This window comes from Roseivivax sp. CAU 1753 (genome assembly GCF_054482575.1).
The window spans coordinates 1-109,886 of sequence record NZ_JBTLRF010000003.1; the positions used below are offsets into that span (position 1 = coordinate 1).

The window sequence follows — 109,886 nt, forward strand, 5'->3', positions numbered from 1 at the left end:
CAGGACAACCGGCAACTTCCGGGGATTGCGGTGGAACTGCATGAAACGCTTCATCTCGTCGCGTCCGCATGTGACGCCGAAAAAGAACCGCAGCGAGATGATGCGCACGTTGAAGGTGCTGGCGGTCACCCCCTCTTGGGTCATCTTGAGCTGGTAGGACCGCAGATCCTCTGCCGTGGCGGTGTCAGGCGGTCGACCGAGGAAGGATGCAAAATGCTTCACATTCCGGATGTGGGCTTTCTGCGTCTTCTCGCACAACCCGCGGATGTTCATGTCCTCGATCATCCGCTGGCGCAGCGGGGTCGTGGTGTTCTTCTCCTCCATGGGAACCTCCTGTCTGACGGTGGGAAGACCCCAATCGTCAGCCCAGAAAGCCCGGCCACATAGAAAAACGCTGAGATGACGCACCGACGCCAGCCACGGGCACCATTGCCGCGGAGCGGCTTAGTCCCCCCGCTGAATCGAACGTCCGCGACAGCCGGTCAAACTGCGAATAGACGCCGCCGAAGATGATGGCCGCGCGTTCCCGAACCTCGGTCTGGGTCAGGCAATGGGGCGGCAATGCGGTCGAGAGACCATGCAGAAAGACTGTCATTTCAGACCCTTCGATCGTTCAGGTCTGATCATCCGTGCTCAGTCCCTTTGCAGATACGAGTGTATCGCTCGATGACGAACACACCAGTCGCGCGAATGTTCCCAAGCGCAAATGCCGAAGTAGCCCGCCCGCGACAGCCACCTGCGCGACCGCGCGGCTATGGCGGACCTGAGGGGGCACGGGGCCGATGGACGCGGGCTGTCATATCTGGAGGCTTTCGAGATAGGCGGTCAGCGCGACGATCCGCTTGGGCGTCGGCAGCACGGTTCCGTCGTCATGCTCGACCAGCACGGTCGGGCTTTCCATCAGTCCCTGAAAGCCGGGCATGGCCGAGAAGTCATGCATGGTGCCGGAATAGCCGTGGATCTTGCTCATGACCTGAAAGCGCGAAAACGTGCCGCCATTGCGTTCGGCGATGCGGGTCAGGTCCGAGGGTTGCACCGCCAGGCTTTCGGCCATCGGCCCGTCCCCCTGCCCTGACAGCCCGTGGCAACCCGCGCAAAGGTTGGCGTAGTCGTCGTAGGCAGTGTCCTGTTCGGGCGCGCAGCCCAGAAGCGCGACACATGTTGTCAGGGACATGGCAATGGCGGTGGGGCGCATATGGTGTTCTCCGTTTGCTTGGCGGGACAAGCCTAGTCTCCCCTCTCTTTGCCCGCCATCGTCAATCACACATCGGGACCGGAATGTCGCAGCGACCGATCCTGCTGTCATCTGCGCGCGACAAGACGAGAGCCCGGGACCCCGGCCGGGAAGCCGAATGCCCAGATCCAACCTGCAGACTCTCGTTATGAATGAGGGACCAGCAGGGGGCAGGTCACCGGCAGGCAGTCCGACCATCATCTTCGCGAAGATGCCTTTGTCGCTCCAACGCTTCCAACGGTTATAGAGCGTCTTGTGGGGCCGTATGCCGCAGGCGCGTCACGCCTTCGCAACCCATTACGATTGATGAAGATAATCCCGCTCAGGACACGCCAATCATCGACGCGCGGCTTACCATGGGACTTCGGAAAGCAAGGCTCCAGACGCACCATCTGCGCATCGCTCAGCCAGAAGAGATCAGACATATCACCGCTCGGTTTCTGCGCGGTGAACCATGCCCTTCTGCTGAAATCGATGGGTCCTGAGCCTAAGGGCACGGGTGGTCTGAGAAATGGAGCCAGAGTCACCAACCTTGTATTTCCGACACTGAGAGACTATGTGGGAAATACGAAAGTTGCGGTTCTCTGCGGCATAGGCGCATCTGCCTGCCAGCGCGAACAACAACCGTCCATCATGAAAATTCATCTGTCGCGTCCTGTAGCAGGGATCTGATGTTTGGGAAGGTTGCCGATGTTATCGCGCACGACCACGTCAATTGTGGCATTTCTTCATCCGTTTGTGGTCGCGGGATACACCGATGAACTGCCCGCGGGCGAATACGAAGTGCTGGCAGACGACGAAGTCATGCAGAGCCACAGCTTTGCGGCATACCGACGGACAGCGACGTTTTTATTGATTGATTGGCACGCGGGAAAGCCAGAACTGCGCGCAGTGGATCACCGAGACCTGGAGTTGGCTCTGGCGCAGGATCGGGCCGACGCAACCACTGACGCAATCAATAATTGTGCGGCGGCGCTCTCTCCGTCAGAGGAACGAAAATGACATTCCCCGAAAGGACGAGACCCGGTATTTACGGTGCCTTGGTCGGCGAGTTTGGAATTGCAACAAAAATTTCCAAGAATCAAAGGGGCTGTGCGCGCTTAACAACTAGGCGCAAAGCACGGCAACAAGGACTTCAAAATGCGCAGGTGAGGACAGTTCTGTCCTCCGTGCCGATCATAAAAGGAAACTACCATGGAAACCAAATCTGAAACTGTCGACACCATCCGCCGTCCCGTCAGAGGCGCGCAAGCGCCACCAATGACCCGCCGAGAACCCGAACATGCCACTTCAATCACGCACGTCTCAGCGCCACCATCGGCAGTCGTCTATTGCGAAGGGAACTTCGCGCAAATCGATGGCAAGACGGCAAACGGCCTTGTGCGCCATTCTCAAGCGTATCGCGTCCTTTCCGTCATCGACAGCACCTATAGCGGACAAGACAGCGGATCCGTTCTAGACGACGTAAGCAACAGCATACCGATCTTTGGTCATCTGGACGCCGCAGTTGCCCATGAAGCCGTCATTCCCGATACGCTGATCTATGGGATGGCCCCTTCGACAGGGCGTCTTTCGACTGCGGATCGAGGCGTTGTTCTCCAAGCGATTGAGCTTGGCATGAACATCGTGAGCGGACTGCATGAATATCTGGGCGATGACACTGAAATATCCAATGCGGCGTCAGTTCGAAATGTCACGATCCGCGACATCCGCAAGCCGAAACCCAGCAAGGAAATGCGCCTGTTTGATGGCAGTGTTGCTGGTGTAAAAGCGCTGCGGATTGCCGTTCTTGGTACTGATTGCGCGATCGGCAAGCGGACAACGGCGACCGTTTTGGCCCGCGCTCTGAATGCGAAGGGCATCAAGACTGTGCTTGTCGGCACAGGCCAGACCAGTCTGATGCAGGGCGCAAAATACGGTATCGCCATGGATGCCGTACCGCCTCAATTCTGCTGCGGCGAACTTGAAGGTGCGATTGTTGCGGCGTCTGAAGCCGAACAACCCGATGTCATTTTGATCGAAGGTCAGGGCGCGCTAAGCCACCCGGCGTTTTGCACATCCGCGTTTATCCTGCGAGGCAGCCAGCCAGACGCTGTCATCCTTCAACACGCCCCCAAACGCGCACATCGCTGCGACTTTCCCAATATGCCAATGCCTGCCCCGGCAAGTGAGATCGCCCTGATCGAAGCCTTCGCCGATACAAAAGTCATCGGTGTCACACTCAATCACGAGGGGATGTCTGAGGCCGAAATCACCGACACCATCGCAGCACAATCACAAAAACTCGGACTTCCAGTGACGGATGCTCTGGCTCGACCGGCTGCACATTTGCTTGCGATGGTGATCACCGCATACCCCGATTTGACGCAAAGGCCTTCGATGGCCGCGATATGAGCTGCCCATGCATCGAAGTGGACTTGGACAAGATACGTCGCAACACACAAACCGTCGTTCGGCGGTTGGGCCCGCGTGGTATCGGCGTCACAGGTGTTACCAAGGCCGTCTGCGGCCATCCTGCGATAGCTCAGGCTATGCTAGATGGCGGGGCCTCAGGGCTTGCAGATGCACGTATAAGCAATGTGCAAAGGTTACGTGCGGCAGGCATGACAGGCCCAATCACGCTGATCCGTACGCCGATGTTAAGCCAGGCCGATCAAGTCATTCAGTCCTGTGACATGAGCTATAACACCGAGATTTTGGTCATTTCGGCTGTGGCTGCTGCCGCGATCCGCAATCGTGCCGTCCACGGTATCGTCCTCATGGTCGAAATGGGTGATCTGCGCGACGGGATACTACCCGAGAACCTGGAAGGTATTGCACAGCAGGTCCAGCAAATGTCAGGGGTTGCATTGAAAGGGATTGGTGCGAACTTTGCCTGTCTGAGCGGGCTTGCCCCGACTGGTTTGCAAATGTCCACTTTTTGCGACCTCGCGAACGAGATCGAGGGGGTATGCGGCCCGTTCCTAAAAGTCGTATCCGGTGGCAACTCAGCCAATTTGCCCTGGGCGCTTGGTGAACGCGCGACCGGTCCTGTCAACGACCTCCGTCTGGGTGAGGCGATCCTTCTGGGTGTTGAGCCGGTGTCTGGGGACCGGATCGGCGGGATGCACACGGACGCCTTCACGCTTGTCGCCGAAGTTATCGAAACGGATGCAAAACATCCGCCTTTCCCTATCGCCCTGATCGATCCAACACCGGAACGACTTCGCATTGTGACAACCGGTGCTGCCTCTGCGCGCATGATCCTCGCGATGGAACATCAGGACACCGACATTCCAGGGCTTTCAATGCCTGTGGGAAGCACATTGATCGGTGCGACCAGCGATCATCTCGTCATTGAATCGAACCGATCCGCGCCGAAGTTGGGATCCGAAGTGAGATTTCAGATGAACTACTCGGCACTCATGCATGCAATGGCCGCGCCCGACATCGCAGTAAAACTGCTCCATGATGGCGCCAAAAGACAACCGCGACCTGCCCAGGGCAAGGTCGAACACTTGGCGCCGGTTTGAAAGACCTCGCTTGGTCCAGCCGGCCTGAAACAATAATGGAGACGGAAAATTGACGAAACTCACAAAAAGCAATCTGTTCAAGGTGTATGGCTCTAAACCGGAAACCCCGATGGATAAGACGACGCGTGTCGTCAGACAAATGGTCGACGAAGAAGCGGAACAACGACAAGCCAAGAATTCCCGACTGCGCAATGCGCGCCTTGAAAGAGAAGCAAACACGCCATCAGAAACCACAGCCACCGCAACGCGCAGAAAGCGTCGACCTTAGGCCGTTCCCAAACTTCCCGATCGCCTCCGCTCTCTCTTAGGATAAATCCATGACAAGCTCAGAGCAGACCGCGGAGATAATTCACTATATCTGCCAGACATATGTTCAAACGAAGGCCGGGCGCGATGGACGGGCTGGCCTGAAAATCGCCAAGCAATACGAATATTCCACAGCGTCGGAAGCCCAAAACAGAGCCGAACGAGAAGCTCTATCCGAAGATTGTGCGGGTGCCGACGCTTACATGGTCATTGAGGACCCAAACAGCGGAGAAGTTGGAACGCCAAGCTTCCTTATAAGGCTGGGCAACGTTCCGGAATTTGACGATTTCTAGAAATCTTAGAATAGCTATGTCTTGCCCGAAGACCGTGTTCCACGATCCGGATAGTTTGAACCAGACAAGCGGCGATTGTTGTGAATTCAGGGAATTCACACTTCCTCCCGCGAGAGCGATGGCGGAGACGAAGGGATTCGAACCCTCGAGACCCTTCCGGGCCTACTCCCTTAGCAGGGGAGCGCCTTCGACCACTCGGCCACGTCTCCGCCGACCCGTCTAATGATCTGCGCAAAGGGGAACAAGCGGAAAATCCCGGGAAATGCACCGGAAATGCCTTGGCCGGGGCGCGACGCGCTAGGTGTTGAACAGGAAGTGCAGCACGTCGCCGTCCTTGACCACGTAGCCCTTGCCCTCGGCGCGCATCTTGCCTGCGTCCTTGGCGGGCTGTTCGCCGCCCAGTGCCACGAAATCGTCGTAGGCGATGGTTTCGGCGCGGATGAAGCCCTTTTCGAAATCGCCATGGATCACGCCGGCGGCGCGGGGGGCGGGCGTGCCGATGGGGATGGTCCAGGCGCGGGCTTCCTTGGGGCCGACGGTGAAGTAGGTCTCGAGGTGGAGAAGCGCGTAGCCCGCCTTGATCAGCCGGTCGAGCCCGGCCTCTTCCAGCCCCATCTCGGACAGGAACATCTCGGCTTCCTCGGCATCGAGCTGGCTGATCTCTTCCTCGATCCGGGCCGAGATGACCACATGGGCATTGCCCTGTGCCTCGGCCATCTTTGCCACCGCGGCGGAGTGGGCATTGCCCTCGGCGGCATCTTCCTCGGCGACGTTGCACACATAGAGCACGGGCTTCGCGGTCAAAAGCTGCAGCATCCGCCACGCCTTGAGGTCGTCCTCGGCCACCGCGACCAGGCGCGCGGGCTTGCCGGCGTTCAGCACCTCGAGGGCGGCCTTCATCAGCCGCTCCTGCTGCACCGCCTCCTTGTCGCCGCCGCGCACCTTGCGGGTGATGTTGGCCAGCCGCTTCTCAAGGCTTTCCATGTCGGCGATGATCAGCTCCGTCTCGATGGTTTCGGCGTCCGACACCGGGTCGACACGCCCGTCCACATGCACCACATCGCCATCCTCGAAGCAGCGCAGCACATGGGCGATGGCGTCCGTCTCGCGGATATTGGCGAGGAACTGGTTGCCGAGACCCTCACCCCGGGATGCGCCCTTCACCAGACCCGCGATGTCCACGAAGGTCATCCGCGTCGGGATGATCTGCCGGGAGCCCGCGATTGCGGCCAGCTTTTCAAGGCGCGGATCGGGCACCGCCACCTCACCCACATTGGGCTCGATGGTGCAGAACGGGAAGTTCGCCGCCTGCGCGGAGGCCGTCCTGGTCAGCGCGTTGAAGAGGGTCGATTTGCCGACATTCGGCAACCCGACGATACCCATGCGAAAGCCCATTGCCTGCCCTTTTCTGACTAGATGCGCCGCGCTTCTATTGGGCTGCGGGCCCGGGCGCAAGGCTCTGACCGGTGGCGGCAAAGGTCGGCAGCGCGCGCATCCAGAACCGCGCCATCAGCATGACGCTTGCGGCCCCGAGGCCCAGCACGAGGCCCAGCCAGACGCCGATGCCGCCCCAATCGAGCGTGAAGCCGAAAACCAGCGCTCCGGGCAGGCCGACGCCCCAATAGGCCAGCGCCGCCATGACCATCGGCACGCGGGTATCCTGCACCCCACGCAACAGCCCGAGGGCGATGACCTGCGCGCCGTCAACCACCTGGAACAGCGCCGCCATGAGCAAAAGCCCGGTGCCGATGGCGATGATCTGCGCCCGGTCGGGATCGGCCGGATCGAGAAAGATGCCGATCATCGGACCGGGAAACAGCACCAGGATGGCGACCGTCACCAGCGACGTCGCCCCCGACAGCATGATCGCGGCCCAGGCCCCCCGCGCCAGATGCGCTGCATCGCGCCGTCCGAAGGCATTGGCGGCGCGCACGGTGGTCGCGTTCGAGAGGCCGAGGTGGATCATGAAGGCGGCCGTGGAAAGCTGTATCGCCACCCCGTGCGCGGCCAGCGGCACCGTGCCGAGCCAGCCCATCAGGATCGACGATGCGGCGAACAGGCCCACCTCGGACAGGTTGGTCATGCCGATGGGCCAGCCCAGGCGGAACACCGCCGCGAAGCTTTCCGGATCGGGTCGCCAGAACCGGGTGAAAAGGTCGTGCTGCGGCAGCTTGCGCACCGCGTAGAGCATGGCCCCGAGCAGCGACACCGCATGGGTGAGGACCGATGCCAGCGCCGCGCCTTGGATACCCAGTTCGGGCATGCCCCAATGGCCGAAGATCAGCGCATAGTTGAACGGCACGTTCAGCCCTGCCGCGAAGACCGTGATCCAGAACACCGCGCGGGTATGCTCCATCGCGGCAAGATAGCTTTTCAGGACCATCACGCCGAGCGCCGGAACCAGGCCCCAACTGGCGATCCGCAGATAGGTCTGGGCATCCGCCGCCAGCGCCGGATCCTGCCCCAGCCCGCGCAGGATCGGCCCCGAGAACCACAGGATCGGAATGATCGCCAAGGAAAACAGCCCCGACAGCCAAAGCCCCATCCGGGTGACGCGCCGCACCTGAACATCGTCGCCCTGCGCGGCATAGCTGGCCACCATCGGCATCACCGCCCATGCAAACCCGGTGCCGAACAGGAAGAACGTCATGAAGACCGTGACCGCCAGCGTCAGCGCGGCCAGTTCCGCCACCCCGTACCAGCCGATCATGATCGTGTCGGTCAGACCGATGGCAAACTGCGCCAGGTGCCCGCCGATCAACGGCACCCCGAGGACCAGAAGAGCCCCGAGATGCCGGGGAAGTGTGAGTTCAGGTTGCGCCATGCCCGAGCCTTAGACCCGGACACACCCCCGTGCAAGATCGCGCCAGGACACCGCCATGCGGCCCGCTCAGGGGTTCAGCGATGCGCCCAGAATGTGCGAGTCGTGCCGGATCACATGTGCCGCGCGCCCGACGATCAGCGGGTCGGGTGCCTTGACGACGGCAAGGTCCTTGCCCGGATAATCGAGTGTCGACAGGAAATGCCGCATGCAATTCAGCCGCGCGCGCTTCTTGTCGTCGGATTTCACGATGGTCCAGGGCGCATCCGCGGTGTCGGTGTAGAAGAACATCGCCTCCTTGGCCTCGGTGTAATCGTCCCAGCGCCCGAGGCTGGCCTTGTCGATGGGCGACAGCTTCCACTGCTTCAGCGGGTCGGTCTCGCGGCTGGCAAAGCGCGCGCGCTGTTCCTCTTGCGTCACCGAGAACCAGTATTTGTAAAGCCGGATGCCCGAGCGCACGAGCATGCGTTCAAGCTCGGGCGTCTGGCGCATGAATTCGAGGTATTCGTGCGGCTCGCAGAAATCCATCACCCGCTCGACGCCCGCGCGATTGTACCATGACCGGTCATACAGAACGATTTCGCCCCGGGTCGGCAGATGGTCGATATAGCGTTGGAAATACCATTGCCCGCGCTCTTCGTCGGTGGGCTTGTTCAGCGCCACGACCCGCGCCGAGCGGGGATTGAGGTGCTCGGTAAAGCGCTTGATCGTGCCGCCTTTTCCGGCTGCATCGCGCCCTTCGAACAACAGCACGAACTTTTCGCCGGTGTCCTGCGCCCAGATCTGCACCTTGAGCAATTCGGCCTGAAGCCTGGCCTTCTCTCGCTCATAGGCGCGGCGCGACATGCGCGTGGTATAGGGGTATCCGCCCTGCTCGAAGGCCGTCTGGCTGACCGGAGCGACCGGCGGCGCATCGCCCGCGGTGTCGACAGATGCCGAATCTGCCGCCACAGGCGAGACCGGGGAAGCCGGGGCCGCCTTGTCGGGTGTCGCGGTTTTCGGGGCGGGCGTGCCACTGTCCTGTGCGGCGTTTGCCGCGGTATCCTTGGGCGTCATCAGAGGCCTCCTGCCATGGTTCGGAATCGGCAGGACACTAGGAGATGCGCTCGCGTGATGCCTTGATACACGTCAAACCGGTCGGGCATCGTGCCCGAGTGCGGCGCGCCAGCGTTCCGGCGGCGCAAAGCCCAGCAGGCGCCGGGCCTTGTCGATGCAGTAGGGCGTCTCGGTCGCGCCCATCTCGCGGCGCAACGGCACGCCGGGATAGAACCGCGCGGCGATGGCCTGCATGGTCAGATCGACCGATGGGTCGGGATTGGCGACGTTGAAGACCTCATAGCCCAGCCCGTCCGTCTGCAGGCATCGCTCGACCATCAGGCCCAGATCGCGGGCGTCGATATAGGCAAAGATGTTGCGCCGCCGCAGGTCCGGATCCGCGATGTAATCCGGAAAATTCTGCTCATATTCATGGGGTTCTATAACGTTGTTGATGCGCAGGCCGTAGATGTCCAACCCCGAGCGCGCCTGGAAACTGCGCGCCGTGGCCTCGTTGCAGACCTTCGACATGGCGTAGCTGTCATGCGGCACGGTCGGGTGCTCTTCGTCCACCGGCAGATAGGCGGGCAGCACCTCGCCCTGGGCGAAACAGATGCCATAGGTGGTCTCGGACGAGGCAAAGACGATCTTCGGCACGCCAAGTTTCACCGCCGCCTCGATCACGTTGTAGGTTGAGATGACGTTGTTGCGGAACGTCTCGTTGTCGGCGGTCACCCCGATGCGCGGCACGGCGGCGAAATGCACCACGGCATCCAGCGGCTGAACGCCCTGCCCGTCCAGATCGGCCAGATCGAAAACCTGCGTCATCGCGTTCCAGACCTGTCCGCTGTCGGTCAGGTCGATCGACAGATCGAAGATGCCCGCGGCCCCGAGCGGCACCCGGTCGACATTCAGGATGCTGTGGCCTTGATCGCGCAGATAGGGCAGCACGTGCCGCCCCGCCTTGCCGCTGCCACCGGTAAAGAGAATTCGCATGTCCACCTCCTCGACCCGACGCGTGCCCGCGTCGATGGCCCATTGATTTTCGCCCGCCGATCCGGCACTCACGCCTCCGGGTCATAGGGCAAGGGTTTAGCATGACACGGATCGACGCCAAGTTCGCCAAGCTGCGTGCCGAGAAGAAAAAGGCATTCGTCTCTTACGTGATGGCGGGCGATCCCGACGTCGAAACCTCGCTGGCGCTGGTCAAGGGACTGCCCGCCGCGGGTGTCGACATCATCGAACTGGGCGTGCCCTTCACCGACCCGATGGCCGACGGTCCGACCATCCAGGAGGCCGGGCAGCGCGCGCTTGCCGGGCACATGACCCTCGACAAGACGCTGCAGATGGTGCGCGATTTCCGCGCGGGCGACGACGAGACGCCGATCGTGCTGATGGGCTATTACAACCCGATCTATTCGCGCGGCGTCGACCGGTTTCTGGACCAGGCGAAAGAGGCCGGCATCGACGGGCTGATCATCGTCGATCTGCCGCCCGAGGAAGACGACGAGCTGTGCATCCCGGCGCAGAAGGCGGGGCTCAACTTCATCCGGCTCGCCACGCCGACCACCGACGACAAGCGCCTGCCCAAGGTGCTCGAGAATACGTCGGGCTTTGTCTATTACGTCTCGATCACCGGCATCACCGGCGCCGCCGAAGCACAGGCCGACGACGTCGCCCCCGAGGTCACGCGGATCAAGTCGCAGACCGACCTGCCGGTGATTGTCGGCTTCGGCATCAAGACGCCGAAATCCTCCGAAAGCATTGCGGCGATTGCGGACGGCTGTGTCGTGGGCTCTGCCATCGTGGCCGAACTGGCCAAGGGAAAGCCGGTCGACGAGGTGCTGGCCTTCGTCAAGTCCCTGGCCGACGGGGCGCACCGCGCCTGAACCTGCCGCGCGCGCCCTGGTCCTGAAAGCCCCGCCCGCCGCTCCGGCACTTCTCAACCGCGCCGCCGGGCGACGGCAGCGTCTGCGCTTTCCCTTGCCCTTTGCCCCGACTGCCCAGCATAGTGCCACCGAGCCGCAACCCCGAGAGGACAGGATGCCGACGCAAAAAACCCAGATCGTCGTCGTGGGCGGCGGTGCCGGCGGGCTGGGACTCGTCCGCAAGCTTGGCGCGAAATTCGGGCGTGACAAGCACGACATCATTCTTGTCGACCGCGACCGCACCCATGTCTGGAAACCGCTTCTGCACGAGGTGGCGGCGGGCTCGCTCGATCCCAATCTCGACGAGGTGGGATATGGCGGCCATGCCGCGCGCTGGGGTTATCGCTACTTCAACGGCACGTTGGAACGTATTGATCGCGAACGGCAAAAGGTCATCACCGCCCCGCTTCTCGATGAGGATGGGCAGGTCATCCTCGACCGCCACGAAATCCGCTACGATTACCTGGTGCTGGCCTTTGGCGGTGTGTCCAACGACTTCGGCATCCCCGGCGTGCGCGAGCATGCGATGTTCCTTGAACACCGCCGCCAGGCCGATGCCTTCCGCAAGCGGCTGCTCAACGCCTGCCTGCGGGTGAACGAACGCCGCCAGCGCGGCGAGACGGACGCGCGCCTGGGCATCTGCATCGTCGGCGGCGGCGCCACGGGGGTGGAGTTGTCGGCCGAGTTGTTCAACGCCGCCAAGGGCCTGCGCACCTACGGGCTCGAGGTGTTCGACGAAGACGCGCTGGAGGTCACGCTGCTTGAGGCCGGACCGCGCATCCTGCCTGCGCTGCGCGAAGACCTGTCGGCGTCGGCGACCAAGGAACTGCGCGCGCTGGGTATCGACGTGCGCACCGACACGATGGTGTCGCGGATCGACAAGGGGCTGGTGCACGTGAAGGACGGCGACCCCATCGCCGCCGACATGATCCTTTGGGCGGCGGGGGTGCGCGGCGATCATTCCGTGGCCGCGATGAGCGATCTGGAACTGGACCGGATCGACCGCATCATGGTGCGCCCGACGCTGCAAACCACGACCGACGACCGCATCTTCGCCATTGGTGATTGCGCCAACTGCACCCTGCCCGGCAGCGGCAGCCCGGTGCCGCCGCGCGCGCAATCGGCGCATCAGATGGCGTCCTGCGCGTTCGACAACCTCGACCGGATCATGTCGGGGCAGGCGCCGCGCGACTTTGTCTACCGCGACCACGGCGCGCTGGTGAACCTGTCGCGCTTCGAAACGATCGGTTCGCTGATGGGCAACCTCATGGGCGGGTCGATGGCGGTCGAGGGGCGCATCGCCCGCTTTGCCTACAATTCGCTGTACCGGATGCACCTTATGGCGGTGCATGGATGGGTGACCGGGGCCTTCATGATCGCCGCCGGCCGCGTCAACAAGGTGCTGCGCCCCAAGCTGAAACTGCACTGAGCGCGCCCGGCCCGCGACAGTTTTGCTCTGGCCACGCGGGCAGCACTTGCTTAGGAACAGGGCGAAAATGACCCGCGGGAGCCTTATCCGATGAACGAACGTGTCAACTCTTTCATGACCGGTCCCGACGAAAAGGGCCGCTTTGGCAATTTTGGCGGGCGCTTCGTCTCCGAGACGCTGATGCCGCTGATCCTCGAGCTTGAGCAGCAATACGAACACGCCAAGACCGACCAGAGCTTCTGGGACGAAATGGATTTCCTCTGGAAGCATTACGTCGGCCGGCCCTCGCCGCTGTATCATGCCGAACGGCTGACCGAACGGCTGGGCGGTGCCAAGGTCTACATGAAGCGCGACGAGCTGAACCACACCGGCGCGCACAAGATCAACAACGTGCTGGGCCAGATCATTCTGGCGCGCCGCATGGGCAAGACCCGGATCATCGCCGAAACCGGTGCCGGGCAGCACGGTGTCGCCACCGCGACGGTCTGCGCCAAGTTCGGGTTGAAATGCGTGGTCTACATGGGCGCGCATGACGTCGAGCGGCAGCAACCCAACGTCTTCCGCATGCGCCTTCTGGGGGCCGAAGTGAAGCCGGTGACCAGCGGTCGCGGCACGCTCAAGGATGCGATGAACGACGCGCTGCGCGACTGGGTGACCAATGTGCGCGATACCTTCTACTGCATCGGCACGGTGGCGGGCCCGCACCCCTATCCGGCGATGGTGCGCGATTTCCAGTCGATCATCGGCAAGGAAACCCGCGAACAGATGCACGAGGCCGAGGGCCGCCTGCCCGACACGCTGGTCGCCGCCATCGGCGGTGGCTCGAACGCGATGGGGCTGTTCTTTCCGTTCCTCGACGACCCGTCCGTCAACATCATCGGGGTCGAGGCCGGCGGCAAGGGTGTGTCCGACAAGATGGAGCATTGCGCGTCGCTGACCGGCGGTCGCCCCGGCGTGCTGCACGGCAACCGAACCTACCTGCTGCAGGACGATGACGGGCAGATCCTCGAAGGCTTTTCGATCTCAGCGGGGCTTGATTATCCCGGCATCGGGCCAGAGCATTCCTGGCTGCACGACATCGGGCGCGCAAAATACGTCTCGATCACCGACAAGGAAGCGCTCGAGGCGTTCCAGCTTTGTTGCGAGACCGAAGGCATCATTCCCGCGCTGGAGCCGAGCCACGCGCTGGCCCATGTGGCCAAGATCGCGCCCGACCTGCCGAAGGACCATATCATCTGCATGAACATGTGCGGGCGCGGCGACAAGGACATCTATACCGTCGCCAAGGCGCTTGGCTTCGATATGTCCTAAACTCAGGTTTAGGCGCGTCTTCCCGGGGTTTATGCGGCTTGTGCTAAACCCCGGACCAATGGTTTGCCCGGGCATGCACGCTTTGATTGGACACGAGGCCACAGGGCTTCGTTTCAATCAGAGGAGATCTGCCATGACCATCAGAACCATCCTGCTCGGATCCGCCAGTGCCATCGTGATGAGCGCGGGCCTGGCCGCCGCCCAGAGCGCCACCGACCAGATCATCGCCGACCTGCAGAACCAGGGCTTCACCGCGATCGAGATCAAGACCGGCCCCAGCCAGATCAAGGCCGAGGCCGTGCGTGGCGACACCAAGCTTGAAGTCGTGTATGACGCGGCCACCGGCCAGATCCTGAAACAGGAAACCGAAAGCGCCAGGGGCGAAGACATCTCTCCGGGTGTCAGTATCGATGTGCGGGACGAGGATTTCGTCGACGCCGCGGGGTATGATGACGATGACGACCATGACGATGATGATCGCGACGATTACCAGGATGACGATGATGATCGCGACGACGATGATCGCGACGATCACGAGGATGACGATGACGACGATGACCGCGATGATGACCGCGATGAGGACGATCATGACGACGACCGGGATCGCGACGGGAAAGATGATTGATCACACACACCTTGACGTCGTTCCGGCACAGTGCCGGGACGACGACGTGCCCACATGAACCGGCGCGCCTTTCTTTTCGGGGCCTCGGCCCTGATGCTGGCACCGGCGGCGGCCACGGCGCAGACCGCGCGCGATCAGGTCATCAGCCAATTGCAGCAGCAAGGCTATTCGGACTTCCGGGTCACCCGGACGTGGCTTGGCCGCGTGCGGATCGTCGCCCGGGGACCGGCAGGGCGGCGCGAGGTCATCCTCAACCCCGCGAACGGCGTGATCCTGCGCGACTATCTCGACCGCGACCATGATGACGACCACGATGACGATGACGACCATTCCGGGCGCGACGACGACGACGACCGAGCCGACGACCGCGACGACAACAGTGGGCGCGGCGACCGTGAAAACGACGATGACGATGACGACAGGGACGAAGACGAAGAGGACCGAGAGGACGACGACGACAGTGGGCACGGCAAGGACGGCGGCGAGGACGATGACGATGACGATGACGACGATGACGACTGACTGTCTTCGTGGTCCGGGTTAGGGCCGCGCCATGCGCATGCGCGTTGCCCTTGCCCTGTTGCTGGCCTTCCAGATCGTCTGCGCCCTGTTTTTCCAGTGGGAACTGCTGTCGTCGATCTTTGGCTTCGGGGGGCAACCGATCTCATGGGCACTGTACGAACTGATCGAGGTCGGCGCGGCGCTGGGGCTGCTCAGCGGCGTTTGCGTCACGGCCCTTCTGTTGCATCGCAGCCGCAAGGCACAGGCCGCCGCCGAGGCCAACCTGCGCCTCGCCTCGGGCGCGTTCCACAAGGTTCTGGAAGAGCGGTTCGCGGAATGGCGGCTGACCCCCGCCGAACGCGATGTCGCCCTGTTTTCGATCAAGGGGCTGTCGACCGCCGAGATCGCGGGCGCGCGCCAGACCTCCGAAGGGACCGTCAAGGCGCAGACCAACGCGATCTATCGCAAGGCCGGTGTCAGTGGCCGCGCCCAGCTTCTGTCGCTGTTCATCGATGCGCTGATGGACGACGGGCTGCCCGGGATCGGAGCGCCGCCGGACCTGCCGAAACTGGCCGATATGCGACAGTCAGATACCGGAAGTCCCGCGATCATCGCGAAGAAGGATCACGTGTCGTAAAGTTCAAGTACGTCTATCGGCACGATGTCGAGGGCGCGGCGATGGGTGGCCGCAAGAGAGACCTGCGGCGCGCAGCCTTCTTCATGGGCCTGCAGGAAGCGCCCGGCGCAAAGGCACCACTGGTCGCCGGGCTTCAACCCGGGAAAGCCGAACTCCGGGCGCGGGGTCGACAGGTCGTTGCCGACATATTTGGAATAGGCCAGAAATTCGGCTGTCAGCACCGCGCAGACCGTGTGGCTGCCGCGATCCTCGGTGCAGGTGTTGCAGGCACTGTCGCGGAAGAACCCGGTCAGCGGGTCGGACGAACATGGCTGAAGCGCACCGCCCAGCACATTGATCGCGGGGTCTTTTTCCATGGTCACATCATCCTGTTGATCATTTGAAGCGATCGACCAGCTTCTGCAGGCCCGACCGGGTGTCAGGCGCTGCCGCAGGCTCTGGCGCCGGGTCGTCTTTCGCTTGCGTTTTCGGTGGTTTGGCGGGCGTTGTTGAACTGCGCGGCGGGTTGGTTCGCAGCGCGACCTTGGTCATGAAACCCGGCATGTCGCCATCCGCCAGCAGCGGCGCGCCATCGGCAATGCCGCGCAAGAGATCGTCGAGCCAGTCCTGATCGGCCTTCGCGAAGTCGTGCAGCACATAGCCCGACACCAGTTCCTTGCGACCCGGATGGCCGATGCCCAGCCGCACCCTGCCGTAGCTTTCGCCGATATGACCGTGGATCGAGCGCAGGCCGTTATGCCCGGCGTGACCGCCGCCCTGCTTGCATTTGAGCCGCCCGGGCGCGAGGTCCAGTTCGTCATGAAAGACGATGACGTCTTCGGGCGGGATCTTGTAGAAGCGCGCCGCCTCGCCGACCGCCTGCCCGGACCGGTTCATGAAGGTGCCGGGCTTGAGCAACAGCACCTTGCCGCCGCCCAGCTGGCCCTCGGTCACCGCGCCCTGAAACTTCTGTTTCCACGGGCCGAAGCCATGCGTCTCGGCGATCCGGTCCAGCGCCATGAAGCCGATGTTATGCCGGTGACCGGCATAGTCGCGTCCGGGATTGCCAAGGCCGACAAGAAGTTTCATCACGGGTGTCCTGTTGCGTTCCGGCCCAGAGATAGGCCATGCGGCCCCGTGCTGCAAACGGCTGAACGGAAAACGGCCCCGCTGATCTGGCGGGGCCGCTTGAATTGCGCGAACCGGGCCGGGGCATCCCCGAGCCCTGCGCTGATCAATCCTCGACGGTCTCGGCGTTCTGCTCGATGACCTCGGTCACGGGCTCTTCCTCGTCCTCATCCGCGGTCACGAGGCCGGTCGGGGCCTGCACCGAGCAGATCGCGAAATCGCGGTCGATCGTGGGCTTGGAGCCGGCGGGAAGCGTCACGTCGGAGATCGAGATACCATCGCCGATATCGAGGCCGGAGATATCGACCACAACCTTTTCGGGGATGTCGCCCGCGGTCACGACCAGCTCGATCTCGGGACGAGTGACTGTCAGCGCACCGCCGCGCGACATGCCGGGCGAGTCGTCTTCGCCGACGAACTCGACGGGGATGAAGATGGCGATCTTCGAGTTACGGCGCAGGCGCATCAGGTCGAAATGCGTCGGCAGATCCTTGACCACGTCGCGCTGGACGTCGCGGCAGATCACACGCACATCGTCGTGGCCGTCAACCTTGAGGTTGAAAAGCGTCGCCTTGAAGCGACCGGCGCGCAGCTGTTTCAGCAGCGCGTTGAAAGGAATGTTCAGGGGCAGAGGGTCGACGTCGCCACCAAAAACGATACCCGGAACCATGCCGTCACGGCGTGCCTGACGAGCGGCGCCCTTGCCTGTCCCCGTCCGTTCCAGGGCGTGAAGATCAGGAATCTCTCCAGCCATATCTCAATTCTCCATACATAGGGGCGGGAATCCTCCAAGGCTGTATCCCCGCGTGAAGCCCGCGCGATATAGCGGATGGTCCGGTTTGACAAGGGCGAACGGGCATCGGGGCCGCGCGATGCCGCACCGGCGCTCCGACATCCGCGATCCCCGGGCCGGGGCGCCCGGTCATTCGGTTGGCGGCAGCTGATCCCATCCATCGCTGAACCCCTTGGGCACCATCAGGATATCGCGGTCCACACCGTTGATGTCGCGATGCCCGCAAAGCGCCATCGATGTGTCCAGTTCCTTGTGGATCACCTCGAGCGCGCGGGTCACCCCCGCCTGCCCCATCGCCCCCAGCCCATAGACGTAGGCGCGCCCGATAAAGGTGCCCTTGGCGCCCATCGCCAGCGCCTTCAGCACGTCCTGGCCGGACCGGATGCCGCTGTCGAGATGCACTTCGATCTTGTCGCCCACGGCATCGAGGATCGGCTCGAGCGCGCGGATCGAGGACAACGCGCCGTCAAGCTGCCGCCCGCCGTGGTTCGACACCACGATGGCATCCGCGCCCACGTTCAGCGCCGCGCGCGCATCGCGCGGGTCCATGATGCCCTTGATGATCAACGGGCCGTCCCACATCTTGCGGAACTGCCGGATGCGGTCCCAGTCAAGCGACTGGTCGAAGGCTTTGGCGGTCCATTCCGACAGCGACGAGGGATCGGCGACGCCTTTCGCATGGCCGACGATATTGCCGAAAAAGCGCCGCTTGGTCTGCAACATGCCGAGGCCCCATTGCACCTTGGTCATCATGTTCGCGATCGAGGCAGGCGTCAGCTTGGGCGGTGCGGACAGGCCGTTTTTCAGATCCTTGTGCCGCTGGCCCAGCAGTTGCAGGTCGACGGTGATGATTGCCGCCGAGCATTTCGCGGCTTTCGCGCGGTCAAACAGCCGCTGCATGAAGTCATCGTCCTTCAGCGTGTAGACCTGCATCCAGAACGGCTTCGACGTGTGCTCGGCCACATCCTCGATCGAGCAGATCGACATGGTCGACAGCGAATAGGGCACGCCGAAGTCCTCGGCGGCGCGCGCGGCCTTGATCTCGCCGTCCCAGTGCTGCATGCCCGTGAACCCGACCGGGGCCAGAGCCACCGGCATCGACACGTCCTGCCCGATCATCCGGGCCGCGGTCGACCGGTTGGCCATGTCCATCGCCACGCGCTGGCGCAGGTATATCGCGTCGAAGTCCGATGAGTTCTCGCGGAAGGTCTGCTCTGACCAACTGCCCGACTCGGTATAATCGAAGAACATCTTCGGCACGCGGCGACGATAGATGCGGCGCAGGTCTTCGATCTCGGTGATGACGGGCATGGGCGCTCTCCTTGGGATCACTTGGTCGATGATTAGCAAGGCGCACCCGGCCCGGCAACGCGGCGATGCGACCGGCGCCGTCAAAGTCGCGCGCGCGCCCCGTTTCCATCTGCCCGCAAGGCCGCTAGAAATACGGAATTGAGAGGGAGAATGGCATGAAAGTTGCGGCACTCGAAGGCATCAAGCTGAATTACCGCGAAGACGGGGACCCGGACGGCGTGCCGGTGGTGTTCTCGAATTCGCTGGGCACCGACCTGCGGCTTTGGGACGAGATCATGCCACTTCTGCCGCAGGGCTATCGCTATGTGCGCTACGACAAACGTGGCCACGGCCTGTCGCAGCTGACCAAGGCACCGTACAGCATGGGGCAGCTGGTCCGCGACGCCGAAATGCTGATCGAAGAGCTGGGCCTCGGGCCCGTCGTCTTTGTCGGCCTGTCGATCGGCGGCCTGATCGCACAGGGGCTGGCGGCCAAACGGCCCGACCTGGTGCGGGCGGTGGTGCTGTCGAACACCGGTGCCAAGATCGGCACCCGCGAGATGTGGGCCGAGCGCATCGCGATGGCCGAGGCTGGCGGGCTCGAGGCGCTGGCCGACGCCACCATGCAGCGCTGGTTCTCGGACGATTTCCGGCAGACCGAGCCTTTCCATGCCTGGCGCAACATGTTCGTGCGCCAGCCGGTCGATGGCTGGACCGGCTGCGGTGCCGCCATCTCGGGCACCGATTTCCTCGCCACCACCGCCGGGCTCAAGATGCCGGCTCTGGGGATCGCGGGCTCCGAAGACGGCTCCACCCCGCCGGATCTGGTGCGCGAAACCGTCGATCTGATCGCGGGTTCCGAGTTCCGGCTGATCCGCGGCGCAGGACATCTGCCCTGCGTCGAAAAACCCGAGGAATTCGCCACGATCCTGACGGAGTTTCTCGGGCGGGTCGCGGCGGATGGCTGAGGTCCCGGCATAATGGCGCATTTCCTTCTGGTGCATGGGTCGTGTCACGGGGCGTGGTGCTGGCGCGACGTCATCCCCGCGCTCGAGGCGTTGGGGCACAGCGCGCGGGCCATCGATCTGCCGTCGCACGGGGACGATCCGACGCCGCCGGAGGACGTGACGCTCGACCTTTATGCGCGCGCCATTCACGCGGCACTGGACCGGCCCTCGGTGGTGGTGGGGCACTCCATGGGCGGCTACCCGATCAGCCGGGCGGCGGACCTGGACCCGAGCAATATCGACAAGCTGGTCTACCTTTGCGCCTACGTGCCATGGGACGATCATTCCCTGGTCGAGATGCGCCTGCGCGCGCCCCGCCAGCCGATCATGAAGGCGCTGCGCAAGGATGAGGGCGGCGTCACATTCTCGGCCATTCCGGAACACGCACGCGAGATCTTCTATCACGATTGCCCCGACGAGGCGGTCGCCTTCGCGCTGGCCAACGTCTGCCCGCAGGCGATCCTGCCGCAGGCCACCAAGGTCACGCTCGGGCCTGCCTGTCGCGCCATTCCCCGCGCCTATATCCTGTGCGAACAGGACAGCGCCATTCCGCCCGAATTCCAGGAAGAAATGGCCGCCGATTTCGCCCCCGAAGAGGTCACCCGCATGGACACGTCGCATTCGCCCTTCTTCTCGGATCCGGCGGGCCTTGCCGCGCATCTGGGCCGGATCGCCACCACATGAGCGCGAGCCTGTTCGACAGCCAGCTTTACGGCAAGCTCGTCGCTGCCGGTCCGGTGGCGCGGCTTTTCACCGACACCGCAGAATTGCGCGCGATGCTGATCGTCCTCGGCGCGCTGGCGCAGGCGCAGGGTGCCGCGGGCCTGATCCCCGAGATCAGCGCAAAGGCGATCCACCGTGCGGCGATGGAAATCCAGATCGATCCCGGCGCGCTGGCCGATGCCACCGCCGAGAACGGCGTGCCCGTGCCCGCGCTGGTTGCCGCCTTCAGGTCGCTGATGCAGGCGCCTGAACACGCGCAATACATTCATTTCGGCGCCACCTCGCAGGACATCATGGACACCGCCCTGATGCTGCGTCTGCGGCAGGTTCTGGCGCAGTACGACACCGGCCTCGCCCGCGTGCTGAGCGCGCTGGCCTCCCTTGCCGACACCCATGCCGAAACGCCGGTGGCGGCCCGCACCTATGGCCAGCACGCCACGCCCACGAGTTTCGGCGCAGCGGTCGCGGGCTGGGGCTGGCCGCTGCTGGCATTGCGCGCGGAACTGCCCGACCTGCGCGGCGGTCTTTGCGTGTCGCTGTCGGGCGCGGCGGGGACGGCCTCGGTTCTGGGTCCGGACCCGGCGGGACTGCGCGCGGCACTGGCAGAGGCGCTCGACCTCGCCGATCCGGGCCATTCCTGGCACACCGACCGGACTGCACTGACCCGGCTCGGGGGCTGGATCGCGCGGCTTTGCGCGGCTCTGGGCAAGCTTGGCGAAGACCTGATCGCGCTGACCGCGTCCGACCTGCAGGAGGTGCGACTGGGCGGCACGGGCGCGTCCTCGACCATGCCGCAAAAGCAGAACCCGGTTGCGCCGTCGGTTCTGGTGATGCTTCAGGGTCAGGCCGCAAGCCTTTGCCATGGTTTGCAAAATTCAGGCGTTCACCGTCATCAGCGCGATGGGGCAGCGTGGTTCGCCGAATGGATGGTGCTGCCGCAGCTTTGCCTGACGGGTGCTGCGGCGCTGGAACGTGCGGGACCGTTGGTTGAAGGCCTGAGCCCCGATCCCGCCCGGATGCGCGCCACGCTGACGCACGCGAACGGCGCGCTGTCGGCAGAGGCCCTGTCCTTCGCGCTGGCCCGACACATGCCCCGGCCCGACGCGCAGGCCGCGATCAAGGCGCTGGCCCGGGAGGTCGCGGGAACCGACACCAATCTGATCGCCGCCGCCGCCGCCCGCCATGCAGAGATCGACGGCGCCGGTTTCGCCCCCACCGCATTGCTTGGCACCGCCCCCGCCGAGGCCCGCGCCTTCGCCCGCGCGGTGCGCGCGGTCCGATCCGACACCTGAGGATGCGGTCGGCCAAGGGGTTCCTCGTCTCGACGGTCGTGATCGATGCGATGGGCGTCGGGCTGATCATGCCGGTGATGCCCGACCTCATGCGCGAGGTCACCGGATCGGGCATTTCCAACGCGGCGCTCTGGGGCGGGCTTCTGGCGACGTCCTTTGCGCTGATGCAGTTCCTCTGCGCGCCGCTTCTGGGGGCGTTGTCCGACCGGTTCGGGCGGCGCCCGGTGTTGTTCGGCGCGCTTGGCGGCATGGCGGTCGATTATGTCGTCATGGGGTTCGCCGGGACCATCTGGCTGTTGCTGGTGGGCCGGATCGTGGCCGGAGTGACGGCGGCGACGCAATCGGTGGCCTCGGCGGCGATGGCGGATTTGTCGAAGCCGTCGGAAAAGGCCGCGAATTTCGGGCTGATCGGCGCGGGCTTCGGCATCGGCTTCGTGATCGGGCCGATCATGGGCGGCCTGCTGGGCGAGTTCGGCACCCGCGCGCCGTTTTTCGCCGCGGCGGCTCTGGCAGCGCTGAACCTGTTGATCGGCTATCTGGCGCTGCCCGAGACCGTGACCGACGCCAATCGCCGCGCCATCGACCGGCGCAGGCTCAACCCTCTGGGCGCGTTCCGTGCCATGGACCGCGTGCCCGGTATCTCGCGCCTGATGGTGATCTATTTCCTGCTGCAGATGGCGTTTTTCGTCTACCCGGCGATCTGGTCCTATTACGGCGTCGCCCGGTTCGGCTGGGACGCGCGTACCATCGGGCTGTCGCTGGGCCTGTTTGGTGTCACTGCCGCGATCATGCAGGGCGGGCTGATCCGCGTCTTCCTGCGCCACCTGGGAGAGCGCGGCACCGTGATCTACGGGCTTTGCATGAACGTGCTGGTCTTCGCGTTGCTTTCGTTTCTGCAATCCGGTGCGGTGGTGCTGTTTCTGGTGCCGCTGGCTGGGTTTGCCGCCGTGACGGCGCCGGCGCTTCAGGGCATGGCCGCGCGGCGGGTGCCCGATGACGAACAGGGCGCGTTGCAGGGGCTGTTCGGGGCCTGCGGGGCGATGGCCGCGATCCTGTCGCCTCCGGTGATGACGGGCACCTTCTTCTGGTTCACCCGTGGTGACGGGCCGGGTTTTGCCGGTGCGCCCTTCATGTTGTCGGTGGGCTTGCTGGTGGTCGCGATGGTATTGATCGTCGGCGTGGACAAGGCGCGCCGCGCCGGAAAGGGAATCGCATGACACAGGTTGAGGCCGCTGTTCTGACCGCGTTCAATGCCCCGTTCGACATCGAGACGCTGACCCTCTGTGCGCCCCGTGCCGGAGAGATCGAGGTCGAGATCGAGGCGGTCGCGATCTGTCATTCGGACATCGCCTATGCCGAGGGCGGCTATGGCGGCACGCCGCCGCTGGTGCTGGGCCACGAAGCGGCGGGCCGCGTCGTCCGGGTGGGCGAAGGCGTCGACGATCTGACCCCGGGCTGCCGGGTGGTGACGACGCTGATCCGGGCCTGCGGTGCCTGCGCCACCTGCGCGGGCGGGCGACCGACGCTGTGCCGGACCCCCGCGCCGCACCCGACGCCGCTGTCGCGCAGGGACGGCACGCCAGTGACGGCCGAAATGGATTGTGGTGCCTTTGCCAGCAGCGTCGTGATCGGGCGCAACCAATGTGTGCAGGTCCCCGACACAATGCCCGGCGAAGTCGCGGCGCTTCTGGGCTGCGGCGTGATCACCGGTGTCGGCGGCGTAATCAACGCGGGCCGTTTGCGCCCCGGCGAGGATGTCGTGGTGATCGGCGCGGGCGGCGTTGGCCTCAACGCCATCCAGGGGGCACGGATCGCGGGGGCGCGCCGCATCGTGGCGGTCGATACCAGCGCCGAAAAGCTTGAGGTCGCCCGCGCGTTCGGGGCCACCGAGGGCGTGTTGGCGGGGTCCGGCAAGCCCTGGAAAGAGGCGATGCGCGCGCTGGGGCGCGGGGCCGATCTCTGCGTGGTGACCGTGGGCGCGATCGCCGCCTACGAGGTCGCCCCCCGCTATCTCGAATGGGGCGGTCGGATGGTCATCGTGGGCATGCCGCATGCGGGCCAGACCGCAAGCTATGAGCCGATGATCACGGCCTATACGGGGGTGTCGATGATCGGATCGAAAATGGGCGACACGGTCATCGCGCGGGATATTCCCTGGCTTGCCGACCTCTGGGCACAGGGCCGCCTGAAGCTCGATGCGTTGATCTCGGGACGCTGGCGGCTCGACCAGATCAACGACGCCGTGGCCGACACCAAATCGGGCGCGGCGCGGCGCAACGTGATCCTGTTCTGAGCACCGCGGGCATGGCACGTTCGCACCGGGCCCCGTCCCGGGCGGTGCGCGCGCGTCGCATCGTCCGCGCGACCCGCTGCCCCGGGCTTGATCCGGGGCCTCGGATCAACCGGGGCACCGGTCCGACTTTGCCCGCCGGAACCCGCGCGCGTCGGACCGATGCTGTGCGGCGCCAAGGAAATGGCCCGCAAGATCTCTCTCGCGGGCCCTCGTCAGTGCGCCATGATCTGGCCTGTTTTGCCGCAACCTATGCCTTGTCCTCGAATTCCCAGGGCCGCGTGAAGGCGGACAGCACGTCATTGACGGTACGTTCGGTGGCGCCGTTGGAGGTGACCCGTGCCACCAGCCCGCGCTTCTTGTCGTCGATCACAGAGGTCACCCGCGCGGGCACCTCCTTTTTCTCGAGCGCGGCATTGTAGACCCGCGTGATGGCCAGCTTGCGCAGATCGGGCTTGAAGACCTTGCCGACCGCGGTCTTGGGCAGTTCATCGAGGATTCCCATGTGCTTGGGCTGCGCGGCACGTTCGCGGACATGCACCTTGCAATGCTCTATCAGCTCGTCCTCGGTGACATTGCCACCGGCCACCAATTCGACATAGGCGCAGGGCATTTCGCCCGAATGCGCGTCCGGCTGGCCGATCGCCCCGGCGAAGGCCACCGCCGGGTGCATCAGAAGCGCCTCTTCGATCTCGGCGGGGTCGATGTTGTGGCCACCGCGAATGATCAGGTCCTTGGCCCGCCCGGTGATCCAGAGATAACCATCTTCGTCGATCCGGCCCAGATCGCCGGTGCGCAGGAAGCGTGTATCGTGGTAGAGGTCGCGGTTCTTGTCGGCCTCGGTATAGGTCGCGCCGGGGCAGACACCCGGGTTGGCGACGCAGATCTCGCCGATTTCGTCGGCGGCGCATTCATGCGGGCCGTTGTCGGTCTGGGTCACGATCCGGACCTCGGTATAGGGCAGCGGCACCCCGACCGAGCCGACCTTCTTTTCGCCGTCGGGCGGGTTGCACGACACAAGGCAGGTGGCCTCGGTCAGCCCGTAGCCCTCGACGACGGTGACGCCCGAGGCCGCCTCGAAGCGCTTGAACAACTCCAACGGCATCGGGGCAGAGCCGGAAAACGCGGTTTTCACGGTGCTCACATCGGCATCGACCTTGCGCTGCATCATCGCCGACACTGCCGTGGGCACGGTGATGATGAAACTGATCTTCCAGCGCTCGACCAGCTTCCAGAAGTTATCGAACACGCCTTCGCCGCGATAGCCCTGCGGCGTCGGAAACACCACATGCGCCCCCGAAGCAAGCGCCGCCATCAGGATGACGTGGCAGGCGAAGACGTGAAACAGCGGCAGCGGACAGATGATGTTGTCCTTTTCGTTGAACAACAGCCTGTGGCCGAGCCAGCCGTTGTAGATCATGCCCGAATAGAGGTGCTGCGCGACCTTCGGCATGCCGGTCGTGCCACCGGTGTGAAAATACGCCGCGACCCGGTCACCCGTGGAATCCGCGAAGGCCAGCTTGGTCGGCTGCTTCGCCATCTCGGTGTTGAAGTTCTTGATATCCGCGTGCGGCTTGGTCTCGACCTTGGGCCGGATCAGCGGCACGATCCAGCTTTTCGGCGGCGTCAGGTAGCGGTTGAGATCGACCTGAAGGATAGTGTGCACACCGGGCGCGTGGCGCACGGCCTCGGCGACTTTCTGGGCGACATCGGTCTTGGGAAACGGCTTGAGCGTCACGACGACCTTGGCCCCCGTCTCGCGCAGGATCGATCCGATCTGCTCGGGCTCGAGCAGCGGATTGATCGGGTTGGCAATGCCCGCGACGGTGCCGCCAAGCAGCGCATAGATCGTTTCGTTGGCATTGGGCAGGACATAGGCCACCACGTCCTTTTCGCCGATGCCCAGCGACCGGAAGAGGTTGGCCGCCTGCGCGGTCCTTTCGCGCAATTCCTTCCAGGTCACGGTCTCGGCCTTGTCGGTCGGCCCCGAGAAGATCTGGTAGCTGATCGCCGGACGTTCCGGAAACTTCTTGGCGGTCTGCGACAGAAGCCCGTACAGCGTCTTCGGCAGATCGCGATCCGCCCACGGCATCTCGTTCTCGATCGCGTCCCTGTCTGCCTTGGATGCAAAGCTCATGGTGGTCCTCCCAAATTCTCCCCGGTCGGAGTGTGTTGTCGTTTTTGACAAGGTGCAAGAACACAGACGTGGCGGCAAAACGCCGATGACGCGACGTCCGGGCTGCCTGCCGCCGGATTCAGCCGTTCAGATCGGTAAAGCGTTTGCCGTTCTTGATCAGTTCCGCCCACATCGGATGCGGGTCCCATAGCCTGCGATCCGGATGCGCGATCGCGTCGAGGGCGCGCTTGAGATGGAACAATCCCGCCAGATCGGCGGCCATCATTGGCCCGCCCCGCCACCGCGGAAAGGACTGGCCGAGGCACATGGCGACGTCGATTTCCCAGGGCCGCGTGATGGCCCGGTCCGCAAGGATATGCGCGCCCTCGTTGGCCAGCACGGCCAGCAGGAGTTCCGCCAGCGCGTCATGGCTGCGCGGCTGCGGCGCGGGCGGGCGCATGTCATCGAGCAGCGCAGTGACCGCCGCGTCGTTTCGCAGGCCGGACTCGTGATGCAGGTAGAAACCGCGTCCCGTCGACAGTCCCTGACGCCCCGACTGCAGCAGCACCGCCGACCAGTTGCGCGCGCCCTGCGCCCGGCGCTGGCCCGCAAACTCCGCCAGCCCGCGCAGGTCGCGGGCCTCGAACGGTGGACGGGGCCAGCGCATCAGGCGCACCGCCCGGTCGATCCCGTAGGGGTCCTCGCCCAGATCGACAAGCGCGTCCGCCGCGCCCTGGAGGGCGTTCATCATGCGGTCGGTGACGCTTGGGCCGCGGGTGGCAACGCCAAGCGGCAGTTTCCCCATCCGGCGCAGCAGTCCGCGCGCAACCGTCACGTCGCCGGATGCCGCCTTCGGTCCGACCAGAACCTCGGCGAACCGGGTCGACACCAAAGGCGACGCAAACCGCAACGCCACTTCATCGACCGGGTCGGGGATCGCCTTGAGGCGCGGCACACCCGGCGGCAGCGGCACCGCCCCCTGCCCGCGCGCCGCGATGATCGCCGCGGACACATCTTCGGCCATCTTGTGGCTTTCACCCAGTCGCAACCGGCCCAGCACGTCGGTCAGCTTGGCTTCGGTGACGGTGCCGCGCGCCTTGTGCGCCTTGAACGTTTCGGTCACCTCGGTAACGCCCTGGCGCAGCTTCGACGGATCGCGGGTGCCCCAGTTCACCCCCAGACCATGATCGAGCGCCACGATCACAAGCTGCGTGGCCAAGGGACCGCCGCCGAGAATGGCGATGCGGGTCTGCTCGGGCAGCAGCGCGGCCTCTTTCGCGGCGCCCTGCGCCAGACGCCGTTCGGCCATGAAGATGTGCCGCAGCGCCTGCGCCTGGTCGCTGTCGACAAGATCGTGATACGCCTCGGCTTCGCGGGCAAGCCCGGCCTCGAAGGGCAGCAATTGCGCCGCTTCGATGCAGTCGACCAGTTCGTGCAGGGCGCGCTGGGGACGCCCCTTGAGCGTCTCGCGGGATTTGGCGATCGCCGCCTGGTAGGCCATCGGATCGCGCAGGCCCGCCGTGGCGGCGGAACTGGGGCGCGGGCCACCCCCCGATGCCTGCAGATCGCGGCAGAAGGCCAGCGCCGCGCTGCGCAGATCCGCGGTCACAACGTCATCGAACAAGGCGCGGGCGGGCGGACGGGCGACGGCATGGGTCCGCCCGTTCACCAGCATCTCGAGCGCCGCGCCTGCGCCCAGAAGCCGTGGCAGGCGCTGGGTCGATCCGGCCCGGGGCACCAGGCCGACCTGCGATTCCGGAAAGGCGATCTGGGCACCGGACGCGGCGATGCGGTAATGCGCCGCCAGCGCCAGTTCGGCCCCGCTCGACATGGCCTGCCCCTGGATGGCCACGATCACCGGTTTCGGCGCGTCTTCGATCTGCCGGCACAGCGCCTGCAGCGACGGCGCATCGGTGCGACCCGAACCGGGCCGTTCGGCGGTATCGAGCCCGGTGCAGAAATCCCGCCCGGCAGCCGCGATCACGATCTGGTTGACGGCACTGTCCGCGATGGCCGTCGCCAGCCCCGAGCTGAGCGCGGCCCGAACCGGTCCGGAGACGACATTCGCCGGCGGGTTGGAAATTTCGAGGATCGCCACCCCGCCCGTGAGGTGGCGATGGACGAGGTCCGGCATTATTCTGCCCTCTTGCCTTGGTCGGTCGCCTGTGACCGGACTGCCTGTCAAACCCCGATTATCGCCGGGTTTTCGACATTAGACGGCATATTTGCGCACCGGGCAAGCGCGGTGCCCGCAGGCGGACGAAAGCGAGTCCCTCTTGCAATACATTCAGTTTTTTGTATGTGTATGGGGCGAACGGATTTCCGACAGCCGGACACATAACGCGAAGGGGCAGCGAATGCCGACAGACTGGATCATGGGGCTTGCGGGCGGGATGCTCATCGGCCTTGGCGGGGCGGTGTTCCTGCTGATGAACGGACGGATCATGGGGGCCTCGGGATTGATCGGCGGGCTGGTCGATGGCTCGGGGCGCAGCAATGCGGGCGAGCGGATCGCGTTTCTTGCGGGCACCGCCGGGGTGCCGCTGATCCTGGCGCTGATCTTCGGGGCGGTCGATAACCACCTGACCGAAAATGTGGTGCTGCTGGTCGCAGCCGGGCTGCTGGTCGGCGTCGGCACCCGGATTGCCAATGGCTGTACGTCGGGGCACGGGGTCTGCGGCATCTCGCGGCTGTCGCTGCGCGGTATCGTTGCGACCTGTTTCTATATTCTGGCAGGCGGCCTGACCATCGCGGTCTTCCGCCACGTTCTGGGGGTGGTGTGATGCGCGCTCTTTTCGCAATTCTCGCGGGCGGCCTGTTCGGGGCTGGCCTGTACGTATCCGGCATGACCGATACGGCCAAGGTTCAGGGATGGCTCGACGTGTTCGGGTCATGGGATCCGACGCTGGCCTTCGTGATGGGGGGCGCGATCATTCCCATGGCGATTGCCTGGCAGATCGCGGCGCGCCGCAAGGCACCGGTTGCGGGCGGCAGTTTCCCCGCCCCGCCAGAGCCGCGCCTGGGGCGCAATCTGGTTCTGGGCTCCGTGCTGTTCGGCATGGGCTGGGGGCTGGTCGGGCTTTGCCCCGGTCCGGTCATCGCCTCGCTCAGCTACGGTAGCGCGGGTGTCTGGGTCTTTTTCGGCGCGATGCTGGCAGGCATGCTGGCCGCACCGGTGATCCGCCGACATCTGGACAGCGCGATCCCCGCAGAGTAGGCCAAACCCATGGAAGCACGTAAAGTCACCGATCGGTATTTCGTCTCGCCGCAGATCGATATCGCGGACGCGGCGGCAATCCGCGACGCCGGGTTTGCCCGGGTCATCTGCAATCGCCCTGATGGCGAGGTCCCGCCAAGCCATCAGTCGGACGCGATGGCCGAGGCCATGCGCGCCGCTGGGCTCGAGTTCAGCGCGCTGCCGCTGACCCATCAGACCATGACGCCCGAGAATGTCGCGGCGCAGCAGGCACTGATCGACGGCGCGGATGGCAAGGTGCTGGCCTATTGCGCATCGGGCACCCGCAGCACGGTGATCTGGGCGTTGTCGCGGGCGGGCAAGGAACCGGTCGAGGCGATCCTCGCCCAGGCGGCAGCGGCAGGCTACGATCTGGGCGGGCTGCGTCCGACGCTTGACGCATTGGCCGCACAGCAGTCCTGATCGTCGCGACGGGCTGACGCCCGGCACGGTCCCGGGCTTCGCCTAAGGAGCGGTGCGCGAACGGCATGGCCGATCGGCGCTGTCGCCCGCCAAGGGTGTGGCCCGCGAACGGCACGGACCCCTGATGAAATAGCCCAAAGGCGGCGTCAGTCCTGCGCGGGCAGGCCCAAGGGATCGTGCGGAAAGCCCTGTTCCAGGTCGATGGGCGGCAGGTCCGCGAGGTCCGGCAGGTCGTCCAGTTCCGGAATATCGGGCAGATCGACCAGGGGCGATGGTGTCGGGGCCTCGGGGCCGGTCGCCGGGACCTCGTTCATTATCTGCTGAAAACTGCCAGTCGGGGCCGATGCCGGTGCCGGGCCTGGCATGCCGGTTGCCTCCGCCAGTGCCGCCGGTCCCGTTGCCTGTGGCGCGTTGGGTCCCTCGCTCCAGGCTTCGGACGGTTCGCCCTTGAGGCGCAGCGCGCGTTGGCCGTTCATCTGCCCCAGCGTCCCCTCGGCGATGCACAGCCCGCCCGCCGCGCACAGTTCGGCACTGGTCAGGGCGTCGCGCGGCAGTTTCAGCACCGTGCCGACGCCCAGCGCTTCGACATCGCAAAGCGACATGGTCAGCCGACACAGCACCGCATCGAGCCGTACGGGCAGCCGCAGCATCGCCTGGCTGTGTCGCGGCGGCGCCTCGGTCTCTGCGCTGTCGGAGTCGGCATCCTCATCCTCGCGTTCGGCGAAGGCCAGGACCATCTGGCCGACGCGCCGCCCGCCCCCCAGCTCGATCTGCATCCGGAAGACGGTGTAGTACGCGGCATCCATCAGGGTGCCCGCGACGCGCGCCGCGTCGATCAACGCCCCGAACCGATGATCGGCAACCTGCGCGCCGAGACTGTGCCCGGCAAGCAACCGCGCGAAGTTGGTCAGCCCCTGATCCAGCAGCGGCGCCATCATCGCGGCGTCCGTCGAGGTGAAGGGGCGGTCCTCCGGAGCGGCATTGGTGATTGTGCCGAAGGTCTGGACCTCGGTCAGGCCCGCCACCAGCGCACCGTCGATCAAGGCAAAGCCCGGCGTTCCGTTCGGCCCTTCGAGCAGCAGGATCAGCCCGCCCTCGCCCAGCGCGGCCTCGCACCCCGCCTGATCGAGGCGCAATTGCCGCACATCGCGCGCAAGCAATGCCAGATTCCACTGGGTTTCCGCCGCGCGGGTCAGCGCGCGGTTCAGCGCCCGTTCCGGCGACATGCCCTGTGCTTCGAACGCGCGGCGTCCGACCGACGCCTTGCGTCTGAGCACATCGTTTTTCGCCGCCACTTGCACATCCATCTGAAGTCCAATGCACCCTTCCTCGAAACCTTATGCGGGCGTTTGGTTACCATTCCCTTGACGCGGACCGGTTAACCCGATCATTCCGCCGCGATGTCGGCATTGCGCGGCAGGATCACGCGAAAGATCGCGCCGCTGTCGTTGTGCAGATAGGTGATGGTGCCGCCCAGCCGCTCCATGATCTGGCGGCAGATCGCAAGCCCAAGCCCGGCCCCGCCCGCCTTCTGGTCGGAAATGCGGAAAAACTTCTCGAATATCATGTCGCGCGCGTCTTCCGGCACGCCGACGCCATTGTCGATGAAGTCGACGACAAGATCGGGGCCGTCGTCGCGCACGCGAATGGTCAGGACGGGCGCCTCGGCTTCGCAATACTTGCGGGCATTGGCGATCAGGTTGATGAAGACCTGCGCCAGCCGGTCGAGATCGCTGTGCAGCGTGGCGACCTCGGACAGATGATTGCGTCTTATTTCAATGCGTTGCCCTTCGCCGCCGGTGGTGACCGCAGCCACCGCACGATCGATCACATCCGACAGCTTGCCGTCGCGCAGATTCAGGCTGACGCGGCCGTTTTCCATCACCGACAGATCCAGAATGTCGTCCAGCAACCGGGTCAGGCGGATCGTCTCGTCATGGATGATCGAGGCGAATTTCGACTGCTCCGCATCGGTGATATTGTCCGCATCGCGCAGGATTTCCGAGAAGGCGCGGATCGAGGACATCGGCGTGCGCAGCTCGTGGCTGATCTGGCTCAGAAAGGCATCTTTCTGCACCGACAGCCGGGTCAGCTTCTGGTTGGCCTCGCGCAATTGTCGCGCGGTGCTTGAAAGCTCGGCAGACTGCGCCTCGAGGCGGGCGGAATATTCCATCAACTGCGCCGATTCGTCGGCCACCGCCAGAAGATCCTGCACCGACACCGAGGTGCCGCCGACAATCTGGCCCACCATCGCATGCGCCGTGGCCGCCCCGACCGAACCCGCCAACTCGCGTTCAAGGGTTTCGAGAAAACCCGGATGCGGTTCTGGCAGATCGCCTTTGAGGCCCTCCTTGCGTGCCTCCTTGCGAAACAGCGCGATAGCCTCGTCGGTGCCGAGGATGCGCTGCGCCATGATCAGCAGGTCCTCGGTCTGCGCCACGCCCGCCGACCAGCTGCGCGGCCCGCCGGAATGCTGGAAGATATTGACGAATTGCGCGCCCTGCAGGCGTTCGACCGGGGTCGGAAAGCTCAGAACCGACGCCACGCAGAACGCCAGGGTATTGAACGACAGGGACCACATCAGCGCATGCAGCGACGGATCGATGCCGCCGATCCCGAACAGGGCTTGCGGGCGCAACCATGACAGACCGAATGGCCCGGAGGCCATCATTTCGGGCGAAAAGACCGACGGGCTGATCGAGGGCAGGAACAGCGCATAGGCCCAGACCAGCGCCCCCGCCGACAGGCCCGCGATGGCCCCCGCGCGCGTCGCCCCGCGCCAGAAGATACCCCCCATCATCGAAGGCAGGACCTGCACCGCGCCCACGAAAGAGATGATCCCGATCGAGGCCAGCGCCGTGCCGCCGCCCGACAGCGCATAGTAGAGATAGCCCAGCATCACCACCGACACGATGGACACCCGTCGCGCCGACAGCACCACGTGCCGGACATCGCCCGACATCGTGGCGCGCCCGCCCGCCAGGCCCAGCCAGATCGGCATCACGATGTGGTTCGACACCATCGTCGACAGCGCGATGGCGGCCACGATCACCATCGAGGTGGCCGAGGAAAAACCGCCAAGGAAGGACAGCACCGCAAGCTCCACCTGGCCCTCCGCCAATGGCAGGGTCAGCACGAAAAGATCCGGGTTCGACCCTGTGGGCAACCGGTCGAGACCGGTGACCGCGATCGGCACCACGAAGATCGACATCAGGAACAGATACAGCGGAAAGGCCCAGCTCGCGGTGCGCAGATGGTCCTCGTCCGCGGCCTCGACGACCAGCACCTGGAACATCCGCGGCAGGCACAGAAAAGCCGCCGCCGACAGAAAGATGAGCCCGGCCCAGCGCCCGCCATGGATGTCCCAGGCGCTGATGTCGGAGGCCTCGATCCGGGCCAGCGTGCCGGGAATGCCGCCGGACAGGCCCCAGACCACGAAGATGCCGACCGACATCAGCGCAAACAGCTTGACCACCGCCTCGACCGCGATGGCCATGACAACGCCGTGGTGACGTTCGTTGGCATCGAGGTTGCGGGTGCCGAAGATCACCGTGAACAGCGACAGGCCCAGCGCCACGTAGAAGGCGGTCGAGGCATCGGGCCCGGTGCGCCCGGTCGTCGCGCCGGCGATGCCGAACACCTCGAAGGACAGGGTCACCGATTGCAGTTGCAGCGCGATATAGGGCGTTGCCGCGATCACCGACAGCACCGTCACCCCCACCGCCAGCAGGTTCGACTTGCCGAACCGCGACGAGATGAGATCCGCGATCGAGGTGATACGCTGCGACCGCCCGATCCGCACCAGCTTGCGCAGCACCCACCACCAGCCGATCATCACGAGGCTCGGCCCGAGATAGATCGTGACATATTCCAGCCCGCTGCGCACCGCCGTGCCCACCGCGCCGTAAAACGTCCAGGCGGTGCAATAGATTGACAACGACAGCGTGTAGACCAGCGGCGAGCGGAGCCACCCGCCGCGCCCCCGCCGGGCAACCCGGTCGGCAAAGAAGGCCACAGCGAACAGCAGGGCGACGTAGGCGAGGCAGATTGCCACGAGCCCGTTGAACGAAATCATTCCGGGCTCCGCTCGGCCTCGGCCGCGTTGTTCAGGGTCAGCCGTCGCGACAGCAGCGCGCCGATGACGATCAATACGGCCCAGACGGTGAAGACATAGATCAGCGCAGACCCCAGATGCGGCGCATCCTCGACATTGCGCGGCCAGAGCAGCGGGATCAGCCAGGCGAACAGCCCGATGATTGGCAACAGCCGCGCGGCATCCTGAAGGCGGTGACGGCGATAGGTGCGGCGCTGGAAGAACACCGGCGCCGGCCCGCGCGGGGTCGGCGTGCTCATGGCGTCCGCACCAGCGACCGCACGGCTTCCAGCATCTCGCTGTTGGAGAACGGCTTGGTCATGAAGCGGCTGGCACCGGCCTGTTCGGCCAGTTCGCGATCCTTGCCCTGACCGCGCGCGGTCAGCATCATGACCGGCAGACCCGCAAGCGACGGGTCGGCGCGGATTTCGCGCAGGACGTCATAGCCGCTCTTGCCGGGCAGCATCACATCGAGGATGACCACATCCGGCCGCTCCTTGTGGGCGACCTCGGCGGCATCCTTGCCGGAGCAGTGGCTTTTCACGTGCCAGCCATCGCGGGACAGAATGAAACTGATCGCCTCGATGATATTGGGCTCATCTTCGATCAAGAGCAGACGCTTGGTCATGCCAGGCGGCCTCCCCTCCCCCAACAGACGATTTTTCACCCCGATGATCTGCGGTGACACGACAGGTTATGACGAAGCCCGCGCCCGCTGTCAAAACGCGTCGCGCGGGTCGGGCCCGAGGATGGACGGCTCGCGACGGCCCCGGCACTCCGGGCGAGGGCAGATCCGGCAGTTGACGCCGACGCGCAGCGCCTCCTCGGCCTCGGTGACGGGGATCGGGCAGACCAGCATCGTCGCCTCGTAGAGAAGCGGCTGGTCGAGACGCGGCGGCCCCGTCGGCTCGGCGATGGCGAAGGCGCGCACCGGGCGCGATGGCTGGCCGGGCTGCACCAGCGCATAGGACAGGGGCACGCCGGGATTGTTCAGCGCGGCGTAAAGCGGCCAGAGTGGACAGCCGGAGCCGAACCGCGGCATCGGAAAATCCGGCAGCGGCTGGCGATAGGTCAGCACACCGGAGGCATCGCAGATCGCCAGCCCGACTTCGGCGCGGCCATCGCCCGGCCCGGGGTCGGCGGCCAGCACGGCCATGCGGCGCATCACCAGGGCGACAGGCTGGCCCAGGGTGGCGGCCAGGGCGACCGGGTCCGCACCGATGTCATCCCGGGCGGCGAAGAACCGGGCGCGCGGCAAGGCGGCAGCGTCGGTGGCGCACCGGACGAGATGCTGCTCGAGCAACGCCCTGGCGGCCTCGGACCGACCGGTGGACAGGCGCGCCGCGAGCGCCTCGGGGCTGGTGGCGTCGGTGGCGTCCGCTTCCAGCATGGGAAAGCTGAAATGCGTCTCTTCGAGGATCGCGTCGAGTTCTTCCTGCGGTGCCGTCGCCTCTGATCCGGTATCCTCGTCCGCCGCCTCGAGATAGGCGACAAGCGCGCGCGACGTTTCGGCCAGCAGGCCGCTGTCCTCGTGGATGTTGCGATGAAACCGGCCCTGCCATTCCGGCGAGATGTCGCCAGGTTCGGCCAGGATGGACGCCGCCGAGCGGATCGCGGTCACCCGGTCCAGCATCTCGTGCAGCGACGCCGCAAGCTGGGGGTCGTGGGTGACGCGGTCGGACAGCGTCTCGACCGCGCGCTGCAGCGTGTCGATGCGCCGCTGCGAGGCCGCCAGCAGCGCCGCCCAGCCCGGAAACCGCCCGGCGAAATCGTCGACCCGGTCGATCTCGGGGGTCTGTCCGGTGTGGCTCGAGGCGGCCTCGCGCAGCACCGCGATCAGCGCCGCCTCCGCCCCCTCGGTCAGGATCGACGGCTCCACTTCGAGAATGCGCGCGATGTCGACCAGCAGGCGGCCCCCGATTCTGCGGCGGTTATGCTCGATCAGGTTGAGGTAGGACGGCGATATCTCGGCCAGTTTGGCCAGTTGCGCCTGCTTGAGCCCCTTGATGATCCGCCGCTCGCGGATGCGGCTTCCTGTCAGCGTGTCGCGTGCCATGAAGAAAATCCCGTCAGACCAGCACCTTTCTGCGATGCAACATAAATCAATTTACACATCATGTCTGTGCACTGTTCATTCTTTGACAAAAAAAGTGAAGTGCACAAAGCAGTTGTTGATAGATTTTCCCGACCACCCCCATACTGACTTTGCACTCAACGTGCCTTTGCGGACCGGGCTGAGGAGACCTGTCCGCAATTTCAAATAGGGAGGATTCATATGTCCAGAAGCAACCTGACGCGCCGTGGCGTGCTCAAGACCGGTGCTGTTGCAGGCGCGGGTCTTGCACTGCCGACTTATCTCAGCGCTGCCAGCCACGAGGGCTTTACCAATGCGCCCACCGGCGACACCGTCACGCTGGGCTTCAACGTGCCCCAGACCGGCCCCTACGCCGATGAGGGCGCCGACGAGCTGCGTGCGTTCGAGCTGGCGGTCGAGCACCTGAACGGTGGCGGCGACGGCGGCATGATGCAGACATTCTCGTCGAAGGTTCTGGAAGGGACCGGCATCCTCGGCAAGAAGGTCGAGTTCGTCACCGGCGACACCCAGACAAAATCCGACGCCGCGCGCGCCTCGGCCCGGTCGATGATCGAAAAAGACGGCGCAATCATGATTTCGGGCGGTTCGTCCTCGGGCGTGGCCGTCGCGGTCCAGGGTCTGTGTCAGGAAGCGGGCGTCATCTTCATGGCGGGTCTCACCCACTCCAACGACACCACCGGCAAGGACAAGAAGGCAAACGGCTTCCGGCACTTCTTCAACGGGTACATGTCTGCCGCGGCGCTCGCCCCGGTTCTGGAAGGCCTCTATGGCAGCGACCGCAAGGCCTATCACCTGACCGCCGACTACACCTGGGGCTGGACCCAGCAGGAATCGATCGCAGCCGCGACCGAGGCCCTGGGCTGGGAAACCGTCCAGAACGTGCTGACGCCGCTGGCCGCGACGGACTTCTCGTCCTACATCGCACCGGTCCTGAACTCGGGCGCCGACGTTCTGGTCCTGAACCACTACGGCGGAAACATGGTCAACTCGCTGACCAACGCGGTGCAGTTCGGCCTCAAGGACGCACAGGCCAACGGCCAGGATTTCCAGATCGTCGTGCCGCTCTACTCCGAGCTGATGGCACGCGGTGCGGGCAAGAACATCGCCGGCATCCCCGGATCGCAGAACTGGGACTGGAAACTCGAGAACCAGCTGGGCGACCGCTACTCGGGCACCAACGCCTTCGTGCAGTCCTTCGGTGAAAAGTACGGCTTCCCGCCGAGCCAGGCCGCGCATACCTGCTACGCGCAGACCATGCTTTACGCGGATGCGGTTCAGCGCGCCGGGTCGTTCAACCCCTGCGCGGTTGTCGAAGCGCTCGAAGGGTTCGAATTCGACGGCCTGGGCAATGGCCCGACGCTCTACCGCGCCGCCGATCACCAGTGCTTCAAGGACGTGGTTGTCGTGCGCGGCAAGGAAAACCCCGAGAACGAGTTCGACCTCGTGGAGATCGTCGAGGTCACTCCGGCCGAGCAGGTCACCTACGAGCCCGAGCATCCGATGTTCGCGGGCGGCCAGCTTGGCTCCTGCAACCCCGGTTCCTGATCCGGCTTGACGATCCGGACCGGACCGCCCCTGTCCCGGGGCCGGTCCGGTCCTTCATGCATCCCGCGCCCCTCGAACAATGCCGCGCGGGATGCTTCCCCGAACTCTGACATGCTCTGGGTGGGAACATGGACGCCTTAATTCTGCAATTGCTCAACGGGCTCGACAAGGGGTCGGCCTACGCGCTGATCGCGCTCGGGCTTACCCTCATCTTCGGAACACTGGGCGTGGTGAACTTCGCCCACGGTGCGCTGTTCATGATCGGTGCCTTCTGCGCCGTGACGGTGCAACGGGTCCTCAACTTGAGCTTCACCACGATCGACGAAACCCGGACCGACTTCCTCGGGAATCCGGCGAAGATCGAGACGCCCTATGTGGAGGCTTGGTTCGGCCCGGAAATGGGAAGCGCGCTGATCAACTGGTCGGTGCCTATCGCGATCCTGTTCACGATCCCGATCATGCTGGCCCTCGGTTTCATCATGGAGCGCGGCCTGATCAAGCACTTCTACAAGCGCCCGCATGCGGACCAGATCCTGGTGACCTTCGGCCTTGCCATCGTGCTGCAGGAAATCATCAAGTATTTCTATGGTGCCAACCCGATCCCGACGCCCGCGCCCGACGCCCTGACCGGATCCTACGATTTCGGCGTGCTTCTGGGCTTTGACGCGAACGCGGTCATCTATCCTTACTGGCGCCTCGTGTACTTCGCGTTTTCGGCCCTCGTCATCGGCGCGGTCTTTGCCTTCCTGCAATTCACCACCTTCGGCATGGTGGTGCGCGCGGGCATGGCCGACCGCGAGACGGTGGGCCTTCTGGGCATCGACATCGACAAGCGCTTTACCCTGATGTTCGGCATCGCCGCGGCGGTGGCGGGATTGGCGGGTGTGATGTACGCGCCGATCAACTCTCCGAACTATCACATGGGCATGGACTTCCTGGTGCTGTCCTTCGTCGTGGTGGTTGTCGGCGGCATGGGGTCTCTTCCCGGAGCCGTGCTCGCCGGGTTCCTGCTGGGGGTGCTGGAAAGCTTTGCCTCGATGACGCAGGTCATCAACCTCGTTCCCGGCATCAACCAGATCATCATTTACCTCGTTGCCATCGTTGTCCTTCTGACCCGCCCGCGCGGTCTGATGGGGCGCAAAGGCGTGATGGAGGAATAAGCCATGCTTGGACTTCACAAAAAAGACTTTGGGCTGCTCGTTATCGTCTTCCTGCTGACGATGCTGGCCCCCTTCATCCTGAACCCGTTCCCGACCGACTCGACGCTGGCGCAGTTCAATGCGGGGTATCCCGACCTGATGCAGCGCTTCGTGATCTTCGGCATCTTCGCGATCGGCTTTAACATCCTGTTCGGCCTGACCGGGTATCTGTCCTTCGGTCACGCCGCCTTTCTCGGGGTGGGGTCCTATTCGGCGGTCTGGATGTTCAAACTGCTCTCGATGAACATCCTGCCGGCGATCATCCTCGCGGTGCTGATCTCGGGCGTGTTCGCGCTGCTGATCGGGTTCATTTCGCTGCGGCGGTCGGGGATCTACTTCTCGATCCTGACGCTGGCCTTCGCGCAGATGTCCTTTGCGCTGGCCTATTCGGTGCTGACCCCGATCACCAACGGTGAAACGGGCCTGCAGATCTCGCTCGACGATCCGCGCATCCTGGGGGTCAGCCAGACCGCCGACGGGTCGATCCCGGTGACCAATCTGTTCGGTCTGGAAATGCGGGCGACGCAGGTTCTGGATCTGGGCGTGTGGCAGTTCCAGTTCTCGGCGGGCTACTACGTCTGTGCGCTGGTTATGCTGGCGGCGTTCTACCTCGCCATCCGCATCTTCCGCTCGCCCTTCGGGATGATCCTGCGGGCAGTGAAATCGAACCAGCAGCGGATGAACTACACCGGCCTCAACGCACGGCCCTACACGCTGGCGGCTTTCGTGATCTCGGGGATGTATGCCGGTCTTGCCGGTGGCCTCATGGCCTCGATGGACCCGCTGGCCGGAGCCGAGCGGATGCAGTGGACCGCAAGCGGCGAGGTCGTTCTGATGACCATCCTCGGCGGTGCCGGTACGCTGATCGGTCCGGTGCTCGGCGCGGGCATGATCAAGTATTTCGAGAACATCTTCTCGAAGCTGAACGACAACGTCTTGCACCAGTGGTTCGCCTTCATGCCCGACGGCATCGAGAATGTCATCGTCAACGTCATCCATCCCTTCGTCGGCAAGGGCTGGCACCTGACGCTTGGCCTGCTGTTCATGGCGGTCGTCATCTTCCTGCCCGGTGGCCTTGTCGAAGGTGGCCAGCGGATCGCGCGTCTCTTCCGCCGCAACAAAACGGTGGCAGGCGACGACAAGACCGCCAAGCAGCAGACACCGGCCGAGTAAGGAGTGCCAACATGGGAATTCTTGAAGTCAAGGACGTCAACAAGCGCTTCGGTGGCCTGCAGGCGCTGGGGAATGTGAACCTCTCGGTTGCCGAGAACACGGTGCATGCCATCATCGGGCCGAACGGGGCGGGCAAGTCCACATTGCTCAATTGCCTCGTCGGCAAGCTGATCCCCGATACCGGATCGGTGATGTTCAAGGACCAAAGCGTGCTGGGCCGAAAGCCCTTCGAAATCAATCAGATGGGTATCAGCCGGGTGTTTCAGACCCCCGAGATTTTCGGCGATCTGAGCGTCATGGAAAACATGATGATCCCGCTTCTGGCCAAGCGTGACGGGTCGTTCCGCCTGCACGCCGTCAGAAGCGTGGACGATGAAAAGGACCTGCGCGGCGAGGCCGAGCAGATGCTGGAAGAGGTCAACATGCTCGACAAGGTCGACATGCACGCAGCGTCGATGTCGCGCGGTGACAAGCGGCGGCTTGAGATGGCGATGTGCCTGATCCAGCGCCCGAGCCTGCTGCTGCTCGACGAACCGACGGCGGGCATGGCGCGGGCCGACACCAACAACACCATCGATCTGCTGAAAGAGGTGAAGGCCAACCGCGACATCACCATGTGCATCATCGAACATGACATGCACGTGGTATTCTCGCTCGCCGACCGCATCACCGTCCTGGCGCAGGGCACCCCCCTGGTCGAGGATTCGCCCGAGAACATCCGCGGCCATCCCAAGGTCAAGGAAGCCTATCTGGGCGAAGCCGCGTGAGCTGACACCACCGCGCCCCGGCCTCGTGCCGGGGCCTCCACACCGAGGTCCCGGCGCAAGGCCGGGACGGGAGGAAAAGACAATGAACGTCCGCCCCGATTTTACCAAGAACGCAAACCACGCCGAGACGGCCCCGGCCTTCCTCTCGATCTGGGACATGCACGCCTATTACGGCGAAAGCTACATCGTCCAGGGCATCTCCTTCAACGTGCACGAAGGCGAGATCCTGGCCCTGCTCGGCCGTAACGGCGCAGGCAAGACCACGACCCTGCGGACGATCGCACGGCTTGACGATCCGCAGCTGCACAAGGGCGAGATCTGGCTCGATCACCAGCCGCTGCACACGATGAAGTCGTACCAGGCCTCCGTGGCGGGCCTTGGCCTCGTCCCCGAGGACCGGCGCATTATTCCCGGCCTGACGGTCGAGGAAAACCTGCAACTGGCCCAGATCCAGCCGCCCATCGGCTGGTCGATCGAGCGGCTCTACGACCTGTTCCCGCGCCTCGGCGAACGCCGCCGCCAAGAGGGCGTGACCCTGTCAGGCGGCGAACAGCAGATGCTGTCGATCGCACGGGCCCTCGCGCGCGACATCAAGGTGCTGCTGCTCGATGAGCCTTACGAAGGGCTTGCCCCGGTCATCGTCGACGAGATCGAAAAGACCCTGCGTCTGGTGAAGGAACAGGGCATGACCACCATCATAGTGGAGCAGAACGCGGTGCGGGCACTGCAACTCGCCGATCGCGCGATCATCCTCGATACCGGATCTGTCGTCTTCGACGGCACCGCCGCCGAGGTGCTCGACAACGAGGAATTGCGGCACGAATACCTCGCCATCTGAGGCGATGCGCTCATCTGTGGACGCTGTTGAAAGGTCGGGGCCCCGTGCACCCGGCCTTTTTCACGCGTATGCCGATCGATCAGACACCTCCTTTTCGCAATGTCAGCCCAAGCGGTTCTGCACGCGAGAAGTGAATATCTGGTTTACGCCATCCGGCCCGGCAAAGCGCGTGTCCCTGATCCGGGGATCGGATCGTCACGCCGGCGCAGGTGTTAACGACCGGCTAACCATGTGAGTCGAAACTGCTCTCGAGACATCGGAAATTATCGTACCATACAGGTGTATCGCGGGCATGTGCCCCGATGCGTCAGAGCACATCCAGGCACAGGAGGTAGCCATGCTCACAAGCGTCATGCCCTCGCAGTTGGCCCCACTCGCGACCGCGCATCCACAAGGCCTGCCTGCGCGATCCGAACCCGAACGCACGTCCATCCGTCCAACCGGCGATACCGAAACCACAGGCCTGGCCGATGAACGCGGTCGCGATACCGCGACGCCACAGGCAGCGCAAACGGCGCAGAAGTCGGGCGGCACCGGCACGTCGGACGACCACGCCGCGCCGCCGACGATCATGCAGATGAAGATTGCCGCATTGCAAAGCGAAACCCGCGCGACGGACGCGCCGGACGACGCCGCGTCCTCGGCGGAAAAACCGGACCTGATCGCAATAGCGCCCGTCCGTCAGGCCCCCGGCTTCAACCAGGATCTTTGATCATCGACCGATGATACCGTCACGACTACTTGTCCCCGGGCAGGTCTTTGCGGCCCCAAATCAAACGCCACTCTTGATCGGGTTGTGCGACGTCGCTTTTCACCCCCTCCGCCTTGGCCTATAAGCGATGTCAAGGTCGCGCGAACAAACGCCGACAGGCCCAATGCGCTTTGTTTGAGGATGGTATGAGCAACAAGACCCACGAATCCGACGTCGCCTTCATCGCGGCCCTGGCAGAATTGCTGCGCGAGAACGATCTGACCGAATTGCAGGTCAAACGGAAATACGGCGACAACGACAGCCTGAACGTGCGGGTCAGCAAGATGCAGCCCCAGGCCGCACCCGTCCAGGTCAGTGCCCCGGCCCCTGCCCCGAGTGTCGCAACCGGCCCCGCACCGGCAGCCCCCAGCGATGCACCCGAAGACCCCGCGGCGCATCCGGGTGCCGTGCTGTCGCCCATGGTCGGCACCGTCTACCTGCAACCGGAACCCGGCGCGCCGTCCTTCATCAAGGTCGGCGCTCAGGTCTCGGAGGGGGATACGCTGATCATCGTCGAGGCCATGAAGACGATGAACCACATCCCCGCCCCGAAATCCGGTACCGTCAAGCGTATTCTCGTCGAAGATGGTGCCCCGGTCGAGTTCGGTGCGCCGCTCGTCATCGTCGAGTGAGGCACAGATGTTCGACAAGATCCTGATCGCCAATCGCGGCGAAATTGCCCTTCGCGTCATCCGCGCTTGCCGCGAGATGGGCATCGCCAGCGTCGCGGTCCATTCGACCGCGGATTCCGACGCGATGCACGTGCGCATGGCCGACGAAACAATCTGCATCGGCCCGGCCTCGTCGACGGACAGCTACCTGTCCTTTCCGGCGATCATCTCGGCCTGCGAAGTCACCGGCGCGCAGGCGATCCACCCGGGCTACGGCTTTTTGTCGGAAAACGCGCGCTTCGTGCAGATCGTCGAGGACCATGGCCTCACCTTCATCGGCCCGAAGGCCGAGCATATCCGAATCATGGGCGACAAGATCACTGCCAAGGACACGATGCGGGCCTTGGGTGTGCCGTGCGTTCCGGGTTCGGAAGGCGGTGTTCCAGACCTTGAAACCGCAAGGGCCATCGGCGAGGACATCGGGTATCCCGTGATCATCAAGGCCACGGCGGGGGGCGGCGGACGCGGCATGAAGGTGGCAAATTCAGCCGCCGAGATGGAGCGCGCCTTTCAAACCGCCCGGTCCGAAGGCAAGGCGGCATTCGGTAACGATGAGGTCTACATCGAGAAATACCTGACCACGCCCCGCCACATCGAAATCCAGGTCTTCGGCGACGGCAAGGGCCACGCGGTGCATCTGGGCGAGCGGGACTGTTCGCTGCAGCGCCGTCACCAGAAGGTGCTGGAAGAGGCGCCCGGCCCCGTCATCACCGAGCAAGAGCGGGCGCGGATCGGCAAGGTCTGCTCCGATGCGATCGCCAAGATCAACTATACCGGTGCCGGCACGATCGAGTTCCTGTACGAGAACGGCGAATTCTACTTCATCGAGATGAACACACGCCTTCAGGTCGAACACCCGGTGACCGAGGCAATCTTCGGCGTCGACCTCGTGCGCGAACAGATCCGTGTGGCCGCAGGGCTCGACCTGTCCTTCGCGCAGGACGACCTCACGATCACCGGCCATGCCATCGAGGCGCGGATCAACGCCGAAAAACTGCCGAAGTTCACACCCTCGCCGGGCACCATCACGCAATACCATGCGCCCGGCGGGCTAGGCGTGCGGATGGACAGCGCGCTCTATCAGGGCTACCGCATCCCGCCCTATTACGACAGCCTCATCGCCAAGCTGATTGTGCATGGCCGCGACCGGGCCGAAGCGCTGGCGCGGCTGGAACGTGCCCTGGGTGAGCTGATCGTCGACGGCGTCGACACCACGATCCCGTTGTTCCGACTGCTGCTGGAAAACGAGGACATTCACGCCGGGACCTACAATATCCATTGGCTGGAACATTGGCTGGAAACCACCTTCGGCGAGACGTGAAGGTCTCGCCCGAGTTGATTCTGCAGGCCTACCGCGTGGGCCTGTTTCCCATGGCGGAAAGCCGGGACGACCCCGAGGTTTTCTGGGTCGATCCGAAATTTCGCGGCATCATCCCGCTTGACGGGTTCCACATCGCGAAAAGCCTCGCGCGGGTACTGCGGCAGGACCGCTTTGCCGTGACCATCGACCAGGACTTCAACGGCGTGATGCAAGGTTGCGCGGACCGAAGCGAGACCTGGATCAACGACGAAATCCACCGCGTCTACGCGGCGCTGCACCGCTCGGGCGATGCGCATTCGCTGGAAGTCTGGCGCGGCGATGAGCTGGTCGGCGGGGTCTACGGCGTGGCCCTTGGCGGCGCGTTCTGCGGCGAAAGCATGTTCTCGCGCGCCCGCGATGCCTCGAAGGTGGCCCTGGCCTGGCTGGTCGACCATCTGCGCCGGGCGAATTTCGTGCTGTTCGACACGCAATTCGTCACCCCGCACCTGGCCTCTCTCGGCGGCAAGGAGGTGTCACGCGCGCGCTATCACACCCTGCTGAAGGCCGCCCTGCCGATCCGGACGCGCTTTGCCGAAACCCCGCTCGCGGCGTCGGGTCAGGACGTGATACAGCGCAACACCCAGACGTCATAGCGCGGGTGGTCCATCGGATTGAGCGCGGGCGCCGAGGCAATCATCCAGCCGCGAAACACCGGCGCTGCGACCCCGATTTCGCGAATGGTGACAAAGGCATAGGCATCGCCTGACGGGTTGCCCGACGGGTAGCGGCATTCCCGCATCTGGACTTCGATCCGCCCTGCGCTTGCAAGGGCGCCATTGGTGATCGCGGCGTCCGTGGTGATGCCGTTCAACTTGTCCAGAACGCGCATGAACGCGCCGGTGCCAAGCTGGGTTTCCTGGGCGGCTGCAACAGCCGGAAGCATCGCGCAGATCAGCGCGACTGCAAATCGGCGCATGACACGGGTCACTCGGGGCTCCATGCCTCGTAGTCGGACCGCTCCGCGGGATGGGCCTGACGAATCGAGCCCTTGGGCGCGTAGGCCAATGCCGTGCCGGTCAGGTTCTCGATATGCGGCTTTTCCCAGGTCTTGTGCACCATCGGCCGCTCGGTCGGCGGCTCCTTGAAGGTATGGTGCAGCCAGCCGTGCCAATCGGCATCGACCCGCGTGGCCTCGGGTTCGCCGTTGAAGATGACCCAGCGGCGCTTGCCGTCCTCGGTCTGGTAGAAGATGTTGCCCTGCTTGTCCTCGCCCACCTTCTGGCCGTGGCGCCAGGTCCACAACTGGGTGTTGAGCGTCTGGCCGTTCCACCAGGTCACAGCGCGTAGCAGGGTATTCATAATCCCCATGGACAAACCTCTCGTGGCGTTTGGAAAAGGTATGCACCATCGTCCGCGCGTCGTCCAGTGATCCGCGGCCCCGATGGCCGGGCTGACGCGACAAAAGGCGCGCAGTCGGGGCATTTCCCGTCCGGGCGCAAAGAGTTTCTCTACTTTTTGCGCCGACGCTTTGCTAGTCTTTGGCAAAACACCAAAAAACAATCGCAGAGCAGTGCCATGAAAGATATGTCCATCGCCGCCGTGTGCCACGGCGTGAACGTGCCCCATTCGCCGTATCTCAACGATACGCGCATCGCCCGGATCGAGGCCGCGCGCTATGAGGGTGACGAGATCGCGGGCGCGCTGGCGGTGGTGCGCGCCGGTGACCGGGTGCTTGAGATGGGCACCGGACTGGGCGTTGTGGGTGCGGTGGCCGCGCTTAATTGTGCGCCCGAACGCGTGCTCTCGTTCGAGGCAAATCCGCATCTGCTGCCCCATATCGAGGCACTGTATGCCGCGTCGGGGATCGAAAGCCGCATTGCCGTGCGCAATCGCGTGGTGATGGCAGCCCCGGACGCACCGGAAACGGTGACCTTCCACGTCCATGCGTCGTTTCTGGGCTCTTCGCTGATCGAGCCCGAGGCCCGCCGCTCGGAGCCGGTGGCGGTCGCGACGGTTTCCTTCGACGAGGTCCGGGACGAATTGCAGCCATCGGTCATTCTTTGCGACATCGAAGGCGGAGAACTGGATTTTTTGCGCCACGCGGACCTGTCCGGCGTGCGCGCGGTGGTGATGGAATTTCATCCCGGCGCCTACGGGCGCGAGGGCATGCGCGAATGCAAGCGCATCCTCGAGGAGGCGGGTTTTGTGCGCAACGATGACGTGTCGACCCGTCTCGTGTGGACCTGCGAACGGGCGGCGTGACACCGGTGTTGGCCACGCCCGACCCACAGCTGCGACCGCAACCCGGGGCAGGCTGGTCGCACGCGCTTGAACAGCTTCAGGGCGCGCTTGTCGTGCCGCCGTCGGCAAGTGCCTTTCAACAGCCCGCGGGCATCCTGCGCGCCGATGGCAGCTACTGCGATACCGGTGCGTTCTGGCGCAATCACCGGCCCCTGACCACCGCCCCGCCCGCACCGGGCAACGTCGCCGAAACCCTTTCGGGGCGCTGGTTGTGGGGCGGTGTGCTTTGGGTTCATTTCGGGCATTTTCTGGTCGAAAGCACCGGGCGGCTCTGGGGGTGCGATGCGTCCGACAAACCGATCGACGGCATCGTCTACATGCCCAAACGTCCCGCCCGTGGCGAAGAGATTGCCGGATGGCAGCGCGCGTTCTGGCAATTGTGCGGCATCGACCTGCCGGTGCGCGTGCTGACCGAACCCGCGCGCATCGATGAACTGGTGGTTCCGGGCCAGGGCTTTGGTCTGGGCGAGATTATCACCGGGACACCGGCCTTCCGCGACTACATGTCCGGAAATTTTGCCCACGATATCAAGCCGGACGGTCCCGAGCGGCTGTATATCTCGCGCTCCGCGCTGGGGCTGTCGAAAGGCGGGCTGATCGGCGAGACACGGCTTGAGGAAAAGCTTGCCGAGCAGGGCTACGACATCTTCCATCCGCAGGCCCATGACCTGCCGACACAGATCGCGCGCTACAAGGCCGCGCGGCAGATCGTGGCGGCCGAAGGCTCGGCGCTGCATCTGTTTGGTTTCGTCGGGCGCGCCGATCAGCAGGTTGCGATGATCCTGCGGCGTCAATCGGGGGCCACCGACATGATCGCCGAGCATCTGCGCAGCTTTTGCGGCATCGAGACCGTGCAGATCGAACGGTTGCAGCGCATCTTCCGCAAGAAGGGTGGCTACAAGAAGCGTCACGACCTTGGCGTGATCCATCTTGAGGGCGTGCGCCTGGAATTGGCCGAACGCGGTTTCATCGACGCTGGCGGCCCCGATTGGGGCAAGGTGCGCTGGAACGAGGTGCGCCGCGTCATCGGCGACAAGTACGAGCCGCGCAAGCGCGAAGACTGAGCGCACCTGCCGCGACATCGCCGGGAACGATCGGAATCGCGCTTCCCCGCGCGTGCACGGAATGATCTGCGTCAACTTCCAGTGCATGATTTGTGAAACAATTTGCCACGCTGTCACGGCGGAATAGTCGCCCGCAGCCGGGTCAGGGCCTTGTTCCGCGTGCAAGCCTTGTACCCCCGACACATGCAAAAGGAGGAAGAAATGCCCATACGAAGATCCGTTCATCGCATGATGACCACCGTCGCTTTCGCAGGCATTGCCGTGCTGTCATCGACCGGCGCATCGCTCGCGTTTGACGAAGCCGCGCAAATAAACCTGGGACAGACGGAATACATGGCGCAATGCGCGTCCTGCCATGGTGCCAAGGGGCACGGAGACGGGCCGGTGGCGAGCGTTCTCGTCAACAAGCCGCTCGACCTCACGATGATCTCGTCCCGGTACAGCGGCCAGTATCCGGCGGAGGCGATCCGCGAGATGATCGACGGACGCAACATGATCAACCCGCATGGGGACCGTGGTATGCCCGTCTGGGGAGAGCGCTACTTCCAGAGCGCCATGGAACGTTCGCAATCGGTTCCGCACGACGTCGACGCGCAGGCGCTGGCCTATGGGCGCGTGACGGCGCTGGTCAAGTTCCTGGAATCGATCCAGCAAGAATGACCGAAGCCGCCCGAGGTGCGGTGCGAGCCGGGACTTGACCCTGGACGGCACCGTGCCCGGGCGATGCCAATCGCGGATCACCTGCCGGACGGGCCGGTCGCGGTATCACTTGGTCCGTACCTGCGCAGCGCGGCGATTCACAGGACCGATGCCGATGCAAAGACCCGCCCGCAGGATGCTGCGGGCGGGTCAATTCGTTTCAACGCATGATCGCCGTCCGGATTTCGGCAGCGAGGCTTCGCAAGCCGGGCTTCGAAAGACAGGTCTTGGGCCACCCGTTGCGGCCATGGGCCTTGTCGATGGATCAGGCCCCTGCCCCGCCAGTCAACCAGCGGTCGACGCCGGACTAGCCCGCCGACGCCTCTTCCTTTTTCTGCTCCGCATAGATCATCAACGGTTTGGCATCCGCATTGACCGCCTCTTCGTTGACCACCACCTCGACCACATCGTCCAGGCCCGGCAGTTCGAACATGGTGTCGAGCAGGATATCCTCGAGGATCGAGCGCAGCCCGCGCGCGCCGGTCTTGCGGGCAATGGCCCGCAGCGCGATCGCCTTGAGCGCATCGTCGGTGAATGTCAGCGCCGTATCCTCGATCTCGAAGAGCCGCTGGTACTGCTTGACCAGCGCGTTTTTCGGCTGGGTCAGAATGGTGACCAGCGCATCCTCGTCGAGATCCTCGAGCGTGGCCAGAACCGGCAGACGTCCGACGAATTCGGGGATCAGGCCGAATTTCAGAAGATCCTCGGGTTCGAGATCCTGGAACACTTCGCCGACGTTGCGTTCGTCCACCGACCGGACATCGGCGCCGAAGCCCATGGCCGATCCCTTGCCGCGCTGACTGATGATCTTGTCGAGCCCCGCAAAGGCACCGCCACAGATGAACAGAATGTTTGTCGTGTCGACCTGCAGGAATTCCTGCTGCGGGTGCTTGCGTCCGCCCTGCGGCGGCACCGACGCGACGGTCCCCTCCATCAGTTTGAGCAGCGCCTGCTGCACGCCCTCGCCCGACACGTCGCGGGTGATCGAGGGGTTCTCGGACTTGCGGGTGATCTTGTCGACCTCGTCGATATAGACGATGCCGCGCTGCGCCCGTTCGACATTGTATTCGGACGATTGCAGCAGCTTGAGGATGATATTCTCGACATCCTCGCCGACATAGCCCGCCTCGGTCAGGGTCGTTGCATCGGCCATGGTGAAGGGCACATCGAGGATGCGCGCCAGCGTCTGCGCCAGAAGCGTCTTGCCGCAACCGGTAGGTCCGATCAGCAGGATATTGGATTTGTTCAGCTCGATATCCGAGCTTTTCGCCGAGTGGTTCAACCGCTTGTAGTGGTTATGCACCGCAACCGACAACACGCGCTTGGCCTTGGCCTGGCCGATCACGTAATCGTCGAGGACCTGACAAATCTCCAGCGGCGTCGGAACGCCATCGGTGGATTTGAGACCCGATCCCTTGGTTTCCTCGCGGATGATGTCCATGCACAATTCGACGCATTCGTCGCAGATGAACACCGTCGGACCTGCGATCAGCTTGCGGACTTCATGCTGGCTCTTGCCGCAGAAGCTGCAATAGAGCGTATTCTTGCTGTCGCCGCCGTTATTCGTCGCCATTACGTACCTTTCTCGGCCCTGAATTTCCTGGGCGTGGCCTGCTTTGCCATGCCCTTTCCCCTGTCTTGCCAAGTGCCTTCAAGCTTAGGGCAGCCGTACCGGCCCTACAATCGCAAATTGATCGCGAGGCATAGACTAGCCTGCCCCGCTGAATTTCTGATTAAGACTTGGCGTCTTCGACAGCCGCGCGGCTTGCCACGATCTCATCGATCAGACCCCAGGCCTTTGCATCCTCGGGAGACATGAAATTGTCCCGCTCAAGCGCCTTTTCGACCGTCTCGTAATCCTGCCCGGTGTGATGCACGTAGATCTCGTTCAGGCGCTTTTTCAGCTTCTGCGTCTCTTCGGCGTGGATCATGATGTCGGTCGCCTGACCCTGGTACCCGCCCGAGGGCTGGTGCACCATCACCCGGCTGTTGGGCAGCGAAAAGCGCATGTCCTTGGCCCCGGCGGTCAGCAACAGCGACCCCATCGAGGCCGCCTGCCCGATCACCAGCGTCGACACCGCGGGCTTGATATACTGCATCGTGTCGTAGATCGACAGACCCGAGGTCACCACGCCGCCGGGCGAGTTGATGTACATCGAGATTTCCTTGGACGGGTTCTCGGCCTCGAGGTGCAGAAGCTGCGCCACGATCAGACTCGACATGCCGTCATGCACCGGCCCCGACAGGAAGATGATCCGCTCTTTCAACAGGCGCGAGAAGATATCGTAGGCGCGTTCGCCACGGCTGGTCTGCTCCACCACCATGGGGACGAGCGTGTTCATGTATGTCTCGAAGGGATCGGTCATCGGGCCTGCCTCAGTAATGTGGGATGCGTCGTGAAATGCCTCACGCAGAGTCTTAGTGGTCGCCCAGAGGGGCTGCAAGGGGCGGGCTCTGGCGAATTGTCGCGAACCCCTGCCGCTTGAAGCGGGACCGCGCGCGCCTATCCTTTCCCAGGGGCGCCCGACCCGGCCCCGCCCGACATCTCGCAGGAACCGCCATGCCGCCCCAGCCCTCTGTCCGCTCTGTGTCCTCTGTGTCCTCTGCGTCCTCTGTGTCTTCTGCGTCCTCTGTGCCCGACACCTTCCCGCCGAATCGCGCAGCGGCCCTTGCACGGCTCGACGCCTTCGCACCGTTGGCCGGCCAGGCCTACGCGACGCGGCGCAACTACGATCTGGGCCCCGGCGCGCATGACAACGTCTCGATGTTGTCGGCCTATCTGCGGCACCGAGTGCTGACCGAGGAAGAGGTTCTGACCCGCGTTCTGTCCGAGCACAGCCCCAGCGCCGCCGAAAAGTTCATCCAGGAAGTGTTCTGGCGGACCTATTTCAAGGGCTGGCTCGAAATGCGCCCATCGGTCTGGGACGCGTACCGCGCCGAGCTGCGCGCGGCCTGGGATCAGGTCCAGACCCAGTCGGGCCTGCGCCGCGCCTGGGAGGATGCCTGCAAGGGCGACACCGGGATCGCGTGTTTCGATGCCTGGGCGCACGAGCTGGCCGCGACCGGGTATCTGCACAACCACGCGCGCATGTGGTTCGCCTCGATCTGGTGTTTCACGCTGAAGCTGCCCTGGGCACTTGGCGCGGACTTCTTCCTGCGGCACCTGTACGATGGCGATCCGGCGTCGAACACGCTGGGCTGGCGCTGGGTCGCGGGCCTGCAAACCCCCGGCAAGACCTACCTCGCGCGGGCCGACAATATCCGCAAATACACCGAAGGTCGGTTCGATCCGTCCGCGCAACTGTCCGACAGCGCCAATCCGGTGGCGGGGCGGGAAAACCCGGCGCCCGGTGACGCGCCCCTGGCCGACAGCATCGATCCGTCGAAGCGGACCGCGTTTCTGCTGCACGAAGATGACCTCTCGCCCGGATGGCTTCTGGTTCGCGGGCCAGCCCCGGTGGCGACCGCCACCCTGGATGTGACGCACAAGCTCAGCATCCTGGAACCCGCCGCGCATGTGGGGGCCTTCAAGCGCGCCGCGATGGCCGATTGCCTCGGGCGGCACAAGGATCGCCTTGGCGATGTCACCGAGGGGCTGTCGGACGCGGACGCAATCGCGGCATGGGCCCACCGGACCGGAGCCGAACAGGTCGTCACCTCCTATCCGCCGGTGGGGCCCGTGGCGGACTTGATCCGCCACCTCGACGGGGTGCCGGTGCTGCGGCTCCTGCGCCCTTGCGATGCGCGTGCCTGGCCCCATGCCACCGCGGGCTTCTTCAAGTTCAAGGACAAGATCCCGGCCCTTCTGGGCGAGATACGCGGGCTTCGTACCGCCTGAACCCCGGCACCCGGCCCGCCGCGCCTACTCGGCCGGGGCGGCGTCGCCGTAATCCGGCGCGCCGTCGCAGGCATGGCGTGCGCATTCCATCTCAAGCGTCGTGTGCCCGATCCCGAACCGCTCTGCGAGGTGATGCTTGACGGCGGACTTCACCGCATCGGCGCGGTGCCATTCCCCCTCGGCCACGACAACATGCGCCTGCAACGCCACGCGGGCCTCGTCCATCTGCCACAGATGCGCGTGATGCACCCCGGCGACGCCCGGAACCGCCCGCGCCGCTTCGAGCACGGCGCCCGACGCCATGTCGGGCGGGGCCGCCAACATCAGGACCCGGATCACGCCGCGAATCTCGGAAAACGACATCCACAGAATATAGCCCGCGATCAGCACCGTGACCGCCGGGTCGACCCAGGTCCAGCCATAGAGCAGGATCAGCGTACCCGCGAAGATCACACCGACCGACCCCATCGCATCGGCCAGATTGTGCAGGAAGGCGGCGCGGATATTGACGCTGTCCTTCGACATCGCCCAGGTCAGCGCGGCGGTGGCCAGATCGACGGCCAGCGCCACGCCCGCGATGATGACCACCAGCCAACCCGCTACCGGTTCCGGCTGGGCAAAGCGCATCGCCGCCTCGAACAGCAGGTAAAGCCCGATCACGATCAGCGTGGTGTAGTTGATCAGCGCCGCGATGATCTCGGCGCGGCCATAGCCGAAGGTCATGGCGGCATCGGCGGGCCTGCGCGCGATCTTCCGGGCGGCCCAGGCGATTACCAGCGCGATGGCATCCGAGAAATTGTGGATCGCATCGGCGATCATCGCCAGGGACCCCGACAGGATGCCGCCGACAATCTGCGCGACGGTCAGGATCATGTTGACGCCGATCGCCAGCGCAAGTCTGCCGTCGCCCGCCGCGGGATCGACGTGATGGTGATGACCGTGATGGTGATGGTTTCCTGTATGGTCCTGCGCCATGCGCGCCCCCGTTCCATGTTCGCCCCGGCCCGAGGCCGGACGGTATCAGTGAGATCGCCTTGACGCGATCGGGTCGACGCGGGACAAGCCCGCGCCGACCCGCCGGGGGGCTGTCTGCCCCCCGGACCCCCCGAGAGTATTTCCGGTCCGATCGTGAGACGAGCGGAACGTGGCCGGATCGGAAAGTGGCCGGAGGGCGGGTTTTCAGCCGAACATGTCCGAGGTGATCGCGGCATACCAGCCGAGACTTTCCTCGTAGGTGGCCGCGCGCAGGTCCGCGGCCTCTCCGGTCTGGCTGACGAAGCCGTCGACCTTGGCGATCTTTTCCTCCGTCGCCTCGTAGGTGGCCCCCACCTTGACGCCGTCATCGGTGCCGATCAGCGACCAGCAGGTGTTCGAGAAGCGCGCCGGGAAGGCCCGCGATCCGGTCAGTGCGGCGCGCACGGCCATCGCCGCAACCTTGGCCTGACTGTTGGCCGAAAATCCCGATTTCGGCATGTCGCCCTGATGCGCCGCGTCGCCCAGAACAAGGATGTTCTCGTCCATCCGGCTTTGCATCGTCGCGGGCACCACCGGGGCCCAGTTGCCTTCGGTCAGGCCGGCAGCGTCGCAGATCCGCCCCGCCTTCTGCGCCGGGATGACGTTGACCACGTCGGCCTGGATCGCCTCGCCGTCCACATCGACGCGCATTGCGCCGGGATCGACCGAGACGTTCTGGCCGCCGAAATCCGGGCCAAGCCGCTCGATCATGCCGGTGTAGTGCTTCTGCCAGCCCTCCTCGAACAGGGCCTGTTTCGAAAAGCTGGCCTTCGGGTCGGCGATGATGATCTTGGCGGAGGGGTTCGTGTTTTTCAGCACATGCGCCACCATCGAGACCCGCTCATAGGGGCCGGGCGGGCAGCGGAACGGATTGGGCGGCGCGACCATGACGAAGGTGCCGCCCTGGGGCATCGCCTCGATCTGGGATTTCAGCAAAGCGGTCTGCGTGCCCGCCTTGTAGGCGTGCGGCATGCGGGTCTGCGCCGTCACGTCCCAGCCGGGCACCGCGCCATCGACGAAGTCGATCCCCGGCGACAGGATCAGCCGATCATAGGGCACCGATCCGCCACCTGCCAGCGCGACGGTTTTCGCATCGCGATCCACGCCGGTCGCCCAGTCATGCACCACGTTGATGCCGTAATCAGACGCCAGCCTGCCATAGTCGTGAGCGAGCGTCCGCATGTCACGGAAGCCTCCGATATAGAGGTTCGAAAAGAAGCAGGTGTAATAGGTCCGCGTCGGCTCGATCAGGGTGACGTCGATGGCCCCGGCGCTGTCCTTGGCGATCTGGCGCGCGGCGGTCGCCCCGCCCGCGCCGCCGCCGACCACAACGACGCGCGGTGTGCCCTGCGCGCGCAGCATCGGCGCGCCGAGACCAAGGGCGGCGGCCCCCGTTCCGAGGAAGGTTCTTCTGTCGAGATGCATGTCCGGCTCTCCTTCTTGAATACTGGGCTGGCGTCAGAGACCGCCAAAATAAGCGGCCAGCGCCGCGATCTCTTCGTCCGAAAGCCGCCCCGCCATCATTTGCATCACCGGGTGCGGCCGCACCTTCTGGCGGTAGGCATGCATCGCCACGACGAAATCCGGCGTGGGCCAGCCGGTGATCGCGGGGATGCCCTGGTTGTCGCCGTCGGCCTGGTGACAGGTCAGGCATTCCGACGCGAGGTATTCCCCGTAAGCGGTATCGCCCTCGATCGACAGGACCTCTGCGGGCACCTCGACCTCGGCACGCAGGGCGGTGGGCGCGGCCTCTGGAATGTCGGCGGGATTGTCGGAATACTGGCGCAGGAAGGCCAACAGATTGGCGCGATCCTCGGGGTCCTTGATCCCCCCGAAGGCCATCCGGGTCTTTGAAACCAGGGCGCGCGGATTCTCGATATAGGCGTCGAGATGCGGGATGTCCCACGTTGTGCCATCGATCCCGGCCCGGATTATGCCTTCGGAATAGGCAAAATTCTCAAGCCCGCCCGCGCGCCGCCCGAAGACGCCGTTCAGATGCGGGCCGATGCGGTTCTGCGCGCCCGGACCGATCTGGTGGCAGGCCTGGCATTGGCGGAACACCTCGGCCCCGGCTTCGGCATCGCCCAGGGGGCGCGCGCCTTCGTCCGCCCGGGCACCGGATGGTGATGCCCAGGCAAGGGCCGCGACAAGGGCGACCCATCGCACCCGATTACTCGGCAGCGGAGGATTTCAGATAGGCGATCACCGCCGCGATCTCGTCGTCCTTGCGCAGACCGGCGAAGGCCATCCGTGTGCCTTTCATGGTGGCGCGGGGATCGGCAAGGAAATCCGCCAGCAGCGCCTCGTCCCAGACGCCGCCGTGATCGGCCATGACGCCCGAATACTTGAAGCCGTCGATGCCGCCGACCGCACGCCCGACGATTCCGTTCAGCTGCGGGCCAACCGCGTTCTTGGCGCCGTCGCCGACCTTGTGGCAGGCCGAGCATTTGCGGAACACCTTTTCACCGGTGGCCACCAGTTCAGGGTCGAGGGAAGCCGTTTCCACCGCTTCCTCCGCCGGTTCCTCGGCTGCGGTCTCGACCATTGGCGCGTCCGCGTCGGTGTCCAGGGCCGCCTCGTCGTCGCCCCCCTCATCGGGTGTGACGTCAAGCACCGTGGCGCGCATGGTGATCTCGACCGTATCCTTGCAATCGGACATGCAGGGCTCTTCGCGCCACATCGGGTATTCCACCTCGGCGCGGTCATCGACGATGAAGCCATCCGCGTTGGGCATCTCGACCTCGAGGAAATTCTCGTTCGAGAGCACGAAGTCGTCCTCGACGATGAAGTTCGAATAGAGAATGTAGGCGACGATGGCATAGGTCTCGTCGGCGGTCAGGCTTTGCGCATTGCCAAAGGGCATCGAGCGGTGGACATAGTCCCAGGCCGTCGAAAGATATGGCCAGTAGGAGCCGACGGTCTTGACCGGGTCCTTGTCGGCCAGCGTGCCCTCGCCCCCGGCCAGTTCCGGCCAGTTGCCGACACCTTCGGCAAATTCGCCGTGACAGGCGGCGCAATTGTCGGAAAACAGCATCTCGCCATCCGCGACCGAACCCGAGCCCACCGGCAGACCGGTGCCGTCGGGCATGACGTTGACGTCCCAAGCGGAGATTTCTTCGGGCAGCGCTTCGCGGCCTAGACCGAAGCCGCCCGCGGTATCCGCGGCCTCGTCGGCATGGGCGGCGGCGACCAAGCCCGTGCCCGCGACGCTCTCCTTCGCCGTGGCCGGCGGCGTCGAGGGCGCCGGTTCCGCGGCGGCCAGGCGCGGCTTGGGCGCCGGTGCCTCGGTCACGAAGCGGTCGGCGAAATTATAGGCGCCGAGCAGCGTGACCGCAGCCCCGCCGATCGCCCCGGCGAACAAATTAAGAGACTTCGACATTTTCTGCCTCCCCGGTTGTCTTCACATGCCAGGTCTGGATGCAATTGTTGTGATAGATGGAATTCTCGCCGCGCACTTCGCGCAGCTGCGTCTTGGTGGGCTGCACGTAGCCGGTCTCGTCCATGGCGCGGGCCTGAAGCAGCATTTCCTCGCCGTCCCATTCGGTGTCGAGGTAGAAGCGTGTCAGCGCCATCTTCTCACCGGGCTTGGCCAGGCGCGCGGTTTCCCACGTTTTGCCGCCATCCTTGGAGACATCGACGCGGGTGATGGCACCGTGCCCGGACCAGGCCAGCCCCGAGATCACCATCGGGCCGGGCCCGTGGGTGATCGGCATCTGCGGGCTGGGCGAGGTGATGATCGACTTCGCATCCATCACCCATGTCCATTTGCGGCTGGTGCCGTCGGCCAGCGTATCGGTGTATTTCGACGTCTCCTCGCGGCTTTCAACCGCGGCGTCGGTCACTTCGATGCGGCGCAGCCACTTGACCCAGAGGTTGCCCTCCCAGCCGGGCACCACGAGGCGCACGGGGTAGCCGTGCTCCATCCGCAGCGCCTCGCCATTGGCCTTGAAGGCCACCAGCACGTCATCGAGCGCCTTCTCCAACGGGATCGAGCGGCCGTTGGACGACGCGTCATGGCCCTCCACGAAGACCCATTTGCCGTCGAGATCGCCCGACAGCCCGGCCTCTTGCAGCAGGGTGCGCAGGGGCACGCCGGTATATTCCATGTTGTGGATCATGCCGTGGGTGAACTGCGCGCCGTTAAGCTGCGCACCGGCCCATTCCATGCCGGTATTGGCGGCGCATTCGCAGAAATAGACGTGGTTTTCACGCGGGAACCGTTCGAGATCCTCGTAGGTGAACACCAGAGGCTTGTCGACCAACCCGTTGATCATCAGGCGGTATTCGCCCTTCGACATCTCGATGGCACCGGAATGGTGCCGCTCGAAGGCGCAGCCCTGCGGCGTGATGGTGCCGTCAAGCGCGTGAATTGGCGTGAAGTTGATCGACGAGATCGTATCGGCGGTCAGCCATTCGACGTTGCGGCGAATGACATCGTCCTCGAAACGGATCGGCAGGCCGTAGGGTGTCTCGTCGACGCCTTCGCCCAGACCCTGGGCGAAGCCTTGGATTTCGGTGATCAGCGGATCGGGTCCGCCCGCAGCCTGGGCCACCCCTGCGCCGGCAACGGCACCGCCAAGCGCCACGCTGCCCTTGAGAAAGGCGCGGCGGGAGGGCGCGCCCTTGGTTGTCTCTGTCATGTCTCGACCTCCTCTCGGATCATCCAATTCGCCATTGGGAATGCAGTGGCGAAGCAATCTGCCCGTCGGGCGGTGGGGGTCAGACCCCGACCACCTCGACGGATGTGTTTTCGCGCGCCTCGACGGTGCCCAGGTCGCGGATATGCGCCTCGAGCACGTCCCAGATCGCGGGACCTTCGGTACCTTCGTTGACCGAGGCCCAACCTGCCACGGTGTAACTGGTTCCGGGATCGACCGCCTCGCCGGTGGCCAGCAGGGTCATGTTCGAGATGCGTTCGCCCTGCGGCTTGGTCACGTCGATCCGGTAACCCAGCCCCCCGGTGCGGACCATGTCGCCGCCCTGCTGGTAGAACGGGTCCGGATTGAAGATGTTGTCGGCCACGTCCTCGAGCACCACCTTGAGGAATTCGCCGGTCATTTCCGTGCGATAGGCCTCGGGGTAGGTCATCGAGGTGACGCCGAAGACATCCTCGCGCGTGATCTGTTGACCCGGGATCAGCGACGGGCCCCAGCGCACGCCGGGCGACAGCGCGATCTGGGCATCGCGCTGGGTCAGCAGCGCATCGCAGATCACATCGTCCCAAGTGCCGTTGAAATTGCCGCGCCGGTAGAGCGTGCCGTCGCCGACCTGGCCCACGACCTCTTCCATGTCTGCCAGGTGCGGCGCGCGCGACGACGCGATCTGCGCGGCCATTTCTGCGTCGGAGTCGATGACGTCCGAGAAGATCGGGATCAGCTTGTGCCGGAAGCCCATCATCTGCCCGTCGCGCACATCGAGATCAACGCGGCTGACAAACTTGCCGTTCGAACCGGTGGCGACGATGATCGTGTCGCCCACCAGCACAGGTTCGGGCAGCGCGTCATGGGTGTGGCCCGACAGGATCACGTCGATGCCGGACACGACGCTGGCCATCTTCTTGTCGACGTCAAAGCCGTTATGCGACAGGCAGACCACCAGTTCGGCACCCTGCCCGCGCACCTCGTCGACCATTTCCTGCATCCGCTCGTCGCGAATGCCAAACGAATATTCCGGGAACATCCAGCCGGGATTGGCGATCGGCATATAGGGGAAGGCCTGGCCGATCACCGCCACCTTGACGCCGCCGGTCTCGTAGAACTTGTAGGGCGCGAAACGCTCGGCGGGTTCGTCCCACTCGGCGTCGAAAATGTTCTGCCCCAGGGCATCGAAGGGCAGACCGTCGAGAATTTCGTGCACCCGTTCCGAACCCAGCGTGAATTCCCAGTGGAAGGTCATCGCATCGGGCTTGAGCAGGTTCATCGCATCGACCACGTCCTGGCCTTGCGTCTTGTGGCACATGTAGGACCCGTGCCAGGTATCGCCGCCATCCAGCAGCAGCGCATCGGGACGCGCGGCGCGGATCGACTTGACCACAGTCGCGATCCGGTCGAGGCCGCCCATGCGCCCGTAAGCCTGCGCCAGCGACGCAAAATCGCCCGAGGACAGCGCGTAATGCGACGGCGATCCGTCCTCGATCCCGTAGAGACGGCGGAAATCGGCACCGGTGACATGCGGCACCTCGCCCTTGTTGCCGCCAACGCCGATATTCACGCTGGGCTCGCGGAAATAGACCGGCATGAGCTGCGCGTGGATGTCCGTCATGTGGATCAGCGAGACATTCCCGAAGGTGTCGAATTGCAAAAGCTGGTCCTGGCTCAGCGCCTGCTGCGCCGCGAGACGGGACCAGTTGCCGAAGCCCGATCCGCCGATGATGGCGGAGGCTGCCATGGAGGCTTGCAGAAAGTCGCGACGGGAGATCATGGTCGGGGCCTCATTCTATTTTGGGTTTCACTGCGTCACAAATTCGCATGTTTGAATACGTCAGACCGCAAAACGCCCCGCCTGACAAGATCAGGAGGGGCGCGTTCTTGCGATCAGTTGCGGACCGACGGTGCCTCGACCGACAGACCATTGCCGCGCGATGCGACATAAAGCTCAAGCGCCACGAACTCGGGGCTGCCGGGGCTGAACGTCTCGGCGCGGGTATCGCGTACGCATCCCTTGAAGCGGTTATGCGCGGTGTTGAGCTTGGTGTTTTTCAGGCGGTAGACCGGAAAGCCGTTGATCTGGCCCTGGCTCAGGTGATCCGCGCGGATGTAGTTGCCGTAGTTCTGTTCGTGACAATTGGCGCAGGACAGTTCGAGCTGACCGAAACGGGTGTAATACAGGTCCTTGCCCGCAGCCCAGGTGTCGGCGACCGGGCCGTCGATGGCCACGTCGACCGGCATGCCGCGCGACTGGACCGAGATCATGGCCTCCATCGCGCCCATCTCGGCGCCGTCATACTTGTAGGGCTCGGCCTGCAGGTTCTCTTCGCGGCAGGCGTTGATCTGCATCGCCAGCGTGCGGACTTCGCCCGCGGCCTCGTTCCACTTGGGGTAAACCGCGCGGACGCCCTTCATGCTTTCGGCGGGATCGTCGTGGCAGGATGCGCAGGACTTGCCCGCCTCGCCTTCCTCGGTGTTCCACACTTCCATCGCCTGATCGACGAAGATCATGCCCGGATTGTCGAAATCGTCCAACTGGAAAGCCTGCGTCTCGGTCGAGCGGAAGACCCAGCCGGAATAGATCGTGTCGAGGTTCTCGACATGGGCGGGCGCATCGGTGCGCACGACCATCTCGATCTCGCCATTCACGGTAAGGTTCGCGTCTTCGTCGGCCAGTGCCGCACCCGCGGTGGCCAAAGCAACGATCGCGGTCAGTGTAAGCGTCTTCATAGGTGGTTCCCTCCCTGTGCTGCCGTCTTGACGCGCCCCGAGGACCTGCCGCGGGGCGCGTGACGATCTTTTGAACTCAGCCGACAGCGACCGACTTCGATTCCTCGTAGATGGAGCCGTCGTCGTCGTACCAGGTGAACTTGAACTCGCCGCTTTCGGGGACCTTTGCCGTGAACTCGACATAGGGGTTGGTCGAAATGGCGGGCTCGAGCGTCACGTCGATCACGTTCTCACCGTTGAAGTCACAGGTGAAGCGGTTGATGATCGAGCGCGGAATGATGTTGCCGTCACCGTCCTTGCGCTGACCCGATTCCATCGGGTGAGAGATCAGGGTCTTGATCGTGATCTCGTCGCCAGCCGATGCCTTCGAGGGCACCTTGACGCGGGGTTTGACGTTATCTGCCATGTTTTATGTCTCCTGATGTCCGATCAGCCGCCGCAGCCGCCGATGGTCACTTTGACGTTGGCCGAGGTGCGGGCGAACGTGCCGTCGGCCAGCTGGGCCACGGCTACGACATCCTGCGTCTTGGCAAGACGAATGCGGGTCGAGGCGGTCTGCGATGCGGCCATGGGGCCGAACCGGAAAGTCGCCACGGGCGGGGTCGGGTTGCCTGCCGCGTAAACGACGATCGCCGACGCGCCGGGGGCCGAAACCTCGATCGGCACGGTATTGCCGTTTTCGGCAATCTCGGGCGCGTTCAGCGTCACGCCACCTTCGGCAGTGTCCGCACCGCCGGTGAACTCGGCGATGAGCGCTTCCATGTCGGCATGGGATTCTGCAAAGCCCTGCACCGGCAGAAGGGCGGCAATTGCCGCGCCCGCACCGATGGCCAGGGTCTCACGTCTGGTAAAGGTCATCTTGGTCTCCTTGGTCATTCGGGGCCGGGCCACCTGTCACTCGTCCTTGAGCGTCATCAGAAAGGCCACGACATCTTCGATTTCCTGCGCCGACAGAAGCGGCGGCAGAGGCTCCACGCCCGCTTTGCCGGTATAGGCGTCACCCGGGCGGATATAGCCCGTGGTCTTGTAGAAGGACGGCATCACGCTGTCGGGAAAGGTCTGCTTTGCATCGGCCACGATGCCGCGCAGATCCGCCTCTTCCCAGCGGCTGCCGGCGCCATCAAGGCTCGGGCCGACCTCACCCTGGAAGGGCACATCGGCCAGGGCCGATACCTGGTGACAGGCGACGCAATTGCCCAGCGATCGCTCGCTCAGGACCTTCGCGCCCGCAGCGGGATCGCCCGACGCCCCGGAGAGCGACACGTCGACCGCGCCGTATTCGCCGTAAGACACTTCTGTCGGTGCGACACCTTCGGCGTATGCACCGCCCGCGACGATTATGGCCGCCGTAATTGCTACAAGCCTCATGATCCCTCCCTGAGCTTTGGCTGTCGGGCCTTGTCGGCCCTTGTCGACTTTCGCACACCCTAGACGCTTGCGCATCGCGCGGGCAAGAACAAATTCACAATTGCGAATAAATGAGCAAGTTCCGACGTTTCAGTCCGTCTTTCCGTCGCCGCGCTCTCGAATCATCCGGGCATGGTAGCGCTGGAAATCCTCGTCACCGTCGAGTTCGTAGCGCTTCTCCTCGACCCAGGTGAACATGTCCAGGGTGGTCCCGAGAGAGAACGCCCCGGGCATCACCGCAACCGCCGCCTCCACCGCGCTTTGATCCTCGGCCACCTCTTCGGGCAGGAACACCAGCGTCGGTGTGAAAAGCACCCGCCACTTGCCGACGGCCTCTTTCTCGGTCAGCACCTCGCCATCGGTATCGATGATCTCGGTATCGCCGTGCAGGTTGATCTGCACGACAAAGTAATTCTCGGTGATGTAATCGTTGAGCACGGGCTGCGGATAGACCTCTGCGTGCATCTTGGTGCAATAGATGCAGCCCCGCTGTTCGACCATCAAGAGCAGGCGCTTGCCTTCGGAATTGGCCTCTTCGAGGTCCTCGCGCAGGTCCTTGAAAGTGTCGCGCATCCACACCGTCTTGTGCAGACCGTCATCGCCAAGTTCCGCCGCGGTTGCAGGGAATGCCAGCGAAACCGCCGCAGCCGCCGCCAGTATCCAGTGTTTCATGTCAGAATCTCCGTCTTGATAAGTCTCAGCCCAACGAGGCGAAGCCAGGGAACCACGTCAGCATCATGTTGGCGATCCAGTTTACCGTGCCCGTCGCGATCAGAATAGCAAAGATGAGAAGCATCGCGCCCATCACCTTCTCGGCATATCCAAGGTATTTGCGGTTGCGCGCGGTCCACTGCAGGAACGGACCCGAGAAGGCGGCCGCGAGGATGAACGGCGCCGTCATGCCCAGCCCGTAGGCGAACAGCAGAAAGCCACCGCGCGCGAGGTCGCCCATGCCGCTCGCGATCATCAGGATCGAGGCCAGCGCGGGCCCGACGCACGGCGTCCAGCCAAAGCCGAAGGCCAGCCCCATCACGTAGGCGCCGACCATTGTCGTCGGCTCGACCGAGGACTCGACACGCGCCTCGCGATAGAGGAACGGCACCCGGATCACGCCCAGAAAATGCAGGCCGAACACCGCGAGGATCGCGGCGGCGACATAGCTCAGCGGTTCTTTCCAGTCGGCGAAGGCCCGGCCCAGCGCCGTCGCCCCCAGCCCGAGCAGCACGAAGATCGTGGTCACCCCGAGCGCGAACAGAAGGGACTGGAAAAAGAGCCGACGTTGTGCACCAGGGGCGATGCCCTGGTCGGCCCGCAGCTCTGTCATCGACATCCCTGCCATATAGCAAAGATAAAATGGCACCATCGGCAGGATGCAGGGTGTAAAAAAGCTTAACAACCCTGCAAACAGCGCGCCAAGATAGGTGATGTCGAACATGCTATGCCTAAACTCTTGTTCAATTCACATATTCAGATTAAATAGTATGTATCAGAAAGGTCAATCGGTGTTTAACGTGACCCGGATAACAGCACTGCTCGGCGCGCTCGTCTGCCTTGCCGCGCCAGCCCTCGCCGACGTTCGCCTGATCATGGTGGAACAACCCGGCTGCGCCTATTGCGCGGCTTGGGACGACGAGATTGCACCGATGTATCCCAAGACCGAAGAGGGCAGCTTTGCCCCGCTGCAGCGTGCGCAGCTTCGCGATGGCGCGCCCGACGGTGTGGTCTATGACCGGCGTGTGAATTTCACCCCGACCTTCATCCTTGTGGAGGAGGGCGCCGAGGTCGCGCGCCTCGAAGGGTATCCGGGCGAGCACTTCTTCTGGCCGGTGCTCAGCGAGATGCTGACCCGGCACACCGATTTCAGCCCGACCAAAACGGAGTCCAGCCAATGAGCCTGCCCGTTCTTTCAGCCAACATGGACGAGGCCGAGCTTGACCAGATGGTCGGCAACGCCACGATTGCCGCGTCGTTCCTGAAGGCGATCAGCCACGAGGGTCGGCTGATGATCCTGTGCCACCTGGTCTCGGGCGAAAAGACCGTGACCGAACTGGAAGAGTTGCTGACCGCCCGGCAAGCCGCCGTCAGCCAACAGTTGTCGCGGCTCAGGCTCGAGGGTCTGGTGGTGCCCCGCCGCGAGGGCAAGGCGATCTATTACAGCCTGGCCGATGACAAGCCGCGCAAGATGCTGGAATGCGTTTACGATCTGTTTTGCAGCGACGACAGCTGATCCCCGTCATCATCCGCTACAGCATCCGCCACGACACCCGCCAGCACTGCCCCGGTCGGCCTTTGCACACCCGCTTGCCTGACCCGCGCCATGCGCGCATGCTGTTACGCGCGCATCGGGCGATCGCCCGATAGAGCGCTGAGGGTTTGGACATGCTTGAGATACTCGGCCCGCACTGGGGCGTCGCCCTGATCGGCCTTGTCACCGGCACCCTTCTGGGGCTTGCCGCGCGCTTGGGACGGTTCTGCACGCTGGGGGCCATTGAGGACACGCTCTACGGCGGCTCGACGCTGCGGCTCAGAATGTGGGGCGTTGCCATCGGCTTTTCGGTTCTGGGCACCTTCGGGCTGGCCGAACTGGGTCTCGTCGCCCGAGGGCAAAGCGCCTACCTGCAAGAGGCCTGGAACCCGCTCGCCTCGATCGTGGGTGGCGGGCTGTTCGGCTATGGCATGGCGCTGGCGGGCAATTGTGGCTACGGCGCCATCGCGCGGCTGGGGGGCGGCGATCTGCGCAGCTTCGTGATCGTCCTGGTGATGGGCATCGCGACCTATGTGGTTCTCGCCGGGCCGCTGGCCCCCCTCCGCATCGCGATGTTTCCACAACTTCCGGTCAGCGGGACGCCGCCCGGTCTGGCCGACTGGGGCGCGCGGCTGACCGGCTTGCCGGTCACCGCCATCGGCCTGGCACTGGGGGCGCTGCTACTACTGGCGGCCCTGGCCAGCCCTGTCCTGCGGAGCCACCCGCAAGAGCTTGGCTGGGCCTGCGCGGTGGGTGTTGCCATCGTCGGGGCCTGGGTCGGGACAAGCTGGGTCGCAGAGGCGGAATTCGGCGCGACGCCGGTGGTATCGCATTCCTTCGCGGGACCATTGGGCGAGACGATCCTGTGGTTCATGTCCGCCAGCGGCATGCCGGTCACCTTTGCGGTGGGCTCCGTGGCGGGAGTGTGGTTCGGCGCGTTGCTGGGCTCGCTCCGGCGGGCGCATTTCCGCTGGGAGGCCTGCGAGGACCCGCGCGAGTTGCGCCGCCAGATCATCGGCGCGGCCATCATGGGCGCGGGCGCGGTCATCGCGATGGGCTGCACCGTGGGCCAGGGTATAACCGCGTTCTCGGTGCTGGCGTTAAGTGCTCCGGTCACCTTCGTGTCGATCTTCGCCGGGGCAGCCCTGGGTCTGCGCCAACTGATCCTCGGCTTTCGCATGGCGCACTGACCCCTCCACAAAATTCAAGAATTTTGTGCCCCTCGGCCCCGCCCGACCGCTACTTGCACATACCCCGTATCCGCGACGGCACAAAATTAGCTAATTTTGTGCCGCCCGGCATCGCCCAAGTTGGCTTTTCTTCGCCCGCCCTCTCTGCCATCACCGGCTGCGACGCGACGGAGTTCGTTCATGCCACCCCTTATCGTGATCCTTGCCATCTGGGCCGCGGGTCTTGGCGCGGCGGCGCAATACGCCAAGCTTGCCGCAGGCTTCGACGCGCTGGCCGCGACCTACACCAACGCGGGCGCGGCCCTGGGCTTCGCAGTATCGCTGCTGAGCCTGCTGGGGCTGGTCTTCGGGCTGTCGGCGGGGCGGTTCGTGGCGCGGATCGGCCCAAAGCGTGCGATGATCGGCGGGCTGCTGCTCGGGGCCGCAATGTCCGCCGTCCAGGCCCTGCTACCCCCCTTGCCGCTGTTCCTTGCCGCGCGCACCGTCGAGGGACTCTCGCATCTGGTTCTCGTGGTTGCCGCCCCGACCCTGATCGCCGAGACCGCGACCGACCGACTGCGCCCCTTCGCCATGACGCTCTGGAGCACGTTTTTCAGCGTTGCCTTCGCCGCCCTTGCCTGGTTCGGACCGGCAGTGATTCTGGCCTACGGGCTGCAAGGGTTGCTCTGGGGGCATGCGGCCTATGTCGGCGTCATGGCGCTGCTGCTCTGGCCGATCCTGCCGCGCCCCGCCCCCGTCCTGCCCGTGGTCCGGCAAAGCGGCATCCTGCGTCAGCATCTGGACCTGTACCGCGACCCCAATCTGTCGGCCCCCGGTTGGGGCTGGCTGTTCTACACCTTCACCTTCGTGTCGATCCTGACGCTCTTGCCGCAGATTTCACCCGATCCGCCCGGCTGGCTGCCCCTGATCCTGCCGCTGGCATCGATCCTGACATCGCTGACCTTGGGCGTCGTTCTGCTGACCCGCTTCACGGCGGTGCAGATTTCGCTGGCGGGCTTCGCCATGGCCGCCCTGGCCACGCTCGGCATCCTGGCCAGCGGCGGTGCGGCGCATGTGGTGATCGTGCTGTTTCTCTGTCTCGGCCTGGTCCAGGCGGCGGGCTTCGCGGCGGTGCCCGAACTGGTGCCCGCCCCGAAGGATCGCGCCATGGCCAACGGTGCAATCGCGCAGATGGGCAATCTCGGCAACCTGACCGGTACGCCGGTGCTGTTGCTGCTGTTTGCCTGGGGTGGCGCGGGCCCGGCGATCCTCGCGCTGACGTGCTGCTACATTGCGGGCTTCGCCGCCCACGCGATCATGGCCAGACGGCGCGCGCGCCTGCGTCAGGAGGCTTCGGCCAGACGCGCCACGTAACGCGCCAGCGTGTCGATCTCGAGGTTGACGCGGTCGCCCACCCGGGTCGCGCCCCAGGTCGTGACCGCCTTGGTGTGGGGGATGACATTCACCCAGAAATCCGCGCCGTCCACATCGTTGACCGTCAGCGACGTGCCGTTCAGCGCCACCGACCCCTTGGGCGCGATGAACCTGGCAAGATGCCCGGGGGCGCGGAAGGTGATCCGCGTGCTGTCGCCGTCCTCGTCCATCCGGACCACTTCGGCCACGCCGTCCACATGGCCGGACACGATATGCCCGCCCAGCTCGTCGCCCACCCGAAGCGCGCGTTCGAGGTTGACCCGGGCCCCCGTCGTCCAGCCCCCGATATTGGTCTTCGACACCGACTCGGCGCTGATCTCGACGTCGAACCAGTCGGCGCCTACGGAAATCGCCGTCAGGCAGACACCGTCGCAGGCGATCGAGGCCCCGATTTCGATGCTCTGGGTGTCGTAGCCGGTGCCGATCCGGGCGCGCAGGTCGCCGCGCTGTTCCAGGTCGCGCACTTCGCCGACATCGGTGATCAATCCGGTGAACATGGGTTTTGTCCTGTCTCAAGTGCCTCTGGCGGTCGCTGCCGGTCAGACGCGTTTCCCGGGCGACAACAAAGCCTTAATTTTGCCCGCTTCGCACGTTAGATATTGTCCAATCCGCATTTGGGAATAATCCGCCGCCATGTTCAACGCAACCGGAGAGCAACGGGTCTTCCTGTTCCTGCAAGGCCCGCATGGTCCGTTCTTCAACCGCCTGGGCAAGATGCTGCGCAAGACCGGGGCACAGGTCTGGCGGGTCGGTTTCAATGCCGGCGACCGCGCGTTCTGGTTCCACCCAAAGACCTACCTGCCCTTCCGTGGCAAGATCGACGACTGGCGCGGCACCTTCCGCGGCATCGTGGCCGACAAGGGCGTGACCGATATCGTGCTTTACGGCGACGTGCGCCGGATCCACGCCGAAGCGGTCGAGGAAGCCCGCGCACTGGGGTTGACCGTGCATGTCTTCGAGGAAGGCTACATGCGTCCTTACTGGGTCACCTACGAGCGCGGCGGCTCGAACGGGCACTCGAAACTGATGACCATGTCGGTGGCCGAGATGCAGGCGGCGCTGGAACTGTCCGACATGGAGGCCCCTCTGCCGCCCGCGCATTGGGGCGACATGCGCCAGCACATCTTCTACGGCGCGCTCTATCACTGGTTCGTGATGTTCCGGAACGGCGACTACCGCAATTTCAAACCGCACCGGTCGCTGCCGGTGACCAAGGAATTCACGCTGTATCTGCGGCGTCTTCTGCTGATGCCGTTCTCCGCGCTCGAACGCATCCTCGAGACCGCGCGCATCCGCCTTGGCGGCTTTCCCTATCATCTGGCGCTCTTGCAGCTCGAACATGATTCAAGCTTCCAGCAGCATTCCCCGTTCGACACCATGCCCGATTTCCTCAAGCTGGTGATCGACGGGTTTGCCAGTGGCGCGCCCGGCCATCACCATCTGGTCTTCAAGGCCCACCCGCTCGAGGATGGGCGCGTGCCGGTGCGCCGCACGATCCGCGATCTGGCCCGCGCGCACGGCATTTCCGACCGGGTGCATTACGTGCGCGGCGGCAAGCTGGCGAAACTGCTCAACGATGCGCGCTCTGCGGTGACGGTGAACTCGACCGCCGCCCAGCAGGTGCTGTGGCGCGGCATTCCGCTCAAGGTCTTCGGCGATGCGGTCTATGCCAAGCCCGAGTTCGTCTCGACCCAGCCCTTGCCCGAGTTCTTCGTGCAACCGACCCGGCCCGACAATCGCGCCTACAAGGATTATCGCCGTTACCTGCTGGAAACCAGCCAGCTACCGGGCGGCTTCTACTCAGCGCGGGGGCGGCGCCAGCTGATGCGGCAGGTGGTCGACATGATGCTGGCACCCGACGATCCCTATGACGCGCTGCGTCATGGCACCGCGGCCCCGCGGCAACAGTTGCGCGCGGTGACCTGAGCCTCGAATCACTCATCCCTTTCTTTTCCCCGGCTTTCTCGCTAGCGTCTAAAAAAAAGAAGACCGAGGCAGAAAAACAGGTCGAGGAGACCGAGCAGTGGCAGCCGTTAAATCCCGGTGGGCGCGGGGCGTCGCCCTCTTGACCGCGACGACCATTCTGGCGTCTTGCGGCCTTCCCCGTGTGGGCCCCAGCAAAAACGAAATCTATTCCGGATCGGTGCAGCGCGAAGGCGACGCCTTCATCATCGCGGTGAACGACCGGGTGACGCGGGCGACGGCACTGGTGCCGTCCTTCGGCTTTTCCGAGCAATTCAAGAACGCCGGCGTTTTGGGCTCCGACATCATCTCTCCGGGCGACATCCTCGGTCTGACCATCTGGGAGAACGTCGACGACGGTCTTCTGGCCGGTGAAGGGGCCAACGCCACAGCGCTGGAAGAGGTGCAGGTCGATGGCAGCGGCTTCATCTTCGTGCCCTACGCGGGCCGGGTGCGCGCGGCGGGTAACACGCCCGAGGCCATCCGCCGGATCATCACCGAACGGCTGGCCGACCAGACCCCCGATCCGCAGGTGCAGGTGCGCCGCATCGCGGGCGACGGCTCGACCGTGACAGTGACCAGCGCGGGCGGCACCTCGGGTGTCTTCGCCATCGAACGCCCGACGCGGACGCTGTCGTCGATGCTGGCGCGTGCGGGCGGCGTATCGGTGCCGCCGGAGATTGCGCAGGTGACCGTGCAACGCGGCGGGCAGACCGGCAAGATCTGGTTCCAGGACCTCTACGAGAACCCCGAGATGGATATCGCCCTGCGCGGCGGCGACAAGATCCTGATCCAGGAAGATACACGGTCCTTCACCGCGCTCGGCGCGACCGGGTCGCAGGCCCGCGTGCCCTTCGAGACGCAGACCCTGTCGGCGGTCGAGGCGCTGGCCACGGTCGGCGGGCTGGTGGCCACCGTGTCCGACCCGACCGGCGTTTTCATCTTCCGCAACGAGCCTGCCGAGATTGCCAACCAGGTGCTTGGCCGCACCGACCTGATCGGGGCCCAGCGCATGGTCTACGTGCTCGACCTGACGCAGCCCAACGGCATGTTCGTGGCGCGCGATTTCGTGGTGCGTGACCAGGACACGTTGTACGTGACCGAAGCGCCCTTCGTGCAATGGGACAAGACCATCGCGGCGTTGACCGGGTCGCTTGGATCGGTCACGGCACTGGGCGATCTGGCGACATCCGTGGATACGCTTGCCACCGGCGGGATCTGACCTTCATGTCCGGCGACCTGCCGGATCGCGACGCCGGGGCCTCGCCGCCCCGGCGTTTGCACGTCTACACCCGGAAGTTGCGATTCGACCGGCGCATCACCCGCATCCTGTCGCTGGCGGGCTGGGAGGTGGCGACAGGGCTGCCGCGCGCCGGCGACCGGATCGGCGTCTGGGGCATGTCACCGCTGGCCCATCGCGGCGAGGCGATGGCCGCGCGCTCGGGCGCGCCCGTGGTCCGGATCGAAGACGCTTTCCTGCGCTCGCTGCATCCCGGGCGCGCAGGAGAGCCGCCGTTGGGCCTGCTGATCGACACGGCGGGCGCGCATTTCGACCCCGCGCAGGCTACGGATCTCGAACGACTGCTGGCCACACATCCCCTGGATGACGCCGCGCTGCTGAACCGCGCCAAGGCCGCGATGGCGCGGATGATGGCATCACACCTGACCAAATACGCCGCCACCCGCACGGACATGAACGCGCCGCCGCCGGGCTACGTTCTGGTCATCGACCAGACCTTCGAGGACGCCTCTGTCCGGGCCTCGGGCGGCGATCGCAACCGTTTTCTCGAGATGCTGTATCACGCGCGCGAGGAACATCCCGGCGCGCATATCCTGATCAAGACCCACCCCGAGACCCGGGCAGGGTATCGCGCGGGGCATTTCCAGGACGGCGATCTTGGCCCCGGTGTGTCGTTCCACGATGCCCCGATCTCGCCCTGGCTGCTGCTCGACGGGGCGGTCGCGGTCTACACAGTGTCGTCGCAACTGGGCTTCGAGGCGATCGTCGCGGGCCACAGGCCGCGCCTGTTCGGCCAGCCCTTCTATGCCGGATGGGGCCTGACCGACGACGCCTTCCCGCTGGACCGCCGCCAGCGCAGGCTGACGCGGGCGCAACTGTTCGCGGCGGCGATGATCCTCTATCCGGTCTGGTACGATCCCTATCGCGACCGGCGCTGCGAAATCGAAGGCGTGCTGGACACGCTTGAGGCCGAGACCCGCGCCTGGCGCGAGGACCGGCAGGGCTGGGTCGCGCGCGGCATGCGGTTGTGGAAACGCCAATCCCTGCAGGGGTTTTTTGGCGGCACCACGCGGATGGTCTTCGAGGACGACGCCGACAGGGCCCGCGCCCGCGCCGCAGAAGATGGCCGCCGCATCATGATCTGGGCGGGCAAGGCCACCCCGGACGACAGCGCCATCCGTGTCGAGGACGGGTTCCTGCGGTCGCGGGGCCTTGGCGCGGAACTGGTGCCGCCCCTGTCCCTCGCGCTTGATGATCTTGGTATCTATTACGACCCGCAGCGCCCATCGCGGCTCGAGGCGCTGATCGCCGAAAGCCCCACCCTGCCCGACGATGCGCTTGACCGCGCCCGCCGCCTGATTGCTTTCCTGACGCGCGAGGGGTTGTCGAAATACAACCTTGACGGTGCGCTGCCGCCCCTGCCCGACGGGCGTCGCATCCTTGTGCCTGGTCAGGTCGAGGACGACGCCTCGATTCTGAAAGGCGCAGGCGAGGTCGCCACCAACGCCGCCCTGCTGGCGCGGGTCCGCGCCGAGATGCCGACGGCCAAACTGATCTGGAAGCCGCATCCGGACGTCATGGCGGGCCTGCGATCCGGTGTCGTGCCCGCGCCCGAGACATGGGCCGATGTGACGCTGGGTGCAGTGCCCATGGGCGCGCTGTTGCCCGCCGTCGACGAGGTCTGGACGATGACCTCGCTGACCGGGTTCGAGGCGCTGCTGCGCGGTTGCGCGGTCACCGTCCTGGGCACGCCGTTCTATGCCGGATGGGGGCTGACGCGCGACCTGGGCCGGGTGCCCGCCCGCCGTCGCGGCACAATGGGGGTGACGCTGGAAGGCCTGGTGCATGCAACGCTGATCGCCTATCCGCGCTACCGCGACCCGGTGACGGGCCGCCCCTGCCCGGTCGAGGTGGTGGCCGAACGGCTGGCCCGGGACCAGGTCGCCTCGCCCGGACGCCTCAATCGCACGCTGTCGAAACTTCAGGGATTGCTGGCCAGCCGGGCGCATCTCTGGCGCTAGAGGCGGCGCGCCCGCCGCCTGCCAGTCGCGGGGTGGCCCGCCCTATTCCGCCCGTTCCCAGCGATGCAGCACATCACCGCCCACCGCACGCGTCTCGAGCAGCCGAAAGCGGTGCGCGTCCGCCAATCGACTGATGCCGAGCGCGCCCAGATTGGGCCGTCCTTCTGCGCCAAGCGCGAGCCCTGCCGTGAACCCGACAAGCTCGTCGACCAGATCGGCCCCCATCAGCGTCGCAGCCAACGCCCCGCCGCCTTCGCAGAAAACCCGCGTCAGCCCCGCCTGCCCCAGCGCCGCAAGCACCGACGTTGCGTCCAGCTGTCGCCCGGCAAGTCGGCACGGCAGCAGTTCGGCCCCCAGCCCCTCCCATGCGCGGCGCAGCTCGACAGGCACATCGGGACCGTGGCAGATCCAGACCGGCACCTCCCGCGCGCTGCGCGCCAGCTTGCCCATCAGCGGCAGATCCATCAGCCGCGACACGACGATGCGCACCGGCTGGCGGATATCGCCCATGCCCCGCGCGGTTAGCGCCGGATCATCCGCCCGCACTGTGCCCGCGCCGACCATCACCGCATCGGACCGGGCCCGCAGGGCATGCACATAGGCGCGCGCCTCGGGGCCGGTGATCCACTGGCTTTCCCCGGACGCCGTGGCGATCCGCCCATCGAAAGACGACGCGAGCTTGAGCGTCAGATGCGGTCGTGCCGTCTTGATCCGCGTGAGAAAGCCCACGTGATCGCGCGCCGCCTCGGCGGCCAGTACGCCGGTGGTCACAGCGATGCCCGCCTGTCGCAGCATCGCGAAACCCCGGCCCGAAACCCGGGGGTCACTGTCGGGAAACGGGGCCACGACGCGGGCAACGCGGGCATCGATCAAAGCCTGGGCACAGGGCGGGGTCTTGCCGGTATGGGCGCACGGTTCCAGGGTGACATAGGCCGTCGCACCCGCCGCCGATGCACTGGCCTGGCTCAGGGCTTCGGTTTCCGCATGGGGGCGTCCACCGGGTCGTGTCCATCCGCGCCCGACAACGCGCGCGTCCCGCACGATCACGCAGCCCACCGCCGGGTTGGGCCAGGTCTGGCCCATGGTCCGGCGACCCAAGCTCAGCGCATGAGCCATGTGGGCATAATCGGCGTCGGTCACTTTTCCGGTTGTACGGCGGGGCGCAACTCGCTGACGAACTTGTCGAAATCGTCGGCTTCCTGGAAGTTCTTGTAGACGCTGGCGAACCGCACGAAGGCCACGGTGTCGATCCGTGCCAGCGCTTCCATCACGATCTCGCCGATCTGCTTTGATGGGATATCCGTCTCGCCCATGCTTTCCAGACGGCGCACGATGCCGGAAATCATCTGATCGATGCGCTCGGGCTCCACGGGCCGCTTCTGCATCGCGATCCGGATCGAGCGTTCAAGCTTGTCCCGGTCGAAGTCCTCGCGGCGGCCATTGGTCTTGATGACGACGAGGTCACGCAGCTGCACGCGCTCATAAGTGGTAAATCGCCCGCCGCATGCCGGACAAAAGCGGCGGCGACGGATCGATACGTGATCTTCCGCCGGGCGGGAATCTTTCACCTGGGTGTCTACGTTTCCGCAAAACGGGCAGCGCATTGGCCGTCCCCCTACTCTGATCTGCTCAGAAATGGGGTTCGCCCCCACTTATCCACAGCCACTATAGGGGCTCGGGCATACCTTGGGTAGGGGGGAAATGCCGCCGCTAGATCATGCGTGACGCGTGCACCACGCAGGAGGGAAACCACGTGGTGCGCGCGTCGGGGGCAGGCTCCGCGCCAGCCCATCGCCCAAACCGGCTAGGCGCGGAGATCGGATGCTCGGCGAGGGCCGGTTCCTTTCCTCAAGGGATCACGCGTCATTGACGACGCAGCGCACCTGCGGAAGGTCGCTTGCGCCCCAATTGAAGAAGATCGGCGTGCCGTTGTCGTGAACGGCGGGCATTCCGGCCACCTGCTTCAGGGTCTTCCGGCACTCGGCCAACTCATTGGCGCTGACGGAGATGTCGATGAAGTCCTGCGACGATTCCAACAGCATCTCACCTGCTGCAAAAGCCGAGGCGGATGCGAAGATCAGGGCGGTTGCTGTAAAAATCGTACGGCGCATGTGGTGTCCTTCCTTGCTTGCCCAATCAACGGCGCCCGACGGTAAAAGTTCATTCCGTTTTCGAAAAGCTGCCTTTGCATTTATCGCGCCACCGCACCCGCGCCGATCCGGCCCTGCCGCCGATGGCGGCGTCGTTTCCGCCCGACCGGCACTCGGACCGACATTGCCCTGCAACCAAGCGGGCCCGCCACGCGTTCGGTTGGTGATCATCCACGAACAAGCGAAAGGGCCTGATATGGCTGGCAAGACACTCTTCATCACCGGGGCATCTTCGGGCATCGGTGCCGCAACCGCCCGCGCAGCGGTCGAGGACGGCTGGAACGTCGGCCTGTTCGCCCGTTCGGAAAACAAGATCAACGCGCTGGCGCAAGAGCTTGGCGACACGGCCCTGGCGCTTCCCGGCGATGCAACGTCGATGCAGGCCCAGGTAGACGCGCTGAAGACACTGAGCGATCACTTCGGCGCGGTCGATGCGGCCTTCGCGAACGCAGGCACGGGGCTGTCGGCGGCGGGCACCGAAGCAGGTGAACCGGATGAATGGGAAAAACTGGTCCAGATCAACATCCTTGGACTGCTCTGGACCGCGAAAGCCGCCATGCCGTATCTGAAGGACCGCAAGGGCCACCTGGTGCTGACCGGCTCTGCCGCCGGGCGCGTGCACATCAAGGGATCGGTCTACGGGGCGTCGAAGTGGTTCGTGCACGGCTATGGCGGAAACCTCGCGGAAGAGATGCGCGAATTCGGCGGACGCTGCACCGTGGTGGCCCCCGGCATGGTCGACACGCCGTTTTTCGACGACGCCAAGCCGGACAAGCTGCAACCCGAAGATATCGCCCGGTCGGTGATGTTCGCGCTGGGAGCCGATCCTCGGGCGAACGTGCAGGAAATCTTCGTGATGCCGGTCAACTGATCGGACCCGCCCCCCAGGGGTCAGCCGGGCGCGGCAGACGCCCCGCCCGATCGGTGCCGTCGTCGCAAAGCTTGATTGCACGGCGCGCCCCCGGCACGCCACGCCCGCAGGTCGCCGCGCCCGTCGCTTGCGTTTCATCTTTCCCGCAAAACGCCGGGGATGGTGGCCTCCCCGAGGCCACCAAAGGGGCTGGCCCCTTCCTGAAAACTGAAAAGGCACCCCTCGGGGTGCCTTTGCCGCTTACTGATCGAGAAAGCTGCGCAGCTTTCTGGACCGGCTCGGATGCTTCAGCTTCCGCAATGCCTTGGCCTCGATCTGGCGGATCCGCTCGCGCGTGACGCTGAACTGCTGACCCACCTCCTCAAGCGTATGATCGGTGTTCATGCCGATGCCGAACCGCATGCGCAGGACCCGCTCTTCGCGCGGCGTCAGCGAAGACAGCACCCGCGTCGTGGTTTCCTTGAGGTTGTCCTGGATCGCCGCCTCGAGCGGCAGCACCGCGTTCTTGTCCTCGATGAAATCGCCAAGCTGGCTGTCTTCCTCGTCGCCGATGGGAGTCTCGAGGCTGATCGGCTCCTTGGCGATCTTCATCACCTTGCGGACCTTCTCGAGCGGCATCTGCAGCTTCTCGGCCAGCTCCTCGGGCGTCGGTTCGCGGCCGATCTCGTGCAGCATCTGCCGTCCGGTGCGCACCAGCTTGTTGATCGTCTCGATCATGTGCACCGGGATGCGGATTGTGCGGGCCTGGTCGGCGATGGACCGGGTGATCGCCTGCCGGATCCACCACGTCGCATAGGTCGAGAACTTGTAGCCCCGGCGATACTCGAACTTGTCGACGGCCTTCATCAGGCCGATGTTGCCTTCCTGGATCAGGTCGAGGAACTGCAGCCCGCGATTGGTGTATTTCTTGGCAATGGAGATCACCAGGCGCAGGTTCGCCTCGACCATTTCCTTCTTGGCCTGCCGGGCTTCCTTCTCGCCCTTCTGGACCTGCTGCACGATGCGGCGGAATTCCGAGATATCGAGGCCGACATACTGCCCGACCTGCGCCATGTCGGACCGCAACTCCTCGACCTTCTCGGTCGACTTCTCGATGAAGGTCTGCCAGCCGCGCCCGGACTTCTGGGCCATCCGCTCGAGCCAGTTCGGATCCAGCTCGTAGCCACGGTACTCGTCGACGAACTCGCGCCGGTTGATACGGGCGTGGTCGGCCAGCTTCACCATGGCGCTGTCGATCGACATGATCCGGCGGTTGATGCCGTAAAGCTGGTCGATCAGCGCCTCGATGCGGTTGTTGTGCAGGTGGAGCTCGTTGACCAGTTCGACGATCTCGGAGCGCAGCTTCTGATAGGTCGTCTCGTCCCGGGCGCTAAACGAGTCGTCCTCGTTCAGGGTGGCCGAGATGCGGCTGTCCTGCATCGCGGCAAGCTGTTCGTAGTCCTGCGCGATGCGGCCCAGCGTCTCGAGCACGCGCGGCTTCAGCGCGGCTTCCATCGCGGCCAGCGACATGTTCGCCTGCTCGTCGTCTTCCTCGTCGTCGTCAGTGTCGCTGATCGGATTGCCGTCCGCATCCAGCTCGGGCTCATCCTTCTTCTCGGGCTTGGCGGCGGCGGGTGCTGCCCCCGCCACGGCACCGGTGTCGACCACCGGCTCGCTCACCCCGTCAAGCTCGTCGCCCATCTGCCCCGAGAACGTCGTCTCGAGGTCGATCACGTCGCGCAGCAGGATGTCCTCGGACAACAGTTCCTCGCGCCAGATGGTGATCGCCTGGAATGTCAGCGGGCTTTCGCAAAGCCCTGCGATCATGGTGTTGCGGCCGGCCTCGATCCGCTTGGCGATGGCGATCTCGCCCTCGCGCGACAACAGCTCGACCGAGCCCATCTCGCGCAGGTACATCCGCACCGGGTCATCGGTACGGTCCAGCTTTTCGGCAGTACCGGTCGAGGTCGCCACGTCGCGGTTCTTCGAGGCATCGACCACGTCGGTCGACCCCTTGGCCTCGTCTTCCTCGTCGGCTTCCTCGTCGTGTTCGGTGACCTGGATGCCCATCTCGGACAGCATCGACATCACGTCCTCGATCTGGTCGGACGAGACCTGGTCCTGCGGCAGGACCTCGTTCAGCTGATCGTAGGTGATGTAGCCACGTTCGCGCGCCTCTGCGATCATCTTCTTGACCGCCGCCTGGCTCATGTCGAACGAGACATCGTCGTCCGGGCTGACCTGCTTGGCATCGTCGTTATCTTTGGCGGCCATTCAGTGCTCCATATCGGGGGCTGATTCGAAGACAGGTGATTCGTTCATCCGAATCAATAGCGCGATCAACCGATTCGCACACCCGTCCCTCCAGATTCTTTCTCTCAACCATGCGCATTAGCCGCGTTTGCGCCCTTTCGCAAAGCTGATCGTTTCGAGTAGCGCGGCGAAAGACTTTCGCTCTGCCTTGTCGATCAGGGCACCGTTCGCGCCCTTCTCGTATTCCGTGTCGTCCTCGCGCGCCGCACGTGCGGCGATCGCCTGTGCCTCGGCGGCCTGGCCCAGCCGCCATGTCCGCGCCTCGTTGTCGGTCTCGTCCGCCTCTTCCACCGCCTCGGCGATCTCGGCCTCGAGCCCGGTGAGCGCGCCCAGCTTGGCCAGCTCCTCGGCAATGGTCAGCCGTGCAAGCTCGGTATCGTCCGGCTGCCGGATGCAGGGCGTAATCGCCACATGGCGTGCGGCAAACAGCGTTTCAAGGGTCTCGGCACCGATTGCCGCAGCCCCCGCCGCCATCGCGGCGGCGCGGGTCCCGGGGGCGGCGCGCAGGATGGCATCGCGCAGCAGCGCGTGATCGACATCCTCGAAGGCCAGCGTCTCAAGCGCGCCTTCGAACTCGTCCAGCAGCGTCGGCGCGCAGATCAGCGTGGCCAGGATGACCGCCTCGCGAATGCGGCGTTCGCCCGCGGGCCCCGCCGCCGCCAGCACCGAGGACTTGGCCTCGGTCGAGGGCGGCTCGGGCGCGCCCTTGGGGGTCCAGACCCGGCCGGAGCCGCGCGTCGTGCCCGGCGATGACGCCCGCTGAGGGCGGAAAAGCTGCCACCTTAGGTCTTTGATCTCGGCCCCGTAGTGATGCCGCAGCGACGGGTCCTGGATCATCGCGATCTTTTCGCGCAGCGCGCGATCGAGCGCGGCCTTGCGCTCGGGGCTGTCGAACACCTTGCCTTCGGTCTCGCGCCGCCAGAGCAACTGCACCATGGGCACCGCGCCCTCCAGAACGCGCCGCACCCCGTCGGCCCCTTCGGCGCGGATCAGATCGTCGGGATCCAGCCCCTCGGGCATCAGCGCAAAGCGCAGCGACTTGCCCGCCTCCAGCAGCGGCAGCGCCAGATCAATCACCCGGTGCGCCGCGCGCAACCCGGCGGTGTCGCCATCGAGCGCGATGACCGGCTCGTCCGACACCCGCCACAAAAGCTGCAACTGCGCCTCGGTCACCGCCGTGCCAAGGGGCGCGACAGAGGCCTCGAACCCGGCGCGGGTCAGCGCGATCACGTCCATGTAGCCCTCGGACACGATGAGCGGCGCACCCTTCCCGGCGGCCTCGCGCGCAGGCCCCAGATTATAGAGGTTGCGCCCCTTGTCGAACAGCGCGGTCTCGGGCGAATTGAGGTACTTGGCCTTGTCCCCGGGGTCCATCGCGCGGCCCCCGAAAGCGATCGCGCGCCCGCGCCCGTCCCGGATCGGAAACAGGATGCGGTTGCGGAAGACGTCATAGGGCTTGCCGCCACGGCTGGACGGCTTGGCCAGGCCCGCGCCGATCACCCGCTCCGCATCGACGCCCTTGCCGGTCAGATGATCCCAAAGCGACTGCCATCCCTCGGGCGCAAAGCCGATCTCGAAGCGGTCGAGCGTCGCCGCGTCAAGGCCGCGTCGGGTCAGGTAGTCGCGCGCCGACCCCGCCCCGGCGGTCTTGAGCTGCATCCGGTAGAAGCGCACCGCGTCTTCCATGACCGCGGCCAGATCGCTGCGGTGGTCGGCCTTCTCCTGCGCCCTGGGGTCGCGGGCGGGCATCGGCATGCCCGCTTCGGCGGCCAGGATTTCGACCGCCTCCATGAAGCCGACATTCTCGCTGTCGCGGATAAAGGAAATCGCGTCGCCCTTGGCCTGGCAGCCGAAGCAATAGAAGAACCCCTTGCGGTCATCGACGTGGAAGGACGCGCTTTTTTCCTGATGGAACGGGCACGGCGCCCACATGTCGCCCTTGGCCTGGTTCGACTTGTGCTTGTCCCACATGACCTTGCGGCCCACGACCTGGCTCAGGCTCGTGCGGCTGCGCAATTCATCAAGAAAACCGGGGGGCAGACTCATGGGGTCGAATATCGGCCCAGAGCCGACCAGAGTCCAGACGGGCCACCGTGCGTTGCGGCACCTGCCCGCCCGTCGGCCGGTCCGCGCGTCAGTCCGCGCCCCGGCCCGCGCGCCTTACATGTTCTGGCACTGAGTGCGCCAGCTTTCACCGACCTCGGTACCCAACTGTTCTTCGGGCAGCGAATAGACCCATTCGGCGATCGCGGGCACGACAGAGGCGTATTTCTCTGCCGGGCCGGTCAGGTCCTGGGCCACCGTGCGCAGCGCCGCGCCTGCGTCGCTGCCGGTCTGGCGCGCGGTGACAACCTGCATCACGATCTCGGCCTGCAAGCCGCACTCGCCGTCGTCTGACTGGGCAAGGGCCGGGGTGACGAGGCTGCCGCACAGGGTGGCGACAAGGGCGGCGGAAAGGGCGTATCTCATCGGGATCTCCGTCATGTCTGTGGTGTCGATGGGGCCCGCGCAGGCGGGCCGTGCTGCGCCCGGCATGCCGCATTCGGCGCGCGGCGTCAAAGCCCCTTGGCGCGATAGCTGCCCGCCACGCGTTCGATCGCGACCATATAGGCGGCGGTGCGCAGGTCGGTGACATCCTCGCGCTCGATCCAGGGCTTGCGCATGTCCTGATAGGCGATGCGCATGGTATCATCGAGACCCGACAGGACCAACTCCAGCTCGTCGGCACCGCCGAGGAACTGTTCCTTGAACGATTCCGACACCGACCAGGTGTCGCCCAGCGCGTCGGACAGCCGCTCAAGCTCGTTGACCACCAAACCGTGACGGCGTTCGTCAAGCCGCCGCTGCATGCGTCCGAAGCGGATATGGCTGAGGTTCTTGACCCATTCGAAATAGGACACCGTGACGCCGCCCGCGTTGGCGTAGAGATCGGGGATCACGACCGTGCCCTTCTCGCGCAGCTTGTCATCGGCCCCCGAGGTGATCGGCCCGTTCGCCGCCTCGATGATCAGCCTGGCCTTGATGCGGTCCACGTTGTCGAGGTTGATCACCCCCTCCAGCGCGGCGGGGATCAGGATATCGCACTCCTCTTCCATCACCTTGTCACCGTTCTCGACAAAGGTGGCGTGCGGGTAGCCCTTGACGCCGCCGGTCTCGGTCATGTGATCGCGCAGGTGATCGACGGCGATGCCCGCTTCGTTCCAGATCGCGCCGTCCCGCTCGACGATACCGACGATATGCGCACCGTCTTCCTGGGCCAGGAACTTGGCGGCGTGGTAGCCGACATTGCCCAGCCCCTGCACGATGATCCGCTTGCCTTCGAGATTGCCCTCGAGCCCGGCGCGGCGCATGTCCTCGTGGTGGCGGAAAAACTCGCGCAGGGCATATTGCACGCCACGGCCTGTCGCCTCGACGCGGCCATGGATCCCGCCCGCGTTGAGCGGTTTGCCGGTGACGCAGGCGCGCGAATTGATGTCGGTGGTGGCCATGCGGGCGTACTGGTCGGCGATCCAGGCCATCTCGCGCTCAGATGTGCCCATGTCGGGCGCGGGCACGTTCTGCGACGGGTTGATGAGGTCGCGCTTGATCAATTCGTAGGCGAAGCGGCGGGTGATCATCTCCATCTCGCGCTCGTCATATTCGCGCGGATCGACACACAGCCCACCCTTGGAACCGCCGAAGGGCGCTTCGACCAGCGCGCATTTGTAGGTCATCAGCGCCGCCAGTGCCTCGACCTCGTCCTGGTTGACCGTGGAATCGAACCGGATGCCGCCCTTGACCGGCTCCATGTGTTCGGAGTGCACGGACCGGTAGCCGACGAAGGTCTTGATCTCGCCGCGCAGCCGCACACCGAAGCGGACCGTGTAGGTCGAATTGCACACGCGGATCTTCTCGCGCAGGCCCGGCCCGAGTTCCATCAGGTCGGCGGCGCGGTTGTACATGTGGTCGACGCTTTGGCGGAACGTCGGCTCCGATCGCGATTGAGAAGCCATAAAATTCGATCCTTTCGTCCCATTTGCGATCCGAGCGTGCCGCACCACCGCCCGATTCCCCGGATGTGTATGGTTGACCTTAGCCCTGCACACCGAGTCGTCCACACTTCACTGAATTTTCAGTAAATCCGGCAGAAAGGTGGCAAGAAATTTCCCGCATGGAAACGGTTTTCCGCCCCCTCGGCGATTGTCGCCAAAACAGCCTCTGCAGCCAGAAATACAGCGCTCCGATGCCATATCTTGGCCCGTTTGCTCGGCCAGAAACGGCTGGGTAAGGGGCAGTTGTGCCCACCGGAACGCAAGTAAGTGAGTGACCCATCGAATGGGTGGAAAGGTACGGAATGTGCAAAGCCAATGATACCGGAGCGACCCACGCCCTATCGGGCATGCGCACCGCAACCACAAAGTCGTCGACGGCGATTTCGCGGTTTCTGCGCGCTGAAGAGGGCAACATGTCCCTGGTCGCCATTTTCGGCGCGCTGGCCTTCATCATGATGGGGGGCATCGGGATCGACCTGATGCAAGCCGAGATGAAGCGCAACAAGGTGCAGAACACGATGGACCGCGCGGTGCTTGCCGCCGCCGACCTCGACCAGGAACTCGATCCCGAACTGGTCGTCCGCGACTACTTCGACAAGATGCTGATGCCCAACGCGCTGACCTCGGTCACCATCGACGGGGGTCTGAACTTCCGCACGGTGACCGGCACGGCGCTGGAAACGCGCCCGGCGAACTTCACCAAATTCGTCGGCCTCGAAAGCCTCAGGTCGGACGGTGTGGCCACCGCCGAGGAATACATCCAGAACGTCGAGATCTCGCTCGTGCTCGATATTTCGGGCTCCATGGGTTACGGCGACAAGATGGCCGAACTCAGGGTCGCCGCGAACACCTTCGTCGAGACGGTTCTGGCCGACGACAACGAAGGCCTCGTGTCGATCTCGCTGGTGCCCTACTCCGAACAGGTGAACGCCGGACCGCTGATCACCGGTCAGATGAACGTGAACTGGAAACACGGCTATTCGCATTGCCTGGAGTTCCCCGATTCCGCCTTCGGTTCCGCTGCACTCGACCTCACTGCGACCTACGAGCAGATGCAGCACTACCAGTGGAACTACTACGGTGAGAACGAGGTCATCGATACGGTCTGCCCGCAATACAGCTACGAGCGGATCCAGCCCTTCACCAAGAATGAAGCGGCGCTGAAGGCCCAGATCGCCAGCCTCGAGCCGCGTGCCGGGACGTCGATCTTCCTCGGCATGAAGTGGGGCACGGCCTTGCTCGACCCGTCGACACGCGGCATCAACACCGCCGTCATCGCCTCTGGGGACGGCAATGCCAGCTTCGCCGGTCGGCCTGCCGACTACGGGCGGGAAGACACGCTGAAAACCGTGGTTCTCATGACCGACGGTCAACACGACCGGTCCTATCGGCTGTCGAACTGGGTGTATGACAGCGAAAGCGAAATCTCGCACTGGGCCCAGTACAATCTTTGGTACTACCTGCAGCGCAGCGTGTACCGGAACAGCTGGTCGTCCTTCTACTACCAGAAATACAACGCCGAGTTGGGTGACAGCCTGCTGGACGACATCTGCGACGCCGCAAAGGCCAATGACATCGTGATCTGGTCCGTCGGCTTCGAAGTCTCCGAACACGGGGCCTCGGTCATGCAGAACTGCGCCTCCTCTCCGTCCCACTACTTCGACGTCGATGGCACCGACATCGAAGAGGCGTTCCACTCCATCGCACGTGCGATCAACCAGCTGAGGCTCACCCAATGAAGTATGATCTTCTCAATTCCGCCCGGCATTTCTGGCAGAAGGAAGACGGCACTTCGGTTGTCCCCTTCGCCCTCTGGATGCCCGTCTTCCTGACCTTGATCCTGTCCGGTCTGGAACTGTCCGCCCTGACCGTCCGGCACACCGCGCTTGAAAAGGCATTGGACCAGACGGTCCGCGATGTCCGCCTCGGGACCGGTACGAACTATGATCATGCGTCGCTCAAGCTTTCGATCTGCGAACGCGCCGCGATCCTGCCGAACTGCCTGCAAACGCTGCGCCTCGAAATGGTCAAGCTGGACCTGCGCGACTGGATCACGCCGCCCGATGTGGTGCAATGCGTCGATACCGTCGAGCAGGTGCTGCCGGTGGTCGAGTTCGAATATGGCCGCGACAACGAGCTGATGTTCCTGAGGGCCTGCTACAAGTTCCAGCCCTTCTCCCCGACGACGGCCTTCTCCGAGAGCCTGGTGAAAGATGCCAACGGCTACTCCGCCATCGTCTCAACCGCTGCATTCGTGCAGGAACCGAGCTGAGGTTTCGCCATGATGACCAATATCAAATCCCTACTCGCCCGGTTTCGCCATGACACCGAAGGCACCGTCACCGTCGAGGCCGTCATCATCTTCCCGGCGCTGGTCTGGCTCTTCGGGGCAACCTGGGTCTGGTTCGACGTCTCGCGTCAGCAGGCGATCAACCAGAAAGCCAACTACACGATCGGCGACGCAATCTCGCGCGAGACAGATCCCCTGACCGACGCCTATGTCGATGCCGCCTTCGAACTGGTCCTTGGAATGACCCGATCCAACGCGAGCGAATCCGACATGCGGATCACCGCGGTCGAATATTCGAGCAAGGGGGAAGGCAGCTACGACGTGCTCTGGTCGGAAGCGCGCGGCAACTACCCCGCCTTCGACAACAACGACATGGACGGCATGGAAACACGGCTGCCGATCATGTCGAATGGCGATCAGGTGATCCTCGTCGAGACCTGGGAAGACTACGTTCCCGCGCTTGAGGCCGGTCTCGACGCATTCGAGATCAAGACCTATTCCTTCACCCGTCCCCGATTTGCGCCGCAGATGCTGTATGAAGGCAAATCCTTCCACGCCAACAACGGCTGGGGCAACGGCGACCAGGACGCGCCCGGTGGCTCGCTTTGCAACAACAACGCAGAGAACGCCGACGAAGGTGCCGCCGCCGAGCAATGTGCCGACAATGTCGACGGCACAGAAAACCAGGGCAACGGCAAGTCGAAGAAGAAGTAATCCGGCCCGGCGGCGCGGCGCGGGCGTCAGTCCCGCCGCGCCAGAAGGATCGCGATCGCGTCGGCCATCGGCTTGGCCTGGTGACCCGGCGTGACCCCGCCCACCGCGACCCGCTTGCCGAACGTCCAGTAGATCCCCGGCCGCCAGCGTCTCGCTTGCGGCCGGGTCATGTTCAGCACAAAGCCGTTCGAGGGTTTCATCGCAAACGCCCCCCGCTCGACGCTGCGGATCTCGTCCAGTCGGGCGATGACCTCACCGGTGCTGTCGGTCAGCGCCTCGCGGGTCAGGCTCAGGGTCAGCGTGGTCGCCTTGTACATCGCCTGCGCCAGCCACAGCGCCGCGGCCCCCACGGCGACCAGCAGGACCTGCCAGCCCAGCGCCGCCGGCGTCGCCGCCGCGACATAGAGCACCATGCCCCCCAGAATCACCAGGCTGACGATGCCGAACCAGCGCCGTGGCGCGGAGGCGGAAACCTGGGCGAGAACCTCTTCGGACATCGGGGCAACCCTTTCACAATGCGTCACGTCGCCTTTAGTGACTCTGGCGGCGGATGCAAACAGCGCACCCTTTTCCTTCCCCGCGCCGCGTGCCACCCTCGGCGCGCAACCGAGAGGGACATCATGGCCATCACCACCTGCATCTTCGACGCCTACGGCACCTTGTTCGACGTCGCCGCCGCCGCCCGGACCGCCGCCGAGGAACCGGGACGGGCTGCGTTCAAGACGGTCTGGACCGACATCGCCGAGGACTGGCGGCAAAAACAGCTGCAATATACCTGGCTGCGCGCGATCACCGGCGACCATGTGTCGTTCTGGCAGGTCACCGAAGACGGTCTGGACTGGGCGCTCGAGCGGCGCGGCCTGCAGGACGATGCCGAGCTGCGCGAGCGGCTGCTGGCGCTGTACTGGGAACTGGCCCCGTTCCGCGAGGTGCCGTTCATGCTGGCCAAGCTGAAGGCGCTGGGCAAGACCTGCGCGATCCTGTCGAATGGCAGCCCCGAGATGCTGGAAGGCGCGGTCGACAGCGCCGGGATCGGCGAATACCTCGATGCGACCCTGTCGGTCGAGGATGTCGGCATCTTCAAGCCGTCCTCGAAAGTCTATGACATGGTCGGCGCGCGTTTCGGCTGCGTCCGCGACGAGGTGCTTTTTGTATCATCGAACGGCTGGGACGCCGCGGGGGCGGCGGGCTACGGTTTCACCACCGTCTGGGTCAATCGCAAGGACGAGCCCGTTGACCGCCTGCCCGCCCGTCCCCGTCATGTCCTGTCCGATCTCTCGACCCTGTCGACCTTGCCGGAGCTTGCTTCCTGATGCCACATTTCGCCACCTCTGACGGCCTGTCGCTGCACTTCACCGACGAAGGCGGCGGCCTGCCGCTGCTGTGCCTGTCGGGCCTGACCCGCGACGGTCATGACTTCGACTATGTCGCGCCGCATCTGTCCGGCGTGCGCATGATCCGGCTGGATTACCGGGGCCGGGGGAAGTCGGACTGGGGCGACCCCGCGACCTATACGATTCCGGTCGAGGCCCGCGATGCGCTGGAACTGCTCGACCACCTCGGGATCGGGCAGGCGGCGCTCTTGGGCACGTCGCGGGGCGGTCTGATCTCGATGATGCTGGCGGCCACCGCGAAGGACCGGCTGCTGGGCGTGGCGCTGAACGACATCGGCCCCGAGATCGCACCCGAGGGGCTGACGGTGATCAAGGACTATCTCGGGCGCAACCCGGTCTGGAAAACCTACGACGAGGCGGCCGCGGTGATCGGCGCGCGGATGGAGGGATTCGCCAATGTCCCGCCCGAGCGCTGGGCGCGCGAGGTGCGCACGTTGTTCCGCGAAGGCCCCGAAGGGCTGGTCATACCCTACGATCCCAAGCTGCGGGACGCGGTCCTGGGCGATGGCGCGCAACCCGCGCCCGACCTCTGGCCGCTGTTCGACGCGCTGGCGGGCCTGCCTCTTTGCGCCATTCGCGGTGCAAATTCCAATCTGCTCTCGCCCGCCTGCTTTGCGGAAATGCGCCGCCGCAGGCCCGACATGATCGCCGCCGAGGTGCCTGATCGTGGGCATATCCCGTTTCTCGACGAGGCCCCGGCGGTCGACGCGCTGACCCGCTGGCTCGGGATGCTGCGCTGAGATGGAGATCGGGCGTATCCGGGCCGCCGCCCTGCGCCTCGAGGGCCACGCGCGGCGCACACCGCTGCTGTCCTCGCCGTTCCTCGACAGGATCGCGGGACGGCGGGTGCTGGTGAAGGCCGAATGCCTTCAGGTGACCGGCAGCTTCAAGTTTCGCGGTGCCTGGTCCGCTCTGTCCGCCCTCGACGCGGAAACCCGCGCCGCGGGCGTCATCGCCTATTCCTCGGGCAACCACGGACAGGGCGTCGCCCATGCGGCGGCGCTTCACGGAGTGCCCGCGGTGATCGTGATGCCGCGCGACGCGCCAGAGGTGAAGATCGCCAATACCGTCGCACTGGGGGCGGAGGTTGTGCTGTATGACCGCGCGACCGAGGATCGCGATGCGATCGGCGACCGGCTGGCACAGGCGCGGGGCCTGACGCTGGTCAGGCCCTTCGACGACCCCGAGGTAATCGCCGGGCAAGGCACCACCGGGCTCGAGATTGCCGCGGATGCCCGCGCGCTGGGGATCGAGGTGGCCGACGTGGTGGTCTGTTGCGGCGGCGGCGGGCTGACCGCAGGGATCGCGCTGGCGCTCGAGGCGGAGGCGCCCGGGCTGCGCGTGCGCACCGCCGAGCCCGAGGGTTTCGACGATGTGGCCCGGTCGCTTGCGGCGCGACGGGTCATGCGCAACGCGGCGCTGTCGGGAGGGTTGTGCGATGCCATCGTTACGCCCGAGCCGGGGCGGTTGACCTTCCCGATCATGCAGCGGCTCTGCGGGCCGGGGCTGGTGGTCGGCGACCACGAGGCCTTGCAGGCCATGGCCGCAGCATTCTTGCGGCTCAAGGTGGTGGCCGAACCCGGCGGCGCCGTGGCGCTGGCGGCAGCGCTTTACCGGCGCGATCAGATCGCGGGCGATGCCGTCATCGTCACGCTGTCCGGGGGCAATGTCGGCGCGGACGTGTTTTCCAAGGCGCTGGCGACGATGGGGTAACGAGGCGCTGCACAGGCGTCGCCTTGCACTTCCACGAACCGACGCGGAGCTGTTGCCGACCTCACCCGGAACGCGGCAACCAGGGCGCGCGCCCTGACATGCCCGGTCGCGCGGCGCGGCGGTCGATGCCCGCACCCTCTGCCCGACCTAGGATGCGGGGCGAGGCCTTCGCTGCAACAGCAACCGCAGGCAGAAGGCGCTTTCGGCCAGGATGGTAATACCGTAGGCGGGCATGAACAGCGCCGACAGATCGGGCGCGAGAAACCGCAGCCCACTGCCGATCAAATAGACGAGGCCGGCCGCGACGAGCCCCAGCCCGAAGGCCCGTGCGAAGAGGCCCGAGCGCCAGACAAGGTGCCCCATGATCAGGCTGTTCACACCGAAGAAGACCAGGCCGAGATCGTAGCCCTGCCCATGCAGTTCGAGAAAGACGCGCGCCAGCGATCGTGCATGATCCACGGGGATATCCGCAGCCCCGTCCAGCAGCAGCCAGGCGGTCTGCATCGTCATCAGGTTGGCTGCGATCAGCGCCGTCTGGATCAACCGGAATACCATGGCCGAAAGCGCCAGCGCCGGGGCGGCGGCGCGGAACATCAGATAGAGCAGGATCGCGAGCCCGGCATCGGCGAGCGCCATGATCAGATCGGCCGCCAGGCTCGCGCGGAAGAGACCCGGCGCGCCCAGAATGGCCTCTGCGGTGGCAGCGGCGTCGTCAAGATCGATGAGAGATGCGCGAAGCCCCAGTTCCGCCCCAAGCCCCGTGACGATGATGACAAGATAGAGCAGACCTGCCCAACGGGCCTGCCGGACAAACGCGCGGGTGATGGGTTGGGTCGGCATCGGATGGCTCCTTGGCTGAAACGGATGAACGGTCATCAGGGCGAAAGGCTGTGCCGCCGGAAGACGCGCGGGCCTTGCCACCCACCGGGGCGGTTCGCCGCCTGGCCGGCCCAGACCGATCCCAGCACGATGCCCGCGCCGAGGATCTGAAGCGGGCTCAGGCCCTGTCCAAGCCAGACCCACCCGAGGATGACCGCGGTAACCGGGCTCATCATGCCGAGCATCGAAACCGCCCCCGGCTCGATCCGCGCAACACCCCGGAACCAGATCCAGTAGGTCAGCGCGGACCCGATCAGGCCAAGCCAAAGCAGCCCGCCGAGATGGGTCGGCGTCAGGGGCGGCAACGGCGGCTCGACGAACACCGACAGCGGCAAAAGTATGAGGCCACCGGCGGTCAGCTGCCAGGCGGCAAAGCCAAGCGCGCCGACCGGGGGCTGCCACTTGCGGCTGAGCACGGTGCCCCCGGCCATGGCCGCCGCCGCACCGAGAGCCGCGGCGATCCCCATCGGATCGAGCGCCGCGCCGGGCCCGATGAGCAACAGCCCGACGCCTGCCATTCCGGTCACCGCCGCGACCACAGCGGCTGCCCGGGCAGGTGTGCCAAGCCACCCGCGCGCCAATCCGATCACCATCAATGCCTGCACCGAGGTCACGGTCGCGGCGACCCCGCCGGGCAGGTGATAGGCGGCAACGAACAGCAGCGACCAGAAGATCGCGAAGTTCAGCGCGCCAAGCAGGAAGACCCGGCCCAGCCAGTCGCGCGGCGGCAGGCATCGCGTGACCGCAAGAAGCAGGAGCCCGGCCGGCAGCGCCCTGAGCATCGCCAGGGTGACCGGGTATCCATCGGGCAGAAACTCCGTCGTGACGAGGTAGGTGCTGCCCCAGACGGCCGGTGCCAGCGCGGTGATCAGGATATCCGTGGTTCGGGTCATGGCAATTCCTCCGTGGTTGCGGTCACCAGAACAGCGTTCTGGGCAAGGCGGGGATGTCGCATCGCGGCTCTATCCCGACGTCTCGCATCAAGGTCGGGGGCAGATCGCGGGGCACGCCGCGCAGGCGACGGCGGGCTTGGTCGCGGCGGAAAAACTTGCGTATGACACCGATAAGACCGCCCGCTACCTGTGTTCCGCGTGCCGGGCCCTTGCGCCGACCCGGGCGCGGATATCCCCGGGTGGACAATCGAGCCGACCGGTGCCGCCTTCCCGCACAATGGCTGTCGGGGGCCATCATGCGGCCTCCCGGCGCTGACCGGCCGCGGCGAGCCGTGCCGCGATCCGGGCGACATGGGCACCCTGGAAGTGTGCTCCGGCAAGATCCGTCTCGGTCGGGAGCAGGGCGCCATCGGCCCCCGCGATGGTCCCGGCCCCGTAGGGTGCGCCACCGACGATGCCGTCGCGCGTCGTCTGCCCTGCAAAGCTGTAGGGCAGGCCTGCGATCAGCATGCCGAAGTGTTGAAGCGGGATCTGGGTGGACAGCAGCGTCGCCTCGTGGCCGCCATGCTGCGAGCCCGTGGAGGCAAACACACCGGCGACCTTCCCGACCAGCGCATTCCGCGCCCAGAGGCCACCCGCCTGGTCGAGAAACTGCTTCATCTGGCCCGCCATCATCCCGAACCGCGTGGGTGTTCCGAAGAGAATGCCGTCGTAATCGGCGAGGTCGGCGGGGGACGCCTCGCGGGTGTCGTCCGCCACATATCCGGCGCGCGCGCGGACGCCTTCAGGAACCGTCTCGGGGACGCGGCGGAGATCGACCTCGGCCCCGGGAACGCTGCGAGCGCCTTGGGCTTCGGCTTCGGCCAATGCCCGAACGTGGCCGTAGCTGGAATAGTAAAGAACAAGAATGCGGGTCATGGGATCCTCACTGGCTGTGTCTGGTCTGCCGGAAAGATCGCTCAAGCCGCGTTCGGGAATAACCGGCGCGATGTCAGATCACTCTTTACGCCGGTTGAAGAATGTCAGCGTCGCAATGCCGAGGACAGATGGTCGAGAAAGGCCGACACGCGCGCATCGAGCCCGAGCCGCGAACCTGTCACCGCGAAGATCTCCGGTGCTGGAAGTTCATGATCCGGGAGCACCCGAACCAGCGTGCCGCTTGCCTCTTCGGCATCCGAAATGAAGTCCGGCAAGGTCCCGATCCCCTGGCCCGCGATCAGCAGATCGCGAAGCACCAGGCTGTTTCCGACCCGCACCGTCGGATCCACCGGCACATTGACGATGCCGCCGGGTCCGGTCAGCGACCAGTTTGTCAGGTGGTCCGCCAAGAGAAACCCGAGAACCGGGTGCTGCGGGATCTGATCCGGGGTCTGCGGAGCCCCGTTTCCGTCGATATAGTCCGGAGAGGCGAAGATGCGCTGGCGCATGGTGCCGATCTTGCGGGCGATCAGCGCGGAATCCGGCATCGCCGACCGGATGCGGATGGAGACGTCGAAACCGCCTTCGATCATGTCGACAACCCGATCGTCGAGCGACAGCGTCAGCCGCAGGTCGGGATATCGGTTCAGGAAACCCGGCAGCATGGGCGCGATGACCATCTGGCCGAACGAGCTTGACGCGTTGATCTTGAGATGGCCGCTGACTTCTCCGGCCCCTTCCCGGATCCGGTCCTCGACCTGGCTGACCGCCCCGAGGATCCGACGCGCTTCGTCGTAGAAGAGATGCCCGTTATCGGTCAGCGACATGGAGCGTGTCGTGCGGGTCAGCAAGCTGGCGCCGAGGCTTTCCTCCAGAAGCTTTACCTCGCGGCTCAGGAGCGCGGGCGACACGCCGAGATCCTCTGCGGCACGGGCGAAGCTGCCGCGTTCGACGATGCGGCAGAAGGCGTGCATGACCGAGAGCTTGTCCATGACCGATTAAAACCATGATCGCGGCGCGAGAGGAATGCCGGAGTTCGGCCAACAGAAGGCGGTCGCGGGCCGGGTTGATCGCATCGGACGGGGGGGGCTGCCCCCTCTTCGGCCCGAGGGCCGAATTCACCCCCGGCGTATTTCGAAAATGGAAAGGCGGGCCGGGTCAGGGGGCGGTCGCGACCGCGCGTTCGAGGGCGGGGTAGCGCAGGGCCATGGCAAGGCCGCGAAAGATGAAGGACGCCATCAGGGCTGCCCAGAGGCCATGATTGCCGAAGCTCGGGACCAGAAGGGCGGCGACGGCGAAGTAACCGGCCGCCGAGATCGCCATGAGGTTGCGCATGTCGGCGGTGCGTGTCGCGCCGATATAGATGCCGTCGAGCATCCAGGACGCGAGGCCGAGTACCGGGGCCGCGACCATCCAGGGCAGGTAGCGGCGCGCCTCGGCGACCACGGGCGGGACATCCGCCATCACCGCGATCAGCCAGCCGCCGCCCAGCGCGAAGCCCACCGCCAGAGCGAGTGTCGCGACGCCGCCCCAGAGCGCCGTCAGCAGTGCCGCGCGGCGCAACGTGGCGGTGGCGCGCGCACCGACCGCCTGCCCCACCATCGCCTCGGCGGCGAAGGCGAAACCGTCCAGCGCATAGGCCGTGATGTGCAGGAATTGCAGCAGCACCTGATTGGCCGCGAGCGTGACATCGCCGAGGCCCGAGGCAAGGAACAGGAAGGAGACGAAGATCGATTGCAACAGCGCCGAGCGGATCAGGATATCGGTATTGACCCGCGCCATGCGCCAGAGTTTCGTGGCGTCAAAGACCCGCGCCCAGTCGCGCCAGGCGGGCACCGCGAAGGCCGCGCGACAGAGCCAGAGGCCCAGTGCCAGGCCCGACCATTCGGCGATGAAGGTGGCCCAGGCCACCCCCGGCACGCCAAAGCCAAGGCCGAGCACGAACCACAGGTCGAGGCCCACGTTGACCAGGTTCATGCCGACCTGCAGGACCAGAACCGCGCGGGTCCGCTCCGCCGCGATGAGCCAGCCGGTGATGCCGTAGATGGCGATGGCGGCGGGTGCGGACCAGATGCGGATGCGCATGTAGTCGCGCGCCAGGGTTTCGACGGCGTCGCTGGCGGGGGCAAGGTGGAAGGCACCCGCGAACAGCAGCGCCTGCGCGGCGATCAGCAGCGCGCCCGCCGCAAGGCCGATCATCAGCACGCGTGTCAGCAATGCCGCGACCTCGGCGCGATTGCCCTGCCCCGCGGCCTGGGCCGCAAGGCCGGTCGTGCCCATGCGCAGGAAGCCGAAGATCCAGTAGATCGCCTGCAGCACGATGGCACCGAGACCCACGGCACCGATCGGCGCCGCGGCACCCAGTTGACCGACCACGCCGGTATCGACCGCGCCGAGGATCGGGATCGTGGCGTTCGACAGCACGATCGGCACCGCGATCTTCAGCACGCGGGCATGAGTGACAGCTTGCGGACGCGGAATGGCGGCCGTGTCAGCCATCGCTGCGGGGCATCAGGAAATGCGACGTCGCCATGGCGAAGGGCCGGTCGCGATTGTCCTGCCACGCCTCGGCCATGACAGATCCGTAGCGCCGCCCCGAACGGGTCACCCGGGCCCGGGCATAGGCGTCGCGCGGCAGGCCCGAGCGCAGGTAGTCGACGGTGAAGTCGATGGTCTTGGGCAGGCGCGGCAACTCGCCCTTTTCCAGCTCGTCCAGACGGATCGAGCCGGATTCCACGTCTTCCCAGAGCCATTGATAGCTGAGCGTGATGATTGCCGTGACCTCGAGGAAGGCCGCCGTCACGCCGCCGTGGATGGCCGGAAGGAACGGGTTGCCGATCAGCTCTTCCTTGAACGGCAGCACCGCCGTCAACTCGTCGCCGCGGCGGTCGAAGACGATGCCGAGCGTCCGGATATAGGGCACCCCGTCGGCAAGCGCGTTCAGCGCGGCATCGCGCCGTTGCTTGACCTTCAGGACCGGTTCGGGGGGGGGACGTCCGGCCATCACGCGCCCTCCACGGTGAAGGCACCGGTGGCGGTGGCGACAAGATTTTCGCTGTCGGTATCGACCGCGGTGGCCCGGATGAAGGCCACGTTGCGGGTGATGTGGGTGCATCGCGCCTCGGCGATGATGGTCTCGCCGGGGGTCGCGGCGCGCATGTAGTCTATGCGCAGATCGATGGTGGCGGTGGAGGCCGGTGCCGCCGGGTGGCTCATGACCGCCGCACCGCCGCAGGTGTCCATCAAGGCCGAGACCGCGCCGCCGTGGATCACGCCGGTCTGCGCGTCGCCGACGATGCGGGCATGATAGGGCATGATGATCCGGGCATAGCCGTCGCCGATCTCTTCGATCTCCATGCCCAGCATCCGGGCGTGCGGTATGCTGGCGATGAACTGGCGGGCGATCTTCGCGGTGTCTGCAGCCAAGGGGTCGGCCTTTCGAGGCGGGGGGTTCGGGGCTGTTATCGGGGCTATGCCACGCCGGGACAAGGCCCGCAGGCCAGGAAAAACGGTCGGGGCCGCAAAGGCGTTCGCCCGGGGGCCGGCCCGCGCCCCGTCTGCACCGGCCCCGATTGCCGCGGCCCCGCAACCCCCGCCGCGTTTCGTGACCCGCCGTGGCGGGTTCCCGTTTGCAGGGGCCATTCACCTCCCCTAGGATGTCACGCAGGGAGAGATACATGGTCGATCAACGTCTCACATTCAAAGACATGTGCGCCAGGTTCGATGTGACGCCGCGCACCTTGCGCTACTACGAATACATCGAGCTGCTGACCCCCGAGCGCGAAGGCCGGGCGCGGTTCTACGGACCCAAGGAAGTCGCGCGGATGACGCTGATCCTGCGCGGTCGCAAGTTCGGCTTCCAGCTCGAGGACATCCGGCAATGGCTGATGATGTACGACAAGGAAGGCACCGAGGCGCAGATGCGGCACTGGATCGAGTTGGCGGACCGCCAGCTGGCCGAACTGGCCGAGCAACGCGACCAGCTGGACGCAGCCATGGCAGAGCTGAAAACGCTGCGCGACGAGACCGCGACGTCGCTGAAAACCTGATCCGGCGGCGATGCCGCGTCTTCGACCGTGCTTTCGATAATTACCCTGACGCTACGTCCGCCTTGGCTGATCTTACGTCAGCGCCAAAGTGACGTGACGTACAGGTTACGTCAACGTAAGCCAGTATTGTAGGAATCGGTCCAAGACCTTTAGTCCAGCCGCATCAGAACCGGCAGGAATGACAAATCGACCATGACCCAAGACCGAACCATGACCATCCGGGAGATGTGCGACGCCTTTGACGTGACTCCGCGGACCCTGCGCTTTTACGAGGCGAAAGAGCTTCTCTTCCCGATCCGCGAGGGCCAGAAGCGGCTTTTCACCCGACGCGACCGGGCCCGGCTGAAACTGATCCTGCGGGGCAAGCGCTTCGGCTTCAGCCTCGAGGAGATCCGCCAGCTTCTCGACCTTTACGACATGGGCGACCAGCAGCGCACGCAGCTCGCCCGGACCTATGACATCGCGCAAGACCGCCTCAACGACATGATCGCACAGCGCGACGAACTGAACGAGGCCATCGGCGAACTCGAAGACCAGATGCGCTGGGGCGAGAAGATGCTCGCCTCGATGGCGCAATCTACAAAAGCCGCCGAATAAGACCAGACGACGAGGGAGGCACCATGCCCGTCTATACCGCACCGACCAAAGACCTGATCTTCGTTCTCGACGAAGTCCTGAAGATCGCCGAGGCCGACATCCCCGGCTACGAGGACCTCGACCGCGAGACGGTGCAGGCCATCCTCGAAGAGGCCGGCAAGCTGAGCGAAAACGTGCTGGCCCCGCTGAACCGCGTCGGCGACGAGGAAGGCTGCACGCTGGAGAATGGCGTTGTGCGCACGCCCACCGGCTTCAAGGATGCCTACAGACAGATGCGCGAAGGCGGCTGGATGGGGCTCGATGCGGACCCCGAGTTCGGCGGCCAGGGCATGCCCTACGTGCTCAACTGCGCCGTGGGCGAGATGTTCGTGTCGTCCAACATGGCGTTCAACATGTACCAGGGCCTGACCCATGGGGCCTATTCGGCGATCCACGTGCATGGTACCGACGCGCAGAAGGCCACCTACCTGCCCAGGATGATCGACGGCGAATGGTCCGGCACGATGAACCTGACAGAGCCGCATTGCGGCACCGATCTGGGCCTGATCCGCACCAAGGCCGAACCTCAGGACGACGGCAGCTATGCCATCACCGGCCAGAAGATCTGGATCTCGGCGGGCGAACATGACCTGTCCGAGAACATCGTTCACCTGGTGCTGGCCAAGATCCCCGGCGGTCCGGATGGCGTCAAGGGCATCTCGCTCTTCATCGTGCCGAAGTTTCTGGTCAACGAGGACGGCAGCCTGGGCGCGCGGAATGCGCTGTCCTGCGGCGGCCTCGAAGAGAAGATGGGCATTCACGGCAACGCCACCTGCGTGATGAACTACGACGGGGCCAAGGGCTTCCTGATCGGCGAGATGCACAAGGGCATGCGCGCCATGTTCACGATGATGAACGAGGCCCGGCTGGGCGTCGGCCTGCAAGGCTATGCGCAGGGTGTCGTGGCCTACCAGAACGCCCTGGCCTTCGCCAAGGACCGCCTGCAGGGCCGCGCCGTGACCGGTGCCGAAGCCCCCGACAAGCCCGCCGATCCGATCATCGTGCACCCCGACGTGCGCCGGAACCTTCTGCACCAGAAAAGCTTCATCGAGGGCGCGCGACTGTTCACCCTCTGGGGCGCGCAGATGATCGACCGCGCCCATCGCAACGACGATGCGGCGGCCGAGGGGATGATTTCGCTGCTGACCCCCGTCATCAAGGGCTTTTTGACCGACAAGGGCTTCGACACCACGGTGCTGGCGCAGCAGACGCTGGGCGGGTCCGGCTTTACCCGCGAATGGGGGCTTGAACAATTCGTCCGCGATGCCCGCATCACGATGATCTACGAAGGCACCAACGGCATCCAGTCGCTTGACCTCGTGGGGCGCAAGCTGGGGGCCGATGGCGGCAAGCACGTCATGGCCTTCTTCGAGATGGTCAAGGACTTCATCAAGGACAACAAGGGCCAGGACGACGCCTTCGACCGCGATTATCTCGAGCCGTTGAAGCTGGCCTCGAAGGACCTGCAGCAAGCGGGCATGTATTTCATGCAGAACGGCATGAAGAACCCTAACAACGCGCTGGCGGGGTCGTATGACTTTCTGCACCTCTTCGGCCATGTCTGCCTGGGCCTGATGTGGGCGAAAATGGGCCTTGTCGCCCGGACCGCCCTCGCGGCGGGCACGTCGGACGCGGAGTTCTACCAGACCAAGCTTGCGACCGGGCGCTACTACATGGCCCGCCAGCTGCCCGCCACGTCGATGCACCTCAAGCGCATCGAGAGCGGCGCGGACACGGTAATGGAACTGGACGCGGCGAACTTCTGAGGCGACGGTGGGCGGCAACGCCCACCCTCACACCGCCCGGAGGCCCCATGCCCAAGCGTTTCCGACTGACCCGCCGCTTTCCCGTCGCCATGACCGAAGACGGCTATCGCAGGTTGAAAGGTTTCGCATCCGAGGCGGGCCTCGACGAAGGCGAAGCGCTGAGCTTCCTCTTCGAGAATTTCGACAGCGTGACCGACCACGACGCGCTCGGGCACAGGCTGCGGCTGTTCAACGCCGAGCTCGAGGCGCGCAAACGCTGAACCGGCCGCAACGTCCGGGAGGGGACCTTGCCATGACATCGACCTGGATGACCGACGAGCACCGGATGCTCGCCGACATGACCGCCCAGTTCATCGCGCGGGAATGGTCGCCGCATTTCGCTGATTGGCGGCGCGCGGGCCAGATGGATCCGGCGACCTGGCGTCAGGCCGGCGCGCTTGGCCTGCTCTGCCCCTCGATCCCCGAGGCATATGGCGGCGCGGGCGGCGATTTTGGCCACGAAGCGGTGATCCTGATGGAAGCGGCGCGCGCCAATCTCGCCTCTTGGGGTCACGGCATCCATTCCGGCATCGTGGCGCATTACATCCTGTCCTACGGCACCGAAGACCAGAAACGGCGCTGGCTGCCCCGGATGGCCACCGGCGAGCTGGTCGGCGCGCTGGCGATGACCGAACCGTCCACCGGCTCGGACCTGCAGGCGATCAGGACCAGGGCCCTGCCCTCGGGCAACGGCTACCGCCTGTCCGGCCAGAAGACCTTCATCACCAATGGCCAGCACGCAAACCTGATCCTCGTCGCGGCCAAGACCGACCCCGATGCGAAGTCCCGGGGCATTTCGCTGATGGCGGTCGAAACCGACGGCGCACAGGGCTTCACTCGCGGCCGCAACCTCGAGAAGGCAGGGCTGCACGCCGCCGACACGTCCGAGCTGTTCTTCGACGACGTGGCCCTGCCCGCCGAGGCCTGCCTCGGCGGTGCGGAAGGCCAGGGCTTCTACCAGATGATGCGCCAACTGGCCCAAGAACGCCTGATCATCGGCTGCGGCGCCGTGGGCGCGATGGAGGGGGCCGTGTCCCGCACCATTGCCTATGCGAAGGACCGCGAAGCCTTCGGCGGCAATCTTCTGCAGTTTCAGAACACCCGGTTCAAACTGGCGGAATGCCAGACCAGGACGGTCGTCGCCCGCACCTTCCTCGATCAGTGCATTTCCGAACATCTGGCCGGGGCGCTGACCGTCGAACGCGCGGCGATGGCGAAATACTGGCTGACGGACACCCAGGGCGCGGTGCTCGACGACTGCGTCCAGATCCACGGCGGCTACGGCTACATGATGGACTATGCGGTGACCGAGATGTGGGCCGATGCCCGCGTCCAGCGCATCTACGGCGGCACCAACGAGATCATGAAGGAACTGATTGCACGGGGGTTCCAGGAATGACGGCTGCACGCAGCGTGTCCGGCGTCGGAATTGCGTATTTGAGAAATGGAAAGACAGGGGGCTCAGCGCGCCGAACCGACGGTCCGCGCCCCCTGTCCTGTTCAGCCATGCCGCATCCCGGATTTCACGGGATTGACCCTGTATCGGAGAGCAGTCGACCTTTCCATTTGCGGTCATCGGCTCGCCAGCCTGTACCGCAGAGCCAGCCTGCACGCCCTGCAGTTAAAGCGCGGTTAATATCGGCTTTTCCATTTTCCAAATACGCATGCATGACCGCGACACACGCCATTCATTCGGGAGAAAGCTCATGACCATTCAACTGCACTGCTTCGGGGAATCCGGCAACGCCTACAAGGCCGCCCTGGCGCTCGAATTGTCGGGTCTCGACTGGGCCCCGGTTTATGTCGACTTCTTCAACGGTGCCACCCGCAGCACCGACTACCGCCGCGACATCAACCCCATGGGTGAGGTGCCGGTGCTGGTTGACGGTGATCTGACCCTGACGCAGTCCGGTGTCATCCAGATGTACGTGACCGAGAAAAGCGGCAAGTTCGGCGGGGCCAGTCCGGAGGAGGCCCGCGAAGTGATGCGCTGGGTGTTCTGGGACAATCACAAGCTGTCAAGTCAGGCCGGCATGACGCGGTTCCTGATGAACTTCGTGCCAGAGGACAAGCGCCCCGCGCCTGTCATCGACTTCATGCAAAGCCGCCTCAAGACCGCGTATGACGTGTTGAACACCCATCTTGCCGACCGCGACTGGATCGTCAGACGGGACGTCACCAATGCGGATCTGTCGTGCTGCGGTTATCTCTATTATCCCGAACCTTTCGGTTTCGACCGCAAGGACTGGCCCCATATCGATGCCTGGCTCACGCGCCTGTCGCAGCAGCCCGGCTGGAAACACCCCTACGCGCTGATGCCCGGCAATCCGTCGGATCGGGCAGAATGAAGGAGATCAAGGATGACTGACGCCTATATTTACGACGCGATCCGCACCCCGCGCGGCAAGGGCCGCAAGGATGGGAGTCTGCACGAGGTGACATCGGCGCGGCTCTCCGCGCAGGTCCTGAACACCCTCAAGGACCGCAACAACCTCGAAGGCCACGCGGTCGAGGATGTGATCTGGGGCAACGTCACCCAGGTGGGTGAACAGGGCGGCTGCCTGGCGCGCACCGCCGTGCTGGCATCGGAGCTTGACCAGTCGATCCCGGGACTCGCGATCAACCGGTTCTGCGCGTCGGGCATGGAGGCGGTGAACCTTGCGGCCAACCAGATCCGGGGCGGCGCCGGTGAGGCCTATATCGCCGGCGGGGTCGAGATGATGGGACGCGTCGCCATGGGGTCGGACGGGGCGGCGATCGCCGTCGATCCCGCGATCGCGATGGACACCTATTTCGTGCCGCAAGGCATCTCGGCCGATATCATCGCCACCGAGTACGGTTTTTCACGCGACGACGCCGACGCCTTCGCGGTGGAAAGCCAGAAGCGCGCGGCGGCGGCCTGGAAAGACGGGCGATTTGCCAGGTCCGTTGTGACCGTGCGCGACCAGAACGGTCTGCCGATCCTCGATCACGATGAATACATGCGCCCCGGCACCGACATGCAGTCGCTGGGCGGGCTCAAGCCGTCCTTCAAGGACATGGGCGAGATGATGCCCGGTTTCGACAAGGTTGCATTGCTGAAATACCCCCATCTCGAGCGGATCAACCACATCCACCACGCGGGCAACTCGTCCGGCATCGTGGACGGTGCGGCGGGTGTCCTGATCGGATCGAAGGACTGGGGCGAGAAGCACGGGATCAAGCCGCGCGCGCGCATCCGCGCCACCGCCAAGATCGGCACCGATCCCACGATCATGCTGACCGGCCCCGTCCCGGTGACCGAGAAGATCCTGCGCGATCACGGAATGGAGATCGGCGATATCGATCTTTTCGAAGTGAACGAGGCGTTTTCGTCGGTGGTGCTGCGCTTCATGCAGGCCTTCGACGTCGATCACGCCAGGCTCAACGTCAATGGCGGCTCTATCGCCATGGGTCACCCGCTGGGTGCCACCGGCGCCATCATCATCGGCACGCTGCTTGATGAGATGGAGCGGTCCGACCGCGAAACCGGCCTTGCCACGCTGTGCATCGCGTCGGGCATGGGTGCCGCCACGATCATCGAGCGCGTGTGAGACAGAGGCAGAGGAGACAGAAGACATGACTGATTTCACCATGGAAAAAGGCGCCGACGGCGTCGCCCTGATCACCTGGGACTGCGAAGGCAAGTCGATGAACGTGCTGTCCATCGATGCCGCCCTGCATCTGGAAACGCTTATCGACGACGCGCTGGCGGACGACGCCGTCAAGGGGATCGTCATCACCAGCGGAAAGGACAGCTTTGCCGCGGGGATGGATCTGAACGTCATCGCCAGGATGAAGGCCGAGGCGGGCGACAATGCCGCCGAGGGATTGTTCAACGGCATCATGTCGCTGCACAAGGCGCTGCGGAAGATCGAACTGGCGGGCATGGACCCCAAGACCCTGAAAGGCGGCAAGCCGATCGCGGCGGCCCTGCCCGGCACAGCCCTTGGCATCGGGCTGGAACTGCCGCTGGCGTGCCACCGCATCTTTGTGACCCCCGATCCCAAGGCCAAGATCGGCCTGCCCGAGATCATGGTCGGCATCTTCCCCGGCGCGGGCGGCACCACGCGGCTGGTGCGCAAGATGGGCGCGATGGCGGCCTCGCCGTTCCTGCTGGAAGGCAAGCTCAGCGACCCGATGAAGGCCAAGGCGGCGGGTCTCGTGGACGAGGTGGTGGCCGATCCGGTTGCGGCGGCGACGGAATGGGTTTTGCAGGCGGGCGACGCGGATATCGTCAAACCCTGGGACCAGAAAGGCTACAAGATGCCCGGCGGCGCGCCCTATCATCCGGCGGGCTTCATGACCTTCGTCGGGGCCTCGGCGATGGTGCACGGCAAGACCAAGGGCGTCTACCCGGCGGCCAAGGCGCTGTTGTCGGCGGTTTACGAGGGGGCGCTGGTGCCCTTCGACACCGCCCTGAAGATCGAGGCGCGCTGGTTCACCAATGTACTGATGAACCCGTCGTCATCCGCGATGATCCGGTCGCTGTTCATCAACAAGGGCGCGCTGGAAAAGGGCGCCGTGCGGCCAAGGGGCATCGACGACCAGTCGGTGCGCAAGGTCGGCGTGCTGGGCGCGGGCATGATGGGCGCGGGCATCACGCTGGTGTCGGCCATGGCCGGGATCGAGGTGGTGCTGATCGACCAGAAGCAGGAGGCCGCCGACAAGGGCCGCGCCTATACGGAGGCCTATCTCGATCAGGGCATCAAGAAGAAGAAGGTGACCGAGGAGAAGAAGGACGCCATCCTCGGGCTGATCACCGCCACGACCGATTACGCGGCCCTCGACGGCTGCGACCTGATCATCGAGGCGGTCTTCGAAGACCCGAAGATCAAGGCCGAGGTGACCGCGAGGGTCGAAGAGGTGATCGGCGAAGACTGCATCTTCGCCACCAATACCTCGACCCTGCCGATCAGCGATCTGGCCAAGGCCAGCCGGCGGCCCGAGCAGTTCATCGGCATCCATTTCTTCTCGCCGGTCGAGAAGATGGCGCTGGTGGAGATCATCAAGGGCAAGGAAACCGGCGATCGCGCGGTGGCCAAGGCGCTCGATTTCGTGCGCCAGATCCGCAAGACGCCGATCGTGGTGAACGACGCGCGGTTCTTCTATGCCAATCGCTGCATCATTCCTTATATCAACGAAGGCATCCGCATGGTGTCGGAAGGTGTGGCACCGGCCCTGATCGAGAATGCCGCCAAGATGGTCGGCATGCCGCTGGGGCCCTTGCAGCTGGTGGACGAGACATCGATCGACCTTGGCGCGAAGATCGCGCGGGCCACCAAGGCGGCGATGGGGTCGGATTACGCTGACGAGGCGGTCGACGAGGTGATCTTCTGGATGGAAGAGGAAGGCCGCCTTGGGCGCAAGGCCAACGCGGGCTTTTACAGCTATGACGAGAAGGGCAAGCGTCAGGGCCTGTGGGACGGGCTGGCCGCGCGCTATCCGCAGGCAGAGACACAGCCCGAACTGGTCGACGTGCAGCACCGCATGCTCTTTGCGCAGGCGCTGGAGGCCGTGCGCGCGCTGGAGGAAGGCGTGCTGATGGATATCCGGGAAGGCGATGTCGGCGCGATCCTGGGCTGGGGCTTTGCGCCCTGGTCGGGGGGGCCGCTGTCCTGGCTGGATATTCTGGGCGCACCCTATGCCGCCGAGCGCTGCGACAGCCTCACGGAAGCCTTCGGCGAGCGCTTTTCCTGCCCGCCGCTCCTGCGCGAGATGGCGGCGAAGAACCAGAGCTTTTACGGTCGTTTCGCCCCGGAACAAGCCGCGGCCTGATGCGCCTGTGAAAGCAATGTGCAGCCTTTGGCTGCGCAGGTCTGGCCCGGTGATCCGTTGGATCACCGGGCTGTTTTTTGCGTATTTGGAAAATGGAAAGACCGTGTCGTGCCATGCCCCGCGACCTCGGCGCCGCGAGGCCGATCAGAACAGACTGCCCTGTTCTGGTGGTTTCGGTTTGGCCCTGGCTTTCGCAGCCGCGCCTCCGATGCGCAGGCGTCCGTCGCTGAACTCGATTTCGAGCCCGCCCGCCGCCTCGGCCGCGCGCCTGGTGGTCACCACATGGCCATCCCCGTGTATCACCGCATAGCCGCGCGCCAGCGTCGCCTTGTAGCTCAGCGTCTCACGCAGCCGATCCAGGCCCGAGAGCCGGTCGCGTTCGGTCGCGACCCGCAGTGTCTGGGCCGTGGTCAGGCGTGCGGCGAGCGTGTCGAGCGCATCGCGCTTGGTCGCCACGTCGCGCGCGATGGGCCGGATGGACAGGCGGTCGGTCTGCCTGTCCAGCGCATCGCGCTTGCCCCGCGCAAGCCGCGCCAGCGCCGGGTCGAGCCGCGGCGTCCACTGGGCCAGCATGCGGCCTGCCTCGCTCAGCTTGCTGCGCAGCATCGCCGGACGCAGGCTGCCACCGATGTCAGACAGCGTCACGCGGCGGATCTGGACGCCCCGCAGCAGGGCCGCGGGCAACCGGTCGGTCGCCCCGTCGAGCCGTTGGCGCGCCGGTTCCAGCAAGGTTTCCGGACGTGGCAGCGCGCGGGCCAGATCACCCACCCGCTGGCTGCGATGGTCGAGTTTCAGACTGACCGCCCGGGTCAGCCGCGCTTGCATCTCGCCGCTCCAGATCAGCAGGTCACGCCGCACCGGCACCGCCATTTCGGCGGCGGCGCTTGGCGTCGGCGCGCGCCGGTCGGCGGCATGGTCGATCAGCGTCGTGTCCGTTTCGTGGCCCACCGCCGAGATCAGCGGGATGTCCGAGGCTGCGGCAGCCCGTACCACCGCCTCTTCGTTGAAGCCCCAAAGATCCTCGATCGAACCGCCGCCGCGCGCCACGATCAGCAGGTCGGGCCGGGGCAATGCGCCGCCCGGTGTCATGGCGTTGAAACCCTGGATGGCGCGGGCCACCTCGGGGGCGCAGGCCTTGCCCTGAACCGCCACCGGCCAGATCAGCACCCGGCGCGGAAAGCGGTCGCGCAGCCGGTGCAGGATATCGCGGATCACCGCGCCGGACGGCGATGTCACCACCCCGATGACATCCGGTAGGAAGGGCAGATCGCGTTTGCGGGCGGCATCGAACAGCCCCTCGCCCGCCAGCATCGCCCGGCGCTTTTCAAGCATCGCCATCAGCGCGCCCATCCCGGCGGGGCGGATGTCCTCGATCACGATCTGGTACTTGGACTGGCCCGGAAAGGTGGTGAGACGGCCGGTGGCAATGACCTCCATGCCCTCTTCCACCTGTGTCTCCTGGCGCGCCGCCACGCCCTTCCACATCACACCCGAGATCACCGACCGGTCATCCTTCAGGTCGAGGTAGATGTGACCCGACCGAGGTCGCGACACGCGCCCGACCTCGCCCCGGATGCGGACATGGGCGAAGGCGCCCTCGATGGTCCGCTTCACCGCGCCGGAAATTTCCGAGACCGAAAATTCGGGAATATTGCCGGTGTCGTCTTCCTCGATAAGGTCCATGCCTGTCCCGCGCTTGTTCTTTGCCGACAGCGACCTTAGAACGCCCACGGGCGCGGGACAACGGGAAGGCCAGACCATGAACATCCTCATACTGGGCGGCGGCGGGCGCGAACACGCACTGGCCTGGGCGGTGATGCAGAACCCCAAATGCGACAAGCTGATCGTGGCGCCGGGCAATGCCGGGATCGCCCAGATCGCCACCTGCGCCAGCCTCGACATCGAGGATGGCGGCGCGGTGACGGAGTTTGCCGGAGAGAATGCGATCGACCTGGTGATCATCGGCCCCGAGGGCCCGTTGGCCGCCGGGGTCGCGGACATGTTGCGCGACGCGGGCATCCTGGTCTTCGGACCGAACCAGGCCGCCGCGCAGCTCGAGGCATCGAAGGCCTTCACCAAGGCGATCTGCGCGGCCTGCGACGCCCCCACCGCGGGTTATGCGCATTTCACCGACCAGACCGCGGCGCGCGCCTATGTGCAACGCGAAGGTGCCCCCATTGTCATCAAGGCCGATGGTCTGGCGGCAGGCAAGGGCGTGGTAATCGCCGAAACTTTGGCCGAGGCCGAGGCGGCGCTTGATCACATGTTCGGCGGGGCTTTCGGCGCTGCGGGCGCGGAAGTGGTGATCGAAGAGTTCATGACCGGAGAGGAAGCCTCGTTCTTCGTGCTCTGTGACGGCACCGACGTGCTGCCCATCGGCACCGCACAGGACCACAAGCGTGTGGGCGAAGGCGATACCGGCCCGAACACCGGCGGCATGGGGGCCTATTCGCCCGCGCCGGTGATGACCCCGGCAGTGACCGAAAGGGCCCTGAACGAGATTGTCCGACCGACCATGGCCGAAATGGCACGGCGCGGGCATCCCTATCACGGCGTTCTCTATGTCGGCCTGATGATCGAGGACGGACAGCCCCGGCTGGTCGAATACAACGCCCGCTTCGGCGATCCGGAATGCCAGGTCCTGATGCTGCGGCTCGGGGCGCAGGCGCTCGACCTTATCCACGCCTGTGCCGAGCACCGCCTTGCCGGGGCACAGGTAAGCTGGGCCGACGATCACGCGATGACGGTGGTGCTGGCGGCCAGGGGCTATCCCGGCAGTTACGAAAAGGGATCGGTGATCGGCGGGCTCGACGCGCTGCCCGAAGACAGCTTCCACATGACGTTCCATGCGGGCACGTCCCTGACCGATGGTCGCATCACCGCGTCGGGCGGTCGGGTGCTGAATGCCACGGCGCGCGGCGCAACCCTGCAAGAGGCCCGGCAACGCGCCTATGCGCTGGTCGATGCGATCGACTGGCCGCAAGGCTTCTGCCGCCGCGATATCGGCTGGCGCGCGCTTGGCGACTGACCCCGCGGCAATTCCATCCCGAAGCGCGGCTTCTGCCTTCATCTTTCCAAAAAAACGCGCGGGGGTTTGGGGGCAAGGCCCCCATGCCGCCCGATGATCCACCGGATCAGCGGGCCAGACATGCGCGGGGCCCGAAGGCCCCGCCCCTCCGGATCACATCGTCAAAACCGTGGAGCCTGTGGTCTTGCGCGCCTCCAGCGTCCGGTGTGCTTCGGCCACCTCTTCCAGCGGAAAGCGCTGATCGATGCGGATGCGCACATCGCCGGCGACCACCTTGCCGAACAACATCGATGCCATCCGCTGGCAGGTTTCGTGATCGGCGATATGGGTGAACAGGGTCGGGCGGGTGATCTTGAGCGACCCTTTCGCGCCCAGTTCGGCGATATTGAAGGGCGGCACCGGGCCCGAGGCATTGCCGAACGAGATCATCATGCCCAGCGGGCGCAGCACGCCGAGCGAGCCGTCGAAGGTGTCCTTGCCGACCGCGTCCATGACCACGTCCACGCCCTTGCCGCCGGTCAGCGCGCGGACCTCATCGGCCCAGTCGCCCTGCCGGTAGTTGATGCAGGCATCCGCGCCGTGGTCGCGGGCCAGCTGGCACTTTTCGTCGGTGCCCGCCGTGCCGATCAGGCGGATCCCCTCGGACCGGGCCCATTGGCAGGCGATCAGGCCGACCCCGCCGGCGGCGGCGTGAAACAGCACCGTGTCCCCCCGGGCGATCGGCGTCGTGCGGTGGAACAGGTATTGCGCAGTCAACCCCTTCAGCATCATCGCGGCCCCTTCCTCGAAGGAAATGGCGTCGGGCAGCGGACAGACCTGCGCCGCGGGCATCACCCGCGCCTCGGTATAGGCCCCCGGTGGCTGCGCCGCATAAGCCGCGCGGTCACCGGCTTTCAGATGCGTGACGCCCGCGCCCACCGCCTCGACGGTGCCTGCGGCCTCCATGCCCAGCGCGTGTGGCAGGGTCATCTTGTAAAGGCCGGTGCGCTGGTAGACGTCGATGAAATTAAGCCCCGCCACCGCGTGCCGGATGCGGATCTCGCCCGCGCCGGGTGTGCCGACCTCGCGGTCGACCAGCTTGAAGACCTCGGGGCCGCCATGCGTTTCGATGATCATTGTGCGGGCCATGTCACTCCTCCCTGCCGGTGTGGACGATCTCTATGCCGACAGCCTGCTCTGAAAACGCAAGGTACCGGTAGGCCTCGCGCGGCAGGGTTTCCTGCAACGCCTTCCATTCGTGATGCCGCCAGCCCGGATAGCCGTAAAGCTCGTCGAACAGCAGCACCGAGCCTACGTCAAGACGCGGGCGCAGCGCCTCGAGGACGAAGCGCGTGGGCGTGTAGGTGTCGAGGTCGAGATGGGCAAAGACGACGCGCTGGCCCGCCTGATCGTCAAGCCAGTCCGGCACGGTGTCCTGCACCCAGCCCTTCACCAGCGTCACGTTCTGCGCCACGTCGGGCATCACGCCGCCGAGCGTGAAGCGCCCCGCCTGCCCGCCCTTGGCATGCCCGGTCCAGTCCTCTTCCAGCCCCTCGAAGGAGTCGAAACCCCAGATCGGAACCTGGGGCAACTGCTTGGCGAACAGGTTCACGCCGTGCCCGCGCCAGACGCCGAATTCGGCGAACAGACCATCGGTGTCCAGCCGGTCCACCGCCTGCGCCAGGCAGTATTTCCGGATCTGGCGCTTTTCGGGAAACAGCATCGCGCCCGACATCTCGTCCCGGAAGGTCTCGAAGCTGTCCTCGATGGCCCATTCGCCCAGCAGGTCGAGCGGCGTGCGCTTGGGAATGTCGTCGCCCATCTCAGCCGCCGACCTTGAGCACGATCTTGCCGATATGGCCCGAGCTTTCCATCCGCGCATGTGCCGCCGCCGCGTTGTCCAGCGTGAACTCGGAGTCCATGACCGGTTTGATGCGCCCGGCATCGAGCAGCGGCCAGACCTCGGCGCGCAGGGCCTCGGCGATCAGCGCCTTGGCGTGATCCGATTGCGGTCGCAAGGTCGAGCCGGTGATCGTCAGCCGCCGGGTCATCACCGGCGCGAAATTCAGCGTCACTTTGGGCCCGCCCAGAAAGGCAATCTGGACCAGCCGCCCGTCATCGGCCAGCGCCTTGATGTTGCGCGGGATGTAATCGCCACCAACCATGTCGAGGATCAGGTCGGCGCCGCCCTCGGCGCGCAGGATGTCGACGAAATCCTCGTCGCGGTAGTTGATCGCGCGCTCGGCCCCCAGGGCGGTGCAGGCGGCGCATTTCTTGGCCGATCCGGCGGTCGCGAAGACCCGCGCGCCGAAATGCCGGGCCAGCTGGATCGCGGTGGTGCCGATGCCGGACGAGCCGCCGTGGACAAGAAAACGCTCACCGCCCGTCAGGCGACCGCGCTGGAACACGTTGGACCAGACGGTGAAGAACGTCTCGGGCAGGCAGGCGGCGGCGTCCAGCCCCATGCCGTCGGGCACTGGCAGGCAATGCGCGGCGGGGGTCACGGCGTATTCGGCATAGCCGCCACCGGGCAGCAGAGCGCAGACCGTGTCGCCGACCGCGACCCCGTCGGCCCCCGGCCCGACCGCCACCACCGTGCCAGAGGCTTCGAGCCCCGGCAGGTCCGAGGCATCGGGCGGCGGCGCGTACATGCCCGCGCGTTGCAGCGCGTCGGGCCGGTTGACCCCGGCATAGGCGATCTGGAGCAGCACCTGGCCATGCCCCGGCTGCGGCACGTCGCGCTTGACCGGCACCAGGACGTCCGGCCCGCCATGTTGGGATATCTCGACCGCGCGCATCGTCTCTGCCATCTCTTGCCTCCTGTCGCTTCGGAGCCGAGAGTGACCTGACCGCAGGCCGGTGACAACTGGATAGACGCCCGGGACGGTCGTGCACGCAGGCTAGAGTCCGCGTCCGCCGGTCTGGCCGGGAACATCGGTGCGACGGCGCGGCGGCCTGATCGCGGCGGCCAGCCGTTCGGGTCCCGCCATCAGACGCGACAACAGCGGGTTCTTGCGCAGGGTCGCCTTGGCCTGCTCGATCCGCATGACGTCCTCGATCCGCCGATCGAGGAAATCCCAGGTCGCCTGGTTGTCGACCGAATCGTCCCCGAGCCAGAACAGGACGGTTGCGGAGTAGACCCCCGACAGCGTCGCCCGCTTGGTGTACCAGTTCACATCGGTCGAGGTATCGCCGAGCGCCGTCCAGATCGCATCCGCCGTGCCCCAGATCGCGCGGGCACCGTCGGGCGCATAGGGCGGCAACGCAAAGAGCGTGGTGCCACGCCGCACCACTTCGCGGTCTTCGGTGGCCGCGATGCGGTAGCGGACCGCCCGCGTGACCTTGTCACGAAAGCGCAGGCTGGCAAGATCCGTGGCGGCAAGCCGCGCCACCATCTTCGCATCGCCGCGCCGGTGATAGGCCAGCGCCAGATCGACCGCCCCGCGCGGCATCAGCGCCCTGGCGACCGTCGGGTCGACCCCGGAATCGGCGATGGCGGCGCGGAAACTCGCCTCGGTCCAGCCATCGAAGGGCACGTGCATCAACGCGGCGTCGATCAGCCTGTCCAGCGTGTCGTCGCCGGCGGTGTCATCCGTGGTGCCGTCCACGCCATCCGACGCGTGCGCGGTATTCGCGTCGGTGATAGCGTCGGTGGTTGTGTCGGTGGTCTTGTCGGTGGTTGTGTCGGCAGTGTCTTCGGCGGTAGTGTCGGTCATCATCCGGGCTTTCCTGTCGGTCTCTATACCCTAGACAAGCTAGGGGACCTTTGCTATAGGGCCACTTCCTGCAAATCATTGCAATTCAACCTAGGAAGGTGGTGACAACCACATGCAGGTAAGTGTTCGCGACAACAACGTCGATCAGGCGCTCCGTGCCCTGAAGAAAAAGCTGCAGCGCGAAGGCGTGTTCCGCGAAATGAAGCTTCGGCAACATTTCGAGAAACCGTCCGAGAAAAAAGCACGCGAGAAAGCCGAGGCGATCCGCCGTGCGCGCAAGCTGGCGCGCAAGAAGGCGCAGCGCGAGGGCATGATGTAAGCAGCCCCGGACACGAAGGCGGCGCGGTTGCGTCGCTTCGTCAGACGGCCCCCGTCGGCTCGCCCGGTCGGGGGTTTGTCGTTTTTGAGAAGCGGCGCGCGCCGTTGGATCGACGCGGGCAAGCCCGCGCCGACCCGCTGGGGGCGCTGCCCCCAGACCCCCGGAGTATTTCCGGTCCGATCGTGACAGGGGCCCGTGCGCCCGCCGATCAGCGCGCCGCGCCCCGCACCTGATGCGGGGCCTCGCGATCAGCCGCTGGCGTCGGCAAGGATCATGTCGGATGCCTTTTCCGCGATCATCACC

General features: G+C 65.1%; 112 protein-coding genes, 1 tRNA gene and 1 pseudogene (1 of these 114 running past the window's edge). 56 read left to right on the forward strand and 58 right to left on the reverse strand.

The annotated features are described in order from the left end of the window. The 4 genes and pseudogenes from ACXYMN_RS07390 to ACXYMN_RS07405 form a co-directional block, all read right to left on the reverse strand. Nucleotides 1-324, reverse strand: a 324-nt coding sequence (locus ACXYMN_RS07390; protein WP_459012904.1) for a site-specific integrase, incomplete at its 3' end; no start/stop codon positions are given. 37 nt (nt 325-361) lie between these two features. Beyond that, nucleotides 362-595, reverse strand: a complete 234-nt coding sequence (locus tag ACXYMN_RS07395) for a hypothetical protein (RefSeq protein WP_459012905.1) — start codon at nt 593-595, stop codon at nt 362-364. A 201-nt stretch (nt 596-796) separates the two neighbouring features. Then, a complete protein-coding gene (locus ACXYMN_RS07400) occupies nt 797-1,195 on the reverse strand; it encodes a c-type cytochrome (RefSeq protein ID WP_459013390.1) in 399 nt (132 codons plus the stop codon). Nucleotides 1,196-1,414: 219 nt separating this feature from the next. Next, nucleotides 1,415-1,659: pseudogene (locus ACXYMN_RS07405) on the reverse strand (transposase); the annotation flags it as partial. Between the two features lie 265 nt (nt 1,660-1,924). Here ACXYMN_RS07405 and ACXYMN_RS07410 point away from each other — a divergent pair. The 5 genes from ACXYMN_RS07410 to ACXYMN_RS07430 all read left to right on the forward strand — a co-directional run bounded on the left by ACXYMN_RS07410 (nt 1,925) and on the right by ACXYMN_RS07430 (nt 5,345). Next, entirely contained in the window at nt 1,925-2,236 is a 312-nt protein-coding gene (locus tag ACXYMN_RS07410; RefSeq protein WP_459012906.1) for a hypothetical protein, read from the forward strand. A 192-nt stretch (nt 2,237-2,428) separates the two neighbouring features. Beyond that, entirely contained in the window at nt 2,429-3,628 is a 1,200-nt protein-coding gene (locus ACXYMN_RS07415; RefSeq protein ID WP_459012907.1) for a DUF1611 domain-containing protein, read from the forward strand. Next, a complete protein-coding gene (locus ACXYMN_RS07420; RefSeq protein ID WP_459012908.1) occupies nt 3,625-4,746 on the forward strand; it encodes an alanine racemase in 1,122 nt (373 codons plus the stop codon). The genes ACXYMN_RS07415 and ACXYMN_RS07420 overlap by 4 nt, the downstream gene beginning before the upstream one ends. Nucleotides 4,747-4,795: 49 nt before the next feature. Beyond that, nucleotides 4,796-5,014, forward strand: a complete 219-nt coding sequence (locus ACXYMN_RS07425; protein ID WP_459012909.1) for a hypothetical protein — start codon at nt 4,796-4,798, stop codon at nt 5,012-5,014. A gap of 49 nt (nt 5,015-5,063) precedes the next feature. After that, nucleotides 5,064-5,345: a hypothetical protein gene (locus tag ACXYMN_RS07430; protein WP_459012910.1), complete on the forward strand. Its 282-nt coding sequence runs from the start codon at nt 5,064-5,066 to the stop codon at nt 5,343-5,345. A gap of 119 nt (nt 5,346-5,464) precedes the next feature. Here the strand turns inward: ACXYMN_RS07430 and ACXYMN_RS07435 are convergent. The 5 genes from ACXYMN_RS07435 to ACXYMN_RS07455 form a co-directional block, all read right to left on the reverse strand. Next, nucleotides 5,465-5,554: transfer RNA gene (locus ACXYMN_RS07435), tRNA-Ser, on the reverse strand. An 88-nt stretch (nt 5,555-5,642) separates the two neighbouring features. Further along, nucleotides 5,643-6,740 (reverse strand): redox-regulated ATPase YchF, encoded by a 1,098-nt coding sequence (ychF, locus tag ACXYMN_RS07440; protein ID WP_459012911.1) that lies wholly within the window; start codon nt 6,738-6,740, stop codon nt 5,643-5,645. A 34-nt stretch (nt 6,741-6,774) separates the two neighbouring features. Beyond that, nucleotides 6,775-8,169, reverse strand: coding sequence for an MATE family efflux transporter (locus tag ACXYMN_RS07445; protein ID WP_459012912.1), 1,395 nt, complete (start codon nt 8,167-8,169; stop codon nt 6,775-6,777). A 66-nt stretch (nt 8,170-8,235) separates the two neighbouring features. Next, nucleotides 8,236-9,222 carry a polyphosphate kinase 2 gene (gene ppk2, locus ACXYMN_RS07450; RefSeq protein WP_459012913.1) on the reverse strand — a complete coding sequence of 329 codons (987 nt, stop codon included), beginning with the start codon at nt 9,220-9,222 and terminating at the stop codon, nt 8,236-8,238. 72 nt (nt 9,223-9,294) lie between these two features. After that, nucleotides 9,295-10,197, reverse strand: a complete 903-nt coding sequence (locus ACXYMN_RS07455) for an NAD-dependent epimerase/dehydratase family protein (RefSeq protein ID WP_459013391.1) — start codon at nt 10,195-10,197, stop codon at nt 9,295-9,297. A gap of 101 nt (nt 10,198-10,298) precedes the next feature. On the opposite strand from ACXYMN_RS07455, the gene trpA reads away from it, so the two are divergent. The 6 genes from trpA to ACXYMN_RS07485 all read left to right on the forward strand — a co-directional run bounded on the left by trpA (nt 10,299) and on the right by ACXYMN_RS07485 (nt 15,632). Beyond that, complete coding sequence (trpA, locus tag ACXYMN_RS07460) at nt 10,299-11,090, forward strand: tryptophan synthase subunit alpha (protein ID WP_459012914.1); 792 nt, start codon at nt 10,299-10,301, stop codon at nt 11,088-11,090. 154 nt (nt 11,091-11,244) lie between these two features. Continuing rightward, nucleotides 11,245-12,558 (forward strand): NAD(P)/FAD-dependent oxidoreductase, encoded by a 1,314-nt coding sequence (locus tag ACXYMN_RS07465; RefSeq protein WP_459012915.1) that lies wholly within the window; start codon nt 11,245-11,247, stop codon nt 12,556-12,558. 90 nt (nt 12,559-12,648) lie between these two features. After that, the gene (gene trpB / locus ACXYMN_RS07470; protein ID WP_459012916.1) at nt 12,649-13,869 is read left to right on the forward strand and encodes a tryptophan synthase subunit beta; all 1,221 of its coding nucleotides are present in this window, start codon (nt 12,649-12,651) and stop codon (nt 13,867-13,869) included. Nucleotides 13,870-14,002: 133 nt separating this feature from the next. After that, the gene (locus ACXYMN_RS07475) at nt 14,003-14,494 is read left to right on the forward strand and encodes a PepSY domain-containing protein (RefSeq protein WP_459012917.1); all 492 of its coding nucleotides are present in this window, start codon (nt 14,003-14,005) and stop codon (nt 14,492-14,494) included. A gap of 54 nt (nt 14,495-14,548) precedes the next feature. Further along, nucleotides 14,549-15,016 (forward strand): hypothetical protein, encoded by a 468-nt coding sequence (locus ACXYMN_RS07480; protein ID WP_459012918.1) that lies wholly within the window; start codon nt 14,549-14,551, stop codon nt 15,014-15,016. Nucleotides 15,017-15,047: 31 nt separating this feature from the next. Further along, nucleotides 15,048-15,632, forward strand: a complete 585-nt coding sequence (locus ACXYMN_RS07485) for a helix-turn-helix transcriptional regulator (RefSeq protein WP_459012919.1) — start codon at nt 15,048-15,050, stop codon at nt 15,630-15,632. Here ACXYMN_RS07485 and ACXYMN_RS07490 read toward each other — a convergent pair. From ACXYMN_RS07490 to ACXYMN_RS07505, 4 genes are all read right to left on the reverse strand, one after another. Then, nucleotides 15,620-15,988: a DUF2237 family protein gene (locus tag ACXYMN_RS07490; protein WP_459012921.1), complete on the reverse strand. Its 369-nt coding sequence runs from the start codon at nt 15,986-15,988 to the stop codon at nt 15,620-15,622. The two genes, ACXYMN_RS07485 and ACXYMN_RS07490, sit on opposite strands and share 13 nt — an antisense overlap. Nucleotides 15,989-16,007: 19 nt before the next feature. Next, a complete protein-coding gene (gene pth, locus ACXYMN_RS07495) occupies nt 16,008-16,700 on the reverse strand; it encodes an aminoacyl-tRNA hydrolase (RefSeq protein ID WP_459012922.1) in 693 nt (230 codons plus the stop codon). 145 nt (nt 16,701-16,845) lie between these two features. Next, a complete protein-coding gene (locus tag ACXYMN_RS07500) occupies nt 16,846-17,493 on the reverse strand; it encodes a 50S ribosomal protein L25/general stress protein Ctc (protein WP_459012923.1) in 648 nt (215 codons plus the stop codon). A gap of 168 nt (nt 17,494-17,661) precedes the next feature. Next, on the reverse strand, nt 17,662-18,843 hold the full coding sequence (locus ACXYMN_RS07505) for an alpha-hydroxy acid oxidase (protein WP_459012924.1): 1,182 nt from the start codon (nt 18,841-18,843) through the stop codon (nt 17,662-17,664). 155 nt (nt 18,844-18,998) lie between these two features. Between ACXYMN_RS07505 and pcaD the strand changes: the two genes are divergently transcribed. The 5 genes from pcaD to ACXYMN_RS07530 are packed head-to-tail and all read left to right on the forward strand — an operon-like array spanning nt 18,999 to nt 24,137. Next, nucleotides 18,999-19,790 carry a 3-oxoadipate enol-lactonase gene (gene pcaD / locus ACXYMN_RS07510; protein ID WP_459012925.1) on the forward strand — a complete coding sequence of 264 codons (792 nt, stop codon included), beginning with the start codon at nt 18,999-19,001 and terminating at the stop codon, nt 19,788-19,790. Nucleotides 19,791-19,802: 12 nt separating this feature from the next. Continuing rightward, entirely contained in the window at nt 19,803-20,513 is a 711-nt protein-coding gene (locus ACXYMN_RS07515) for an alpha/beta fold hydrolase (RefSeq protein ID WP_459012926.1), read from the forward strand. Then, complete coding sequence (locus tag ACXYMN_RS07520; protein WP_459012927.1) at nt 20,510-21,844, forward strand: lyase family protein; 1,335 nt, start codon at nt 20,510-20,512, stop codon at nt 21,842-21,844. The genes ACXYMN_RS07515 and ACXYMN_RS07520 overlap by 4 nt, the downstream gene beginning before the upstream one ends. 2 nt (nt 21,845-21,846) lie before the next feature. Beyond that, on the forward strand, nt 21,847-23,061 hold the full coding sequence (locus tag ACXYMN_RS07525; protein WP_459012928.1) for a TCR/Tet family MFS transporter: 1,215 nt from the start codon (nt 21,847-21,849) through the stop codon (nt 23,059-23,061). Further along, nucleotides 23,058-24,137 carry a zinc-binding dehydrogenase gene (locus tag ACXYMN_RS07530; protein WP_459012929.1) on the forward strand — a complete coding sequence of 360 codons (1,080 nt, stop codon included), beginning with the start codon at nt 23,058-23,060 and terminating at the stop codon, nt 24,135-24,137. The genes ACXYMN_RS07525 and ACXYMN_RS07530 overlap by 4 nt, the downstream gene beginning before the upstream one ends. Before the next feature lie 247 nt (nt 24,138-24,384). Here ACXYMN_RS07530 and ACXYMN_RS07535 read toward each other — a convergent pair whose 3' ends face one another. Beyond that, nucleotides 24,385-26,271: an acyl-CoA synthetase gene (locus tag ACXYMN_RS07535; RefSeq protein WP_459012930.1), complete on the reverse strand. Its 1,887-nt coding sequence runs from the start codon at nt 26,269-26,271 to the stop codon at nt 24,385-24,387. 118 nt (nt 26,272-26,389) lie between these two features. Further along, complete coding sequence (locus ACXYMN_RS07540) at nt 26,390-28,384, reverse strand: enoyl-CoA hydratase-related protein (RefSeq protein ID WP_459012931.1); 1,995 nt, start codon at nt 28,382-28,384, stop codon at nt 26,390-26,392. A 223-nt stretch (nt 28,385-28,607) separates the two neighbouring features. Here ACXYMN_RS07540 and ACXYMN_RS07545 point away from each other — a divergent pair, with 223 nt between their 5' ends. From ACXYMN_RS07545 to ACXYMN_RS07555, 3 genes are read left to right on the forward strand one after another with little or no spacing between them, the layout of a single operon-like run. Then, nucleotides 28,608-29,033, forward strand: coding sequence for a YeeE/YedE family protein (locus tag ACXYMN_RS07545; RefSeq protein WP_459012932.1), 426 nt, complete (start codon nt 28,608-28,610; stop codon nt 29,031-29,033). After that, on the forward strand, nt 29,030-29,467 hold the full coding sequence (locus ACXYMN_RS07550; RefSeq protein WP_459012933.1) for a DUF6691 family protein: 438 nt from the start codon (nt 29,030-29,032) through the stop codon (nt 29,465-29,467). The genes ACXYMN_RS07545 and ACXYMN_RS07550 overlap by 4 nt, the downstream gene beginning before the upstream one ends. Nucleotides 29,468-29,476: 9 nt before the next feature. Next, on the forward strand, nt 29,477-29,908 hold the full coding sequence (locus tag ACXYMN_RS07555; RefSeq protein WP_459012934.1) for a protein tyrosine phosphatase family protein: 432 nt from the start codon (nt 29,477-29,479) through the stop codon (nt 29,906-29,908). A gap of 146 nt (nt 29,909-30,054) precedes the next feature. Here the strand turns inward: ACXYMN_RS07555 and ACXYMN_RS07560 are convergent, their stop codons facing one another. From ACXYMN_RS07560 to ACXYMN_RS07580, 5 genes are all read right to left on the reverse strand, one after another. Then, entirely contained in the window at nt 30,055-31,215 is a 1,161-nt protein-coding gene (locus ACXYMN_RS07560) for a FliM/FliN family flagellar motor switch protein (RefSeq protein WP_459012935.1), read from the reverse strand. Nucleotides 31,216-31,295: 80 nt separating this feature from the next. Beyond that, the gene (locus tag ACXYMN_RS07565; protein WP_459012936.1) at nt 31,296-33,983 is read right to left on the reverse strand and encodes an ATP-binding protein; all 2,688 of its coding nucleotides are present in this window, start codon (nt 33,981-33,983) and stop codon (nt 31,296-31,298) included. Next, nucleotides 33,980-34,261 (reverse strand): hypothetical protein, encoded by a 282-nt coding sequence (locus tag ACXYMN_RS07570; RefSeq protein WP_459012937.1) that lies wholly within the window; start codon nt 34,259-34,261, stop codon nt 33,980-33,982. The genes ACXYMN_RS07565 and ACXYMN_RS07570 overlap by 4 nt, the downstream gene beginning before the upstream one ends. Beyond that, a complete protein-coding gene (locus tag ACXYMN_RS07575) occupies nt 34,258-34,629 on the reverse strand; it encodes a response regulator transcription factor (RefSeq protein ID WP_459012938.1) in 372 nt (123 codons plus the stop codon). Before ACXYMN_RS07575 ends, ACXYMN_RS07570 begins: the two co-directional genes overlap by 4 nt. A 90-nt stretch (nt 34,630-34,719) precedes the next feature. Next, nucleotides 34,720-36,057, reverse strand: a complete 1,338-nt coding sequence (locus ACXYMN_RS07580) for a helix-turn-helix domain-containing protein (RefSeq protein WP_459012939.1) — start codon at nt 36,055-36,057, stop codon at nt 34,720-34,722. A gap of 219 nt (nt 36,058-36,276) precedes the next feature. On the opposite strand from ACXYMN_RS07580, the gene ACXYMN_RS07585 reads away from it, so the two are divergent. The 9 genes from ACXYMN_RS07585 (at nt 36,277) to aat (ending at nt 44,993) form a co-directional block, all read left to right on the forward strand. After that, on the forward strand, nt 36,277-37,641 hold the full coding sequence (locus ACXYMN_RS07585; protein ID WP_459012940.1) for a substrate-binding protein: 1,365 nt from the start codon (nt 36,277-36,279) through the stop codon (nt 37,639-37,641). A 128-nt stretch (nt 37,642-37,769) separates the two neighbouring features. Beyond that, nucleotides 37,770-38,801, forward strand: a complete 1,032-nt coding sequence (locus ACXYMN_RS07590; RefSeq protein ID WP_459012941.1) for a branched-chain amino acid ABC transporter permease — start codon at nt 37,770-37,772, stop codon at nt 38,799-38,801. Between the two features lie 3 nt (nt 38,802-38,804). Beyond that, nucleotides 38,805-40,013, forward strand: a complete 1,209-nt coding sequence (locus ACXYMN_RS07595) for a branched-chain amino acid ABC transporter permease (protein WP_459012942.1) — start codon at nt 38,805-38,807, stop codon at nt 40,011-40,013. 11 nt (nt 40,014-40,024) lie between these two features. After that, on the forward strand, nt 40,025-40,780 hold the full coding sequence (locus tag ACXYMN_RS07600) for an ABC transporter ATP-binding protein (RefSeq protein WP_459012943.1): 756 nt from the start codon (nt 40,025-40,027) through the stop codon (nt 40,778-40,780). Nucleotides 40,781-40,862: 82 nt separating this feature from the next. Beyond that, complete coding sequence (locus ACXYMN_RS07605) at nt 40,863-41,618, forward strand: ABC transporter ATP-binding protein (protein WP_459012944.1); 756 nt, start codon at nt 40,863-40,865, stop codon at nt 41,616-41,618. Nucleotides 41,619-41,955: 337 nt separating this feature from the next. Then, nucleotides 41,956-42,330, forward strand: coding sequence for a hypothetical protein (locus ACXYMN_RS07610; protein ID WP_459012945.1), 375 nt, complete (start codon nt 41,956-41,958; stop codon nt 42,328-42,330). Between the two features lie 185 nt (nt 42,331-42,515). Further along, nucleotides 42,516-43,001, forward strand: coding sequence for an acetyl-CoA carboxylase biotin carboxyl carrier protein (gene accB, locus ACXYMN_RS07615; RefSeq protein WP_459012946.1), 486 nt, complete (start codon nt 42,516-42,518; stop codon nt 42,999-43,001). A 7-nt stretch (nt 43,002-43,008) separates the two neighbouring features. Next, nucleotides 43,009-44,361, forward strand: a complete 1,353-nt coding sequence (gene accC, locus ACXYMN_RS07620; protein ID WP_459012947.1) for an acetyl-CoA carboxylase biotin carboxylase subunit — start codon at nt 43,009-43,011, stop codon at nt 44,359-44,361. Beyond that, nucleotides 44,358-44,993, forward strand: a complete 636-nt coding sequence (aat, locus tag ACXYMN_RS07625) for a leucyl/phenylalanyl-tRNA--protein transferase (protein ID WP_459012948.1) — start codon at nt 44,358-44,360, stop codon at nt 44,991-44,993. Before accC ends, aat begins: the two co-directional genes overlap by 4 nt. Here aat and ACXYMN_RS07630 read toward each other — a convergent pair. Then, nucleotides 44,957-45,316 (reverse strand): DUF2155 domain-containing protein, encoded by a 360-nt coding sequence (locus ACXYMN_RS07630; protein ID WP_459012949.1) that lies wholly within the window; start codon nt 45,314-45,316, stop codon nt 44,957-44,959. The genes aat and ACXYMN_RS07630 overlap by 37 nt on opposite strands. A gap of 8 nt (nt 45,317-45,324) precedes the next feature. After that, complete coding sequence (locus ACXYMN_RS07635) at nt 45,325-45,708, reverse strand: NADH:ubiquinone oxidoreductase subunit NDUFA12 (RefSeq protein ID WP_459012950.1); 384 nt, start codon at nt 45,706-45,708, stop codon at nt 45,325-45,327. Between the two features lie 207 nt (nt 45,709-45,915). On the opposite strand from ACXYMN_RS07635, the gene ACXYMN_RS07640 reads away from it, so the two are divergent. From ACXYMN_RS07640 to ACXYMN_RS07650, 3 genes are all read left to right on the forward strand, one after another. Beyond that, nucleotides 45,916-46,602 carry an FkbM family methyltransferase gene (locus tag ACXYMN_RS07640; protein ID WP_459012951.1) on the forward strand — a complete coding sequence of 229 codons (687 nt, stop codon included), beginning with the start codon at nt 45,916-45,918 and terminating at the stop codon, nt 46,600-46,602. After that, the gene (locus tag ACXYMN_RS07645) at nt 46,599-47,705 is read left to right on the forward strand and encodes a glycosyltransferase family 61 protein (protein ID WP_459012952.1); all 1,107 of its coding nucleotides are present in this window, start codon (nt 46,599-46,601) and stop codon (nt 47,703-47,705) included. The genes ACXYMN_RS07640 and ACXYMN_RS07645 overlap by 4 nt, the downstream gene beginning before the upstream one ends. Before the next feature lie 228 nt (nt 47,706-47,933). Then, on the forward strand, nt 47,934-48,365 hold the full coding sequence (locus tag ACXYMN_RS07650; protein ID WP_459012953.1) for a c-type cytochrome: 432 nt from the start codon (nt 47,934-47,936) through the stop codon (nt 48,363-48,365). A 346-nt stretch (nt 48,366-48,711) separates the two neighbouring features. On the opposite strand, the gene clpX is transcribed toward ACXYMN_RS07650, so the two are convergent. Next, nucleotides 48,712-49,977: an ATP-dependent Clp protease ATP-binding subunit ClpX gene (gene clpX, locus ACXYMN_RS07655; RefSeq protein ID WP_459012954.1), complete on the reverse strand. Its 1,266-nt coding sequence runs from the start codon at nt 49,975-49,977 to the stop codon at nt 48,712-48,714. Between the two features lie 160 nt (nt 49,978-50,137). Then, nucleotides 50,138-50,770, reverse strand: a complete 633-nt coding sequence (locus ACXYMN_RS07660; RefSeq protein WP_459012955.1) for an ATP-dependent Clp protease proteolytic subunit — start codon at nt 50,768-50,770, stop codon at nt 50,138-50,140. A gap of 266 nt (nt 50,771-51,036) precedes the next feature. Between ACXYMN_RS07660 and ACXYMN_RS07665 the strand changes: the two genes are divergently transcribed. After that, nucleotides 51,037-52,242, forward strand: a complete 1,206-nt coding sequence (locus tag ACXYMN_RS07665) for an FAD-binding domain-containing protein (RefSeq protein ID WP_459012956.1) — start codon at nt 51,037-51,039, stop codon at nt 52,240-52,242. Between the two features lie 24 nt (nt 52,243-52,266). On the opposite strand, the gene ACXYMN_RS07670 is transcribed toward ACXYMN_RS07665, so the two are convergent. The 12 genes from ACXYMN_RS07670 to ACXYMN_RS07725 all read right to left on the reverse strand — a co-directional run bounded on the left by ACXYMN_RS07670 (nt 52,267) and on the right by ACXYMN_RS07725 (nt 63,474). After that, complete coding sequence (locus tag ACXYMN_RS07670; RefSeq protein WP_459012957.1) at nt 52,267-53,217, reverse strand: cation diffusion facilitator family transporter; 951 nt, start codon at nt 53,215-53,217, stop codon at nt 52,267-52,269. Nucleotides 53,218-53,421: 204 nt separating this feature from the next. Beyond that, nucleotides 53,422-54,681, reverse strand: coding sequence for an FCSD flavin-binding domain-containing protein (locus tag ACXYMN_RS07675; protein WP_459012959.1), 1,260 nt, complete (start codon nt 54,679-54,681; stop codon nt 53,422-53,424). Nucleotides 54,682-54,714: 33 nt separating this feature from the next. Then, nucleotides 54,715-55,422 carry a c-type cytochrome gene (locus tag ACXYMN_RS07680; protein WP_459012960.1) on the reverse strand — a complete coding sequence of 236 codons (708 nt, stop codon included), beginning with the start codon at nt 55,420-55,422 and terminating at the stop codon, nt 54,715-54,717. 4 nt (nt 55,423-55,426) lie between these two features. Further along, nucleotides 55,427-56,635: a c-type cytochrome gene (locus tag ACXYMN_RS07685; RefSeq protein ID WP_459012962.1), complete on the reverse strand. Its 1,209-nt coding sequence runs from the start codon at nt 56,633-56,635 to the stop codon at nt 55,427-55,429. Further along, the gene (soxC, locus tag ACXYMN_RS07690) at nt 56,619-57,896 is read right to left on the reverse strand and encodes a sulfite dehydrogenase (RefSeq protein ID WP_459012963.1); all 1,278 of its coding nucleotides are present in this window, start codon (nt 57,894-57,896) and stop codon (nt 56,619-56,621) included. Before soxC ends, ACXYMN_RS07685 begins: the two co-directional genes overlap by 17 nt. 79 nt (nt 57,897-57,975) lie before the next feature. Then, on the reverse strand, nt 57,976-59,676 hold the full coding sequence (soxB, locus tag ACXYMN_RS07695) for a thiosulfohydrolase SoxB (protein ID WP_459012964.1): 1,701 nt from the start codon (nt 59,674-59,676) through the stop codon (nt 57,976-57,978). Nucleotides 59,677-59,789: 113 nt separating this feature from the next. Next, nucleotides 59,790-60,632: a sulfur oxidation c-type cytochrome SoxA gene (soxA, locus tag ACXYMN_RS07700; RefSeq protein WP_459012966.1), complete on the reverse strand. Its 843-nt coding sequence runs from the start codon at nt 60,630-60,632 to the stop codon at nt 59,790-59,792. Nucleotides 60,633-60,708: 76 nt separating this feature from the next. Then, the gene (soxZ, locus tag ACXYMN_RS07705; protein WP_459012967.1) at nt 60,709-61,038 is read right to left on the reverse strand and encodes a thiosulfate oxidation carrier complex protein SoxZ; all 330 of its coding nucleotides are present in this window, start codon (nt 61,036-61,038) and stop codon (nt 60,709-60,711) included. 23 nt (nt 61,039-61,061) lie between these two features. Next, a complete protein-coding gene (gene soxY / locus ACXYMN_RS07710) occupies nt 61,062-61,490 on the reverse strand; it encodes a thiosulfate oxidation carrier protein SoxY (RefSeq protein WP_459012968.1) in 429 nt (142 codons plus the stop codon). 36 nt (nt 61,491-61,526) lie between these two features. Next, nucleotides 61,527-62,000, reverse strand: a complete 474-nt coding sequence (gene soxX / locus ACXYMN_RS07715; protein ID WP_459012969.1) for a sulfur oxidation c-type cytochrome SoxX — start codon at nt 61,998-62,000, stop codon at nt 61,527-61,529. Between the two features lie 129 nt (nt 62,001-62,129). Further along, a complete protein-coding gene (locus ACXYMN_RS07720) occupies nt 62,130-62,711 on the reverse strand; it encodes a thioredoxin family protein (RefSeq protein ID WP_459012970.1) in 582 nt (193 codons plus the stop codon). Nucleotides 62,712-62,736: 25 nt separating this feature from the next. Next, nucleotides 62,737-63,474 (reverse strand): cytochrome c biogenesis CcdA family protein, encoded by a 738-nt coding sequence (locus ACXYMN_RS07725; RefSeq protein ID WP_459012971.1) that lies wholly within the window; start codon nt 63,472-63,474, stop codon nt 62,737-62,739. A 46-nt stretch (nt 63,475-63,520) separates the two neighbouring features. On the opposite strand from ACXYMN_RS07725, the gene ACXYMN_RS07730 reads away from it, so the two are divergent. The 4 genes from ACXYMN_RS07730 to ACXYMN_RS07745 all read left to right on the forward strand — a co-directional run bounded on the left by ACXYMN_RS07730 (nt 63,521) and on the right by ACXYMN_RS07745 (nt 66,827). Continuing rightward, nucleotides 63,521-63,931 (forward strand): thioredoxin family protein, encoded by a 411-nt coding sequence (locus ACXYMN_RS07730; protein ID WP_459012972.1) that lies wholly within the window; start codon nt 63,521-63,523, stop codon nt 63,929-63,931. Beyond that, entirely contained in the window at nt 63,928-64,266 is a 339-nt protein-coding gene (locus ACXYMN_RS07735; RefSeq protein ID WP_459012973.1) for an ArsR/SmtB family transcription factor, read from the forward strand. Before ACXYMN_RS07730 ends, ACXYMN_RS07735 begins: the two co-directional genes overlap by 4 nt. Nucleotides 64,267-64,418: 152 nt before the next feature. Continuing rightward, on the forward strand, nt 64,419-65,474 hold the full coding sequence (locus ACXYMN_RS07740; RefSeq protein WP_459012974.1) for a YeeE/YedE family protein: 1,056 nt from the start codon (nt 64,419-64,421) through the stop codon (nt 65,472-65,474). A 180-nt stretch (nt 65,475-65,654) separates the two neighbouring features. Continuing rightward, nucleotides 65,655-66,827: an MFS transporter gene (locus ACXYMN_RS07745; protein WP_459012975.1), complete on the forward strand. Its 1,173-nt coding sequence runs from the start codon at nt 65,655-65,657 to the stop codon at nt 66,825-66,827. Here the strand turns inward: ACXYMN_RS07745 and ACXYMN_RS07750 are convergent. Beyond that, nucleotides 66,797-67,384, reverse strand: a complete 588-nt coding sequence (locus ACXYMN_RS07750) for a riboflavin synthase (protein ID WP_459012976.1) — start codon at nt 67,382-67,384, stop codon at nt 66,797-66,799. The two genes, ACXYMN_RS07745 and ACXYMN_RS07750, sit on opposite strands and share 31 nt — an antisense overlap. Before the next feature lie 136 nt (nt 67,385-67,520). Between ACXYMN_RS07750 and ACXYMN_RS07755 the strand changes: the two genes are divergently transcribed. From ACXYMN_RS07755 to ACXYMN_RS07765, 3 genes are all read left to right on the forward strand, one after another. After that, nucleotides 67,521-68,813 carry a capsule biosynthesis protein gene (locus tag ACXYMN_RS07755; RefSeq protein ID WP_459012977.1) on the forward strand — a complete coding sequence of 431 codons (1,293 nt, stop codon included), beginning with the start codon at nt 67,521-67,523 and terminating at the stop codon, nt 68,811-68,813. Nucleotides 68,814-68,910: 97 nt separating this feature from the next. Next, nucleotides 68,911-70,071, forward strand: a complete 1,161-nt coding sequence (locus ACXYMN_RS07760) for a polysaccharide biosynthesis/export family protein (protein WP_459012978.1) — start codon at nt 68,911-68,913, stop codon at nt 70,069-70,071. A gap of 5 nt (nt 70,072-70,076) precedes the next feature. Next, nucleotides 70,077-72,110 (forward strand): capsular polysaccharide biosynthesis protein, encoded by a 2,034-nt coding sequence (locus ACXYMN_RS07765; protein ID WP_459012979.1) that lies wholly within the window; start codon nt 70,077-70,079, stop codon nt 72,108-72,110. Nucleotides 72,111-72,152: 42 nt separating this feature from the next. Here the strand turns inward: ACXYMN_RS07765 and ribD are convergent, their stop codons facing one another. The 3 genes from ribD to ACXYMN_RS07780 form a co-directional block, all read right to left on the reverse strand. After that, nucleotides 72,153-73,226: a bifunctional diaminohydroxyphosphoribosylaminopyrimidine deaminase/5-amino-6-(5-phosphoribosylamino)uracil reductase RibD gene (gene ribD / locus ACXYMN_RS07770; RefSeq protein WP_459013392.1), complete on the reverse strand. Its 1,074-nt coding sequence runs from the start codon at nt 73,224-73,226 to the stop codon at nt 72,153-72,155. Between the two features lie 20 nt (nt 73,227-73,246). Continuing rightward, nucleotides 73,247-73,714 carry a transcriptional regulator NrdR gene (gene nrdR / locus ACXYMN_RS07775; protein ID WP_459012980.1) on the reverse strand — a complete coding sequence of 156 codons (468 nt, stop codon included), beginning with the start codon at nt 73,712-73,714 and terminating at the stop codon, nt 73,247-73,249. A 252-nt stretch (nt 73,715-73,966) separates the two neighbouring features. After that, entirely contained in the window at nt 73,967-74,221 is a 255-nt protein-coding gene (locus ACXYMN_RS07780; RefSeq protein WP_459012981.1) for a hypothetical protein, read from the reverse strand. 235 nt (nt 74,222-74,456) lie between these two features. Here ACXYMN_RS07780 and ACXYMN_RS07785 point away from each other — a divergent pair, with 235 nt between their 5' ends. Beyond that, on the forward strand, nt 74,457-75,131 hold the full coding sequence (locus ACXYMN_RS07785; protein WP_459012982.1) for an SDR family oxidoreductase: 675 nt from the start codon (nt 74,457-74,459) through the stop codon (nt 75,129-75,131). Between the two features lie 240 nt (nt 75,132-75,371). On the opposite strand, the gene rpoD is transcribed toward ACXYMN_RS07785, so the two are convergent. The 4 genes from rpoD to ACXYMN_RS07805 form a co-directional block, all read right to left on the reverse strand. Beyond that, nucleotides 75,372-77,384 carry an RNA polymerase sigma factor RpoD gene (gene rpoD / locus ACXYMN_RS07790; protein WP_459012983.1) on the reverse strand — a complete coding sequence of 671 codons (2,013 nt, stop codon included), beginning with the start codon at nt 77,382-77,384 and terminating at the stop codon, nt 75,372-75,374. A 117-nt stretch (nt 77,385-77,501) separates the two neighbouring features. After that, nucleotides 77,502-79,469: a DNA primase gene (gene dnaG / locus ACXYMN_RS07795; protein WP_459012984.1), complete on the reverse strand. Its 1,968-nt coding sequence runs from the start codon at nt 79,467-79,469 to the stop codon at nt 77,502-77,504. Between the two features lie 114 nt (nt 79,470-79,583). After that, complete coding sequence (locus ACXYMN_RS07800; RefSeq protein WP_459012985.1) at nt 79,584-79,892, reverse strand: hypothetical protein; 309 nt, start codon at nt 79,890-79,892, stop codon at nt 79,584-79,586. An 86-nt stretch (nt 79,893-79,978) separates the two neighbouring features. Next, complete coding sequence (locus ACXYMN_RS07805; RefSeq protein ID WP_459012986.1) at nt 79,979-81,415, reverse strand: Glu/Leu/Phe/Val family dehydrogenase; 1,437 nt, start codon at nt 81,413-81,415, stop codon at nt 79,979-79,981. A gap of 452 nt (nt 81,416-81,867) precedes the next feature. Here ACXYMN_RS07805 and ACXYMN_RS07810 point away from each other — a divergent pair, with 452 nt between their 5' ends. From ACXYMN_RS07810 to ACXYMN_RS07820, 3 genes are read left to right on the forward strand one after another with little or no spacing between them, the layout of a single operon-like run. Further along, the gene (locus ACXYMN_RS07810; RefSeq protein ID WP_459012987.1) at nt 81,868-83,193 is read left to right on the forward strand and encodes a pilus assembly protein TadG-related protein; all 1,326 of its coding nucleotides are present in this window, start codon (nt 81,868-81,870) and stop codon (nt 83,191-83,193) included. After that, nucleotides 83,190-83,726, forward strand: coding sequence for a TadE/TadG family type IV pilus assembly protein (locus ACXYMN_RS07815; RefSeq protein WP_459012988.1), 537 nt, complete (start codon nt 83,190-83,192; stop codon nt 83,724-83,726). The genes ACXYMN_RS07810 and ACXYMN_RS07815 overlap by 4 nt, the downstream gene beginning before the upstream one ends. Nucleotides 83,727-83,735: 9 nt before the next feature. Beyond that, a complete protein-coding gene (locus ACXYMN_RS07820; protein ID WP_459012989.1) occupies nt 83,736-84,458 on the forward strand; it encodes a TadE/TadG family type IV pilus assembly protein in 723 nt (240 codons plus the stop codon). A 26-nt stretch (nt 84,459-84,484) separates the two neighbouring features. Here ACXYMN_RS07820 and ACXYMN_RS07825 read toward each other — a convergent pair whose 3' ends face one another. Further along, complete coding sequence (locus tag ACXYMN_RS07825) at nt 84,485-84,955, reverse strand: hypothetical protein (RefSeq protein ID WP_459012990.1); 471 nt, start codon at nt 84,953-84,955, stop codon at nt 84,485-84,487. A 123-nt stretch (nt 84,956-85,078) separates the two neighbouring features. Here ACXYMN_RS07825 and ACXYMN_RS07830 point away from each other — a divergent pair, with 123 nt between their 5' ends. Genes ACXYMN_RS07830 through ACXYMN_RS07840 form a run of 3 tightly spaced genes read left to right on the forward strand, consistent with a single transcriptional unit; the run spans nt 85,079 to nt 87,565 of the window. After that, complete coding sequence (locus ACXYMN_RS07830) at nt 85,079-85,771, forward strand: haloacid dehalogenase type II (protein WP_459012991.1); 693 nt, start codon at nt 85,079-85,081, stop codon at nt 85,769-85,771. After that, nucleotides 85,771-86,592 (forward strand): alpha/beta fold hydrolase, encoded by an 822-nt coding sequence (locus tag ACXYMN_RS07835; protein ID WP_459012992.1) that lies wholly within the window; start codon nt 85,771-85,773, stop codon nt 86,590-86,592. The genes ACXYMN_RS07830 and ACXYMN_RS07835 overlap by 1 nt, the downstream gene beginning before the upstream one ends. 1 nt (nt 86,593) lies before the next feature. Then, nucleotides 86,594-87,565, forward strand: a complete 972-nt coding sequence (locus ACXYMN_RS07840; protein WP_459012993.1) for a threonine ammonia-lyase — start codon at nt 86,594-86,596, stop codon at nt 87,563-87,565. Nucleotides 87,566-87,712: 147 nt separating this feature from the next. Here ACXYMN_RS07840 and ACXYMN_RS07845 read toward each other — a convergent pair whose 3' ends face one another. From ACXYMN_RS07845 to ACXYMN_RS07875, 7 genes are all read right to left on the reverse strand, one after another. Next, complete coding sequence (locus tag ACXYMN_RS07845; RefSeq protein WP_459012995.1) at nt 87,713-88,405, reverse strand: DUF4386 domain-containing protein; 693 nt, start codon at nt 88,403-88,405, stop codon at nt 87,713-87,715. Nucleotides 88,406-88,440: 35 nt separating this feature from the next. Further along, nucleotides 88,441-89,337 carry an EamA family transporter gene (locus tag ACXYMN_RS07850; RefSeq protein WP_459012996.1) on the reverse strand — a complete coding sequence of 299 codons (897 nt, stop codon included), beginning with the start codon at nt 89,335-89,337 and terminating at the stop codon, nt 88,441-88,443. A gap of 294 nt (nt 89,338-89,631) precedes the next feature. After that, nucleotides 89,632-90,255, reverse strand: coding sequence for an NAD(P)H:quinone oxidoreductase (gene wrbA / locus ACXYMN_RS07855; protein WP_459012997.1), 624 nt, complete (start codon nt 90,253-90,255; stop codon nt 89,632-89,634). 104 nt (nt 90,256-90,359) lie between these two features. After that, nucleotides 90,360-91,247 carry a LysR substrate-binding domain-containing protein gene (locus ACXYMN_RS07860; protein WP_459012998.1) on the reverse strand — a complete coding sequence of 296 codons (888 nt, stop codon included), beginning with the start codon at nt 91,245-91,247 and terminating at the stop codon, nt 90,360-90,362. A 166-nt stretch (nt 91,248-91,413) separates the two neighbouring features. After that, nucleotides 91,414-92,754, reverse strand: coding sequence for an MATE family efflux transporter (locus ACXYMN_RS07865; protein ID WP_459012999.1), 1,341 nt, complete (start codon nt 92,752-92,754; stop codon nt 91,414-91,416). Further along, entirely contained in the window at nt 92,747-93,259 is a 513-nt protein-coding gene (locus ACXYMN_RS07870) for a PaaI family thioesterase (protein WP_459013000.1), read from the reverse strand. The genes ACXYMN_RS07865 and ACXYMN_RS07870 overlap by 8 nt, the downstream gene beginning before the upstream one ends. Further along, nucleotides 93,259-93,621 carry a PaaI family thioesterase gene (locus ACXYMN_RS07875; RefSeq protein ID WP_459013393.1) on the reverse strand — a complete coding sequence of 121 codons (363 nt, stop codon included), beginning with the start codon at nt 93,619-93,621 and terminating at the stop codon, nt 93,259-93,261. The genes ACXYMN_RS07870 and ACXYMN_RS07875 overlap by 1 nt, the downstream gene beginning before the upstream one ends. A 311-nt stretch (nt 93,622-93,932) precedes the next feature. Between ACXYMN_RS07875 and ACXYMN_RS07880 the strand changes: the two genes are divergently transcribed. The 8 genes from ACXYMN_RS07880 (at nt 93,933) to ACXYMN_RS07915 (ending at nt 102,541) form a co-directional block, all read left to right on the forward strand. Further along, nucleotides 93,933-94,304: a MerR family transcriptional regulator gene (locus tag ACXYMN_RS07880; protein ID WP_459013001.1), complete on the forward strand. Its 372-nt coding sequence runs from the start codon at nt 93,933-93,935 to the stop codon at nt 94,302-94,304. A 192-nt stretch (nt 94,305-94,496) separates the two neighbouring features. Further along, the gene (locus ACXYMN_RS07885; protein WP_459013002.1) at nt 94,497-94,901 is read left to right on the forward strand and encodes a MerR family transcriptional regulator; all 405 of its coding nucleotides are present in this window, start codon (nt 94,497-94,499) and stop codon (nt 94,899-94,901) included. 23 nt (nt 94,902-94,924) lie between these two features. Continuing rightward, on the forward strand, nt 94,925-96,706 hold the full coding sequence (locus ACXYMN_RS07890; RefSeq protein ID WP_459013003.1) for an acyl-CoA dehydrogenase C-terminal domain-containing protein: 1,782 nt from the start codon (nt 94,925-94,927) through the stop codon (nt 96,704-96,706). Between the two features lie 47 nt (nt 96,707-96,753). Continuing rightward, complete coding sequence (locus tag ACXYMN_RS07895) at nt 96,754-96,966, forward strand: hypothetical protein (protein ID WP_459013004.1); 213 nt, start codon at nt 96,754-96,756, stop codon at nt 96,964-96,966. A gap of 32 nt (nt 96,967-96,998) precedes the next feature. Then, nucleotides 96,999-98,144, forward strand: coding sequence for an acyl-CoA dehydrogenase family protein (locus ACXYMN_RS07900; protein WP_459013005.1), 1,146 nt, complete (start codon nt 96,999-97,001; stop codon nt 98,142-98,144). Nucleotides 98,145-98,451: 307 nt separating this feature from the next. Further along, the gene (locus ACXYMN_RS07905) at nt 98,452-99,093 is read left to right on the forward strand and encodes a glutathione S-transferase family protein (RefSeq protein ID WP_459013006.1); all 642 of its coding nucleotides are present in this window, start codon (nt 98,452-98,454) and stop codon (nt 99,091-99,093) included. A 12-nt stretch (nt 99,094-99,105) separates the two neighbouring features. Further along, complete coding sequence (locus tag ACXYMN_RS07910; protein WP_459013007.1) at nt 99,106-100,317, forward strand: acetyl-CoA C-acetyltransferase; 1,212 nt, start codon at nt 99,106-99,108, stop codon at nt 100,315-100,317. A gap of 25 nt (nt 100,318-100,342) precedes the next feature. Next, on the forward strand, nt 100,343-102,541 hold the full coding sequence (locus ACXYMN_RS07915) for a 3-hydroxyacyl-CoA dehydrogenase NAD-binding domain-containing protein (protein WP_459013008.1): 2,199 nt from the start codon (nt 100,343-100,345) through the stop codon (nt 102,539-102,541). A 144-nt stretch (nt 102,542-102,685) separates the two neighbouring features. Here the strand turns inward: ACXYMN_RS07915 and xseA are convergent, their stop codons facing one another. Continuing rightward, nucleotides 102,686-104,224, reverse strand: coding sequence for an exodeoxyribonuclease VII large subunit (gene xseA, locus ACXYMN_RS07920; protein WP_459013009.1), 1,539 nt, complete (start codon nt 104,222-104,224; stop codon nt 102,686-102,688). Between the two features lie 76 nt (nt 104,225-104,300). Here xseA and purD point away from each other — a divergent pair, with 76 nt between their 5' ends. Continuing rightward, nucleotides 104,301-105,569 (forward strand): phosphoribosylamine--glycine ligase, encoded by a 1,269-nt coding sequence (gene purD / locus ACXYMN_RS07925; RefSeq protein ID WP_459013010.1) that lies wholly within the window; start codon nt 104,301-104,303, stop codon nt 105,567-105,569. Nucleotides 105,570-105,722: 153 nt separating this feature from the next. Here purD and ACXYMN_RS07930 read toward each other — a convergent pair whose 3' ends face one another. From ACXYMN_RS07930 to ACXYMN_RS07945, 4 genes are all read right to left on the reverse strand, one after another. After that, nucleotides 105,723-106,697 (reverse strand): quinone oxidoreductase family protein, encoded by a 975-nt coding sequence (locus ACXYMN_RS07930; protein WP_459013011.1) that lies wholly within the window; start codon nt 106,695-106,697, stop codon nt 105,723-105,725. A gap of 1 nt (nt 106,698) precedes the next feature. After that, nucleotides 106,699-107,370, reverse strand: coding sequence for a class I SAM-dependent methyltransferase (locus ACXYMN_RS07935; protein WP_459013012.1), 672 nt, complete (start codon nt 107,368-107,370; stop codon nt 106,699-106,701). 1 nt (nt 107,371) lies between these two features. Then, nucleotides 107,372-108,358 carry an NAD(P)H-quinone oxidoreductase gene (locus tag ACXYMN_RS07940; RefSeq protein WP_459013013.1) on the reverse strand — a complete coding sequence of 329 codons (987 nt, stop codon included), beginning with the start codon at nt 108,356-108,358 and terminating at the stop codon, nt 107,372-107,374. A gap of 90 nt (nt 108,359-108,448) precedes the next feature. Next, a complete protein-coding gene (locus ACXYMN_RS07945) occupies nt 108,449-109,267 on the reverse strand; it encodes a COQ9 family protein (protein ID WP_459013014.1) in 819 nt (272 codons plus the stop codon). 109 nt (nt 109,268-109,376) lie between these two features. On the opposite strand from ACXYMN_RS07945, the gene rpsU reads away from it, so the two are divergent. After that, the gene (gene rpsU / locus ACXYMN_RS07950; protein ID WP_049641104.1) at nt 109,377-109,583 is read left to right on the forward strand and encodes a 30S ribosomal protein S21; all 207 of its coding nucleotides are present in this window, start codon (nt 109,377-109,379) and stop codon (nt 109,581-109,583) included. Between the two features lie 248 nt (nt 109,584-109,831). Here rpsU and ACXYMN_RS07955 read toward each other — a convergent pair whose 3' ends face one another. After that, nucleotides 109,832-109,886 carry the final stretch of a GMC family oxidoreductase gene (locus ACXYMN_RS07955; RefSeq protein ID WP_459013015.1) on the reverse strand. 1,541 nt of this gene lie beyond the right edge of the window, so 55 of the gene's 1,596 nt are visible here — the last part of the coding sequence; the start codon falls outside the window, past its right edge; the stop codon is at nt 109,832-109,834.

Excerpts from the sequence above, each read along its gene's own strand:
- ACXYMN_RS07565 (WP_459012936.1), bottom strand. The coding sequence starts at position 33,983 with ATGATTTCGTTCAACGGGCTCGTGGCAATCTGCCTCGCCTACGTCGCC.
- ACXYMN_RS07875 (WP_459013393.1), bottom strand. The coding sequence starts at position 93,621 with ATGCTGGGCATGGAGATCGAAGAGATCGGCGACGGCTATGCCCGGATC.
- soxB (WP_459012964.1), bottom strand. The coding sequence starts at position 59,676 with ATGATCTCCCGTCGCGACTTTCTGCAAGCCTCCATGGCAGCCTCCGCC.
- ACXYMN_RS07555 (WP_459012934.1), top strand. The coding sequence starts at position 29,477 with ATGGAAGCACGTAAAGTCACCGATCGGTATTTCGTCTCGCCGCAGATC.
- ACXYMN_RS07945 (WP_459013014.1), bottom strand. The coding sequence starts at position 109,267 with ATGATGACCGACACTACCGCCGAAGACACTGCCGACACAACCACCGAC.
- ACXYMN_RS07465 (WP_459012915.1), top strand. The coding sequence starts at position 11,245 with ATGCCGACGCAAAAAACCCAGATCGTCGTCGTGGGCGGCGGTGCCGGC.
- ACXYMN_RS07485 (WP_459012919.1), top strand. The coding sequence starts at position 15,048 with ATGCGCATGCGCGTTGCCCTTGCCCTGTTGCTGGCCTTCCAGATCGTC.
- ACXYMN_RS07780 (WP_459012981.1), bottom strand. The coding sequence starts at position 74,221 with ATGCGCCGTACGATTTTTACAGCAACCGCCCTGATCTTCGCATCCGCC.
- ACXYMN_RS07890 (WP_459013003.1), top strand. The coding sequence starts at position 94,925 with ATGCCCGTCTATACCGCACCGACCAAAGACCTGATCTTCGTTCTCGAC.
- accC (WP_459012947.1), top strand. The coding sequence starts at position 43,009 with ATGTTCGACAAGATCCTGATCGCCAATCGCGGCGAAATTGCCCTTCGC.
- ACXYMN_RS07675 (WP_459012959.1), bottom strand. The coding sequence starts at position 54,681 with ATGCATCTCGACAGAAGAACCTTCCTCGGAACGGGGGCCGCCGCCCTT.
- ACXYMN_RS07900 (WP_459013005.1), top strand. The coding sequence starts at position 96,999 with ATGACATCGACCTGGATGACCGACGAGCACCGGATGCTCGCCGACATG.
- ACXYMN_RS07935 (WP_459013012.1), bottom strand. The coding sequence starts at position 107,370 with ATGGGCGACGACATTCCCAAGCGCACGCCGCTCGACCTGCTGGGCGAA.
- rpoD (WP_459012983.1), bottom strand. The coding sequence starts at position 77,384 with ATGGCCGCCAAAGATAACGACGATGCCAAGCAGGTCAGCCCGGACGAC.
- ACXYMN_RS07720 (WP_459012970.1), bottom strand. The coding sequence starts at position 62,711 with ATGAAACACTGGATACTGGCGGCGGCTGCGGCGGTTTCGCTGGCATTC.
- ACXYMN_RS07410 (WP_459012906.1), top strand. The coding sequence starts at position 1,925 with ATGTTATCGCGCACGACCACGTCAATTGTGGCATTTCTTCATCCGTTT.
- ACXYMN_RS07540 (WP_459012931.1), bottom strand. The coding sequence starts at position 28,384 with ATGCCGGACCTCGTCCATCGCCACCTCACGGGCGGGGTGGCGATCCTC.
- ACXYMN_RS07395 (WP_459012905.1), bottom strand. The coding sequence starts at position 595 with ATGACAGTCTTTCTGCATGGTCTCTCGACCGCATTGCCGCCCCATTGC.
- ACXYMN_RS07575 (WP_459012938.1), bottom strand. The coding sequence starts at position 34,629 with ATGACCAAGCGTCTGCTCTTGATCGAAGATGAGCCCAATATCATCGAG.
- ACXYMN_RS07800 (WP_459012985.1), bottom strand. The coding sequence starts at position 79,892 with ATGAGATACGCCCTTTCCGCCGCCCTTGTCGCCACCCTGTGCGGCAGC.
- ACXYMN_RS07915 (WP_459013008.1), top strand. The coding sequence starts at position 100,343 with ATGACTGATTTCACCATGGAAAAAGGCGCCGACGGCGTCGCCCTGATC.
- pcaD (WP_459012925.1), top strand. The coding sequence starts at position 18,999 with ATGAAAGTTGCGGCACTCGAAGGCATCAAGCTGAATTACCGCGAAGAC.
- ACXYMN_RS07835 (WP_459012992.1), top strand. The coding sequence starts at position 85,771 with ATGCCACATTTCGCCACCTCTGACGGCCTGTCGCTGCACTTCACCGAC.
- ACXYMN_RS07750 (WP_459012976.1), bottom strand. The coding sequence starts at position 67,384 with ATGTTCACCGGATTGATCACCGATGTCGGCGAAGTGCGCGACCTGGAA.
- ACXYMN_RS07805 (WP_459012986.1), bottom strand. The coding sequence starts at position 81,415 with ATGGCTTCTCAATCGCGATCGGAGCCGACGTTCCGCCAAAGCGTCGAC.
- ACXYMN_RS07685 (WP_459012962.1), bottom strand. The coding sequence starts at position 56,635 with ATGTCGAAGTCTCTTAATTTGTTCGCCGGGGCGATCGGCGGGGCTGCG.
- accB (WP_459012946.1), top strand. The coding sequence starts at position 42,516 with ATGAGCAACAAGACCCACGAATCCGACGTCGCCTTCATCGCGGCCCTG.
- ACXYMN_RS07650 (WP_459012953.1), top strand. The coding sequence starts at position 47,934 with ATGATGACCACCGTCGCTTTCGCAGGCATTGCCGTGCTGTCATCGACC.
- ACXYMN_RS07885 (WP_459013002.1), top strand. The coding sequence starts at position 94,497 with ATGACCCAAGACCGAACCATGACCATCCGGGAGATGTGCGACGCCTTT.
- ACXYMN_RS07755 (WP_459012977.1), top strand. The coding sequence starts at position 67,521 with ATGTTCAACGCAACCGGAGAGCAACGGGTCTTCCTGTTCCTGCAAGGC.
- soxC (WP_459012963.1), bottom strand. The coding sequence starts at position 57,896 with ATGACAGAGACAACCAAGGGCGCGCCCTCCCGCCGCGCCTTTCTCAAG.
- ACXYMN_RS07640 (WP_459012951.1), top strand. The coding sequence starts at position 45,916 with ATGAAAGATATGTCCATCGCCGCCGTGTGCCACGGCGTGAACGTGCCC.
- ACXYMN_RS07580 (WP_459012939.1), bottom strand. The coding sequence starts at position 36,057 with ATGGCACGCGACACGCTGACAGGAAGCCGCATCCGCGAGCGGCGGATC.
- ACXYMN_RS07630 (WP_459012949.1), bottom strand. The coding sequence starts at position 45,316 with ATGCGCCGATTTGCAGTCGCGCTGATCTGCGCGATGCTTCCGGCTGTT.
- ACXYMN_RS07455 (WP_459013391.1), bottom strand. The coding sequence starts at position 10,197 with ATGCGAATTCTCTTTACCGGTGGCAGCGGCAAGGCGGGGCGGCACGTG.
- ACXYMN_RS07895 (WP_459013004.1), top strand. The coding sequence starts at position 96,754 with ATGCCCAAGCGTTTCCGACTGACCCGCCGCTTTCCCGTCGCCATGACC.
- ACXYMN_RS07505 (WP_459012924.1), bottom strand. The coding sequence starts at position 18,843 with ATGCCCGTCATCACCGAGATCGAAGACCTGCGCCGCATCTATCGTCGC.
- ACXYMN_RS07865 (WP_459012999.1), bottom strand. The coding sequence starts at position 92,754 with ATGGCTGACACGGCCGCCATTCCGCGTCCGCAAGCTGTCACTCATGCC.
- ACXYMN_RS07475 (WP_459012917.1), top strand. The coding sequence starts at position 14,003 with ATGACCATCAGAACCATCCTGCTCGGATCCGCCAGTGCCATCGTGATG.
- purD (WP_459013010.1), top strand. The coding sequence starts at position 104,301 with ATGAACATCCTCATACTGGGCGGCGGCGGGCGCGAACACGCACTGGCC.
- soxY (WP_459012968.1), bottom strand. The coding sequence starts at position 61,490 with ATGACCTTTACCAGACGTGAGACCCTGGCCATCGGTGCGGGCGCGGCA.
- ACXYMN_RS07820 (WP_459012989.1), top strand. The coding sequence starts at position 83,736 with ATGATGACCAATATCAAATCCCTACTCGCCCGGTTTCGCCATGACACC.
- ACXYMN_RS07845 (WP_459012995.1), bottom strand. The coding sequence starts at position 88,405 with ATGCCGACCCAACCCATCACCCGCGCGTTTGTCCGGCAGGCCCGTTGG.
- ACXYMN_RS07500 (WP_459012923.1), bottom strand. The coding sequence starts at position 17,493 with ATGGCTGGAGAGATTCCTGATCTTCACGCCCTGGAACGGACGGGGACA.
- ACXYMN_RS07430 (WP_459012910.1), top strand. The coding sequence starts at position 5,064 with ATGACAAGCTCAGAGCAGACCGCGGAGATAATTCACTATATCTGCCAG.
- soxA (WP_459012966.1), bottom strand. The coding sequence starts at position 60,632 with ATGAAGACGCTTACACTGACCGCGATCGTTGCTTTGGCCACCGCGGGT.
- ACXYMN_RS07530 (WP_459012929.1), top strand. The coding sequence starts at position 23,058 with ATGACACAGGTTGAGGCCGCTGTTCTGACCGCGTTCAATGCCCCGTTC.
- ACXYMN_RS07610 (WP_459012945.1), top strand. The coding sequence starts at position 41,956 with ATGCTCACAAGCGTCATGCCCTCGCAGTTGGCCCCACTCGCGACCGCG.
- ACXYMN_RS07905 (WP_459013006.1), top strand. The coding sequence starts at position 98,452 with ATGACCATTCAACTGCACTGCTTCGGGGAATCCGGCAACGCCTACAAG.
- ACXYMN_RS07860 (WP_459012998.1), bottom strand. The coding sequence starts at position 91,247 with ATGGACAAGCTCTCGGTCATGCACGCCTTCTGCCGCATCGTCGAACGC.
- ACXYMN_RS07765 (WP_459012979.1), top strand. The coding sequence starts at position 70,077 with ATGTCCGGCGACCTGCCGGATCGCGACGCCGGGGCCTCGCCGCCCCGG.
- ACXYMN_RS07785 (WP_459012982.1), top strand. The coding sequence starts at position 74,457 with ATGGCTGGCAAGACACTCTTCATCACCGGGGCATCTTCGGGCATCGGT.
- trpA (WP_459012914.1), top strand. The coding sequence starts at position 10,299 with ATGACACGGATCGACGCCAAGTTCGCCAAGCTGCGTGCCGAGAAGAAA.
- ribD (WP_459013392.1), bottom strand. The coding sequence starts at position 73,226 with ATGGCTCATGCGCTGAGCTTGGGTCGCCGGACCATGGGCCAGACCTGG.
- ACXYMN_RS07590 (WP_459012941.1), top strand. The coding sequence starts at position 37,770 with ATGGACGCCTTAATTCTGCAATTGCTCAACGGGCTCGACAAGGGGTCG.
- ACXYMN_RS07415 (WP_459012907.1), top strand. The coding sequence starts at position 2,429 with ATGGAAACCAAATCTGAAACTGTCGACACCATCCGCCGTCCCGTCAGA.
- ACXYMN_RS07420 (WP_459012908.1), top strand. The coding sequence starts at position 3,625 with ATGAGCTGCCCATGCATCGAAGTGGACTTGGACAAGATACGTCGCAAC.
- ACXYMN_RS07930 (WP_459013011.1), bottom strand. The coding sequence starts at position 106,697 with ATGGCCCGCACAATGATCATCGAAACGCATGGCGGCCCCGAGGTCTTC.
- xseA (WP_459013009.1), bottom strand. The coding sequence starts at position 104,224 with ATGGACCTTATCGAGGAAGACGACACCGGCAATATTCCCGAATTTTCG.
- ACXYMN_RS07910 (WP_459013007.1), top strand. The coding sequence starts at position 99,106 with ATGACTGACGCCTATATTTACGACGCGATCCGCACCCCGCGCGGCAAG.
- ACXYMN_RS07870 (WP_459013000.1), bottom strand. The coding sequence starts at position 93,259 with ATGGCCGGACGTCCCCCCCCCGAACCGGTCCTGAAGGTCAAGCAACGG.
- soxX (WP_459012969.1), bottom strand. The coding sequence starts at position 62,000 with ATGAGGCTTGTAGCAATTACGGCGGCCATAATCGTCGCGGGCGGTGCA.
- ACXYMN_RS07810 (WP_459012987.1), top strand. The coding sequence starts at position 81,868 with ATGTCCCTGGTCGCCATTTTCGGCGCGCTGGCCTTCATCATGATGGGG.
- ACXYMN_RS07595 (WP_459012942.1), top strand. The coding sequence starts at position 38,805 with ATGCTTGGACTTCACAAAAAAGACTTTGGGCTGCTCGTTATCGTCTTC.
- rpsU (WP_049641104.1), top strand. The coding sequence starts at position 109,377 with ATGCAGGTAAGTGTTCGCGACAACAACGTCGATCAGGCGCTCCGTGCC.
- ACXYMN_RS07400 (WP_459013390.1), bottom strand. The coding sequence starts at position 1,195 with ATGCGCCCCACCGCCATTGCCATGTCCCTGACAACATGTGTCGCGCTT.
- ACXYMN_RS07600 (WP_459012943.1), top strand. The coding sequence starts at position 40,025 with ATGGGAATTCTTGAAGTCAAGGACGTCAACAAGCGCTTCGGTGGCCTG.
- ACXYMN_RS07825 (WP_459012990.1), bottom strand. The coding sequence starts at position 84,955 with ATGTCCGAAGAGGTTCTCGCCCAGGTTTCCGCCTCCGCGCCACGGCGC.
- ACXYMN_RS07605 (WP_459012944.1), top strand. The coding sequence starts at position 40,863 with ATGAACGTCCGCCCCGATTTTACCAAGAACGCAAACCACGCCGAGACG.
- ppk2 (WP_459012913.1), bottom strand. The coding sequence starts at position 9,222 with ATGACGCCCAAGGATACCGCGGCAAACGCCGCACAGGACAGTGGCACG.
- ACXYMN_RS07660 (WP_459012955.1), bottom strand. The coding sequence starts at position 50,770 with ATGACCGATCCCTTCGAGACATACATGAACACGCTCGTCCCCATGGTG.
- ACXYMN_RS07850 (WP_459012996.1), bottom strand. The coding sequence starts at position 89,337 with ATGACCCGAACCACGGATATCCTGATCACCGCGCTGGCACCGGCCGTC.
- clpX (WP_459012954.1), bottom strand. The coding sequence starts at position 49,977 with ATGGCGACGAATAACGGCGGCGACAGCAAGAATACGCTCTATTGCAGC.
- ACXYMN_RS07525 (WP_459012928.1), top strand. The coding sequence starts at position 21,847 with ATGCGGTCGGCCAAGGGGTTCCTCGTCTCGACGGTCGTGATCGATGCG.
- ACXYMN_RS07670 (WP_459012957.1), bottom strand. The coding sequence starts at position 53,217 with ATGGCGCAGGACCATACAGGAAACCATCACCATCACGGTCATCACCAT.
- ACXYMN_RS07560 (WP_459012935.1), bottom strand. The coding sequence starts at position 31,215 with ATGGATGTGCAAGTGGCGGCGAAAAACGATGTGCTCAGACGCAAGGCG.
- pth (WP_459012922.1), bottom strand. The coding sequence starts at position 16,700 with ATGAAACTTCTTGTCGGCCTTGGCAATCCCGGACGCGACTATGCCGGT.
- ACXYMN_RS07545 (WP_459012932.1), top strand. The coding sequence starts at position 28,608 with ATGCCGACAGACTGGATCATGGGGCTTGCGGGCGGGATGCTCATCGGC.
- ACXYMN_RS07490 (WP_459012921.1), bottom strand. The coding sequence starts at position 15,988 with ATGGAAAAAGACCCCGCGATCAATGTGCTGGGCGGTGCGCTTCAGCCA.
- trpB (WP_459012916.1), top strand. The coding sequence starts at position 12,649 with ATGAACGAACGTGTCAACTCTTTCATGACCGGTCCCGACGAAAAGGGC.
- ACXYMN_RS07635 (WP_459012950.1), bottom strand. The coding sequence starts at position 45,708 with ATGGGGATTATGAATACCCTGCTACGCGCTGTGACCTGGTGGAACGGC.
- ACXYMN_RS07480 (WP_459012918.1), top strand. The coding sequence starts at position 14,549 with ATGAACCGGCGCGCCTTTCTTTTCGGGGCCTCGGCCCTGATGCTGGCA.
- ACXYMN_RS07515 (WP_459012926.1), top strand. The coding sequence starts at position 19,803 with ATGGCGCATTTCCTTCTGGTGCATGGGTCGTGTCACGGGGCGTGGTGC.
- dnaG (WP_459012984.1), bottom strand. The coding sequence starts at position 79,469 with ATGAGTCTGCCCCCCGGTTTTCTTGATGAATTGCGCAGCCGCACGAGC.
- ACXYMN_RS07445 (WP_459012912.1), bottom strand. The coding sequence starts at position 8,169 with ATGGCGCAACCTGAACTCACACTTCCCCGGCATCTCGGGGCTCTTCTG.
- ACXYMN_RS07815 (WP_459012988.1), top strand. The coding sequence starts at position 83,190 with ATGAAGTATGATCTTCTCAATTCCGCCCGGCATTTCTGGCAGAAGGAA.
- ACXYMN_RS07735 (WP_459012973.1), top strand. The coding sequence starts at position 63,928 with ATGAGCCTGCCCGTTCTTTCAGCCAACATGGACGAGGCCGAGCTTGAC.
- ACXYMN_RS07585 (WP_459012940.1), top strand. The coding sequence starts at position 36,277 with ATGTCCAGAAGCAACCTGACGCGCCGTGGCGTGCTCAAGACCGGTGCT.
- nrdR (WP_459012980.1), bottom strand. The coding sequence starts at position 73,714 with ATGCGCTGCCCGTTTTGCGGAAACGTAGACACCCAGGTGAAAGATTCC.
- ACXYMN_RS07730 (WP_459012972.1), top strand. The coding sequence starts at position 63,521 with ATGTATCAGAAAGGTCAATCGGTGTTTAACGTGACCCGGATAACAGCA.
- ACXYMN_RS07745 (WP_459012975.1), top strand. The coding sequence starts at position 65,655 with ATGCCACCCCTTATCGTGATCCTTGCCATCTGGGCCGCGGGTCTTGGC.
- ACXYMN_RS07840 (WP_459012993.1), top strand. The coding sequence starts at position 86,594 with ATGGAGATCGGGCGTATCCGGGCCGCCGCCCTGCGCCTCGAGGGCCAC.
- ACXYMN_RS07880 (WP_459013001.1), top strand. The coding sequence starts at position 93,933 with ATGGTCGATCAACGTCTCACATTCAAAGACATGTGCGCCAGGTTCGAT.
- ACXYMN_RS07570 (WP_459012937.1), bottom strand. The coding sequence starts at position 34,261 with ATGAGCACGCCGACCCCGCGCGGGCCGGCGCCGGTGTTCTTCCAGCGC.
- ACXYMN_RS07520 (WP_459012927.1), top strand. The coding sequence starts at position 20,510 with ATGAGCGCGAGCCTGTTCGACAGCCAGCTTTACGGCAAGCTCGTCGCT.
- ACXYMN_RS07740 (WP_459012974.1), top strand. The coding sequence starts at position 64,419 with ATGCTTGAGATACTCGGCCCGCACTGGGGCGTCGCCCTGATCGGCCTT.
- ychF (WP_459012911.1), bottom strand. The coding sequence starts at position 6,740 with ATGGGCTTTCGCATGGGTATCGTCGGGTTGCCGAATGTCGGCAAATCG.
- ACXYMN_RS07940 (WP_459013013.1), bottom strand. The coding sequence starts at position 108,358 with ATGGCAGAGACGATGCGCGCGGTCGAGATATCCCAACATGGCGGGCCG.
- soxZ (WP_459012967.1), bottom strand. The coding sequence starts at position 61,038 with ATGGCAGATAACGTCAAACCCCGCGTCAAGGTGCCCTCGAAGGCATCG.
- ACXYMN_RS07535 (WP_459012930.1), bottom strand. The coding sequence starts at position 26,271 with ATGAGCTTTGCATCCAAGGCAGACAGGGACGCGATCGAGAACGAGATG.
- ACXYMN_RS07830 (WP_459012991.1), top strand. The coding sequence starts at position 85,079 with ATGGCCATCACCACCTGCATCTTCGACGCCTACGGCACCTTGTTCGAC.
- wrbA (WP_459012997.1), bottom strand. The coding sequence starts at position 90,255 with ATGACCCGCATTCTTGTTCTTTACTATTCCAGCTACGGCCACGTTCGG.
- ACXYMN_RS07725 (WP_459012971.1), bottom strand. The coding sequence starts at position 63,474 with ATGTTCGACATCACCTATCTTGGCGCGCTGTTTGCAGGGTTGTTAAGC.